This window comes from Arsenophonus sp., assembly GCA_031446085.1.
Classification (GTDB): Bacteria; Pseudomonadota; Gammaproteobacteria; order Enterobacterales; family Enterobacteriaceae.
The window spans coordinates 57672-173014 of sequence record CP132901.1; the positions used below are offsets into that span (position 1 = coordinate 57672).

Sequence of the window (115343 nt, forward strand, 5' to 3'; positions counted from 1 at the left end):
ACTTAGATTTAGCAATATTCCAACAGGATTAAAATTTTTTTTTTGACATAAAATACTATGTGGAATAGCAATACCATTACCAATATTGGTTGACCCTAATCTTTCTCTTTTTATAAGAGAATTAAATATAATTCTTTTTGATATATTGAGTTTTTTTGAAGCTATATTACTAATAATTTCTAGTGCATGTTTTTTATTTTTGCATAAAACGTTGTTTTTGGTACATGATAATGTTAATATTGATTTTAATAAAATTTTATTTTTATTCATAAAATTTTTTCATTTTAAAAAAAGTAAATATTAATTTACTAGTTAGTAAATTTATTAATTTAATCAAAAAAGATCAATTTTTTTTTTATAGATAAAAATTTTTTCCTAAGTAAATTTTTTTTACATAATCATTCTTTAAAATTGTACTTGGAGATCCAGAAGCTATAATTTTACCTTGATTTAAAATATAAGCATATTCACATATTTTTAATGTTTCTTTAACGTTATGATCGGTAATCAATATTCCTAATCCTTGATTTTTTAAAAAAGTTATATTTTTTTTTATATCTTCTATAGATATAGGATCAACTCCTGCAAAAGGTTCATCTAAAAGAATGAATTTTGGACTTGCTGCAAGAGCTCGAGCTATTTCTACTCGACGACGTTCTCCACCAGAAAGCGTATAACCTATGTTTTTTTGTATATTTTTTATTTTAAATATTTCTAGTAATTCTTCTATTTTTTTCTTTTTTTTATAAAATCTTATTTTTTTATTGATTTCTAATACTGACATTATATTATTATATACACTTAATCCTCTAAAAATTGAAGATTCTTGTGGTAAATATCCAATACCTTTTTGAGCACGTTTATAAATTTGAAAACTACTAATATCTTCATTATCTAATAGTATTTTTCCGTTACTATGAAAGAATATTCCTATTATTGTATAAAATATCGTTGTTTTTCCTGCTCCGTTTGGTCCTAATAATCCGACAATTTGATTAGAATTAATTTCTAAATTAATATCTTCAAAAAATTTTTTTTTTTATATTTTTTACTTAATTTTTCAATTTTTAATTTCATTTTTAAGAATTTTAAAATAATTAATATTTTTTTGTACTAATACTTATGGTAGAAATAAAGTTGTTCTTGTTAATTTATTTTTTTTAGATAGTGCTTGTATTTTATTTTTTAATATAGAATAGATTATTCTATCACTTATTATGTAATTATCAAGTTGTTTTATAATGACATTGTTATCAAATATGACAGATTGTTGTTTGGTATTATATATTATTGTGTTACTAGATCCTTTTATGATATGATTCGGTTTATTTTGAAAAAATTTTACTGGTTTTCCATATGCTTTCATAATAATTTCTTTAAAATTATTATTGATAGGGATGATAGTTACATAATCAGCTTGAATAGTAATAAATTCACTTTTAATACAAACTTTTTTTTTAAAAAAATTTTGTTTTTTTTAAAATCATATTCTTGTTGTTTTGCATAAATAAAGATTGATTTATTATCAAATTTTAATGAATAAGAAAAATTCAATAAATTAATCAAAATAAAGAATAAATAGATAAAATAGACTATATTTTTTTTTCTGAATTGTTTTTTCATGTTTATTGTTTAAAAAAAAATAAATTGTAATATAATTTTGTATCTTCCATATATTCTATAATATTTTTTTTAAAATTTACTTTTATATTCTTACCAGTAATTTTAAAATTTTTTCCAATAATGATAATTTCTTCATTTGAAGAAAGGCTTTTTTTTGAAATGTTAATAATTGCACAGTGCATTAATATTTTTTGGACTAGATTTTTTTTATTTAAATTATATGCTGTTACTTTATTATATAAAAAAATGGTATCTTTTTTAATTTTGGCATTTTTTGCTTTTATTTTCCAAATAGCAAAATCTTGATTTTCATAATATAATATTATTATGTCAGAACATAGAGTTATTTTATTTTTTTCATTATATACAATGTTTCCAGAAATAATTTGATAATCTAATTTTCCTTTTTCATTATAATAATAATGATTCATTTTTTTACTAATGTGATTAACATTGTAATAGTTTTTGTTGTTTTTATTTTTTAAAAAAGGATTAAAAATTTTAAATAAATAAAAAGTAATGAAAATTATAAAAATAATAAATATGATTTTTTTAAATAACATTGCAGTTTATATTTTTTTAAATTAATTTAATTTAAATTATTTTTTATAGAATACCTAGTTTAAAAAAATCACAAATGTTAATAATTCCAATTAAAGTATTTTTTTTTTCTACTAACAAAAAATTAGTCTTATATGTTTTCATAATTTTAAGTGCATCTATTGCTAACATATCAGGTTTAATTTTAATTATTTTCATATTCATAATTTTTTTGATTTTAGTACGATTTAAATCAATATTAGTATTTAAAACATGTATCATATCTTTATAAGTAAATATACCTTCTATTTTCATTTTTTTATCACAAATGACTACTATTCCTAATTTTTTTTGAACAATTTCTATTAATGCTTCTTTTATTGTTGCATTTTTTTTAATTACAGGCATTTTTCTATCAGTATTAGTGTTTATTAGATCAGATACATGTAACGATAACTTTTTACCTAATATTCCTCCTGGATGTGATAATGCAAAATCTTTTTTTGTAAATCCTCTTGCTTTTAATAAAGAAACTGCTATTGCATCTCCCATGATTAACATTGCTGTTGTACTAGTTGTTGGAGTTAGTCCTAATGGACATGATTCATATGGTACTTTAATACATAAATGTATATTAGCTGCTTTACCCATGCTACTAGATGGATTTTTTGTCATACATATTAAATTAATTAATTGACGTTTTAATATTGGTATAATTGTCAAGATTTCTTTTGATTCTCCTGAATTAGAAATTGCAAGTACTATGTCTTGGCTAGTAATCATTCCTAGATCTCCATGACTTGCCTCTCCTGGATGTACGAAAAATGCTGGAGTTCCAGTACTAGCTAAAGTTGCTGCAATTTTGTTTCCAATATGTCCGGATTTACCCATACCCATTACAACTATTTTACCTTTGCATGAAAAGATATTATTACAAGCTTTATCAAAATCATCATTAAAGTATTTTTTTAGGTATGACAATCCATTTAGTTGAATATCTAGTACTTTTTTAGCAGTTTTTTTAAAATTAATTTTTTCATTTTTTATTTTATTATTTTGCATAATATGAAATTCTATTATCTAATAAATAGTTAGAATATTTAATAAAAATATAGACATTTTTTATACTTGAATTTTAAATCAATAAAATATTTTTTTAGTAATTTTAAAAAAAATAATTAAAAGTATTTATATATTATTGATATAATTTTTTTATTTTATTTTTATATTGTGATCGATCTAATTATAAATTGTTTTGAAAATAAATATTAAATGTAGGATAAAAGATTTTTTTAAATTTATTTATTTTTTTGAAAAAATTAAAAAAGATTATTTTGTTCCGAATATTTTATCTCCAGCGTCACCAAATCCAGGAATGATATATCCTGAATGATTTAAAGATAAATCAATAGAGGCAGTATATAATTTAATATCCGGGTGTTTTTTTTCTAATGCTTGTAATCCTTCTGGAGCTGCCACTAATACGAGTACGGTAATTGATTTACATCCTGCTTGTTTTAATAAATTTATAACTGCAATCATTGATCCTCCTGTTGCTAACATTGGATCTAATACTAGTGCCATTCTTTGATTAATATTTGATGTTAATTTATGAAAATAGAAAATTGGTTCTAATGTTTTTTCATTTCGATAACATCCAACGACGCTAATTTTTGCACTTGGAATATTTTCTAAAACACCATTAATCATTCCTAATCCAGCACGTAGAATAGGAACAATAGTTATTTTTTTACCTTTTATTTTTGTTATTTTTACAGGACCACACCATCCTTCAATAATTATTGTTTCTGTTTCTAAATTAGCTGTTGCTTCATATGTCAATAAACATCCAACTTCTGAAGCTAATTCTCTAAAATGTTTAGTATTAATATTTTTATTTCTCATTAAACCTAGTTTATGTTGAATTAAAGGATGTTTTACTTCAATGATTTCCATATTATCTCCGTAAACAATAAAAAAAATTATTTTTTTATTGATTAAATATACTACTATTTTTTTAAAAAATAGTAGTATATTTATTGTTTATAAAAAATTTATTTTATATATTTTAAAATTTATATGAAATTAATTATATATTTAATTCAGTTTTGTATCAATTTTTTAATTTTTTTTGTATCAGTAAAATTTACATTAATTTTTTTTATAAAAAACTAATTTTTTTGTAAAGTATAATATATATTTAGAAATATTAAATTTAATATATTAATTCGGATATGCAATATGTCATTAACTTATAAAAAATCTGGTGTTGATATTTATAGAAGTAGTCAAATTATAAAAAATATCCAAAAAAATTTAAAAAATATGAATATAAAATGTTCAGAATTAATTTTAGGAATTGGCGGTTTTTCTGCTTTAATTAAAATACCTAAAAATTATCAAAATCCAATATTAGTTACTTCAGTTGATGGAGTAGGCAGTAAGTTAAATTTATCTATAAAATATAAATTATATCAATCAATAGGAATCGATTTAGTTGCTATGGTTGTAAATGATATTATTGTATATGGTGCTAAACCATGGATTTTTTTTGATTATTATTCTGCTAATCAATTACATATTAAAATTTCTAATACTATTATGAAAAGTATTATTCAAGGATGTAAAAAATCTCAATGTACTTTAGTTGGAGGTGAAACATCTGAAATTCCTACTGCATCTTTAAAAAAAACAAAAAATGTTCATTTAGCTGGTTTTGGTATAGGATTAGTAGAAAAAAAAGATATTATAGATGGATCAAAAATTCAAATTGGAGATGTATTAATTGGACTAAAATCAAGTGGTATCCATTCTAATGGATATACATTAATTAAAAAAATTTTAGATATTAATTTAATTAATATTAAATCATTTCAGATTAATAATCGTTTATTGAAAGAATATTTATTTATTCCAACTAAAATTTATGTGAAAGATGTATTATTTTTAGTTAAAAAATATCATATTCACGGTATTGTTCATATTACAGGAGGTGGAATATTAAAAAATATTATTCGTATAGTTCCAAAAAATGGTTATAAAATTATTATTAATACTTCATCATGGGAGTGGCCTTTTTTATTTAAATGGATACAAAAACAAGGGAAAATAACAACTCAAGAAATGTATAATGTATTTAATTGTGGAATAGGTATGATAATAATCGTACCAAAATATGAATCAAATAGTATTTTGAAAGAGTTAAATATTTTAGGACAAAAGGCTTGGGAAATAGGTAATGTTATTCATAATTCATTTAATCAATCTAAAGTAGTATTATATTAATGATTTATAATGAAAAAAATTTTTATTTTAATGTCAGGACAAGGAAATCTTTTAAAATATATTTTAAATTATTTTAAAAAAAATAATAGTAAAAATATTTCGATTTCTGGAGTATTTAGTAATAAGTTTAATGTTTCTGCTATTAAAATAGCAGAAAAAGAAAAAATGCCTTTTTTCTTTTTTAAAGAAAATACTTCATATAATAATGATTATTTAAATGAATATTTATATAATTTGATAAAATTATATGAACCAGATTTAATTATATTAGCTGGATATATGAAAAAAATATCTTCATTTATTACAAAAAAATATTTTGGCAAGATTATTAATATTCATCCTTCATTATTGCCAAAATATCCTGGATTAAATACATATAAGAGAGCATTATTTAATAATGAAAAGAATCACGGAACGTCTATTCATTTTGTTACAAGTAAAATTGATGCAGGTCCTATTATATTTCAGTATGAAATACCAATTTTATCAAAAGATAATATATTTAGTTTAAAAAATAAAGTGAAGAAAATAGAATATATTTATTATCCATTAATTATCGATTTAATTTTAAAAAAAAAAATCATAATAGAAAATAACAAAGTATTTTTTGAAAAATCAATTTTTTTCTTTTTTAAAAATTTTACTATAAAAAATAATATAATGATTAATATTAGGAATTCAAATAAATGTTTATAAAAGGTAGTGACAATAGTATTAAATTACGTCCTTTAGAACGGGAAGATTTGCATTTTGTACATCAATTAGATAATAACGCTAGCATAATGAGATATTGGTTTGAAGAGCCATATGAGGCTTTCGTAGAATTAAGTGATTTATATAATAAACATATTCATGATCAATTAGAAAGACGTTTTATTATTGAAAAAGAAAAAAATAAATTAGGATTAGTAGAACTAGTTGAAATTAATTACATTCATCGTAGAGCAGAAATTGGTGTAATTATAGATCCTAGATTTCAAGGAGAAGGTTATGCAGAAATTGCTACTAAATTAGCAATGGATTATGCTTTTTTTGTTTTAAATCTTTATAAGATATATTTAATTGTTGATAAAGATAATACAAAGGCATTGCATATTTATAAAAAGTTAGGATTTAATATTGAAGGTAATTTAATTGATGAATTTTTTATTAATGGAAAATATCGTACAGTAGTTAGAATGAGTATTTTTCAATATGAACATGCAAACAATTTTAAGAAATCATTTCATCAAAATATTCAATTTAACAAATAATTAAGAATTTACATTTTTTAAAAGTTAATTTTATTTTTTTTAATGTTTTTTTAATATATAATGAAATATATTTCATATATTTTATCTCTTTAAAATTAAAAATAAAAAAAATATTATTATTTAAATAAATATAATAATATTTTTCTATTAAAAAATGAAAAAATTTTCTTTTCGTCAAGTTCATAAATTTGGTGGAAGTAGTATTCATAACATACAATCTTATAAAAGAGTTGCTAATATTATAAAGGAATATAGTCAAATTGATGATTTTATTGTTCTTTCTGCATCCGGTAATACAACTAATTATTTAATTAATTGGTTTAAAGCAATAAAAAATAATTCAGTTTTTGCAAATACAATGCAAGAAAAAATATTTTTCTATCAAAAAGAATTAATTTATGGATTATTGTCAAATAAATCTGCAAATATTTTATTATTAAAACTTACAACTGATTTGAAATATTTAAATAAATTGTTAATTTCTAAAAAATTTAATCATGATATCTATAATGAAGTTGTAGGGTATGGAGAAATTTGGTCTGCTATTTTAATGTCTTATTTTTTAAAAGAATTAAATATTCCTTCATATTATTTAGATTCTCGATTATTTTTATGTGCTGATAATAAAGATGGTATCTATCCTACAATAAATTTTGATTTGTCAAAAAAATTGTTAAATAAAATAATTAAAAATGTTTCTAATAAAATTTTAATAGTTTCTGGATTTATTGCGAGAAATAATCAAGGAAAAACAATACTTTTAGGTAGAAATGGAAGTGACTATTCAGCTACACAAATTGCATCTTTAGTAAAAAATGTAAGTCGAGTAACTATTTGGAGCGATATTAATGGTATATATAGTGCTGATCCATTTTTAGTAAAAAATGCTCTTTTATGGAGAAATTTAAATTTATTTAAAGCTCAAGAATTAGCTAGATTATCACATAATATTTTACATCCTAGATGTTTAGAACCTATTTTTCTTTCTAATTATTTTAATTTATATATTCGATGTAGTTTAAATCCAAAAAAAGATTATACTAAAATTAATCGTGTTATGAATCAAGATGATCAAGCTAAAATTATAGTTAATAATAATTATGTTTCATTGATTGAAATTTTTATTGAAAAAAATAATAATTTGTATAAATTAAATAAAAAAATTTTAATTTTATTAAAATCAAAAAAATTTAATCCATTAGCAGCGTATATACATAAAAAAAGAAAAATAATTCAACTATGTTATAGTACAGAATCTTTATTTATAGTATCTTCCTTTTTAAGGAAAAAGTTATTTTTTCATGGAAAAATCTTCTTTAAAAAGAAGATTTCTCTAATAGCATTAATTGGAAAAGACAAAAAATCTCGTTATTTTTTTTACAAAATTTTAAAAAATAAACCTGTTGAATTTATTTGTGAAAAATTTATCAGTTTAATTGCTATTTTAAATACAAATAGAACAATAAAAATTGTATCAGAATTACATAAAAATATTTTTTAAAAATATATTTATATATATAAAAAATAAAATTTTTATATATCAAAATTTTATTTTTTTATTTCTTTACATTAAATTAAATATTGAATAGAATAAATTATTTTAGTTAGATTTGGATCTATAAATAATAAAATATCGATTCTTAGATGATTTAAAGCTACCAATAATAATAATAAAATTGCTATAGAAAAGTCAATGCCTCCTATTAATGGTAAAAATTTTCTAATTGGAACAAGAAAAAATTCTGTTAAGTAAAATAGTGTATTATTAATAGAATTATAATGATATTGATAATTAATAAAGTTCAAAATACTACGTATTAACATAAACCAAAAAACTATTCTTCCAAAATAATATAATAATTCAATTATACCAATAAATAAAATATTAAATGTTATTAAATTGATATATTTTGCATACCATATTGAAAAAAGTAAGTTAAATAAAGTTAAAATATATGCAATAATAAAAGTAATAATTTTTTGATCATTTACAGGTAAAATTTTTTGAATTTTTGATAAAAATGTGTCTGTTATTTTAATAATAAATTCTGTAAATGGATTGTATATAGTTAAATTAATAGATTGCATCCAAAATCTTAATATTAAAATAATGATATATATTTGAATTATAGTTGGTATTGTAAAATTTAAAAAATTCATGTTTTATTCCAATATTTTTTTAAAATCAATTTTTTTAAAAATTATTAATATTATTAATGTTAAATAATACACATTATTATGTGTGATATTTTTAAAAATTATTTTTTTTTATTAGCCAACTTTCTAAAATAATTACAGCAGAAATAGAATTAATATTTTTTTTTGTTAAAGATTTATATCCTTTTTTTTGAAATAATATTTTTCTTGCTTCTACTGTTGAAAGACGTTCGTCATGTAGTTGAATTGGTATTCTATATTTTTTTTTTATTTGTGTTGCAAAATTACGAGATTTATAACTTATATTTTGTTCTGTACCATCCATATTTAAAGGTAAACCTATAATTGCAATAGATGGTTTCCATATTTGAAATATTTTTTGAATTTTTTCCCAATTAGGGCATCCATTTTTAGATTTTAAAAAATTTATTGGTTGTGCAGTGTTAGTAATTGTTTGTCCAATTGCTACTCCGATATTAAATATACCAAAGTCAAAACCAATAATGATACAATTATTAATATTTTTTTTCATTCTTTTTATTTTTAATTTGTTTTTCAATTTCATCTAAAAAAAGTTTAGTTATAGAATAGTTACTAAAATTATTTTTAGTATTAATTTCTTTTAAACAAGTAGGACTAGTGATATTAATTTCAGTAAGATAATTTCCTATAATATCTATTCCTACAAAAAATAATCCCTTTTCTTTTAAAAAAAGACTTACTGTTTTTGCAATTTTCCAATCGTTTTTTGTCAAATTTCTAATTTCTCCTTTTCCACCTACTGCAAGATTTGCTCTTGTTTCTCCAATTTTTGGAATTCTTGCTAAGCAAGTAGATATAGGATTTCCATTAATTATTAGTATTCTTTTATCACCATCCTGAATTTCATTTAAATAGTTTTGAACCATACAAAAACGCTTTTCTTTTTTTGTTACTGATTCAAGAATGACAGAAGTATTTGGATCGTTTTTTTTTAGTCTAAAAATAGATTCTCCACCCATTTTATGAATGGGTTTAATAATAATATCTTGATATTTTTTATGAAATTCACGTATTTTTTTTATATTATTTGTTACCAAAGTATATGGAATAAATTGGGGAAAATAAGTAATTAATAGTTTTTCATTGTAATGTCTTATACTTTTAGGTTTATTAATAATAAAACTTCCTTTTTTTTCTGCTAAATGTAAAAGATAAGTAGTATGTAGATATTGTGTATTAAAAGGAGGATCTTTTCTGAAAAGAATAACATCTAACTTTTTTAAAAGAATATTTTTTTCTTTCCCAAATTCATACCAACAATTCAAATTTTCTTTTAGATTAATTAAAATTTTTGAATTTCCATATATTTCTCCATCTAAATAATAGATATCTTGAATTTCCATATAAAAAATTTGATATTTTCTATATTGTGCTTCTAATAATATTACAAAACTTGTATCTTTATCAATGTTAATTTTTGAAATTGGATCCATAATAATTCCTAATTTGATCATTTTATCCTCTTTTTGATTGTTAATATTTTAAATTGATAATTTATTGTTAATTATTTTTTTTTAAAAAAAAACATTGGAAATAAGTAAGTATAAGCATTTTTTTTAATTTGTTGAATTAAATTGTTATTTATATTTTGGTATAATCGTTGTATATAAATATCATTGATTTCTCCTTGTTGATATTTGTTTCCTTCTAATTTTGTCATTAATTTTATATTTGCTTTTTCTAGTAAATCTTTTGATTGAAAATCAAAAGATTGATCTTTTTTTTTATAAAAAGATTTTAACCAGCTCCATCCACTTTGTTTTAAAAAAATAAATGGATTTTGCATACCTATTTTGTAGGTATAAATTAATTCTTTTAAATATTCTATTGCCTGATGTTGGTATATTGGATAAAAACACCATTCTGTATTATTTATACCAAAAAAATAACTTTTTTTTGGTTTAATAAAAGAACAATAAATTAAATGTTCGATCCATAGTAATATTCCATCATTAATTGTTAAATTTGAAGTACGATAATGAATAATACCATTTTGGTATATATTTTTTATTTTTCCAAAAATTTTCATAGAATTTGATTTGATTTTAAATACTTTTTCTTTATTATTTAGTGTTTTTTTTTTAATTTTTTCTATTAATAACATAATATTATGTATTTCTTTTTCTAAGTATATTTTTCCAAAGTTTTTTAATGGGGAAAAACCTATTTTTTGAAATTCACTAAATATTTTTTTTATTGGTTTTCCATTTAATAAATATTCTAATAACTTTTTATTAAAATGATATTTTTCTAAATTATTTAAAAAAAAAGGTTCTTCATTATCTAATTGAATATTTGGAATATCAAAATTAATTTTTAAACTTTCTTGAAAATATGTTTTTATTGGATGTTGATAAAATTTGATTATTTTTTTAAGTGAAATTTTTTCAATTTTTTTGATGTTTGTTTGGTAGTTTTTTTTTTTCTTTATAATAGGTATCGATGTTTTAAAGTAATTTTGATACATAGTGTTTGATAAAGAAACATTTTTATCAAAAGGTAATTGACTATGTTTATTAAATAGGAACTTTTTTATTCTTTTTTTTTGTACTTGATCATCTAATTTAATATCTCTTTCTAAGAAAAAATTATCGATAATATAATTGAGTAATGATTCAAATAAAACAGATGGATATTTTTTTTTCTTATTTTTAGAATAAGAGATATAGCTAAGATATATTTCTTTTGATGCGATACTTAAAAGATTTAAAAATAGATTGCATTCATTATCATATTGATTATGATCACTTATTTTAGGTTTTTGATTGATTAAATTCAAATGACAAGGTATTTTTACTTGAGGATAATACGGATAATTCATTCCTAAAATACATATTATTTTAAAAGATATAGAATGTATTTGACTAAAATCGCAAAAAACAATATTATTTTTCATAAAAATATTACTTTTATTGATTTTTTGATTAATTATTTCATTTAAACTGTAAAAAATAGTGGATACTGATATTTTATTTGAATAATTTATTTGAATTCCATTATTTATAATTTTGTTCCATTTTTTTCTTATATATATTAAGGATTTTTGAGTATCTTGATTGCAAACAAAAAATGTTTTTAATATTTTTTTACAAATTGGTAGCCATTTTAGAAAATTTCTATTTTTTTTTAATTCAAATTTCCATTGTTTTATTTTTTCAATAAATTTATGTAAATTACCTACTAGTTCTTTAGTTTTTTGATGATTATTATTATAAGGAATGATATTTTTCCATTGTCCTATATTTTGATCAATTGTTAATCCAAGTAATATTCTATTTAAACCAAATTGCCATGTGTTTTTTTCAGTTTTTGGGAGTTTTAATTCTTTAATATGTTTTTGATCTAATCCATATCTTATTCCAGAATATTTAACAATTTCTTTTAATAAAGAAATATCTTTTTCATATATGGAAAATTTATTTCCTATATATGAAATTTCCAAAAAATTAATAATTTCTTCATTAGTACATCTAGATTCAGGTAATTTTAAAATTAATAAAAAAGTTTGAAAAATAGCATATGTTTTTTTATCTATTTCATCAAAAATAGAAAATAATATTTTTTGATTTAAATTATTAGGATTATTAAATATAGAATTAATATATGGTATATATGTATTAATATTAGGTAATACAACAATTATATCTTTTGGTTCCACATTGATATTATTATTTAATATATTTAAAATATAATTATACAAAACTTCTATTTCTATTTTTTTAGAAGAACATGAATGAAAAGTTATAGATTGATCGTTTGAATTAATTTTTCTTTTTTTTAAATTTATATTATTTTTATATTTATTTTTTAAATATAAAAAATCATATTGAATATTTTTTAGTAAATTTTTTTTATCTATTTCAATATTGAATCGAATATTTATTTTTTTTTTAAATTTTGAAAAAAAATATTCAGTTTGACGATAGTTTTCAATACAAGATTTTATTAATGGATTTAGAAAAAAATTATTGTTATAATTGTATTTGATATTTTTCATATCAATAAATTGATATATTGGTTTATAAAAAAAAATATAAATTTTGATATGTTGATTCAGTGCATTGATTATTTGATAATAAATAGGTGCTAATTTTATTGGATTCCAAATAAAAATACGTTTTGGTAATTGAATTTTTAAAAATTTATTATTTTGTAAATAATTTAAAAATCTTATATAAACATTTTTTTCAATACTTTTTTTTTTATTATTATATAATTTATTCCATAAATATTTTTGCCATATTTGAGTATTATTTAATATGTTAATATCTTTACCTTTTTCCCAAAGAACTATCCATTCTGGACGATAAATTAAATATTTGTTAAATAAATTTACAATTTTTTTGGATAAAAAAAATAAATTTTCTTGATTGTAATCACGATTTAAATAGTTTTTAATATCTTTTAGTACAGGATTATGGATATTGTTTAATATAATATCCATTAATTTCCATTGCATAGATATGGAATTAAAATAAAGATAATGTTTTTTATACTTAAATAATTTTAAAATAATTTTTTTTATAAACACTTTTATTAAAAAAAAATTTATATTAAAATTTATTTCTAAACATTCTGTAATTTCTTTTTCTAACCAACAATTAGTAGTTGAATATTGTGATAAAATTATTTCTGTTTCCCATATATTATTTAGAGGATTGTTTTTTAAGAATTCCAAAAAATTTTTTTTTAGAATATTTAAATCATTAGATTCGTATATTTTGATCATAATAAACAAAACACATTTATACAGTAAATGGATAATAAATTGGTGAATGGTATTGATAATTGATAATTTTAAAATCTTTATTAGTAACCCATGTTTCTATATCTTTTAATTTTTTAATTTTTGGATTAATATGACATTTTGGTAAAGGATAAGGTGTTCTTTTTAATTGAATATCACGCATAATCTTTAATTGATTTTCATAAATATGTGCATTGATAATTTTGTGATATACTTTTCCTGGTTTATTTTTAGTAATTTTTGCCATTAATTTAAGTAAAATAAAACATTGAATTTGATTAAAATTTAACCCTATAGGAACATCACAACTTCTTTGATAAGAAGTTAAGTATAATTTACGATTCATTAAAGAAAAAGTATGTGTATGCATACAAGGTTTAAGACAACCTAATTCTAATTCTCCTGGGTTGTAAAAAGTTAATATTTCTGCTCTATCGTCAATTCCATGAGATAAGTTCTTTATAATTTTTTTTAATTGATCAAGAGAAGTTCCATCAGGACGTATCCAAGATCTTCCTTGTACTCCATAAACTCTGCCCATATCATCTTTTCCATTTCTATTTGGATTATTTAGCCATAATATATTTTTATTTGCATTGGCATTCCATGTATTACATCCAATTTTTCTAAATTGTGAAGCATTAGAATATCCTCTTAAATATCCCAATAGTTCTGAAATGGCAGATTTATAATGTATTTTCCGTGTTGTTATAATTGGGAAATAATTGTTCTCTACATCATATTCAAAATCTACATTAATGACTGTTAAACATTTCATTCCTGTTCTTTTATTGAGAATCCATTCTCCATTATTTATAATTCTTTTACATAATTTTAAATATTGTTTCATAGATTAGTAAATTTTAAATAAATAAAAAAATATTTTTTATCTAAATTTTAATTTAATATAAATAAATAATCCACTAATTATCATTGGTATAGACAATATTTGTCCCATACTTAAACCTAAAAATAGTCCTAATTGAAAATCTGGTTCACGAAAAAATTCAATTAAGAATCTAAAAAATCCATATCCAATTAAAAATAAACTTGACTTTGTTCCAATTAGTACCTTTTTAGGTATTAAAAAATTTAATATAATAAATAAAACAAATCCTTCAAAAAACATTTCATACAATTGAGAAGGATGACGTGGTAAAGATCCATATTTTTCAAATATAGGTAATAATTTAGGGTTGTTTTGTATGATTATGAAATCTAAATATTTTGATTGCGGAAAAATCATGCCAAATTTTTGATTTAGTGTAATTTTTCCCCATAATTCTCCATTAATAAAATTTCCTATTCGTCCTAATATTAATCCAAATGGTGTTAATTGTGCTAAAAAATCACTTATTTTAAAAAAATTGAAATTATTTTTTTTAGAGAATAATACTGTGTTAATAATAACACCAATAAGTCCTCCATGAAAAGACATTCCTCCTTCCCATATTTTAAAAATATGTATAGGATTGTGTATAAAAAAATTAAGATTATAAAATAATATATATCCTATTCTTCCACCAATAACAAGACTAAAAAATGTATTAAATAAAAAGTCATTTATTTTTTCTTTGCCCCATTGTTTTTTGTAATTTGTTTTATTGCTATACCATAAAGCAAAAATAAATCCAAAAAAATACATTAATCCATACCAATGGATAGAAAAAAAGTTAAAAGATATTAATATAGGATTAATATTTGGAAAATTTATATAATCTTTCATTTATAAAAAAGTATAATTAAAAATATATCTTTAAGTTTAATTTTAAAATATATTAAATTATTTTAAATTTAGAGACATTACAATGGGTTCAAATTGTTTCATAACATGTTTATAAACATTTCTTTTAAAAGAAATTACTTTTTTTAATGGATACCAATAGTTTACCCATTTCCAATGATCAAATTCAGGATTTTTACTTCTAAGAATATTAATATTATATTCATGAGTAATTAATTTTAATAAAAACCATTTTTGTTTTTGTCCAATACAAGTTGGGTTACTATCTTTTCTTATTAATTTTTTTGGTATTTTATATTTTGTCCATTTTTTTGTATGTGTCAATATTTTTACATCTTGCTTAGATAATCCAATTTCTTCAAATAATTCTCGATACATAGCTTCTATAGGCGATTCTAAATATTGAATACCTCCTTGTGGAAATTGCCATGCATTTTTTCCAAATCGACGTGCCCATAGTACTTGTGTTTTTTTATTGCAAATAATAATGCCTACATTGTATCGATAACCTTTATTATCTATCATTAAATGGTTCTCATTAAATATCTTAAATTCTGTTAAAAATTAAAATATAATATATGTTATATATTATATAATACTTATATTTTAAAATTTATCCTTAAATTAAAAGTTTTGAAAGATATGAATAATATTAAAAAATATATTCATTGGATTATAAATGAAATTAGATATCATCAATATCTTTATCATGAGTTAAATGAGCCTATTTTACCTGATATAGAATATGATCGTATGTTAAAAAAATTAAAAAATATTAAGGATCAATATCCAGAATTTTTTACTGATAATACTCCAATAAATAATGTTGGTTATATTCCTTCAGGTTTATTAAAAAAAGTAAAGCATCAAAACCCAATGTTATCATTAGAAAATATTTTTAGTAAAAAAGATTATTATTTATTTCAAAGTAAAATAAAAAAAAAGTTAGGTTGTATTGAAAATATTATTTATTGTTGTGAACTAAAAATAGATGGATTAGCAATTAATTTACTTTATAAATTTGGAAAGTTAATTCGTGCTTCTACTAGAGGAAATGGGATTATAGGTGAAGATGTTACAGAAAATGTACATTATATTTCAAATATTCCTTTAAAATTATTAGGCAATCATATACCTGAATATATTGAGATTCGTGGAGAAATCTTTATGATGCATAAAGATTTTGAAAGTCTCAATAAAAATATAATAAGAAAAAATAAAGGAAAAATATTTAGTAATCCTAGGAATGCAGCTTCTGGATCATTACGTCAATTAAATCCATTAATTACAGCTAAAAGAAAATTAAATTTTTTCCCTCATGGTATTGGTGGTTTCTCAAAGACGTTTAATTTGCCTTGTTCTTATTATGATTGCTTAGTTAAGATGAAAGAATGGGGTTTTATTATTAATAAGCAAACAAAACTTGTTAATTCTGATAAAGATATTTTTGATTATTATCAAAAAATGCAAGATCAGCGTTCAAATCTTAAATTTGATATTGACGGCATTGTGATTAAAATTAATTCAATAAAAATTCAAAACAAACTTGGAAGTAATAATTATGCTCCAAATTGGGCTATAGCATATAAATTTCCTGCACAAGAAAAGTTAACAACATTAAAAAATATTGATTTTCAGGTTGGAAGAACTGGTGTGATTACTCCAGTTGCTAAATTAAAACCTGTAATGATTTCTGGGGTAAAAATTAAAAACGCAAATTTATATAATATTAATGAAATAAAACGTTTAAATTTACATATAGGAGATACTGTAGTTGTTCGAAGATCTGGTGATGTTATTCCCAAAATTATTAACGTTATTATTAAAAAACGTTTAAAAAACAGCAAAAAAGTTATTTTTCCAATTCAATGTCCTGGTTGTCAATCTAAACTTGTACGATATAAAGATGAAGTTAATATTCGTTGTTTGTCAGGATTTTCATGTATTTATCAGCTTAAAAAATTTTTAATTCATTTCGTATCTTATGATGCAATGAATATTCAGGGTATTGGAATAAATATTATTAATCAGTTAGTTGATAACAAATATCTGAAAACTGTTTTAGATTTTTATTCTTTAAATAAAGATATGTTAATGAAGTTAAATAATTTTCAAGAAAAATCTGCTTTAAAATTACTTTATTCTATTAAAAATAGTAGAAAAGTTTTTTTATCTAATTTTATATATGCTTTAGGAATTAGAGATGTAGGAAAAATAAATTCTAAAAATTTAGCTATTCGTTATAAAAAATTAGATTTTTTTTTGAAATCTGATTTCAATTCTTTAAATCAAATTGACGGTATTGGAATGAATATTGCAAAAAATATTCTTGACTTTTTAAGTCAAGAAAAAAATATTTTTTTTATTAAAAAACTTTCGAAAAAATTAAAAATTTTGTCTGTTCAAGAAAAAAAAGAAGATTTTTATTACAAAAATATTTTTAATAATAAAAATATTGTATTTACTGGAAGATTAGTAAATTTTAAACGGAAAGAATTGGAAAGAAGATTTATTTCTTTAGGTGCAAGGATTTATAATTTTGTTTCTAAGAAGATACATTATTTGATTATTGGAGAAAAGGTTGGTTCTAAATTTAATCAAGCTAAATTATTAAACGTTAAAATTTTAGATGAAAATAAATTAATAAAAATTTTTAAAAAAAATTAATTAAATATTTTTTTAGTTTAATTGTATTTATTGATATTTATATATATGATAAAATCTAGTATTTGTTAGGCCCTTTAGCTCAGTGGTTAGAGCGTACGACTCATAATCGTTTGGTCGCTGGTTCGAATCCAGCAAGGGCCAAATTATATTGTATAAATAATATATTTTTTAATGATCATTAAATATAAAACATACAATTTTCACTTGAATGATTTTTAAAAACATTCAAGTGAAAATTGTATGTTTTATATTTATAAAGGACATAAATTTTATTAAAAGAAAAAAATTTTTTCGGCGAGAGAGGATTTGAACCTCCGACCCACTGGTCCCAAACCAGTTGCGCTACCAAACTGCGCTACTCGCCGAAATATAATTAATTAATTAATAATATTAAAAATAATGGGTGACTAATGGGATTCGAACCCATGACAACCGGAATCACAATCCGGGACTCTACCATCTGAGCTATAGTCACCATTATTTTAATTTGATTAAATTTTAATTATATATTATTTATTATATATGACAAATTTTATTTTTATAAAAACTGCGCTCGACAGGATTTGAACCTGATTCCTCTGTCTTCGGAGAACAGTGCTCTATCCATATGAGCTACGAGCGCATTTATTCTAACAAGTTATTACTAAAATTTATATAAAAAAATTTTTTGTATAACATTATTAATTTTTAAGTGTTTTTAATATTTTTTTTTCTTTTTTCAGTTTTGTATAAGATTTTAAATTTTTTTCTAAAAGATCATGTGTTTTTTGAATAATATTTGAAGGTGCTTTTTTTAAAAAGTTGTTATTTTTTAGTTTATTTTGTATTAAATTAATATAATTTTTTATTTTATTTATTTTTTTATTAATAAGATTTAATGCTTCATTTTTATTTATTAAATCTATTTTTGGAATAATGATTTTTATTTCATCATCAATAAATGTGATATAATGAATATCATGATTAAAATCAGAATATTTTAAAAATTTTATATTTATTAAATTTCCCATAAATTTAATATAAATAATATTATCTACTAATATTTGTTTTATTTTTTTATTTTTTATTTTTAAAAATATTTTTAATGGTTTATTAAATGATATTTTCATTTTTTTTCTAATATTTCGTATACTCACTATTATCTTTTTTATCCATTTTACAGAATATTCTGCTTTTTTATTGATATAAATAGAATTATATTTTGGAAATTTTGTTATCATGATTGTATTTTCTTTAAATTTCAATATTTTTTTTATTTTTTGCCAAATTATTTCTGTAATAAATGGAATAATAGGATGTGCTAATCTAAGTAATTTTTCTAGTGTTTCAATTAATATTTTTTGAGTTGCTATTTTATTTTTTTCTTTTTCTTGTTTAAAAACTATTTTAGACAATTCTAAATACCAATCACAAAATTCATTCCAAATAAAATGATACAAAATATTTGTTGCTATATCAAATCTGTAATTATCTAAGGCATGACGATAAGTTTTAATCGTGTTGTTTAATTTTGAAACGACCCATAAATCTATGTCAGAAAATACAATTTTTGTTTTTTGATCATTTATTTTAATATCAACATTATTTAAAATATATTGACTAGCATTCCATAACTTATTACAAAAATTTCTGTATCCAACAAGTTTATTCATGTTCCAAAAAACATTTCTATTAGCAGATGAAAGAGAAGCTAGTGTAAATCTTAGTGCATCTGTTCCATATCCAGGTATTCCATTAGGATATGTTTTTTTTGTATTTTTAATAATTTTGTCTTTTATTGTTTGTTTGATTATATCATTTGTTCTTTTTTTTAATAATTTTTTTAAAGATATTCCATCAATCATATCAATAGGATCAATAACATTTCCTTTAAATTTAGACATTTTTTGTTTATTTTCATCACGTACTAAAGCTGTAATATAAACATGTTTAAATGGAATTTGTGATTTTCCGTGTTTATCTTTAATGAAATAAAGTGTTAACATTATCATACGTGATATCCAAAAAAAAATGATATCAAATCCACTAACTAAAACATTTGTTGGATGAAATTGTTTAAGTTCAGAAGTATTTTTTGGCCAACCTAATACCGAAAAAGTCCATAAACTTGATGAAAACCAAGTATCTAATACATCAGGATCTTGTTTTAATAAAATATTTTTATGTAATTTATATTTTTTTCTTATTTCACTTAAATTATTTCCAACATAAATATTTCCATTTTTATCATACCATGCAGGTATTGGATGACCCCACCATATTTGTCTAGAAATACACCAATCTTGGATAATGTTCATCCAAGAAAAATAAATGTTTTCATATTCTTTAGGAATAAATTTAATCGACCCATTTTTTACAATATCAATAGCTTTTTCTTTTAATTGAGATACTTTTAAATACCATTGATCAGTCAGCATTGGTTCAACAACAACTCCTCCTCGATCACTATATGGAAGTATAATGCAATCTTTTTCAATTTTAGTTAACAATTTTTTTTCTTTTAATTTTTCAATAATGATTTTACGTGCAGAAAAACGATTTATTTTTTGATATATTAATGGTATATTAGATGAAAAAATTTTGCTTTTATTACCATTACTATCAAATATTTCTAATTTTTTAAGAATATTTCCTTTTGAATCAAGGATATTAATCATGGGTAATTTATGACGTTTAGCAATTTCATAATCTGTAAAATCATGTGCTGGAGTAATTTTCATACATCCTGTTCCTTGATTAATATCTACAGATTTATCAGAAATAATAGGAATAATCCGATTAATTAATGGAACTAATGCTGTTTTTCCTATTAATTTTTGATACCTAATATCATTAGGATTTACAGCTAGTGCTGTATCACCCAATATAGTTTCTGGTCTTGTTGTAGCTATAGAAATATAATTTAAATTATTTTGATTTAGAATTTGATATTGAATATGCCAAACAAATCCTTGAGTTTTTTTATTCTCAATTTCTAAATCTGAAATTGCAGTACGTAATTTAGGATCCCAATTAACTAATTTTTTTCCACGATAAATAAGTTTATCTTCATACAAACTAATAAATGCTTTTTTAACTGATTTTTGAAAATCTTTATCCATAGTGAAACGTTTTTTGGTCCAATCTATAGAATTTCCTAATCGTTTCATTTGCATAAAAATTTTTTTTTGTATATTTTGCTTCCATTGAAGCATCTTTTTTTTAAATTCTTTTTTTTCTAAATTATACCTATTTTTTTTTTCTTTTATGAGAATTTTATTCTCTAATAAGATTTGAGCAGCTATTCCAGCATGATCGATTCCAGATTGCCAAAGTGTATTTTTTCCTTGCATACGATTATAACGAATTAAAATATCCATAATTGTTTGTTGAAAGGCATGTCCCAAATGTAAAGAACCAGTTATATTAGGAGGTGGTATAACAATACAAAAATTTTCTTTTTTATTTTTAGTAGGTTTAAAAAATCCATTTAGTTCCCATTTTTTATATATGTTTTGTTCGAATTTTTTCAAAGAAGAATATGATGTTTTTTTATAAATTTTATTTTTTTTTGTTTTATTCATTGATTTTTTAAATTTTTTTTGTTTTTTATTTATTGTTTTTAACACGATTCATAAGAAATTGAGCTAACAATTTCATTGGTCTTCCAGTTGAATTCTTATTATTTCCTGTTTTCCATGCTGTGCCGGCAATATCTAGATGAGCCCAACAATATTTTTTTGCAAAAAAATGTAAAAAACAACCGGCAGTAATTGTTCCTCCAGGAACTCCTCCTACATTTGATATATCTGCATGGTTTGATTGTAATTGCAAATTAAAATCTTCATCTAAAGGTAATTGCCAAGCTTTATCATTACTTTCTTTTCCTGCATTTATAATTTCTTTTGCTAATTGGTTATTATTAGATATCAATCCATTATAATAAGTGCCTAATGCTATTACACATGCTCCTGTTAGTGTAGCTATATCGATTACAATTTCTGGGTTATATTTAGAAACATAAGTTAATACATCACATAGTACTAATCTTCCTTCTGCGTCAGTATTCAGTACTTCAACTGTTTTTTTAGACATCGTTTTAATAATATCTCCTGGTCTATACGCTGCACTACTTAACATATTTTCACATAATGCTAAAACACCAATAACATAAATTGGCAATTTTAATATTGCAAGAAATTTCATAATACCATACACGACAGCAGCGCCAGACATATCATATTTCATTTCATTCATATGATTAGATGGTTTAATTGAAATACCTCCAGAATCAAATGTTAATCCCTTTCCAATAAGAATAATTGGTTTTTTTTCTTCATATTTTTTTTCATTATATTTCATTATAATCATTAAAGATTTATTTTTTGATCCAGAACCCACTGCTAGATATGCATTCATACCTAATTTTTTCATCATATTTTCGTCTATAATTTCTAATTTAATAGTGGAGTATTTTTTTTTTAATTGATCTGATTTCATAAAAAAATAAGATGAATTACAAATATTTGGTGGCATATTTGCAAGGTTTTTAACACTATTAATTGATTCTTGAATAGCCAAAGCATCTTTAATTGCATTTTGTGTAGTTAAATATTCATCAGATTGAGATAAATAAAATATTATTTCTTTTTTAATTTCTGTTTTTTTTTTACTTTTTAAAAGATCAAAACTATATGTTTCATCTAGAATAATTTCTATTGTTTTTCTAATTTTCCAATAATTATTTTTATTTAAAACATGTAAATAATGTAATAAAAAAATAAATTTTTTTTCATTAATTTTAATTAACTTGTTAATAATTTTTTTTATGATATTCTCATATTTTTTTTCATTAATTTTATTTTCTTGTCCACATAAAACTAACAATATTCTATCTGCATTTATATTTGGCACATTATAAAGTAATAATGTATTACCATTTTTTTTATTTAAATCTCCTTTTTTTAATATTTTTAAAATATAGTTATTTGTTATGTCATTAATTTTTTTTGTTAATTGATGTAATTTACATTCATTAAAAATAGGAATGATTATGCAATAATCATTTTTTTTTAAAAATAAATTATTATTTGTTTTAAATTCAAACATTTTTTTTCTCTTTTATTATTTTTTTATAATATTTTTTTATTGTTATTTAAATAACAGAATCTAGATCTGATAATCTAAATAGATATTAATTAATTTTATATTAAGTACAATTAGGATATAATTACATGATTTTTTTTCAATATTTATTAAAAGAATCTTTTAAAAAACAAATTTCTGTTTTTTTTGTTTTAAAAATTATTTTTTTAATTCAAAAAATAATTTATATATTAACTTCAACAAATTATAAAAATATTTCCAGTAATTTAATAATAATTTTATTAGGATTGTTTATTCCGCATATCATTCAAATTATTTTGCCATTAAGTCTTTTATTAGGAATTTTAATTTCTTATGGGAAATTGTATACAAATTCTGAAATTATTGTTATGTATTCTTGTGGCATGAATAAAAAAATTCTTATTTTTACATCTTTGGTTTTATCTTTTTTTAGTGCAATTTTAATGATGATTAATGTTATGTATATTTTACCTTCATCTATATCATTTCAAAAAAAAATATTAAATGAAGAAAATTTTAATAGTTCTATTATTAATTCATTTGAAAATAGATTTCAAGAAACAAAAGATAAAAAAATTATTTTTTTTATTGAAGATATTAATGGAGAACAATTAAATAATTTATTTATTATACAAAAAAAAGAAATAAATAAAATATCCGAATCCATAATTATATCAAATTTTGGTTTTTTTTGTAAAGATAAAAAAAAAATTATTTTAAAAAATGTAACACGTTATGAAAAATCAAGATTTCATAATCCAATAAACATAACTCATTTAAATGAATATATTTTTTTTCTTCACCAAAAAAAAAATAATTTTATTTCTCAAATAGAAGAAAAAAAATTTATAGAGCTTTGGAAAAATAATGATATTGAATCAAAAATAGAATTTCATTGGCGTTTGATATTAGTTTTTTCATTGTTCATTATAGGTATAATGACGGTTCCATTATCTGAAACACATTTCAGAAAAGAAAAAATTTTAAAAACAATTATTCCTGTTTTACTTTTTTTAATATTTTTTATTTTAGAAAATCTTTTACATATTCATTTTAATCAATATGGAATTAATATTATATTTATAATGTGGATTATAAGTTTTATATTTTTCTTTATTTCAATAATGATGAATTGTTAAATTTTTACATAATATTCATGTATATGTTAAATAGGATATTTTATTAATGTTTAAAGTAATAGAACGATATATAGGGTTTCATTTTTTGTATTTTATGTTTCAATCTTTTTTTGTGATAATTTCTTTATCATCTATAATTAAATTTTTTGAACAAATTAAAAAAATTAATGGAGAAAATTATACGATTGTTGATGTATTATATTTCGTATTATTAAATATTCCTAAAGATATAGTTACGTTATTTCCTATATTTACTTTATTAGGAGGAATATTAGCTATTAGTGATTTATCAAATCATAATGAATTAATTGTTTTTGAATCTATTGGTTTTTCTAAAATTAAAATTATTTTTTCAATTATTAAAGTAGCTATTATATTAACATTTTTTATGATTATAATTTCTGAATTTATTGTACCTGATTTAGAAAAAATTTTGAGAAGTTATAAAAGCGAAAAAATATTTAAACATTCTTTTTTTTTTAATCAAGAAAATATATGGTTGAAAAACGAAAATTATTTTATTTTTTTTAAAAAAATTATTAATCAAAATGAAGCTAAAGATATTTCTATTTATATATTGGATAAAAAATTTAAAATTAAAAAAATAATTCATTCTATTTATGGAATTTATAATTATAGAGAAGTGAGTTGGAAATTATTTAATATTGATGAATTACAATTACATAATTATAAAAAAATTGTTCGATTAAAACATAAATATATATTTTGGAAAACGATTCTGTCCCCAAAAAAAATCAAATTATTATTTCTTAATCCACATTCTTTATCTATTAAAGAGTTATATGATTGTATGCGATATTTTAAATTTAATAAAAAAAAACTATTCATTTATGAAATTAATTTATGGAAAAAAATTTTTTTTCCTTTATCAATAATTACAATGTTATTTATGTCGATTTCATTAATTTTAGGTCCATTTCGAAATATTTTAAATAGTATTAGAGTTTTACTTTCTATATTTTTAGGCTTTATTTTTTATATATTAAATGAATTGGTTAGTAGTGTTAATTTTTTGTATAATTATTTTTCTATTTGGTTAATTTTATTAATACCAAATTTGTTATTTTGTATGATTAGTTTTTTAATTTTAAAAAAATATTAGAAAATATTTCACTTTTTTAATTAAACATTACTTGGAGATTTTTTTTGATTCCAGATATTTCAAAATCACTAATATGGTTGAGAGAAAATCCTAATATTTTATGCTCTCTTCGTTATATTAAAAGAGGAGTTGAACGTGAGGGTTTAAGGATTACTCAATCAGGAAAATTAGCAAATACTTTGCATCCAAAAGTATTTGGAAAAGCATTAACTCATCCTTGGATTACTACAGATTTTTCTGAATCTTTATTAGAATTTATTACTCCAACACATACTGATGTTAAATATATTTTAACATTTTTACAAGATTTATATCGGTATAGTATTTTAAATTTAAATGGTGAATTGATATGGCCATTAAGTATGCCTTGTTTTATAGATAATCCAAATAATATTATAATTGCAAAATATGGAGATTCTAACATTGGTCGTTTTAAGACATTATACAGAGAAGGATTAAAACATAGATATGGATCTTTAATGCAGATAATTTCTGGAGTACACTATAATTTCTCTTTTCCATCTATATTTTGGAATGAATGGAAAAAAAATAATTTTCAAAATAAAAGAAATCTCAGTATCTCAGATGGTTATTTTAATTTAATTCGTAATTATTATCGTTTTAATTGGTTAATTCCTTATTTATTTGGTACATCTCCTGCTATTTCCGGTTCTTTTCTGCAAGGCAAAGAAAAAAGGTTTTTTTTAAAAAAAGGAGTTAAAAATACTTATTATTTACCATATGCAACTTCATTAAGAATGAGTAGTTTGGGTTATACAAATGATATTCAAGATAAATTAACTATTTCATATAATAATTTAAAAAATTATATTAAGAATTTAAAAAATGCTATGAGTAAGCCATTTGCTAAATTTTCAAAATTAGGAATTAAGAATAAAATAGGACAATATATTCAGATTAATACTAATTTATTACAAATAGAAAATGAATTTTATGCTCCAATTAGACCAAAAAGAATTCTTAAAAATCATAGATCTTTAATTGATGCTTTATCAAAAGATGGAATTGAATATCTTGAAATAAGAATATTAGATATTAATCCATTTAATCATATTGGTGTAGATAAATTACAAATAAATTTTTTAGATCTTTTTCTTATTTGGTGTCTTTGTGCAGATTCACCTCCAATGAATAAAAAAGAATTTAAAGTTTGTAAAATAAATTTTAAAAATGTAGTCCTTAAAGGAAGAAAACCTGGTCAGGTTATTTATGTATTGAATAAAAAAACTTTAATACCAATTAGAGAAGTAGCAAAATCTTTTTTTCATGATTTGTTAAAAATTGCGTATCTTTTAGATATGGCATTAAATACGAAATACGAAAAAATATGTATAAAACTAATGAATATGGTAGAAAATCCAGAGTTAACATATTCAGGTCAATTATTATCATCTATATTAGAAAAAGGTATTGATGAATATGGATTAGAATTGGCTAAAAATTATTATCAAAAAGTAAAGAAAGAGAGTTATCAAATTCTTAATAATAATGATTTTTATCATAAAAAATTATATTCAATAGAAAAGCAAAAAAGATTAGAAAAAGAGAATAAAATTAGTTTTGACGATTATTTAAAAATGTATTTTTTAAAAAAATATTAATTTTTAATACCCTTCCCCATTTCCATTAATTTCCAAATCATAGTATATAATATGATTATAAATGTTGTTAATATAACAACAGTAATTGGAAAATTTACAATTTTAATTCCTAGAAAACCATAACGTAATCCACTTATCATGTATACAATTGGATTTAATTTAGATATCGTTTTCCATATATCTGGAAGTACAGTTAAAGAGTAAAATACTCCACCTAAATAAGTTAAAGGAGTCAAAATAAAAGTTGGAATAATACTGATATCATCAAATGTTTTTGCAAAAATAGCATTTAATAATCCTGCTAAAGAAAATAAAATAGCAGTCATTAATATTGTAATAATTACAGCTAACCATGAATGAATATTTAAAGGTATAAAAAAAATAGAAATCATAGTAACTAAAATACCTACTAGAATTCCTCTAGCTACACCACCACCAACAAAACCTATAATTATAACATGATTGGGAACTGGTGCTATTAGCAGTTCTTCAATACTTTTTTGAAATTTTGCTCCAAAGAAAGAAGAACAAACATTTGCATAAGAATTAGTTATTACTGACATCATAATTAATCCAGGAACAATAAATTCAATATAATTTACTCCTTCCATATCACCTATTTTTGTTCCAATTAAATTTCCAAAAATAATAAAATATAGTGAAATGGTCATTATTGGAGGAAATAGCGTTTGTATCCATATTCTAATGAATCTCATTATTTCTTTTATCCAAATAGTTTTCATTGCTGTCCAATATATTTTTATCATAGTTTATCTCTGCTTATAAAAAAATTATTTTTTATTGTTTGTTAATAAGTTTAAAAAAAATTCTTCTAATCGATTAATTTTGTTTCTCATATTAATTATATAAATTTTTTGTTTGGATAATTGAAAAAATAAATCATTTAGGTTTTGATTTTTTGATAAATTAACTTCTAATGTTAAATGATCAATAATTTTTATTTTGTACCCTTTAATTTTTGGTTGAGGACTATTTGGTTTTAAATCAAAAATAAAAGTTTTTAAATTAGATTGATTCAATAAAGTTTTCATACTTGTATTTTTTATTAACTTTCCATTATGTATGATACCAATATTTCGACATAATGTTTCTGCTTCTTCAAGGTAATGTGTGGTTAAGATAATCGTAGTACCATTTTGATTTAATTTTTTTAAAAAATTCCACATTGATCTACGTAATTCTATATCTACTCCTGCAGTAGGTTCATCTAATATCAGTAGTTTTGGTTGATGCATTAGTGCTCTTGCAAGCATAAGACGACGTTTCATTCCTCCAGATAGATCTCGTGCACATTCATTTCTTTTATTCCATAGAGAAAGTTGTGAAAGATACATTTCTGCTCTTAATTTTGCCAATTTACGTGGTACTCCATAATAACCTGCTTGATTTAAAACAATTTGTAAAACAGTTTCGAACGGGTTAAAATTAAATTCTTGTGGAACTAATCCTAATTGACGTTTTACTTGAACAATATTTTTATCTAAATTGTATCCAAATATTTTTACAATTCCACTTGTTTTATTTACTAGTGAAGTAACAATGCTGATTGTAGTAGATTTTCCTGCTCCATTTGGTCCTAATAAAGCATAAAAATCACCTATTTTTACTGATAGATTTATGCCTTTTAAAGCTTTAATATTTCCTGGATATGTTTTAGTGACTTTAATTAATTCTAGAGAATAACTCATAAAAAGCCTTATTTATTATGTAAATAAAACTATACTTAGTATACAAGTATTATATAAAATATTTTTTAAAATTTTTTATTTACTTTATGAATGATTATATTTTATTAAAAATAAATATTGATATAGTAAATGATGCGTAATATAAATATTTTAATTTTAAATTTTTTGTATAAAAAAGAGTTAATATAAGAAAACAGAATTTATAAAATGTATTTATATAGCATTTTTTTTAAATTTAAATATCTTAAAACATAATTTATCTAGTACTATAATATTAGTTATTTAAATAATGAATAAAAAATTTAATAATCAGCATTGATTAAATTTGTTATTATAAAAATAATTTATTAAAAAATTTAATATTTATATCGTCTATTTTTTTATTCATATTAATATAAAAAAATTAAAAATATGAAACCAATTATTAAAATAATGATAACAGAATTAAATATTAAAAATCGTATTAATGAAATGGCAAGTAGTATTGTGGAATATTATCGTGATAATACAAATGAATTATTATTAGTTGGTTTATTAAAAGGTTCATTTATTTTTATGGCTGATTTATGTAGAAAAATTAATATTCCTCATGAAGTAGATTTTATGATAGTTTCTAGTTATGAAAATCGTACTTATTCTACACGAGATGTAAAAATTATAAAAGATCTTGATGAAAATATTTGTGGGAAGAATGTTTTATTAGTAGAGGATATTATAGATTCAGGTAACACTTTAAAGAAAGTTCGTGATATTTTAGAATTAAGACTTCCGAAATCTATTACTATTTGTACTTTATTAGATAAACCATCAAGAAGAGAAGTTGATGTTCCTATTAATTGGATTGGCTATTCTATTAAAAATGAATTTGTCGTAGGTTACGGTATTGATTATTCACAACAATATCGTCATTTACCTTATATTGCACATCTTGTTAAGTTAAAAAAATAATTTTTTTAATTATTTTATTTTTTATATTCATTGTATATATTAATATAATTCCATATATAAGTGTTTTATTAAATACAGATATTTTATTGATATCTTTAAATTTTTTGGAGTAAAAACAGTGTTTCCTATAGCAAAAAAAAAACCAAAAAAATTTGTATTAAATAATGATATTAGAATTGATAATTATTTTTGGCTTCGTGATGAAAGTAGAAAAAAATATGAAGTTCTAGATCATTTAAATAAAGAAAATCTTTATACAGAAAAAGTTTTAAAAAGTGGTAATTTATTAAAAAAAAATATTTTTAAAGAATTAATTAATCGTATTCATAAAAGTAAAAAAACAGTACCATATAGATATAATGGTTATTTATATCGTGTTATTTATAACAATAATAATGAATATCCAATTTTCCAACGTAAATTAATTAGTAAAAATAAAGAGAATTGGAATATTTTAGTTAATGGTAATCAAAGAGCTAAAGGAAAAAAATTTTATTATTTATCTAATATTGCAATTTCTGAAGATAATAAAACTTTAGCTATCGCAGAAGATTTTAAAGGAAGATGTCAGTATGAAATTTCTTTTAAAAATTTAAGTAATAAAAAATGGAATAATAGAATTATTAAAAATGTTTCTTCTAATATTATTTGGATGAATAACAATGTATTTCTATACATTAGAAATCATTCAGTAACATTAAGACCATATCAATTATTTTATTATCAATATGGACAAAATGAAATAAAAGATATAAAAATTTATGAAGAATTAGATGATACGTTTTCGTTAAATATTCAAAATAGTGCTTCAAAAAAATATGTTTTTCTAGAATGTAATAGTACAGAAACAAATGAATATCGAATAATTGATTTTAATAATACAAAAAATATAAAAATTTTTTTAAAAAGAAAAATAGGACATAAATATAAACTAGATCATTTAAATGATTTATTTTATATACGATCTAATTGTGAATCTAAAAATTTTGATATTTATACATCTAAAAATATTGGATTTTTTTGGAAAAAAATTTATTCACCAAAAGAAGAAGTTTATTTAGAAAATTTTTTATTATTTAATTTTTGGTTAGTTATTGAAGAAAGATTTTATGGTTTATTAAAAATCAGTTATATTAATTTAAAAACTAAACAAAAAAATACTATTTCTTTTAATGAATCTTTATATATGACTTGGTGTACTGATAATTTTGAATCAAATTCACCTTATTTAAGATACGTATATTCATCATTTACTACTCCCATTACTATTATGCAAGTAAATATGTCTACTCATCAATCCAAAATTTTAAAAAAAGAAAAAATAAAAGATTATAATGAAAAAGAATATAACAGTTTAAGATTATGGATAAAATCACGTGATGGAATAAAAATTCCAGTATCTATACTTTATCGTATGAATTTATTTAAAAAATATGATAATCCTATTCTTTTTTATGCTTATGGTGCTTATGGTATTAGTATAGATCCTATATTTAATTCTTCTCGATTAGTTTTATTAGATCGAGGTTTTATATATGCTTTTGTTCATGTTAGAGGAGGAGGAGATTTAGGAGATAATTGGTATCAACAAGGAAAATTAAGAAATAAAAAAAATACTTTTAATGATTTTATTGATGCAACTCAAGAAATATTAAATTTAGGTTATGGGAATAAAAAAGAAGTGTATGCACTTGGAGGTAGTGCAGGTGGTTTATTGATGGGAGTCATTTCTAATGAAAAACCAAATTTATATAAAGGTATTATATCTTTAGTTCCTTTTGTAGATGTTTTAACTACTATGTTAGATCCTTCTATTCCTTTAACTACAGGAGAATATGATGAATGGGGAAATCCAAAAAAAGATAAGGATATTTATTTTTTATTAAAGTCTTATAGTCCTTACGATAATGTTAAAAAACAACGTTACCCTCATATGTTAGTTACGACTAGTCTATATGATTCTCAAGTACAATATTGGGAACCTGTAAAATGGGTTGCAAAATTAAGAGAAATGAAAGTAGGTAATACGGTTTTATTGCTAAAGATTAATATGAATTCTGGTCATTATGGAGAATGTGGTCGCTTTAATCAATTAATGGAGCTTGCATTTCAATATACTTTTATATTAATGTTATTAGATTTTCATAAATATTTTTTGAATTTTGATTTATCATAATTTTTTTATAATTTAAATTTATTTTTTTATATTAAAAATAAATATTATTTATATTGAAATATTTTGTAAATATTTGTAAAATTATTAAATTAAAATATTAATTTGATAAAATTAAAATTTATTTTTTTAATTTTTTTAAAAATATTTTAAAATTTTTTTTTATTCTTTTATTGAAAAAGAATGGACGTATAATATTTTATTTGTAGTATTATACAAATTTATAACAATTTTATATTTAGTAGTAAACAATATATTTTATATTAAAGGTAATCTTGATGTTAAAAGTTAAAGGTAATGTTAAATGGTTTAATGAGGCAAAAGGATTTGGATTTATTACACCAGAAGATGGAACGAAAGATGTTTTTGTTCATTTTACAGCTATTCAATCTGAAGGATTTAAGACTTTGTCTGAAGGACAAAAAGTTGAATTTGAAATTTCTGAAGGTGCGAAAGGACCATCAGCAATGAATGTAGTTGTAATTTAAAGTAAAGAAATAAAGTAATAGAATATTATTTCTAATAACCGTCTTAGTTAAGATAATGAGGCGGTTTTATTTTTTTTATTTTAAATTTTTTGCTTGTAAATCTGCATGATATGAAGATCTTACTAAAGGACCAGAAGCAACATTAATAAAACCCATTTTTTTTGCTTTTTCTTTAAAAAAAGAAAATTTTTCCATAGTAATATAACGCAAAACTGGTAAATGATTTAAACTAGGTTGTAAATATTGCCCTAGTGTTAACATATTTACTCCATGATGTCTTAAATCAGACATTACTTCTAAAATTTCTTCATCGGTTTCTCCTAGTCCTAACATTAATCCAGATTTGGTTGGTATATTAGGATTCATTTTTTTAAAATTTTTTAACAAGAGCAGTGATTTTTTATAATTAGCTCCAGGTCGAACGATTTTATATATTCTAGGTACATTTTCAATATTATGGTTAAAGACATCCGGTGGAGAATTTTTTAGTATTTTTAGTGCTAATTTTGTACATCCTCTAAAATCTGGAACAAGAATTTCTATTTTTATATTTTTATTTTCTTCTCGAATTGCATTTATAGAATACGAAAACTGTTTTGCTCCTCCATCTCGAAGATCATCTCTGTCAACTGATGTAATAACAACATAATTTAATTTCATTTTTTTAATAGCTTGTGCTAGTTTTTTAGGTTCGTTTTGATCAGGTAGTTTTGGTCTGCCATGATTAACATTACAAAATGGACATTTCCTTGTACAAATTGATCCTAAAATCATAAATGTTGCTGTTCCTTTATTGAAACATTCTGCAATGTTAGGACAAGATGCTTCTTCACATATAGAATTTAGATTGTTTTTTTTTATTATTCTTTTTATTTTTTGAATTCGTTTGTGATTAGAAGGCAATTTAATTTTAATCCATGTAGGTTTTTTTAATTTTTTTATTTTTTTAGATGTTAATGTTGTAATAGGAATCGAAAATTTTTTTTTAGAAGAATAGTCATTATTTAGTAATGAAGCATGATTTTTATTTTTTTTATTCATAATGATTTGATATTAAAGTGTTTTATTTGTATTAAGTATTATTATTTAATACTTTAAAATTTAGTAATTGGCAAAACTTTTTTATTAAAAGAGAATCTATTTTTTTTATACTAAAGTTATTAGTAAATTCGCTTAGTTGAGTCATTTTCATTTTTTTAAATCCACAAGGATTAATATAATCAAATGGTTTAAGATCCATTTTAATGTTAAATGCTAATCCATGTAATGAATATCCATTTTGAATTTTTAATCCAATAGAACATATTTTTTTATTCTTTATATAGACACCTGGTGCATGCATTTTAGAATAAGCATGTATATTAAATTTAAGTAATGTATAGATTACTGTCGTTTCTAAAGAATTAATTAATTTTCTAATATTGATATTATTTCTTTTTATATCTATCATAATATACATTATTTTTTGTCCAGGTGCATGAAATGTTATTTGTCCTCCTCTATCAGATTGAATAATGGGTATTTTAGGAGATTTAAATAAAATATTTTCATTTTTTCCATTTCTCCCTTGAGTAAAAACTGGAAAATGTTCGAGTAACCATATCTCATCTTTTGTTTTTTTCGTTCTTTTTAGATTAAATTGATGCATTGCATTTAATACATGTTGATAATTTTGTATTCCTAAATTTTTTAGTATTATTTCTTTTTGAGAATGATGTTGATTATACATTTATTTTTTTATAATTAAATTATGCTAATTGTTAGTAATTTTGAAATTTTCACTTACTTATTTTTTTATATTTTATAACAAAATTTAAATTTTTCCTGTATGTCCAAATCCTTGAGTATTTCTTTTAGTATGAATAAGAAAGTTTTTAACGAAGTTAAATTTTGGATGAATAATAGATATAAAAATTATTTGTGCAATTCTTTCATTGGGTTGAATAAAAAATATTTTTTTGCTTTGATTAAAAAGCGAAATTATTAATTCTCCCTGATAGTCAGAATCTATCAATCCAATGGTATTTCCAAGAAAAATACCATAATGATGACTTAATCCTGAACGTGGTAGAATTAATCCAGCTAAGTTTTTATCTGCAATATGTATGGCTAATCCAGTTGAAACTAACTTTTTTTTATTTGGTTTTAATTCAACAGGATTTTTTAGACATGCTCTTAAATCTAATCCAGCAGATCCTTCTGTTCCATAATGTGGAAAAGTAATAGTATCTCCTATTTTTTTATCGAGAATTTTTACATTTATATTTTTTTTCATAGTCTTGTATTATTTCATCTAATAGTTGATGACTAAGTTTTAATTTATTATTAAATGGTAAATAAATCTTTTTATTTTTCCACAATAAATTTAGCGAGTTATTTTTTATATTTGATTTATCTTTTGATAGAGTTATGCGATTTGCACAGATTAAGTCTAATTTTTTTTTAATTCTTTTTTCATGAGAGCATTGTATTAAATTATGGGTTTCAGCTGAAAACCCTACAACGTATGGACGATTTTTATTTAATTTTCCAACACTTGCAATAATATCAGGATTTTTAATTAATTTTAAATGAACAATTTTATTGTTAGTTTTTATTTTTTGTTTACTAAATTTTGTTGGTCTATAGTCTGCTACTGCTGCACATCCAATAAAAATATTTTGTTTTTGGATAATTTGATGTACTTTTTTATACATTTCTAAAGCATTAATTACATTAATTCTTTTAACGTTTTTTGGTGTTTTTAAATAGACTGGTCCAGATATCAAAGTAACTTGTGCACCTCTTTCAGAAGCAGCTTGTGCAATTGAAAAACCCATTTTTCCAGAACTATAATTAGTTATAAGACGCATTGGATCTAATAACTCATATGTTGGTCCAGCAGTAATTGTAATAGAAATATTTTGCATATCTTTTTTTTTTTTAAAAAATAACTCTATTAATTTAATAATTTTTTTTGCATCTAACATCTTTCCTAATCCGAAATCATTACAAATCTGTTTTCCTACTTCTGGTCCCCAAATTAAAAAATTTCTTTTTTTAAGAATTTTTATATTTTTTTGCGTAAATTTTGATTGATACATTATTTTGTTCATAGCCGGTACAACAGCAATTCTAGATTTAGAAACTAAACAAATTTCTGTTAATAAATCGTTAGCCATTCCTATGGATAAACGAGCAATTAAATTTGCAGTTGCTGGTATTATTAAAATTAAATCTGCCCATTTTCCTAACTTAATGTGATTTATATTAATATTTGAACCTGAAATAAAATTGTTTTTTTCTATTGGATGTCCAGAGATTACCTCTGCAGTAAGTGGTGTTATAAAAGAATAAGCAGAATGTGTCATAACAACACGTATGATAGCACCTTTTTTTTTTAATTTTCTAATGATTTCTGGTACTTTATATGCTGCTATGCTACCACTAATTCCAATTAGAATATGTTTACCTGCTATTTTTTTCATAATTTATATTTAATCTATTTAATAAATGATTAATTTGATTTTGAATAGTAATTTCATACTCATATTTAAAATAATTCTTATTTTTTATTATATGTTTGTTTTTTTAAAAAAACAAATTTATTAAAAATAATAATAAATTTATAATTGAGTTAATCTATATATAATATTATATCAAAAGGTTACATAATGATGAGTTTTTTTGATATAAAAAATATTTTTTTTCAAATTTCTTTTATAGAAAGAACATATTTTTTTTCTTATATAGAATTTTTTGGTACTATTTTTGGATTTTTATGTATTTGGTTTGCGAGTAGAGCAAAGAGAATTAATTATGTTTTTGGTATTATTAACGTATTATTATTTAGTATAATTTTCATTCAAATTGAGTTATATGCTAGTTTTTTTTTACAAATATTTTTTTTAATTACTAACATTTATGGTTGGTTTATATGGAAAAAAAAAGATTATTTAAATAAACATTTAAAAATTAGTCATATTGGATTATTTAATCTCATAAAATTAATATCAATTTCTTTAATATTAGTATGTTTTTTAATGTTAAATATTGATGTAATTTTGCATTATTTCTTTTTATTTTTTTTAAAAATAAATAATTTATTTCATTTAAATATTTTTTTGAAAAAAGTTGAGATGAATTATTTTTTGTTTTTAGATTCAATTATTACTGTATTGTCAATGCTTGCTATGATTTTAATGATAAAAAAATACGTAGAAAATTGGTTATTATGGATTATTATTAATTTATTGAGTATTTTTATTTTTTATTTAAAGGAAGTTTATTTCATTCTAATAGAATATATATTTTTATTAATAATATCAATTTATGGTTTTTTAAATTGGAGAAAAAAATTAAAATATTAAATATCATTTAATATATTTTTTTTTTATGAAATTTAAAATTAATGTAAGTATTCCTATACTTAGTACTATAATTGGGAAAATAGTTAATATTGTTGTGATTATTATTTCATAATTTTTAAAAAAAGTAGTGTTATAAAAAAAATGTCCAAGAGAAATTAATAATAAAATCCATATAAATCCACTAATCCAATTAAAAATTTGAAATTTATATTGTGATAATTCATATATACCAGCAATCATTGGAATTGCAGTTCTAAAAAATCCAATAAATCTAGAAAAAATCAATGAATAAAATCCGTATTTATATAAAAAGAGATAAATATATTTATAATATTTTTTAGGTATTTTTTTTTTAATAAGATTAATTTTTTTATTTTTTTTTAAAAATTTTCCTTGTTTATAAGCTATCCAAGATCCTAGGCTAGCACTAAAAGTTAAAATAATTATTATCATTGGATAACTTATAACTTTTTTTGCTGTTAAAACACCAACTAAAATTAACAAACTATCTCCTGGAAGAAAAGAAGCTATTATAATTCCATTTTCTAAAAAAATAATAGTAAATAAAATGAAATAAATTCCTAAAACAATAGATGGTTCAATAATTAGTTCATAATTTTGATTGTATATCGAAATAATAAAATTAGTAATATTTTTCATAATTTTTCCAGATATAGATAATATTTATATATTAAATAAATTGTATTTATTTAATATATTTTAAATAATATTTTTATTAATTCATTAAGATATTTTTTTATATTTTTTAATTTTAAAAATCAACTAATTTTAAAATTAATACAATGAATTTTTATATTTATTTTAAATAAAGGAAATATAAATGTATTCTATTGGTACACCAATATTATGGACTATTTTTTTAATTCTTATTTTAGTTATGTTTTTATTTGATGTTATTACACAAAGAAAATTTAAAATAAAATATATATCACTAAAATATTGTTTAATCTGGACTATTATTTGGATATTCATAACATTTTGTTTTATTTTAGGTATATGGATATATATAAAAGAAAATTTAAATATATTGATTGCGAATCAAACAATAATATTATTTATTACATCTTACCTACTTGAAAAAACATTAGCAATTGATAATTTATTTGTTTGGATAGTACTATTTGATTATTTTTCAATTTCTATTTCTTTACAAAGAAAGGTACTAACTTATGGAATATTAGGAGCGGTATTTTTACGTATTTTTTTAATTTTTTTAGGTGATTGGTTAATATTACATTTTAGTTGGATTTTATACGTTTTTGGAATTTTATTGATTTTTAGTGGTATTAAAATTTTATTTTTAAATAAAAAAACAATTAAAATTCAAGAAACATTTTTATTTCAATCAATTACAAAATATGTGTCGATTTCAGATAAATCAGAAACAAAAAAATTTTTTATTAAAAAAAATGGTAAATTTTTTATTACACCATTGTTAGTAGTATTGATTTTAGTAGAATTAAGTGATATTTTTTTCGCTCTAGATAGTATTCCTGCTATTTTTTCAATAACTCAAGATCCTTTTATTGTATCTAGTACAAACATTTTTGCTTTATTAGGATTACGTTCTATGTATTTTTTACTATTAAAAATAATTAAAAAATTTTATATGATAAAATATGCATTATCTATTATAATCATTCTTATCGGATTCAAAATGGTCATAGTAGATTTTATTCATATATCTGCAATTTTTTGTCTGATTTCTATTATTTTTATTTTTTCTATTGCAATAATTATCAATTATATTGTTAATAATTGTAAAAAATTGAAATAAAAAATATTTTAAAAAAAAATTTAGGTTCATTATGTTAGAAAAATTTGTTAAATATTATTATAGAAAAATATTTGATGCTAAATTTATTAAATTGATTTTTATTTTTATTTTGATATTTTCTATTATGTTTTTATTTAACAATATGTTAACTCCATTATTTATTGTTATTGTATTGACTTATCTTTTAGAATATCCTGTACAAAAAATAGAGAATTTTGGCTTATCCAGAACTATTTCGGTGTCTGTTATATTAATGATTTTTATTGGTATTAGTATAATGGTCATTTTAGTTATGATGCCTATCATATGGCAACAAGCTATTAATTTAATATTAGATTTGCCTTCTATGGCAAATATTTTCAATCAAAACATTAAATTATTTTCTGAAAACCATCCGATATTTGTTAATGCAGGAATTGTTGATATTATAATTAACAATTTACGTACACAATTATCTAATTTAGGAAAATCGTTTATAAAGTATTCTTTTTCTTCTTTAATTGAAATTATTACATTTCTCATGTATTTAGTATTGGTTCCATTAATAGTTTTTTTTCTATTAAAAGATAAAATCAAAATTTTTTTTAGAATTAAGAATTTTTTATATTTTGATTATATTTTTTTTAAAAATATATGGAAAGAAATTAATCAACAAATTAGAAAATATATTCAAGGAAAAGTAATAGAAATGATGATTGTTGGAATATCTACATATTTAGTTTTTATTTTTTTAAACATGAATTATTCATTGTTTCTTTCTGTTTTAGTGGGTATGTCAGTATTTATTCCATATATTGGTGCAATTTTTGTTTCTATACCAGTAATATTAGTAGGATTGTTTCAATGGGGATTTTCAAGCGATTTTTGGACTTTATTTATTTCATATATTATAATACAAACTATAGATGGAAATATATTAGTGCCTATTTTGTTTTCTGAAGTGATTAATTTACATCCTTTGATAATTATATTTTCTATTATTTTTTTTGGAGGTTTATTAGGATTTTGGGGTGTATTTTTTGCTATACCACTAGCTATTTTCATTAAGTCTATTATTAATGTTTATTTAAGACAAACTATTTTGTTTTAAAACTTTTTTTAATTTATGTGTAATTTTTATACAAAATTTATTTTTTTATTTATTTTAAATGTATTAAAAAAATAATTATTAATATTTATTATGAAAAAAATAAAAAAAAGAGAATTTTTTTGTGATTGTATTGTTGCTATGATTACACCAATGAATCTTAAAAAAGAGATTGATAAATTTAGTCTAAAAAAATTGATTCATTTTTATATTTTAAATGGTATTAAAACAATTTTAATATTAGGAACTACTGGTGAATCTTCAACTATTAAATATAATGAATATTTAGATTTTGTTGTAACAGTTAAAGAACTTTCAAAAAATGATCTCTTTGTTATTGTTGGAAATGGTTCAAATTCAACTGAAAATTCTATTTTTTTAACTGAATTAATAGAAAAATCTGGTATTGATGCTTGTTTATCGATTACACCTTATTATAATCTTCCTACTCAAGATGGATTATATCAACATTTTAAATCTATTGCAGAATCTACTAAATTACCTCAAATATTATATAATATTCCTTTTCGTACAGGCGTTGATTTATTACCTGAAACAGTTTTAAGGTTGTCTAAGATAAAAAATATAATTGGAATTAAAGAAGTAAGTGGTGATTTATTGCGTATTAATCAAATTCGTAAATTAATTAAAAATAGAGATTTTATTATATTAAGTGGTAATGATTTTGAAATTGTAGATTTTATTAAATTTGGAGGTGATGGTTTAATCTCTGTTAGTGCTAACATTATTCCTAATTTAATGAAAAAAGTATGTCATTTAGCTTTAAATGGTAATATATATCAAGCTAATCAACTAAATAAAAATTTATTAAATTTACATAAAGTTTTATATATAGAGTCTAATCCCATTCCTATAAAATGGGCATGTTATTATTTAGGATTAATCAAATTTAATACATTGAGATTACCATTAACGTCTTTAATTAAAAAAAATCAAAAAATAGTTAAAAAAGAAATAAAATTTATTTTAAAAAAATATAAAAAACAACTTATTTAAATTATTTTGAGGGTAGTCAATAAAGTGAATTTTTTTGTTAAAAATGTAATTTTTTATTCTTTATTTTTGTTTTTGTCAGGATGTTTTTTAAAAAATGAATTTTTAAATAAAAATAGTAAAATAAAAAATAATCATTTATCAACTAGTTATGTGAATTCTTTGATTTTTCCAAAAAATTTTCCTCCTTTATTGAAAGATTTTAATTATCAAATACCAAAAATAGAAGGGAAAAACTTATTTTTTTTTGAAAATGATACTCGTCCACCATCAGAAATTATATTATTACATAATCATAAAAATATATATTCAGAAAGTAATTTTTTTTATAGTAAATTATTTTTTTCTAATATAAAATATATCAATATTTTATGGGATAAAATACTGATATATTTATCAAATAAAAATATTAATCTTTTAAAGAAAGATAATAAAAATTATTTATTAGTTACTGATTGGATTATTTGGCCGCAATTAAAAGATAAAATACAATTTCAAACACGTCAAAAAATTAAGTTAGAAATTCAAGATAATCAAGTTATTTTAACTATTACAAATTATAATATAAGAAAAATTGATATTAATAATGATTTTGTAATATTTAAAAAAGAAAAAAATCATTATTTAATATATCAAAATTATTATAATGTATATTTTTTAAATGAATTAATAATTTTTTTAAAATTATTTTTTTAAATTTTTTTATTTCTTAACAAGATATTAAACTTTTCTTTGAGTATATGAATATATTTATTAATAATAGAATCAATTTCTATTTCTTTAAGTGTTTTATGATGGTTTTGTATTTCAAATCTAATACTAATACTTTTATAATTTTCACCTATATTTTCATGATAAAATAAATCAAATATACTTATTTTTATTTTATAATTTGTTTTAATTTCTCTACATGTTTGTAATATATTAAAAGCTGAAATATTATTATTGATAATAATAGAAATGTCTCTATAATTTTTTGGAAAAAATGATATTTCTTGAAATTTCGGTATTATTATATCAGACATTTTTTCCCAATATAGTTCAAATACGTATGTTTCTTGATTTAGGTTTAGTATATTATGAATTTCATAAGAAAGCATTCCTAAATATCCTACATATTTTTCTTTAATATAAATTCCTGTACTTTTATGTGGATTTAATTTTAGAGATTGTATTGGTTTAAAAGTGGCAAATTTTAACTTACCTATTAGTTCTAAAATAGATTCGACGTCTCCTTTAATATCAAAAAAGTCAACATTTCTTTTTTTATCTGTCCATTGTTCTTTAAATCTATATCCTGATATAATTGCTGATATCATCAGATCTTGTCTAATTCCAAATTCTTTTGTTTTATCTTGAACAAATTTGATTCCAGATTCAAAAAATCTAAATTTATTTTCTTGTCTTTTTTTATTATATATTAATGTAGTAATTAATCCTATAAGTAACGATCTTCTCATTACCGACATATCTTTTGATATAGGATTTAAAATAAAAACACTTTTCTTTTCATCAGGGAATAGTAATTTTTGTATTTTTGGACTAACAAATGAATAACTGACTACTTCGTGATAGCCACGATCAGTTAATAATATTTTTATTCTATTTAAAGAAATTTTTTTATTAGTATATGGAAAAGTAATATTTGTTTTTATTGTTTTTTTTGGAATTTTATTATATCCATATATTTTAATAATTTCTTCAATCAAATCTTCTTCAATTTTAATATCAAAACGCCATGATGGAATATAAACTATCCAAAATTTATTTTTTTTAATTATTTTAAATTGTAATGATATTAAAATTTTAGAAATTTTTTTATTAGAAATATAATAACCAATTAATTTATTAATTTTTTTTTTAGTAAGTAAAATTTTTTTAATTTTAGGAAGATATTCATTATTAACTATTTGAATAATTTTATTTGGAATACCTTTAAGAAAATTTGTTATTAGTTCTGTAATTTTATTTAAAGAAATTTTTTGTATATTGTAATCTACACCTCGTTCAAAACGATTTGAAATATGTGTAAATAATTTATATTTCTTTGTAGTTTGATAAATATATGAAGGATCTAGATAGTATGCTATTAATAAAATGTTTTTGCTTTTTTTTCTGATTTTAGCATGTTTTCCACTACAAATACCTGCTAATGATAAAATATTTGTTCGATCTTTAATAATTAAAGTTTTTTTATCTAAAATAATGTTTTCTTTATTATTTAAAGAAAATTTTTCTCCATTTTTTGCCATTTTTATTTGAATAAATTGTTCTATTTTATCTAAATCATAAAATTCTATTGGTTGTCCAATTTCCAGTGTCATGTAGTTACAAATATCTTGAATAGGATTTACAGGTAGGATTTCATTTATTTTTAGTATTTCCTTAATCCATAGAGGAGTTTTTAAGTTTATTTTGATATTTTTTATAATTTGTACAAGAAATCTTGGACATATTTCTGGATTATCTACTATAACTGATAAAGATTTAGATGATTTTTGATCATTTGTTCTTTTTTTAAAAAGATAAATCTTAGGTTTTTTATTTAAAAAAGCTAAGATATCTCTTGTTATACCTAATATATTTAAATGATCCGGTCTATTATATAAAGCATTAACTTCAAAAATATAATCTTTAATTTGTAAATATTGACTTATATTTGAACCAACTATTGCATTATTTTGAAACTTTATGATTCCATTTTTTTTATTATAAATTTCTAACTCTTTATATACACATAAATATCCTTGAGATTTTTGATTATTGATTGTACTCGATATAATTTTATTAAAAAAGATACTTTCTGTTGTTGCTACTGCTAGTTTTGTATTTTTTTTTATTTTTGTAATATTTGAAATAACGTTAATTATTTTTTTTCCAATATTAACTTTAAATAAACATTTTTTTTTATTTTGATCGTATAAAACTTTTTCTATAATTTCTCCAATAATTATTCCAGGATATTTGTTTTTTGTAATGTACGTGTTATTTATTTCTAATCCTATCATTGTAATAATTTGATGTAGTTGTTTAATATGAATCGGAAATTGAATCCATTTTTTTAATAAAAAAGTGCTTAATTTCATTTTTTTAAACCAAATTTATCTAAATTGTTTCAGAAAGCTAATATGATTTTGAAAAAATAAACGTAAATCTTTAATGTTATATTTTAACATTGCTAATCTTTCTATGCCTATTCCAAATGCTAATCCAGAATAAACATTCTGATCTATATTTGCATGATTTAAAATTTTAGGATGTATAATTCCACACCCTAAAATTTCTAACCATTTTTTTTCTTTTGTTAAAATATCTATTTCAGCAGATGGTTCAGTAAAAGGAAAATAAGATGGTCGAAATCTTATAATTATTTTTTTTTTAAAAAAATAATTTAAAAATTTATATAATATATATTTTAAAAAAGAAAAGTTTATATTTTTATCTATTATAATACCTTCTGTTTGATGAAACATTGGTGTATGTGTTTTATCATAATCATTACGGTACACACGACCAGATGCTATAAATTTAATAGGTGGTATTTGATTTTTTATAGTTCTAATTTGAATACTAGACATTTGAGTACGTAATAAAAAATTCTTATCAATCCAAAAACTGTCTGTTTTTTTTCTTGATGGATGATTTTTATCAATATTTAGAGAATCAAAATTAAAATATTTATTTTCTATTTCAGAACCTGTTTTAATAGAAAAACCAGACATGACAAAGAAATCTTCTATACAATTTATTGTATGAGTAATAGGATGTAAACTTCCTATTTCTTTATTTCTACCTTCTAATGTTATATCAAAATAGTTAATTTTATTATTTTTTTGAAATAAATATTTTTTTATTGATTTTTTTTTCTTTTTTATTAATTCTTCTATATTTTTTTTTAAAATATTTATTTCTTTTAATTTTTCTATTTTTTTTTCTTTTAATTGTATTTCTTTAGCTTTAGATAATTCTAATTTAATGTACCCTTTTTTACCTAAAAAATTAACTCTGATGTTATTTAGTTCATCTATATTATTAATTTTATAAATTTTTTCTTTAATTTTTTGGACTAATTTTAAATAATTGTTCATAATTTTATTTTTTTTACATTATAAACCATTTAAAAATCTTTTTTATAAGATTTTTAAACGGTATTTAATGTTTTAAATAAGTTTCATTTATTATATTTTTTTTTAGATTTATATTTTTTTAAGAACAGTTTATTTTTTTGTGATTAACGTTACACGCTTCTTTTGATTTTTGAATTAAATAAGAAAAAGTTGATTTATCAAAAATAGCAATATCAGACAAATTTTTTCTATTTATTTTTATTGATGCTTTTTTTAATCCATATATAAAATTATTATAAGACATATTATATAAACGAGTTGCTGCATTTATTCTTATAATCCATAATTTTCTAAATTGTCTTTTTTTTTGACGTCTATCACGATAAGAATATTGATTAGATTTGATTACTGCTTGATGAGCAACACGATAAACACGAGAACGTGCTCCAAAATATCCCTTTGCTTGTTTTAATATTTTTTTATGTCGTGTTTTAGCAACTACTCCACGTTTAACACGAGGCATTTTATTCTCCTTTTTTTAAATAAAAAATCAAAAATAAATATTTTATATTTTTAAATATAAGGTAATCCAATACTAATTTTTGATAAATCAGATTTTTTAAGAATTTTTTTTAATCTTAAATGTCGTTTACGTTTTGTTGTTTTTTTTGTTAAAATATGACGCAAATTAGATTGTTTTCTTTTTAACGATCCTTTTGCTGTTTTTTTAAATCGTTTTGAAAAACTTCGAATCGTTTTTATTTTATACATTTTTTATATTAATACTCCTTGAAAATACATTTTTTTATTGAAAAAAATGTAATCAATGTTTTTCATTATTTTTTTTTGGAATCAAAATCATAATCATTTGTCTAGATTCAATTTTTGTTGGAAAAGATTCTACTATAGAAATCGTAGACAAATCTTGTTTGATTCTATTTAACATATCAATGCCTATTTTTTGATGCGATATTTCTCTTCCTCTAAATCGTAATGTAATTTTTATTTTATTTCCATTTTTTAAAAATTCTACTACTTTTTTTAATTTAATTTGATAATCACTTTTATCAGTTACAGGACGAAATTTAATTTCTTTTATTTGAATAATCTTTTGTTTTTTTTTCTGTTCTTTAATTATTTTATTTTTTTGATAAAGAAATTTACCATAATTCATAATTTTACAAACTGGAGGAATTGCATTAGGACTTATTTCCACCAAATCAAGATTAGCTTCTTCTGCTATATTTAAAGCTTTTTTTAAATTTAATACACCTATTTTTTCTCCATTTATTCCTATTAATCGTATTTCAGAAGAACGAATTTCTTTATTAATTCGATTAGGACGATTTTTTTTTTTTTTCACTTTTGATATTTTATTCCTCTATTGAATAGAAATTTTTTTATAGATTTCTTTAATAATCTTTTTTCCAAAATTTTGAATATTATAATTCCCTAAAAATTTTCCAAAACAATTTCTAACAAAAACAGTTTCTGAATTTATTTCATTTTCTCCACAAATTAAAATATAAGGAACACGATTAATTGAGTGTTCTCTTATTTTAAAACTAATTTTTTCATTCCTTAAATCTGATTTAACACGTAATCCCATATTCATTAATTCTTTTAATATTTTTTGTACATAATTTATTTGTTTTTTTGTAATACTTAACACTACAACTTGTAGTGGTGCTAACCAAATTGGTAGATAGCCATTATGTTCTTCAATAAGTATTCCAATAAATCTTTCAATTGATCCTAAAATAGCACGATGAATCATTACTGGTATCTTTTTTTGGTTATTTTGGTCTATATAAAATGCTCCTAGACGCATAGGTAAAGAAAAATCTAATTGTATTGTACCACATTGCCAAGCACGGTTTAATGAATCATATAAAGTAAATTCAATTTTTGGTCCATAAAACGCCCCTTCTCCATGTTTATAATTAAATTTAATATTATCAAGTGCGATTTTTAGTTGTTCTTCAGAGATTTCCCATTCTTTTTTTGTGCCTATATAATTTTTAGGTTTAGTAGCTAAATATACTTCAATTTTTTTAAATCCAAAAGTTTGATAGATATCAAAAACCATACTAATACATTTTTTTATTTCATCTATTATTTGTTTTTTTGTGCAAAATATATGTGCATCATCTTGTGTAAATTCCATAACACGCATTAGTCCATGTAGTGATCCTGATGGTTCTTTTCTATAGCAACTACCAAATTCTGCAAAACGAATAGGTAAGTCTCGATATGATTTTAAATGTTGTTTATATAATTCTATATGTCCAGGGCAATTCATTGGTTTAATACAAAATTTTTGATGTTCTGATGATGTAGTAAATATGTTTAATTTATAATTTTTCCAATGTCCAGTTTTTTTCCAAATATTATGTTCTAACATTATGGGACTTTTTACTTCTTGATATTGATATTCTTGTAATTTAATTTGTATAAATTTCTTTAATTCATTAAAAATAATTAATCCATTCGGATTCCAGTATATCATACCTGGAGCACATTTATTGATGTGATACAGATTTAATTTTTTATTTAAAATTCTATGATCTCTATCTTGCTTTTCTTCTATTTTTTTTGAATCATTCATTTTTTTTACCTAATTAAATATTACATATTTTTTATATATTTTTTAAAGTATTATTTTTAATAATTTTAAACTAAAAAAGTAAGTTTTGTTAATATAAAAATATATGTTCAATACTTTTTTTAGAAGTTTTTTTGTTTAATTAAGGCATATTTTTAAAAAATATAAAAATAATTATGATTATTATAAATAACTTATAGTTTTTTAGAATATAAAAAAATCCACTTATTCTTTTCAAATATTGATGTATTACTAATTGTTTAAAAAAGATATTTATGATTTCAATTTTTTATATAAAACTAATTTGTTCTAATTGATAGGTTAATTATGAAAATAGTGTTGACATATAAAAATTATAGTTGATAATAATTCTCAATTCAAATAGAAAATTAATAATTTTATGTTAAAAAAAAAATTGTCCTTAATTTTATTATTTTTATTTCCATTAATATCCTATGCAAAAAAATTTACAATAGTTACAACTTTTACTATTATACAAAATATAGCTCAGAATGTAGCTGGACAAGTAGCAGATGTAGAATCTATTATTAAACCTGGTGCAGAAATTCATGAATATCAACCTACTCCAAAAGATATATCAAAAATTTATTCTGGTGATTTAATATTATGGAATGGTTTAGGATTGGAATTATGGTTTAATAGATTTTTTGAAAATTTTAAAAATATTCCAAAGGTAGTAATTACTGAAGGCATTCAACCTATTGCTATTAAAGAGGGCGAATACAAAAATAATCCTAATCCTCATGCATGGATGTCTGCGAAAAATGCACTAATATATGTTAAAAATATTAAAGATGCATTAATTAAATATGATCCAGAACATGCAGACATTTATGATAAAAATGCAATAGAATATTCAGAAAAAATCAAAAAAGTTGATTTATTTTTAAGACAAAGAATTAAAAATATTCCAAATGAAAAAAGATGGTTAGTAACTAGTGAAGGAGCTTTTAGTTATCTTGCAAAAGATTACGGTTTTAAAGAAGCATATCTTTGGCCAATTAATGCTGAAGAACAGGGTTCTCCTCAACAAATTAAAAAAGTAATTGATATAATAAAAAAAAATAATGTTCCAGTAGTTTTTAGTGAAAGTACTGTATCAAATAAACCAGCAAAACAAGTAAGTAAGGAGACTGGTGCTAAATATGGAGGGGTTTTATATGTCGATTCTCTCTCTAGACCGGAAGGTCCAGTTCCAACTTATATTCAGTTATTACATACAACTATAGATACTATTGCAAAAGGTTTTGGTGAATGAATTGTAATTCTTATTATAAAAAACCAAATTTATTAGTACATAATATTACTGTAATATATAAAAATGGTCATTTAGCAGTTCGTGATGTTAGTTTTAATTTAAACGGAGGTTTAATTTATGCTTTAGTTGGGATTAATGGAAGTGGAAAATCTACAATTTTTAAAACTATAATGGGTTTAATAAAGCCTGTAAGAGGATATGTAAAACTAAATAATTATTCTATTAATAAGGCAATTAAACACAATATTATTTCTTATGTTCCTCAAACTGAAGATATAGATTGGGACTTTCCTGTTTTAGTATATGATGTTGTTATGATGGGACGTTATGGGAAAATGGGTTTTTTACGTATTCCTACAAAAAAAGATAAACAAATTGTATCTCTTTCTTTAAAGAAAGTTGGTTTGAATAATTTAAAAGAAAGACAAATAGGGGAATTATCTGGCGGTCAAAAAAAAAGAGTATTTATCGCCAGAGCATTAGCGCAAGAAGGAAAAGTATTATTGTTAGATGAACCTTTTACAGGTATTGATGTAAAAACTGAAAATTCTATTATTCAAATTCTATTGGAATTACGAAAGATGGGATATTTGATTTTGGTTTCAACACACAATCTAGGTAGTATTCCTCAGTTTTGTGATCAGATTATTTTAGTCAATCAGACTATTTTAAATATTGGACCAGTATCAACAACTTTTACAAAAGAAAATTTAAAATTAGCTTTTGGTAATACATTACGACATATTGATATTTTAAATACTGATTTAGATCATAATAATTTTAATTCATTAAGTATTGTTACTGATGATGAAAAAGCTGCTGTTTTTTATAAATATAAAAAATAAATTAAAAGAAAATTGAATATAAATGTTTCATTTTTTAATTGAACCTTTTCAATATAATTACATGATTAAAGCAATCACAATTAGTATTGTTGTAGGTGGTTTATGTTCTTTTTTATCAACTTTTTTAATGCTAAAAGGATGGTCGTTAATAGGAGATGCACTATCACATTCTGTTATTCCTGGTATTGCAGGTTCCTATATTTTAGGTATACCATATTCGATTGGTGCATTTTTTACAGGGATGTTAGCTATTGTTTTTATAATTTTAATTCGATTAATGTCTAAATTGAAGGAAGATGCTATTATTGGATTTGTTTTTTCTACTTTCTTTGCTTTTGGTTTATTTCTTATTTCTTTAAGACCAATTCCTGTAAATATACAAACTATCATATTTGGAAATGTTTTGGGAATAGCAGATAGTGATATAATTCAAATTTTGATCATTTCTATTTTTTCATTTATTACATTTTTTTTTATTTGGAAAGATTTATTGATTATATTTTTTGATGAAAATTATGCATATTCAATTGGATTAAAAATATTAAGATTAAAAATATTTTTTTTTGTTTTGTTAAGTGCTTGTATTGTAACTGCATTGCAAACAGTTGGTGCAATATTAGTAATATCTATGATTATTACACCTGGAGCTATAGGATATTTGTTAAGTGATCATTTTAAGAAAATATTAATTATAGCTGTAATAATTGGATGTTTAACTAGTGGTATAGGTGCATATATTAGTTTTTTTATTGATGGTACTACTGGAGCAGTGATAGTTAGTTTACAAACTTTACTATTTATTTTTACTTTTTTTCTTGCTCCTAAATATGGATTTATTTTTAATTATAAAAAATATAAAAAAATTTATATTAATAAAAAATAAATATTAATAATATTCAATGAAAATGGTTATTTTAAAATCAATATTACATCCTCTTTTTTTGCCTTTTATGCAAAAGGCAATGATTGTATCTTTATTAATAGGAATTATTTCATCAATTTTGTCATGTTTTTTAATATTAAAAGGATGGTCGTTAATAGGAGATGCAATATCTCATGCTGTGTTACCTGGTATTGTGATAGCTTATATTTTTTGCATTCCTTTATCTATAGGTGCTTTTTTATCTGGTATGTTTTTTACTTTAAGTACTGGTTTTTTAAAAGAACATACTCGTATTAAAGAAGATACGTTAATTGGAATTGTTTTTTCTGGTATGTTTGCTTTTGGTTTATTATTATTTTTAAAAATTAATACAGAAAAGCATTTAACACATATTCTTTTTGGAAATATTTTAGGAATGACTAGAAATGAATTTTTTCAAGTTGTTTATGGTACAATAATTATATTTATGCTTTTGATTTTTCAATATAAAGATCTTTTAGTTTATTGTTTTGATTTAAATCATGCAAAGATAATTGGATTAAAAACTAGTTTTTTACATTATGGGTTATTATCTTTGATTTCTTTTACTATTGTATTAGCATTACAAGCGATAGGGATTATATTAGTAATTTCAATGTTAATTACTCCAGGTGTTATTGCATTTACAGTTTGTAAAAGATTTAATTCAATGTTGTTAGTTTCTATTTTATCTTCTATTACATCTAGTTTTTTTGGTATCATCTTAAGTTTTCATATTGATGCTGCTACTGGATCTTGTATTGTTTTAATTCAGTCAATATATTTTATTTTAATATTAATTTCTAATTTTTTTTATAAAAAAAAAATTAGAAATTAATATGATTTTAATAAATCAATGAATTTTTTCGGTTTAAATTATTATATGACTTTTAATTGTTTATCTATTGCAGGTATTGATCCAACAGGAGGGGCTGGTGTATATACTGATTTAAAAGTTTTTTCTGCATTAGGTAATTATGGTACTGCAGTGATTACTGCATTATTTATTCAAAATACCCAAGGAGTTAAATCAGTTTATAAAATTCCAGAATTCGTTATATTAGAACAGTTAGAATCTATATTCAGTGATGTATATATAGATAGTATTAAAATTGGAGCGTTATTTGATTCTAATATAGTTAAATTAATATCTAGATATTTCAAAAATAATTTTTTCAATATTCCTATAGTATTAGATACTGTTTTTTTTTCAAAAAATAAATTTTCATTACTATCTTTAAATGCAATTGATATTTTCATTAAATATTTATTTCCAGTAGTTTCTATTATCACTCCTAATTTAGAAGAAGCTGCATTACTTTTAAAACAACCAATTGCTAAAGATGAAGATGACATGATTTTTCAAGGTGAGAAATTATTGTCTTTTGGTGTTAAAGCAGTATTAATGAAAGGGGGGCATTTATTAGGAAATCAGTGTGTAGATTGGTTATTTACTAAAGATAAGAAATTTAGGTATGTTTCAAAAAAAATTGATACTAAAAATACTCATGGAACTGGTTGTACTTTATCATCATCGTTAGCCGCATTATATCCTTATTATAAGGATTGGCCAGATGTAGTTAAAAAATCAAAAAAATATACATTTAATTCTATTTTAAATTCTAACCAATTAGATGTAGGAAAGGGTAGTGGTCCACTAAATCACTTTTACAATTTTTGGTATTTAAAAAAATAAAAAAACAAATTAATTGATAATTAATTTGTTTTTTTTTGTAAATATTGTTTTAGTATTTAATTACCAATATCCTAATATTTTCCACCATATTCCACCTAATAATATCCAAATCAATAGATTCACAACACTTAGTATGAAACCTGTTTTCCACCATTCTGAAAGTGTTGCATAACCAGATCCAAAAATAATTGGAGCAGTTCCGGTAGAATAATGTGTTAATGACATCATTAATGATGATGAAAAAGAAAGCATTAATGCTAGTAATATAGGTGGTGCTCCTAATGTAATGCCAACTGTAAAAAAAGCAGCAAACATTGCCATTATATGAGAAGTAGTACTTGCAAATAAATAATGTGAATAAACGTAGATTATAAGTAATATAAAAATACTTAAAAACCAAGAAATATCCATGTTGTGAATCATATTTTTAATTATTTCTGAAAACCAATGTATAAAACCAAGCTTACTTAAAAATGATGACATCATAATTAAAGCAGAAAACCAAACTATAGTGTCCCATGCTCCTTTAGTATTTAGGATATCATCCCATTCTAAAACTCCAGTAGTGAATAAAATAGATAATCCTATTAACGCTGCTGTGGTAGGATTAATAGAAAAATTTTTTCCGAAGAATATACTAGGTATATCAGCCCACATAATTAATAAAATAATAAAGACACATAATGTTATTATTTCTTCTTTTTTAATTTTTCCAATTTTTTTTAATTGTTTTTCAGCAAATTTTGGTGCATCAGGTGTTATTTTAATAATTGGTGGATACATCCAATAAACAACGATTGGCATAACAATTAATGAAAATATTCCAGGAATAATAGCAGCAGTTGCCCACATCGACCAAGTAATTTCAAAATTTGGATTGGTATTTTCCATAATAATATTAACAATAAGTGGATTTGGTGCTGTTGCTGTAATAAACATGGCAGAAGTAATTGGATTAATATTAAAATTTACTAATGATAAATATCTTCCAATTTTATCAGAAGTATTTAGAGAAGGTTTTGAATTAAAACTATCTGCTATAGATTTCATAATGGGATGAATAATACCACCACCTCTAGCAGTATTACTTGGTGTAACAGGTGCTAAAATTGTTTCAGCAAGGACAAGTGAATAGGCTATACCTACTGTTTTTTTTCCAAATAAGGCAATGAAATAATATCCAATTCGTTTTCCTAATCCTGTTTTGTTTAAACTTACTGCAATCATGATAGATGTTCCAATTAACCAAATTAGTTGATTAGAAAATCCACTTAATGCATCACTGATTGCTATTGTTTTATTTGTATTAGTAATTCCTGTACATGCTATAATAGCAATAGAAATCATTCCAAGTGCACCTATTGGTAAAGCTTTAGTTATAATTGCAAAAATTATTCCAACAAATATTGAAAATAATTTCCATGCGTTTATTTCAAGATTATCTGGAATTGGTATGACAAACCAGATAATTATAGAAATACTAACAGCTATTAAAGATGGAAGTAGTTTAAATGTTTTTGTTTTTTTCATATTATGAATCCTAAATCATTACTTTTTATTTAATGATTTTTAGATGATTGAGAATTACTTTTTTTTAAAAAAATCATAAAAAATAGTTTATAAAATAAATAAAAATATATTTTTATTGTGAGTATCAATATTAAAACAATTAAAAAAATATGATTATTTTTTTAATTAAAAATAAATGTTTTTTATTGATTAATAATAAAATGATTATCTAAGTAATCAACTATTATTTTTTTATTTTTTTCAAGAGTTTCAGATATTAATTTGTTAGATATGATATTAATAATATTTTCTTGAATTACTCTTTTTAATAATCTAGCGCCAAATTTTGGATTAAATCCTATTTTACTAATGTGATTTAAAGCATGAGAAGTTACATGAATATCATATCCTTGTTCTTTAATTCTATTTGATATAATTTTTAATTGAATTTTTGCTATTTTTTTTATATGCGATTGATTTAATGGATGAAAAATTACGATTTCATCTATTCTATTAATAAATTCCATTTTAAAATATTTACTCATCATGTCAATAAGAATGTTTTTAATTTCATTATATCCTATCATACCAAATTTTTTTTCAATCAAATTAGATTCTAAATTTGATGTCATAATAATGACAGTATTAGAAAAATTAATTAATTTTCCATGATTATCTGTTAATTTTCCTTCATCTAAAATTTGTAATAATATGTTAAATATATCAGTATGCGCTTTTTCAATTTCATCAAATAATATAATAGAATATGGTTTTTGTTTAATACTTTTTGTTAATCTACCTCCTTCATCATATCCGACGTATCCTGGAGGTGATCCGATCAATTTTGATATTTCATATTTTTCCATAAATTCAGACATATCAAAACGTATTATTGCATTATCATTATTAAATAAAAAATTTGATAATGTTTTCGATAACTCAGTTTTTCCAACACCAGTAGGTCCTAAAAATAAAAAGGAACCAATAGGACGATTTGGATCTGATAATCCTGCTCTATTTCTTCTAATAGCATTAGAAACAACATTCACTGCTTCAGTTTGACCTATAATTCTTTTATGTAAAGTTTTTTCCATAAATATTAACTTTTTTCTTTCGTTTTCTAAAATTTTACTAATTGGAATTTGAGTCCAACGTGATACAATTTCCGCGATTTCGTTTTCAGTAACTTTATTTCTTAATAATTTTAATTGCTTATTATCTATTTGATTTTCTTTTTCTAATTTTTTTTCTAATTCAGGGATTTTTCCATATTGCAATTCTGACATTTTTGTTAAATCGCCAGATCTTTTTGCTTGTTCTAACATTATTTTTAAATTTTCTAATTTTGTTTTTATTTTTTGTATTTTAATTAATGTTTTTTTTTCTATATTCCATTTTTCTTCTAATTTTAGATATTCGTCTTCTTTTTTTTCAAGTTCTTTTTTTAAAGATAAAAATCTATTTTGACTGATTTCATCGGTTTCTTTTTTTAGTATTTCTTTTTCTAACTTTAACTGTACTATATGTTGTGCTATTCTATCTAAAACTTCAGGTTTAGAATCGATTTGTATTCTTAAACTTGCACTTGCTTCATCAATTAAATCAATTGCTTTGTCTGGTAACATTCTATCATTAATGTAACGATTAGATAGTTTTGTTGCACTTATAATTGCTCTATCAGTTATTTGCACGTGATGATGTAGTTCATAACGTTCTTTTAACCCTCTTAATATTGCTATAGTATCCTGTATTGTTGGTTCATTAATATATATTTTTTGAAATCTACGTTCTAAAGCTGTATCTTTTTCAATATATTTTCTATATTCATCTAATGTAGTTGCTCCAATACAATGTAATTTTCCTCGAGCAAGTTCTGGTTTTAAAATATTACTAATATCCATTGATCCTTCAATGTTTCCTGTGCCAACTACTGTATGTAATTCATCTATAAATAATATTGTACAATATTTTGTTGTTTTTAAGTAAAGTAGAACGTTTTGTAATCTTTCTTCGAAATCTCCACGATATTTAGTTCCAGACAGTAAAGAAGCGATATCTAACATAAAAAGATGACTATTTTTTAATCCTTCTGGAATTTCGTTATTAACAATTCTTTGTGCTAATCCTTCTACAATAGCAGTTTTTCCTACTCCAGCTTCACCAATTAACACTGGATTATTTTTAGTTCTACGTTGTAATATTTGTATAGTTCTTCTTATTTCTTCATCTCTTCCAATAATTGGATCTATTTCTCCATTTTTTGCCATTTTTGTAAAATCTATTATGTATTTTTTAATATTTATTTTACTATTTTCCATATGTTTTTTATTTCTTCAAAATAATTTTTAGTTTATTATTAATATATAAGTATAATACATAATTTTTATTATATTTATTTTTTTTTTAAAAGATACATTTTTAAATATTTTTTTAGATATTTAATATCTTTTGGTAATTTTGTTTTAATTTTTATTAATTTTTTTGTTTTTGGATGATAAAAATGCAAGATCTTAGCATGTAATGCTTGTCTTGGAAAATTTTGAATAAATTTTTTTATATTTTTATTAATTAAATTGTTTTTTTTAATTTTACATTTATAAGTATGATCTCCAACGATAGCATGGTTAATATATGACATATGAACTCGAATTTGGTGTGTTCTTCCCGTGCCTAAAATTAATTTAATATGTGTAAATGCAATTAAGTTTTCTATTATTTTGTAATGTGTTATAGCATTTTTTCCATTGTGGTGAATAGCCATTTTTGTTCTTTTTATTGGATGTCTTCCAATAGGTTGATTAATTATACCATCACATGGTATAACTCCATGTACTATAGCTTCATACTGTCGGGTAATTTTTTTTTTTATAAATTGATTTACTAATGAATAATATGATTTTTTAGTTTTTGCTATTAACATAAGACCGGTGGTATTTTTATCTAATCTATGTACAATTCCATATCTTGGAATATGTATATTGTTTGGGTAATGAAATAATAATGCATTTACTAATGTATTATTTAAGTTTCCAGACCCTGGATGTACAACAAAATTACTAGGTTTATTAATAATGAGTATTTCATCATCGTTATAGATAATATTTAATGGAATATTTTGAGGTTCAAAATCAAAATCAGTTAAATTTTTTGAATTAATATCTATAATTTCATGTCCTTTGATTTTATAAGAGGGTTTATTAATGATACATTGATTAATTTTAATTTTATTTTTTAATATATATTTTTTAATTTGTGATCTTGAAGTATTTTGAATTTTTTTAGATAAAGCATAATCTAAACGATGTCCTAATTCTAATTTAGTAAATTTTCCTTGAAATTTTAACATATTTTATAAAAATTTTTAGATAATGAAAAAAACATTTTTAAATAATTTAGATAAACTATATACTCAATTTAATATAGTTATGTATAATTGTAAATTGTTAGTGCCTATTATTTTTTTCTTATTGTTTGGTTGTGTACATGAAGTACATCATGTTCAAAAACAAGAACTTCATCAAATGTACCAGATGATCAGAAAAAAATTAGATCTTGGATATTACAAAGGAGCAATAAAATTATTAAGATCTTTTGAATATTATTATCCAATTAGTCCATATACTAAACAAATGTTGCTAGATAAAATCTATGCGTACTATAAAAATAGTGATTTCATGTTAGTGTTAAAAACTATTAATAAATTTATTTTAATTTATCCTAATTATGAAAATTTTGATTATATTCTTTATATTAAAGCGTTATCTGAAGAAGGATTAGATAAAAATATGTTTAATAGTTTTTTAAAATTAAATGAAACTGATAGAAATCCACAATATGCTTTGCTTGCATTTAAAGACTTTATGAAATTAATTCATTACTACCCCAATAGTATTTATATTAATTATGCTAAAAAGCATTTGTTTTATTTAAAAGAGAGATTAGCTCGATATGAATTATCTATCATTAAATTTTATAATCAAAGCGGTGCTTATGTTGCGGTATTGAATAGATGTGAAAATATGTTAAAAAAATTTTTAGATACTCAGTCTGCTAAAGAATCTTTACAATATATGGAATATGCATATAGGAAATTAGGATTAGTACATGAAAGTAATAAAATAAAACAAATTTTACAAATTAATAGAATTAAATTATTAAATTAAAAGTTTTAATTAGTGATATTAATTTATTTAAAGTGAGTATTTGATACAGAGAAAATAATGAATTATAAAACTTTTTTATTTAATTTGAGAAACAAAATCAATTTTATAGATCGATTTTTAATTATTTTTCTAATTAAACGACGTTTTTTAGTTTCAAACATCGCTTGGATTAAATTAAAAAATAATATTCCTATTCGGGATAGGAAATATGAAAAACATTTAATTCAAGATTTAGTTATATTTGGGAAAAAATTAGGTATGAATAAGAAATATATTACTAATATTTTTTCAATTATTATTGAAGATTCAATTTTTGTACAAAAAAATATTAAAAAAAAATTTTTTTACAATAAATAAAAATCAAAAAATTAGTTTATAATATTATATTGATTTTGATATGCATTTAATGTATTTTGCATTAACATTGCAACTGTGACTGGACCCACACCTCCAGGAACTGGAGTAATCCAACTAGCACGATTTAATGCACTTTTATAGCAAACGTCGCCATAAATTTTTCCATTTTTACTCCAATTAATACCTACATCAATTACAATTGCTCCTGGTTTGATCCAAATTCCAGGAATATATTTTGGTTTACCAATTGCAACAATTAATAAATCAGCATTTTTAATATAAAATTGTAAATTTTTATTGTATTGAGGTATAATAGTAGTAATACAGCCTTTTAATAAAAGTTCTAATATCATAGGCTTTCCAACAATATTAGAAGCTCCAACTATTACTGCATTTAATCCAAAAACTTTAATATTATAATATTTTAATATTGTAATAATAGCTGATGATGTACAAGGTCTGATATTTGGGTGGTTTTGGAAAAGAGAACCTATATTGTAAGGATGTAATCCATCTACATCTTTTTTTATACTTATTTGTTCTGCTATTTTTTTGTAATAAAATTTTTTTGGAAGAGGGATTTGTATAATAATGCCATCAATATTTTTATTTTGATTTAAATGATTAATTAATTTTAAAATTTTGTTTTCTTTTATAATTTTTGGAAAATTATAATAATAAGATACAAAACCAATTTCTTTGCATGTTTTTATTTTGTTTTTAATATATATTCTTGAAGATTTATTATTTCCAATTAAAATTATTGCAAGTCCAGGTGGTCTATTTCCAGAAGAAATTATATTTTTAACTGTTTTTTTTATTTTTTCTATTATTATTTTAGATATCTTTTTTCCATCAATAATTTTAGTTTTCATATTTTAGTGAGTCGATTAATGAATTATTTTATAAATATATTTTTTTTGATAAAATTTCTAAAATCATTATTAATTTAATTTTGTATATATAAATAAGAAAATATTTTTCCAATTTTTTTTTTTCGATATAAAATCCAATTTTTTGGTATGTTTTTTATAATGTCTGTTATATGTGTTTCAATATAAATATAAGTATTTTTTTGAGACCATTGATTTTTATTTATTAAATAAATTGTTTGGTCAACCATTTTCTTGTAAAATGGAGGATCAATAAAAATAATGTCATATTTTTTTCCTTTTTGATTAAGAAATGAATAAATATTTTTATTAAAAATTTTAGCATTACTAATTTTCAATCTGTTTAAATTAAATTTAATTTTTTTAAAAACATGATAATTTAATTCAATTAACGTTGCTAATTTTGCAGATCTAGATATTGCTTCTATAGATAATGCTCCAGTTCCTGCAAAACAATCTAAACATGTGGCATTTTTAATTATAGGATTTAACCAATTAAATAGAGTTTCTCTGATTATATTTTGAGTTGGTTTGATATTGTATTTTTTTGTAATAAAAATGTTATGTCCTTTAAATATACCACTAATTATGCGAATTTTATTTTTTTTAATATATTTTTTTTTCATATAAGTATATTACTATTAATTCAATAAATATTTTTTAATAAAAAATAAAGAAAAAAATTTTATTAAAAAATATTGAAAAATTTTGGAAATGATATGTCAAAAATTATAAATAAAAAAGAAAAAAAAAATATTAAAAAATATTTTTTGTATCAATTGAAAAAAAAATTAATTAATACTAGTAAAAATATCGGTGTTGCTTGTCTTGATTTTTTTACTAATAAAAAAATTGATGTAAATTTTTTTAATGAAATCGAAGAAAAACTTTTGTATTCTGATGTTGGTATTCAAACAACTCAAGAAATATTAAAAAAATTAAAATATTATGTTAATTTGAATCAAATTAAATCTACTACATTTTTATATGAAAAAATAAAAAATGAATTGGAAAAAATTTTATTAAATGTAGAAAAATCTTTTTTTTTAAATAATGAAAAATTTTCTATTGTCTTATTAGTAGGTGTAAATGGTGTGGGTAAAACAACTACAATTGGAAAATTAGGGTATAGAATTAAAAAAAAAGGGAGATCTATTTTATTAGCTGCAGGTGATACATTTAGAGTTGCAGCTATTGATCAATTGCTATTATGGAGTAAAACCATTGATGTACCTATTGTTTATGGAAAAATTGGATCTGATCCTGGATCAGTAGTATTTGATTCAATATTGGAAATGAAGAAAAAAAATATAAATACTCTTTTAATAGATACTGCAGGTAGATTACAAAATAAAATTTACTTAATTGATGAATTAAAAAAGATTGTTAGAATCGTTGAAAAACAAAATTTTATTTTTTCTTTCGAAAAAATATTAATATTAGATGCAAATACAGGTCAAAATGCAATTAATCAAGTCGAAGTTTTTCATAAGCAATTAGGATTAACAGGGATTATATTAACTAAATTAGATGGAACATCTAAAGGAGGAGTAATTTTTTCTATTGCTAATCGATTTCGAATTCCAATTTATTTTATTGGTATAGGTGAAAATAAAGAAGATCTAAGACAATTTATAGCTACTGAATTTATTAGAGCATTATTTAATGATGAATAAATTTATCAATTATTATTTTTAAAATGTTGAATAGTAATTTTTTAATTATTTAAATGATAAAGATTAAATTTATTGTATTATATGGTGAATCTATTAAAATAGATTCAATCTAAAATAAATATTATTTAATAAATTATTTTTTGTTGATTTAGAGGATATCTATGATAAAAAATATTCAAAAATCATTGACTATACCACAAGGTAGTCTTGAAGCATATATAAGATTAGCTTATTCATTTAATATGTTATCAGAAGCAGAAGAAATAAAATATGCAAAAGATTTATATTATAATGGAAATTTAGAAGCAGCAAAAAGTTTAATTTTATCTCATTTGCGTTTTGTAATTCATATTGCAAGAAATTATTCTGGATATGGATTATCACAAGCCGATTTAATTCAAGAAGGAAATGTTGGATTAATGAAATCTGTACGTCGTTTTAATCCTGATATAGGTGTTCGTTTAGTATCATTTGCAGTGCATTGGATTAAGGCAGAAATTCATGAATATGTTTTGCGTAATTGGAGGATAGTAAAAGTTGCAACAACGAAAGCTCAAAGGAAACTTTTTTTTAATTTACGAAAAAATAAAAAAAAAATGGGTTGGTTTAATACTGATGAAGTGAATATGGTTGCTAAAGAATTAGGTGTTAGTGTAAATGATGTTCGTGAAATGGAATATAGAATGGTTGCTCAGGATATGGTATTTGATATTGATATAAATAATATACATGATAATTCAATAATTCCAGCCGTGGTATATCTGCAGGATAAAAATTCAGATTTTGCATACGATATTGAAGTTGATAATTGGGAGAATCATTCTAATGATAAATTAATTAGAGCTTTATCTTCATTAGATCCTCGAAGTCATGATATTATTCATGCACGATGGTTAGATCAAGAAAATAGAACAACTTTGCAAGATTTAGCTAATAAATATTCTATTTCTGCTGAAAGAATACGTCAATTGGAAAAAAATGCTATGCAAAAATTACGTATTGTTATGGAAAGTTAGAAAATATTTCTAATAAATTTTATTATTTTCAATATATAAAAAATAATATAAGATTAAGATAGAAAACAATTTTTTTAAAAACGCGTTACAGAATTTAAAAATTCTTGTTTAGTTTTATTATTCGATTTAAATATACCTCCAAACGACTTAGTTATTGTAGTACTAGTAGAGTCGTGTATGTCTCTAGCTTTAATACAATAGTGTAATGCGTCAATAAATACAGCTACGTTTTTTGTTTCTAAAATCATTTGTAATGTAACCAATATTTGTTTTGTTAATCTTTCTTGTATTTGCGGTCGTTTAGAAAAAAAATGTACAATTTTTATTATTTTTGATAATCCAATTATTTTATTTTTTGGAATATATGAAACAGTAGCTTTTCCATCAATAATTAAAAAATGATGTTCACAGATACTGGTTAAAGTGATATTTGATATTGTAATCATTTCATTGATGTTCATTTTATTTTCAATAAAATTCATTTTTGGGAAATTATTGTAATCTAATCCAAAAAAAATATCTTCAGTATACATTTTTACTATTCTCTTAGGTATAACAGATATTTCTTTATTATTAAAATCTAGATTTAATAAACATATAATTTTATATATGTAGTTTTCTATTTTTTTTTTAGAATTTTTATCTAAGATATTTCTTGGATAGAATGGTGTTTCTAATCCTTCTTGTTCTAATTTTTTACGTATAAAATGAATTTTTTCAAAATTTAATGTCATTCAATTCTCCAATAATGAAATAATATTTTTTGTATTTTTTATTTTTAGATTTTTATTTCAATTTATTTGAATTATTTTTTTACGTTTATTAATTATATCTTATTTTAAAAATAAATGTATATTAGTTTTCTTTTTTTTAAATTCGCATAATTTATTAATAATACAAGATTGGCATTTTGGATTTTTTGCTGTGCAAATGTAACGAGCATGATTTAAAAAAAAATAATGACAATTTTTTTTATATTTTGTTGGAACTTTTTGAATCAATTTTTTTTCAATTTCTAAAACATTATTTCCAGTAACAAATTTAGTGCGTTTGCAAAAACGAAAAACATGTGTATCGACTGCAATAGTTGGAAAATTAAATATTGTATTTAAAATAATATTTGCAGTTTTTCTTCCAACTCCAGGTAAAGATTCTAATTCTTTTCTATTATTTGGAATTTGACTATTATGATATTTAATTAAAATTTTAGAAATTTCTATAATATTTTTTGCTTTTTTATTAAATAAACCTATTGATTTAATTAAATATCTAATTTTATTTATTCCTAAAGATAAAAATTTTTCTGGAGTATTTGCAATTTTATAAAGTCGATTTGTAATTTTATTAACTCTTATATCAGTACATTGAGCTGATAACATAACAGAAATTAATAATTCAAATGGTGAGTGATATTTAAGAGAGTTTTTTTTATATTTATGATTATTTTTTTCTAATTGTTTTAGAATGAGTATTCTTTTTTTTTTGTTCATGTATGTATCATTTTAATATATTTTTATTTTTTTAATATTTTTTTTATGCATAAAAAAAATCCAAATGTTAAAAATGCTCCAGGTGGAAATATAATAAATAACAATGGATATTCAAAATGTGCTAATTCAATGTATAAACATTTTGACCAATCTCCAAAAATTAATTCAATATTATAAAATATTGTACCATGACCAATAATTTCTCTAAAAAAACCTAATACTAATAATGGTATAATAATTTGTATTCCTGTAAATATTGAATTTACTATTACGTAGTAAGGAGAATTTTTTGAAGCATAATTTTCAGCTTGATTCATGATAATACAATTAGTTGTTACTAAAGAAAAAAATATTCCTAATGATTGATAAAGTTCAAAAAAATATGATTTTATTAAAATTTCTATGATAGAAACTATAGATGCAATTATAAAAATGTAGATAAGAATTCTTATTTCTTTAAAAATGTATTTTCTTAAAAAAGAAATAGTTATGTTTGTAAAAAATAAAACAAAAGCTGTTGTTAGTCCTAAACTTAATCCATTTACTATTGACGATGATACTGCTAATAATGGACATAATCCTAAGATTTGAATTATATTTGAATTTTTTTTCCAATTTTCTTTAATATGAATAAAAGTTTGATTCATAATTCTGAATTACATTTTTGAGATAAAGGAATTTTTTTATAATTTTTTTGTATAAAAGATAGAGATTCTTGAATGACGTTCAGTACTGCTTTTGTTGTGATAGTTGCTCCTGTAATTTGAGTAAATTCTCTATTTTGTTGTTTAACTTTCCATTTTTTTATATTTTTTTTATTAATGAATTGAGTAATCCAATTTGAAATTTTTATATCAATTTTATCTCCTAATCCTGGAGTTTCATGATGTTCAATAATATGTATTCCTAATATTTTACCAAATATATCTATTGCTATCATTAGTTGAATAGGTCCTCCATATCCATTATATGTTGTACTTTCAATTATAAATGCAATAATTTTATTTTTATTTTTTGCTAAATAAACGCTATTAATTTTAATGTTAATTATATTTTTTTTAATATCAATATTTAACTTATAACAATTTTTTTCAAAATTATTATCAAGATATTTTAATGGTATAATTTTACTAAATATGTGCTTTTTTTTTGAAATTAATTCTTTTCTAATTTTTTCTTGAGTAATAGTATAAATAATACTAATTATACCAGAAAAAAAAATGCAAATTATGCATAATATACATGCATTATATTGAATTTTTTTTTTAAAATTATTATTTTTTATGTCCATAAGTCTTTGGAAAAATATAGTAATTAATAATTGGAACTAAGCTATTTGATAATAATATTGCAAATGCTATTGAATCTGGATAATTACTATATGTTCTTATAATCCATATTAAAAAACCTATGATAGATGTGTATATATATAGTCCATATTTATTTGTTGTTGATGTCACTGGATCAGTAGCAATAAAAAAAACACCAATCATAGTTGATCCTGAAAACATATGAATTAGTGGATGCATATATTTATTTGGATTAATATTCCATGAAATTAGAGAAAGTGTTATAATTATAACCAAAATAATAGTTGGTATTCTCCAATTAATTATTTTAAATAATATTAATAATAAACCTCCAAAACAGTATGCTATATTTATCCAAATCCAAGGGTTGTTTTTTATAAATTGTTTATGATTAATAAATTCTGTTTGATTATTCATAGTTTCAGTAAATATTTTAGTTTTAATTAAATCTAATGGTGTTGCTTGTGTTAATTCAATTAAATTTGAATATTTATTTTTAATAAATAAAATGAATAAGTCATTTTTTATAAAAATAGTTTTCAAAATTTCAACATAGTTAAAGTCAATGTTTTGTAATTGTTTTAAATTAATCCATTGTGCTATTTGTATTGGAAATGAAATTAATAATATTGCATATCCAGTCATAGCTGGATTAAATATATTTTCACCTAAACCTCCGTATATATATTTAGCGATGAAGATTGCAAAAAAAGTTCCACAAGCTACCATCCACCAAGGTGATAAAGGAGGAATACTTAATGCAATTAATGTTGCTGTTATAACCCAAGAATAATTTTTAATATGTTTTTTTATAGAATAATTACATAATTTTATCCCAATAATTTCACAAAAAAAAGATATAAAAATTGAAAAAGTTATTTGATAAATTGTACCGATGCTAAAATAATATGATTGTACTATAATACCAGGCATTAGACATATGAATACAAAAAACATAATCATATTGGTATTGATTTTTTTTTTAATTAAAAACATATTATTCATCAATATTAAGATTTAATTTATTTTGTTTTTATTTTTATATTTACTTTTTTTAAACGAGCTCTTTTTATAGCTTTACTAACAATACTTTTATATTTATCGTTAGATGAATTTTTATTTATATAATCATCATCAATGATAGATTTATTTTTTTCTTTTGATATAAAAATATCGTTTTTTAATAAACGATTTTGTTTTTTTTCAAATCTTTTTTTTGTAAGAGAATTAAATTCTTTTTCTTTTAATTTTTTTTTTATTATTTTTTTTTCATTTTTATAATATTTCACAAGTTGTATTCGACTTGGGCAAACATAAGTACAAGCATTGCATTCTATACAGTCTAACAAATGATATTGATGTGTTTCTTTATGTTTTTTATGTTGAATTAGACGATATAAATGTTGTGGTAATAAATTTATTGGACATACTTGTGAACATAGATTACAATTAATACATGGTAATTCTTCCATTTTTTTTTTTGTTTTTTTGTTTTTCTGAAATGCTATAATAGAATGATTATTTTTAAAGATTGGAATAGATAAATTATTAATTTTTTTACCCATAAAGAATCCATCTAAGATAATATCTTGAATTTCTGTTTTTTTCAATCCTACTTCATTTAATAAAAAATTTATTGGTGTTCCTATTGGAACTAAATAATTTCCAGGTTTTTTAATTAAATTTCCATATATGCTAATTGTAATATGTGTTAATGGTCTACCTTTAAAAATAGCATTATAAGTAGACAAAATTGTATTAATATTTTGTACTAAAATGCCTATAGAATTAGGATATTTATTTGATGGAACTTGTTTTTTAGTTAAAATTTCAATTAATTGTTTTTCATTTCCAAATGGATAACAATTTTTTATTATATGTATTTCAATTTTTGTTTTATATTTTTTTAATTCTTTCTTTAATAAGAATATGGATTTTTTATTATTATCATTTATTCCAATTAATATTTTGGATGGGTTTAATAAATATTTAAATATTAAAATCCCTTTAATTATTTCTTTCGTTTTATTATGTATTAAACAATGATCTTTTGTTACATAAGGATCACATTCTACTGCATTTATAATAAAAATTTTTGTTTTTTTACTATTTTTAATTTTTTTTGCAGTTGGATATCCTGAACCTCCTAATCCAATAATACCAGATTGTTGAATTTTTGATAAAATTTTTTTTCTGGAATATTGATGATAATTAGACAAATTTTTAGTTGGATATAATTGGTTTTTGTAATCTGATTTAATGTATATATTTTTTTGTATATAGTTTTCAAAATTTAGATTTTCAATTTTGATTATTTCTCCAGAAGTTGGTGCATGTATTGGTGTAGTATCAAAGTTTTTACATTTTATTAAACTTTGTCCTTGTAGTACATAATCTCCTTTTTTAACTAAAATAGTATTTACTTTTTTTTGATATTTTTTTATTGAAATTATTATTAATTTTGGTGTATTTATAGTGTATAATTTGTAGTTTTTTTTTTATTGAAATTAGAAATTTCAATACTGTTTGATAAACAGTGTCTTTTTATTTTTATTTTGTTTTTAAAAAAAAACAATAATTTTATTAATATTTTGTAAAGTATGTTTTTTTTATTTAACATTTATTTATTTTTAAATAATCAAATTTTCTTAGAAGAATAACTTTTTTTAGGTATTATTTCAATACAATTTACAGGACATATTGGTACACATATTTTACAACCTGTACAAATTTCTGATAGTACGGTATGCATATATCTAAAAGAACCAACAATAGAGTCAATAGGACAGACTTTTGCACATTGATTACAACCTATACAATCATCTTCTTTAATAAATGCAACTTTTTTTGTTTTTTTTTCGATTTTATAGGAGGAATTAGATTCAACATTGAGTATTGTTTCAATGTCTATTATTACATCTTTCCCTCCTGGAATACATTTATTAATTTTTTCATTATTATTGACAATAGATTCTGCATAAGGATGACATCCAGGATAACTACATTGTCCACATTGACTTTGTGGTAAAACATCATTAATTTTTTCAATTATTGGATTTACATTACTTTTGCAATAAAAAGAAATTAAAGATAAGATACTACCTAAAAAAAAACCTAGTAATCCTAAAAATAATATTGATGTGAATATAGGATTCATTTTATTATTCCTTTAAAACCCATAAAAGATAAAGAAACTAATCCTGCAGTAATAAATACAATAGGATAACCTTTAAATAATTGAGGGATATTAGTAATTGATAGTCTTTGTTGTATTGCTCCAAATATTATGATGCTTATGGCAAATCCACAGGAAGCTGAAAAAGAAAAAAATAAAGATTCTAAAAAATTAGAGTATCTATTAATGTTTAACAAAACGACATTTAATATAGCACAGTTTGTAGTAATTAAAGGAAGGAAAACACCTAATATTTTATAAATAACAATGTTGATTTTTTTAATAATCATTTCAGTTAATTGAACTATACTAGCAATAATAAAAATAAAAGTTAATGTACGTATAAAAGATAAATTTAGTGGTTCTAATATTACTTTATTAACTAACCATATTGTTGAAGCAGAAAGTGTCATCACAAATATAGTAGATAATGCCATACTGATTGAGGATTTTATATTTTTAGATATTCCAATGAAAGGACATAATCCTAAACATTCTACCAATATAAAATTGTTTACTATAGCTGTTTCAATAAATAATAAGTAATATTTCATTTTTTTGAATGCATAAATTATCAAATAATTTTAAATAGTAAAAGAATAATTAAAGATATTATTGAAAAGTTATAAACATATCAATGATATTTTCATGTTTTTTAATATTATTAAGATATAGTTTAATTTTATATAGATTATTTGTAAATATTTATTGAAAATTAATAATATAAAATATATTTTTTGTACAATTTTGAATTGTTTCATGAGTTAATAAATAAAAAAAATCTTTATATGTATTCAAGATGATTTAATTTAAAATTATTAATATATGAAGTTTTTAAAATTAATTTAAATAGTGGATAAGAATTAATGCAATTTTCTAAAATGCATGGATTAGGTAATGATTTTGTAATTATTGATGGAATTAATCAAAATGTTTTTTTAACTTCACAAGAGATTGTTTTTTTATCTAATCGAAATATTGGAATTGGATTTGATCAATTAATTATTGTAGAAGTTTCTCATAATTATGAAATAGATTTTTATTATCGTATTTTTAATTCTAACGGTTTTGAAGCTTTTCAATGCGGTAATGGAGTACGTTGTCTAGCTAAATTTGTATATTTAAAAAAATTAACTAAAAAAAAAATTATAAAGGTAACTACAAAATTTAACACGATTAAATTATATATTACAAAAAAGAATGATATTTGTGCAAATATGGGATTTCCAATATTTTTAGAAAAACATTTTTTTGATGATACTTTTATCAAAAGTAAGAAAATATTTTTTTTAGATCTAGTTTCTATTGGAAATTTTCATTGTGTATTTCAAGTAGATAATGTAGAAAATATAAAAATGAAAAATTTGATTTTAAATTTTAAAAAAAATAAATTATTAAAAAATATGAATTTTAGTTTTATGGAAATTATTAATTATAAGTATATTCGTCTTCGTGTTTACGAAAATGGTGTAGGAGAAACTCAATCATGTGGTACTGCAGCATGTGCTGCAGTTATTGTTGGAATAAAACATAGATTATTATCTAATAATGTTGAAGTAAAATTTTTTCAAGGTAGTTTATATGTTTCATGGGAAGGGAAAAAAAATCCAATTTATTTAAGAGGTTCAGCAACGCATGTATTTGATGGTAATATAAATATATAATATTTTTAAAAGTAAATATTTTTTATGTTTTTTTAATAAAAAATGGAAGATTTATGTATATTTATCGTAAGTTAACGCCAATTTCAGCAATTACTTTTGATTTAGATGATACATTATATGATAATAAACCAGTAATGGATAAGACAGAAAAAGAGTTATTAAATTTTATTCGATCTTATGACATAAGATTTAGTACATTTCAATTTAATGATTTTAAAATGTATCAAACTATTATTTTAAAAAAATATCCTGATATTTATCATAATGTGACATATTGGAGATGGTTAGCAGCAAAATTGTTACTTTTGCATTATGGATATAGTTATAATCATGCAATTTTAGGAGCAAACAAGATTATATCTTATTTTTTATATTGGAGAAGTCAAATTAATATACCAAAATTTACGCATAAGATTTTATCTTACTTATCTAAAAAAATACCATTAGCAGTGATTACTAACGGAAATGCCAATCCTTCTGTTTTCGGTTTAGGTAATTATTTTCAATTTGTTTTACAAGCAGGAAAAGATGGGCGTGCTAAACCATTTAGTGATATGTATTATTGTGCTAGTCAAAAATTCAATATTAAAATTCATAGTATTTTGCATGTAGGAGATAGTTTAGATACAGATATTCAAGGAGCACTAGATAGTGGTATGCAAGCATGTTGGTTAAATAGTAGAAAAAAGATTTTATCTTATAATAAAATTTCTAATAAATTTCCTCATGTTGAAATTAAATGTTTAGCTTCCTTAATTGCATTGATATAATATTTTTTAAATTTATTTTAATCTGAAATAAATATTCAAATTAATATTATTAAGAATAAAAAAATATTAAACAATTTAATTTGAAATAAATTTCAAATATCACAAATTATTTATTAATAATATTTTAACTTTATTCAAAGTTTTACTTTTTTAAAAAAATATTTATTTGGTTAGTATAATTTAAGATATATTTATTTTTAGATATTAAAAACATTAGTTTTAATTTATAAAAATTGATGTTTTTATTTTAAATTTTTGTAAAAAATAAATGTTTTAAAATTAATATATCATTATAATTAATTTTAAAAAATGTTTTAAAACCCCTTCAAAGAAGGAATCAAAATATGTTGTTAGCTTTTAAATTAGATAATGAATCTTTATCTAAGATAAATGACAATACAAAATTGTCTGAATCTATATGGGTAGATTTAATATCTCCTAATGAAGAAGATAGAAAAAGAATACAAACAGAATTAGGACAATTATTAGTTAGTCCCATAGAATTAACTGACATAGAGGCATCTGCACGTTTCTTTAAAGATAAAGATGGATTACATATTCATTCTTTTTTTTATTATGAAGATCTCGAATCTCATGCTGGAAATACAACAGTTGCTTTTACATTTCAAAATTCTCGTTTATATACATTAAGAGAATTTGAATTGCCAGAATTTCGTTTATATAGAATAAGATCAAGAAATCAAAGATATATTCATGGCAATGCATATGAATTATTTTTAGATTTATTTGAAATTAAAATAGAACAATTAGCTAATATTATAGAGAATATATATTCTATTTTAGAATCGTTAAGTAGAGTAATTTTAGATGGGAAGCAGGGTAATGAATTAGATACTGCATTATCCCATCTTGCTGAGCAAGAAGATATTAGTTGGAAAGTAAGATTGTGTTTAATGGATAGTCAAAGAGCATTAAATTTTTTGATTCGTCGTTCTGAATTACCATCAAGTCAATTAGATCAAGCAAGAGATATTTTACGTGATATAGAATCTTTATTACCTCATAATGAATCTCTTTTTCAGAAGGTAAATTTTTTAATGCAAGCTGCAATGGGATTAATTAATATTGAACAAAATAGAATTATTAAAATTTTTTCAGTTGTATCTGTAATTTTTTTACCTCCTACACTAGTAGCATCAAGTTATGGAATGAATTTCAAATTTATGCCAGAATTAAATTGGCATTTTGGATATCCAGCAGGAATATTATTAATGATTATTGCTGGTTTAGCACCTTATTTATATTTTAAACGAAAAAATTGGTTATGATGAATAATCATTTCGATATTTTTTTAAATTGATACATAAGTATATATTTTTTAAATAAAATTATATGGAATGAATTGTTAGTGGGATTTAATAAAATGAAAAAAATAGTTTTTCTCTTAAATAAAGAAAAAGAAACTATGTTTGTAGGTTATAATTTAGGTAAAATTATTAAAAGTAAAATTGATAAGTATATTTTATATTTTTATGGTGATTTGGGCAGTGGTAAAACTACTTTTATTCGTGGTTTTTTAAGAGGTTTAGGTTATACTGGTGTTGTTAAAAGTCCGAGTTACACATTATTAGAATCATATTTTTTAAAACAATACAACGTATATCATTTTGATTTTTATCGCGTCAATTCTTTTAAAGAAATTGAATTATTAGGAATACAAGATTTTTTTTATCAAAATTTTATTTTTTTAATTGAATGGGCAGAAAAAGGGGAAAACTTTTTAAGTTTACCTGATATAAAAATTTATTTATCCTATCTTAATGAAGATAGGAGGATGATTTCTTTATTTTTTTTAAATCAAAAGTTAAATATAATTTCTAAAAAAAAATTAATGGATAAATAATGATTATTTAAAAAAATAAAAACAGAAAATTTAAATCTTATTTTAAAGAAATATATAATTAATTAGATAATGTCAAAAATAAAAAAATTGTCTCCAGAAGTTATAAATCAAATTGCTGCTGGAGAAGTAATTGATCGTCCAGCATCAGTTGTGAAAGAATTAGTTGAGAATAGTATTGATGCAAATTCAACTATTATTAATATTTTTATTCAAGATGGCGGTAAAAAAAATATTCGAGTTAGTGATAATGGAAATGGTATTTCTAAAGATGATTTAAAATTATCTATTTTTCCTTATTATACTAGTAAAATATGTTTTTTAAAAGATTTAGAAAATTTAAAAAGTTTTGGGTTTAGAGGAGAAGCATTATCTAGCATTTGTAGTGTATCTCGTTTTATAATTAAATCAAAAACTTACAATCAAAAAATGGGATGGGCATTATATTCTGAAGGTTCTTATTTAGATTTTAATTTAAAGCCAATAGCACATCCTATTGGAACTACAGTAGAAATACTAGATCTCTTTTATAATATTCCTGTACGTAAAAAATTTTTGAGATCTAGTAAGTCTGAATTTATTTATATAGATCAATTAATTAAAAAAATAGCTTTATCATATTATAATATTACAATAAATTTTTTTAATAATGATAAATTATGTAGACATTATTTTTGTGCAAATGATATTGATTCTAAGAAAATTAGAATATCTCAAATATTTGGAAAATATTTTTTAAAGAAATCATATAGAATATTTCAAAATAAAGATAATATTTCAATAGAAGGATGGATTTCAAATGAAAATTATACAAAAATTGGAGAAATACAATTTTTTTACGTTAATAATAGAATAGTAGAAAATTATTTTATTAATTACATTATTCGAAAAATAATTCATCTTAAACGTTTTTCAAATAGTAAAATTGATTATATATTGTATTTATATATTAATCCTAGTGAAATTGATTTTAATATTCATCCTTCAAAAAAAAAAATTCGCTTTCTAAAAAAAAAAATAGTTTATGATTTTATTTTTCAATCAATTTTTTTAGGATTTAATTTACAATCAAAAAAGCACTTTTTAATAAGTGATATTCATCAAAAAAATTTTAAAAATGAATTAGAAAAATCAAATTTATTTGATGAAAAAGATCTAAAAAATAAAACAATTTTAAATTTTTCGAAAAGAAAATGGAATATTAAAATATTGATGATATATAAAAAAAAATTTGCATTAATTCAATATTTATATAAAATTGTTTTAATTTCTTTAGATAAGTTGAATTTTTTTTTAAAGAAATATTTATTAGAATTAGATTATAAAAAATCTAAATTTGAATTGGTTTTTATTCCTGTATTTGTTTTATCAAACAAAAATTTAAAAACTTTTCATAAAGTGAGATACTTTATATCTTATTTAGGTTTTAAAGTATTATTAATTAATAATAATAATATAAAAATTATTAGTGTAATACGTTCTTTTAGAAATTTAAATTTAATAACACTTTTTATAGAAATTTTAGAATATTTTTATGAATTTCCTTTTTATGATAGAAAAAAATTTATTTTTTTCATATTAAATAAAATAATTAATAAAAAAAAATTTTGGACTATTATTGAAGTAAAAAAATTATTAGTAAATGTTGAATTAACTAATCCTGATTTAATTCAACATTTACCATCTAACATTTTTAAAATTATTAATTTTGAATCAATTTTTAAAAAGTTTTTCTTATGAATAAAAAAATAGATAAAAAAAAATTGTTTTTATTATTGGTCCTACAGCATCTGGAAAAACAGATTTAGCAATTAAATTATGTCAGATATTTCCATTTAGTATTGTCAGTGTAGATTCAGGTTTAATTTATAAAGGAATGGATATAGGGACTGCAAAACCGACTTTAGAGGATCAAAAAATAGCACCACATAAATTAATTGATCTTTTAGATCCTTCTCAATATTATTCTGTAGCTAATTTTTATCATGATGTATTAATAGAAATAGAAAAAATTGTTCGAATGAATAGAATACCATTGCTTGTTGGTGGAAGTATGTTATATTTTAAAGTCTTATTAGAAGGATTATATTTATTACCAGAAAAAAATGATGATATTCGATTAAGAATTAAAAAATATGCAGATTATTTTGGTTGGAATGTAATATATCAATATTTAAAAAAAATTGATTTTCAATATGTTTCTAAAATTCATCCTAATGATGTTTATCGATTAACTCGTGCATTAGAAATATTTCTTATAACTGGAAAAAAAATTAAAGATCATGTAAAAAAAAAAACTTTTTATGATTATATACAAATTTGTATTTTTCCAGAAAATAATAGTCTATTATTTGATAGAATAAAAAAACGTTTTATGCATATGTTAGATTTAGGATTTGAAGAAGAAGTTCATAGTTTTTATAAAAGAGAAGATTTGCATAATAATTTACCTTCTATGCGTTGTGTAGGTTATAAGCAAATGTGGGAGTATTTTTCTGGAAAATTGAAATATCATGAAATGATTCATCAGGCTATATTAGCAACAAAAACATTAGCAAAGCATCAAATTACATGGTTAAAAAAATGGAAAAATATAGATCTTATTATAGATGATACAAATATGAATCAAGCTTTTAAAAAAGTATCAAATTTTATTAGACATATAAATATTATCAAAACTTAAATACTAAAAGATTTAATTTATGCAAGATATTATTTGACATCTTGTTTTATAAAAAAGTGAAAATTTAAAATATATAATTTTTTTTAGATATATTTAATATTATAAATTAATTTAATATTGTTTTAATAAAATTTGATTTTTTTTTTAAATTATAATATCATATGTATATGTTTTTTAATTTTTTTTTTTTACAAAAGTCCCTATTCAAAATAAGATTATTATTTTATTTTGAATAGGGATTTTTTACTTTTTCAGTATCATAAATTGTATATTCATTTATTAATAATTTTTTTATATAAAGATATATATTAATCAGATCTATGAATAAATAAAAAATGGTAAAATATTTATTAGATTAATTTAATTCTTATATATTTTTATTTTAAATAAATATTATATTATTTTTGTGTTTTAAATAAATTTTTTCAATTTTTTATTTTAATTATACAGTTATAAACATGGAGTTTATGGTATGGAGTGGAATCTTTTTTTATGTTATAAAAAACAAAAATACGATCCATGGGGAAGAAAAAAGGATTCTAATCCTTACTTAAAAGGCTATAAGTTAATTATAAAAAATAAATTTATTAATAAAATTTTAAAAATATTAAAAACAATAAATGAATATTTTCAAAAAAAAAATCAATCTTTTCAATCAAAAAAAAAAAATAATGTAAATGTATTATTTTCAATAATACTGTTTTGTGTTTTGACTTGGTTCTTGACGGGTTTTTGTATTATTAAAAAAAATGAACAAGGAGTTCTTTTGAGATTTGGTCAATATCAATATATGTTAAATTCTGGTTTACATTGGAAAATTAATTTTATAGAAGAAATAATTCCAATTAATATCAAAAGAATATATATCAAAAATGTAAAGAGTAATATTCTAACTTCAGACCAAAATATAATCCATATAAATATGGATATTCAATATAAAATTGTAAATCCAATTTTTTATTTATTTAATATACAAAAACCAGATTATAGCTTATTTCAAGCAACTAACAGTATTTTAACAACTGCATTTGGTCAAATAAACATTGAAGATATATTAAATATAAATCAAAAAATAATAAAAGAAAAAATTAAAAAAGAGCTAAAAGATATAATTTCATTATATGAAATAGGTATAAATATTTTAGATATAAATTTTCAAGAAATTATACCTCCTATTACAGTGAAAAAATATTTTGATGATGTCATAATTGCTCATACAGAAAAAAAAAATATTATATCTGAAGCTAAATCTTATTATGATGAAGTAGTTTCGGTTTCTAAAGGAAATGCAAAAAAAATAATAGAGGAAGCAAATGCTTATAAAGTGAATTTAATTGCTAAAGCTAAAGGAGAAATAGCTGGTTTTTCTAAAATTTTGCCAGAATATAATTTATCTCCTCAAATTACAAGAGAACGTTTGTATATTGAAACAATGGAACGTATTTTAGAAAATTCAAGAAAAATTTTTGTTACTAATAAAGACAATATAATAGTGCTATCTATGGATTCATCTAATTTAAATAATATTCAAAATAAAAATTTAGACCTTTCTAAAAAGGATGAATTAAATCATCAAAAAAATAAAAATATCATAAATCAAAAAAAAGATCCTGAATGGATTTATCCGTCCAGAGGAAAAAATGCTAGAACTAATGATAATACAAATCGTATAGGGAGATAGAAATCAAATGCGTAAAAAAATACTATTTTTTTTGTCTATTATCTCCTTTATTATTACTGTTTATTTTTCTTTTTTTGTAGTAAAACCAACAGAAAAAGCAGTGCTTTTACGTTTTGGTAAAATATTAAATAATAATAATCCTATTATTTATAGTTCTGGATTACATGTTAAAGTACCGTTTATGGATGAACATGAAATATTAGATGCGCGTATTCAGAACTTAGATATTGCATTAGAACGTTACTTAACTAGAGATAATAAATATTTTATTTTAGACTTTTTTTTAAAATGGAAAATAGTTGATTTTGTAAAATATTACAATTTTACTAATGAAAATAGGATGTATCATATTGATGATTTATTAAAGAATAGAATAAAAAATTTTTTTTATACAGAATTTAGAAAATTAAATTTTAATGAATTATTGAATCTCAATAATCATTTTTATATAAATCAAAATAATGATTATTTAAATTTAAATAATAAAACAAAAAATATTAATTTAAATACTAATCATTTAATGTATTTTCAAAAAATTAATTTAAATAATCAACATATGATGTTTAAATTAACAAATTTAACTTTATTTAATATATTTTTTGATTCTTTAATTAAAGAATTAGGAATCAAAATTATAGATATAAAAATAAAAAAAATTGAAGTACCCCAAGAATTTTTAAATTCTTTTTATCAACATATTAAAATTCAACGTGAAAATTTAATTCGTGAATATCATTCTAAAGCAAAAGAAGAAGCATTAAAAATTCATGCAATAGCTGATAGGATGGTAATAGAAATATTAGCAGAAGCACAAAAAAAAGCAATTGAACTAAAAGGAGAAGCAGATGCGATAGTAACAAAATTGTTTGCAGATTCTTTTAGCAAAGATTTTGATTTTTATATTTTTATTCGTAGTTTACGTGCTTATGAAAAAAGTTTTAGTAAAAATAATAATGATATTGTTGTTTTAAATCCAGATATAAATTTTTTTCGTTACATAAAATTTTCGAATAAATTAATTAATAAAACAAATTAATTAAAAACGTCACATTAAATATATTTAATATATTTTTTAAAAAATAAGTTAATCTAATGAATAAAAATATTGTAATTATTGGTATGCAATGGGGTGATGAAGGAAAAGGAAAAATAGTAGATTTATTAGCTAAAAAATTTCAATATGTTATTCGATATCAAGGAGGAGATAATGCTGGGCATACTATAGTAGTAGATAATAAAAAAATAATTCTCCATTTAGTTCCATCTGGTATTTTAAATTCGAATGTTAAAAATGTAATAGCTAATGGTGTAGTAATAAATCCAAGTCTTTTAATAAAAGAAATCAAAACTTTAAAAAATCTTGGTTTTCTGGTAGATAAACATTTATATATTTCACCTTTTTGTTCGTTAATTTTACCTTGTCATGTAGCTTTAGATAAAGCAAGAGAATCTTTATCTAAAAAAAATATTGGGACGACTTGCAAAGGTATAGGTCCAGCTTATGAAGATAAAATTGCACGTAGAAATTTACGAATTGGAGATTTAATTAATAAAAAGATTTTTTTTAAAAAATTAAAATATTTAATAGAGTATCATAATTTTCAATTAGTTCATTATTATAAATTTAATCCTATTAATTATAAAAAAACATTTGATGAATTAATAGAAGCAAGATCAATTTTGATTAAAATGATACGTGATGTTGCTCTTTTATTATATAAAGAAAATAGAAACGGAAAATCTATGATTTTTGAAGGAGCACAAGGTTTTTTATTAGATATTGAACATGGAACTTATCCGTATGTAACATCTTCTTATACAACAGTTGGTGGAGTTTTTTTAGGATCAGGATTGGGATTGTCAGATAATCTTAATATTTTAGGAATATTTAAAGCTTATTCTACTCGTGTTGGAAATGGACCTTTCCCAACTGAGTTATTTGATGATATTGGTAGATATTTAAGAAAAAAAGGTCAAGAATATGGATCTACTACTGGACGTGCTCGTCGAATAGGATGGTTGGATATTGTATTAATAAATAGAGCAATACAAATAAATTCCTTTTCTTTTCTTGCATTAACTAAATTAGATGTTTTAGATGAATTAGAAGAAATTAAAATATGTATTGCTTATAAAAAAAAAGATGGACAAGTTTTTGAACGTATTCCGTTTTTTATTGAAGAGTGGAATGAGATTATTCCTGTATATGAAATTTTGCCAGGATGGAAATGTAATACCTCTGGGATAACAGAATATGATAAATTACCTAGAGAAGCTATTAATTATATTCGTAAAATTGAAACATTAATTAAAATTCCAATTAGCATTATTTCAACTGGTCCAGAAAGATCGGAAACAATTATACTATCTAATATTTTAGGAATTATCAAATAATTCAGGATAAAAATAAATATTTTAATATAAATTTAATTTTTAAATATTGATCAATTTAAGTCATGGTGCCCAAGGCGGGATTTGAACCCGCATGACTGTTTAAAAGTCGAGGGATTTTAAGTCCCTTGTGTCTACCAGTTTTCACCACTTGGGCTTTTTAATTAAAAAAAATGTTTAATATATATATACATAAGACGTGTCCCGGAATTGAACCGGGATAAGCGGATTTGCAGTCCGCTGCATAATCCATTCTGCCAACACGTCAGTTTTTTGATATGTTTTATAGTATAAACATTATTCTTTTAAATTTTACGATATTAAAAATAAGAGTCAATAATAATTTTAAATTATTTATTTTAAATATTTAATTTTATTTTTTGTATATTTTATTCCAGAGAAAGTATATTGTAACATGGATAAAAAAGCTAGAATAGTTGAAAAATATAATAATGCTATAGAGATTTTTTCAATTATATTATTTGGATGCCAAAGTAACCCTATTAATGAAATCATTTGAAACGTTGTTTTAGATTTTCCAATATAAGAAACAGAAATAATATTTTTTTTGTTTAATTCTGTTGCTATCCATTCTCTCAATGCAGAAATAAAAATTTCTCGTGAAATTATAATTATTGTTGGTATAGTCATCCACCAAATTGAATAATATTCTGTAATAAGAACTAAAGTAATATTAACGATTATTTTATCTGCTACTGGATCTAAAAAAGATCCAAATTTTGTTTTCTGTTTGAGTAATCGTGCAAAAAATCCATCAAATAAATCAGTTAGTGCTGCTGTTGTGAACAATAATGAACACACAATTGGAGACCACCTAAATGGAATATAAAAAAAAATAATTAAAAAAGGTGTTAAAATAAGACGTAAAATTGTTAAATAAGTTGAAAGGTTTAATTGCATTTCTTTTGATTTTTTTATATTAATTTAATTATTTTTTTTAGCACATTATTTTATTTTATTTCCATACATCATTTTTGATTTTAAAATAGTTACTAGTTTTAAATTTAGGTAATTTTCCCATTTCTTTTTGTTCATTATAATCTTGTGTAACTTTAAAAGCTACATTAGATAACATTAATATAGCGATAAGATTAATTAGAGTCATAAAACCCATTGAAAGATCTGCTAATTTCCATACAAATGGCATTTCTGTGATAGATCCAAAAATAATCATAATTAAGGTTCCTATTCTTAGGATATACAATTTAATTTTATAATTTTTTTCTAAAAAAATCATATTACTTTCTGCATATGCATAGTTTGCTATAATAGATGTAAATGCGAAGAAAAAAATAGCAATTGCTATAAAATATTTTCCCCATTCTCCAATGACTAAAGAAAGTGCTTTTTGAGTTAATTCAATCCCACTAATAGATTGATTAGTATCTAAAGCACCAGATAAAATTATTATTATTGCAGTTGCGCTACAAATAACAATAGTATCTACAAATACACCTAACATTTGTATATATCCTTGAGAAGCAGGATGAGGTGGATAAGGAGTTGCTGCAGCAGCTGCATTTGGTGAAGAACCCATCCCTGCTTCATTAGAAAATAATCCTCTTTGTATTCCTTGTATCATAGATTGATATACAGTATATCCCATGATACCTCCTATTGCTTTTTGATATCCAAAAGCTTCTTTAATTATTAATAAAAAAATATCTTTTAATTGTGCTATATGAGTTATCATAATCCATATTGCTAATGTTAAGTATGATATAGCCATAATTGGAACAACAAATTCTGCAATACGTGCTATAAATTTAAATCCTCCAAATATGATTATTCCACAAGTTACGGATAATATAATTCCTATGTAGTGTGGCTTAAATTTAAATGCAAAAGAAGCAGCTTGTGCTATAGAATTAGATTGTACTGCATTGAAAATTAAACCAAATGATAGTATTAAAAATATAGAAAATAATACACCAAGCCAAGGCATATCTAAACCATTTTTTATATAATATGCAGGACCACCTCGATAATTTCCATCTATATCTTTAATTTTATATAATTGTGCTAATGTGTTTTCTATAAAAGATGTTGCCATTCCTATTACTGCTATTATCCACATCCAAAATATAGCACCTGGACCTCCTGCAGTCAGTGCAATAGCAATTCCAGTTAAATTTCCAGTGCCAACTCTTGCAGCTAATGTTGTACATAATGCTTGAAATGAAGATATACCGTAAGAATTAGATTTATTACTTTCTCTTAATAAAGAGAACATATGTCTAAAATGTCTAAATTGAATAAATTTTGTACCAAAAGTAAAATATAAACCAACACCAATTAATAAATAGATCAGTATTTTACCCCAGAAAATATTATTTAAATTATCTACTATTTCTGTCATAATATTTATCTCATGTTAATATGATATATAATTTAAATAATAAATTTTAAAAATAAGTTTATATATAAAATAAATATTTTTTTAAAAATTTAAAAGATAATTTTTTATAGTCACCATTATATTCTATTAATAATTATAAAACTAGAAAAATATTTTTTTGGTATATTAGAGCTTTATTTAAAGAATATATATGATATTTGAATCATGAAATTATATAAAATATTTTTTAAAATTCATTAAACGAAAATAACGATTTTGTTTTTTTATAAACATTATATATTTAAAAAACATAAAAATATTATTTATATATAATATGGATTATAATTAGTATTTAATAATGTTTAAATATTTTAAATTTTTATTCATATTAATCATACTCAATTATAAATTAATATATGTATTTAAATTGGATAGAGTTTTTTATTTATTTTTTGATAATTTTTATAATTATTATCCATATTTTTCTTGAGAGAAGATCAGTTTCTAATATTTTAATGTGGATTTTTTTTATTTACATTTTTCCTATTGTTGGAGTAATTATTTATTCATTTTTTAATGAATTTTATTTTTTTAAAAATAAAAATATTAAAGTTAAAAGAAAAAAATTTTTAGTTAGATTTTATTCAAAAAAACTTAATAAATTTATTTATAATCATCAAACTAATAATAGTGTATTTAATTTTTTATTTAATTTGTGTAAAAAAGAACAAGGTACTTTAGGAATCAAAGGAAATAAAATTACTTTATTAAGTAATTATAAAACTTCGTTGTCTAATATAATTAGAGATATTGATGCAGCTTCACATAGTATAGAAATGGTTTTTTATATTTGGCATGTTGGAGGTTTAGTTAATAAGGTATCAGAAGCTTTAATTAATGCATCTATTCGTGGAGTTAGATGTAAAGTTTTAATTGATTCTTTTGGAAGTTGGATGTTTTTTTATACTAGTCTTTTTAAAAAAATGCGTAAATCTGGTATTACTATTATCAAATGTCTTAAGATAAATTTTTTTTATTTTTTGTTTCATCGTATTGATTTTAGACAACATAAAAAGATGATTATTATTGATCATAATATATCTTATGTTGGAAGTATGAATATGGTTGATCCATATTTTTTTAAAAAAAAAAAAAATATTGGTCCTTGGATTGATATTTTAATTAGAATACAGGGTCCATTTTCTTCTGTTTTGAGTGTAATGTATGCTTTTGATTGGGAAATGGAAACTGGCGAAAAACTATACACTTCATTGTTAAATAAGAAATATTTTTTTAAAAAAAAAAATACAAATAATATGATTCAGTTAGTTACATCAGGACCTGGATATTCAAAAAAATTAATTCAACAAGTATTAGTTACAGCAATATTTTCAGCTAAAAGAAAATTAATTTTAACTACCCCTTATTTTGTTCCTACTAATTATTTAGTATATGCTCTCTGTGCTGCAGCTATGAGAGGTGTAGAAGTTTTAATTATTCTTCCAAAAAAAACAAATTCTTTTTTAGTTAATTGGGCTAGTCGATCATTTTATACTGAATTATTAGAAGCTGGAGTAAAAATTTATCAATTTAAAAATGGAATGTTACATACAAAGAGTATTTTAGTTGACAATCAATTGAGTTTAGTTGGTTCTTTTAATTTAGATATACGTAGTTTTTGGTTAAATTTTGAAATTACAGTTATTATTGAAGACGAAATTTTTGGAAAACATTTAAATATTGTACAATACGATTATCTTTCTAATTCAACTCCAATTTTAAAAAATCAATGGAAAAAAAGACCAGCTTGGAATTATATTTTAGAACAAATTTGTTATTTTTTTAGTCCATTTTTATAGAAATTTATTTTTTTTATTATTGTTTTGTCATATAAAACAAACTAAGATTAAAAGAATAAAGTATAAAAAAATTAAAAATAATTAATTATTTCATGAATTTACCTAAGATATTTAAAATAAAACACTTTAAAATTATATCGATTGGAAGTTCTATAGGAACTGGATTATTTATTATTTCTAGTAAAGTAATATCTTACCCTAGTTCAGGAATTATTTTTATATCATGCTTATTACTTGGGTTAATGGTATATTTTTTAATGAATAATTTAGGAGAGCTATCTACATATTCATTATATAAAAATTCATTTTCTACTTATGGTTCAAAGTATGTGGATGAAGCATTTGGTTTTGCATTAGGATGGAACTATTGGTATAACTGGGTAATTACTATAGCAATAGATTTAATTTCTGCACAATTGGTGATGCGTTATTGGTTTCCTATGATCGATGGATGGATTTGGAGTTTGATATTTCTTGTTTTAATATTTGTTTTGAATTTTTTTTCAACGAAAGGATTTTGTAAAATAGAATATTTGTTTTCAATAATGAAAATCATTACAATAATATTTTTTTTTGTTATTAGTTTATTAATTATTTTAAATTTTTTTCAAATTAAAGAACAATTGAGATTTTCTAATCAAATTTTAGTAGAATCTATATCTATTTTTGATAAATTGTCTACAATGATTAATATCATTATTCTTATTGGTTTTTCTTTTCAAGGGATTGAATTAATAATTTTAGTTTCTAAAGAAACTAAAATTTCTAGAAATATTATAGCTAATACAATTAATAAAATATTTTTATTAATTTTTTTATTTTATTTTATTTCCATTGTTTTTCTTACATTGATTATTCCACATACTGATTGTCGTTTATTAACAAATTATACTTCTTCTTATTTAGTTGTAAGTCCTTTTACAATTATTTTTGAAAAAACTGGATTAATATTTATTCCATCCTTTATGAATATTATTATTTTAATAGTGTTGTTGTCTGCAGGTAATTCTGGTATGTATGCTTCAACCAGAATATTATATATTTTATCTTGTGAAGGTAAAGCTCCTAAATTTTTATCCTTTTTATCTAAAAAAGGAGTACCTCAATATTCTTTAATATTCACTTTTTTATTCTCTGGATTATGTATTTTGCTTTCTTTATTAGAAAATCAAATTGTATATTCTTATCTAATTAATATATCTGCTACTACTGGATTTATTGCTTGGTTTGGAATAATGCTTTGTCATTATAGATTTAGAAAAGGATATATCCAAAATGGATATAAACTTAAAAATTTATCCTATTATGATAAATTTTATCCTATTAGTACAATATACAATTTTATATTATTTTGTTTTATATTTCTTGGTCAATATTATTTTGTATTTAAAAAATCTATGACTTGGGATACATTTTTATTTAACGAAATAGGAATTTTAATTTTTTTAATTATATGGGGTTTATTTAAATTTTTTAATAAAACAAAAATAATATCATATAAAGATATGAAGTTCTTTTAAAAATATTTTTTCAGGGGTGGAGAGAATCGAACTCTCAACTTCCGATTTTGGAGACCGGTATTCTTCCATTTAAATTACACCCCTTTTTTTTATATTGGCGGTGCGGACGGGATTTGAACCCGCGACCTCCGGCGTGACAGGCCGATATTCTAACCAACTGAACTACCGCACCATAATATATTGATTATATGTTGACATAATTAATAATTTTCGTCCCCTAGGGGATTTGAACCCCTGTTACCGCCGTGAAAGGGCGAGGTCCTAGTCCTCTAGACGAAGGGGACAGTAAATAAATAACAGTCAAAAAAATGTATTTATCTATATTTTAAAATGTATTATTTAATACATAAAAAAGTTAATTAATTTTTAAATAAAACGAATATTAAATTAATAAATATTTAATTCAAACGAATATAATATTAATAGTAATATTAATCAAGAAGTTTTTTATAATAAAAACTATAATTCTCCTACTTTTTTTGAAAATTCTTGAACTTTTTTCCAATTTGTATATTCATATTTTTGATTAATATTAATTTTATTTCCAGAAATTTGCATTATTATTTTAATAATGAAAATTTCATACCATTTATAATTTTTAAAATTTAAACTTCCTGCAAATACATCGATAATTTTAGGTTTCCATAAAGTATTTTTTAAAAATTTTTTCATATAAAAATTAGTTTGAACTGTGTTTTTTTCTTTTTTTCTAGCAAGTAAATTCACTCCAAAAAAAGCAGTAGGTATGTTGTTTAGATAGCGTACGTTTTGATTAATATACTTTAAAAAACTGTATTGAAAATTACCATAATAGACAGCAGCTCCTATGACGATTTTATCATAAAGCAATAATTTTTTATCTTTATTTTCGTTAAAAGTTATTTTTTTTATTTTACATTTTTTTTCTTTATTTATTAAATATTTATAAATATTTAATATAATTTTTTTCGTTTGACCATTTTTTCCAGAATACATTAATAAAAAATTCATTATTTATTGTCTTTAATAATTATTATTTATAAAATAATAGCATTATTTTTTCCAAAATGTTGAAGTAAAGAGTACGAGTAGAGTAAATATTTCTAATCGTCCGAGTAACATGATAATAATTAAAATCCATTTTCCTATAGGATTAATATGACTAAAGTTTTCTGCAACGCTTCCTAATCCAGGACCAAGATTATTAAGTGTAGCTATAACAGATGAAAAAGAAGAAAATTCATCTATTCCAGTTCCAATAAGTAGTATAAAACTGATAAAAAATATTAAACAATAAGCTGAAAAAAAACTCCATATTGCTTCAGTTGTTTGCTTTGGTATTGCTTTATCTCCCAATTTAATTGTATAAATAGCATTTGGATGTACTATTCTTTTTAGTTCTATAGAACTTTGTAAAAATAATAATAAAATTCGGATTACTTTCATTCCTCCACCTGTAGATCCCGCACATCCTCCTATAAAAGAAGATGATAATAATAATGTTGGTAAAAAAAGTGGCCAATTTGAAAATTGTTCTGTTGAAAATCCAGCTGTTGTTGTTAATGAAATGACCTGAAACAAAGCATGATTTAAAGATTCTAATATAGAATTATAAACAGAATAATATGCAAGAATAATTGTAGTAATAATTATTAAGATCAATTGAAATATAATAAAAAAACGAAATTCTGGATCATTCCAATAAATTTTCATTTTTTCTCCTGATAATAATAAAAAATGTAGAGTAAAATTTGATCCAGAAATGATTAAAAAAATAGAAATCACTATATTGATAATAGGACTATTAAAATATCCGATATTTTTATCGTGAGTAGAAAATCCTCCAATAGAAATTGTAGAAAAGCTATGTGTTATAGCATCAAATAAATCCATTCCAACTATCCATAAAATAAAAGTACAAACTATGGTTAATAGTACGTATATTAACCATAATATTTTTGCAGTTTCTGCAATTCTAGGTAACATTTTATTTTTTTTAATAGTTCTTGAAACTTCTGCACGGTATAATTGTATGCCTTCCCCTATTCCTAACAAAGGTAAAATAGTTACAGCTAAAACAATTATTCCCATTCCGCCTAACCATTGTAACATTTGTCTATAAAATAATATGGATTTCGGTAATAAATCCAAATTAATTAAATTAGTAGCACCAGTTGTTGTTAATCCAGAAAACGATTCAAAACAAGAATCAGTAATATTTAAATTTAAATTATTAGAAAGTGCAAAGGGTAAGGATCCTATAGTTCCTAGTACTATCCAAAAAAGTGTAACTATTAGACAAGCGTCTTTAGGTTTTAATTGATATTTAATTTTATTATTTGGAACCCAAAGTGATAAACCGACAATTAATATTATAAAAAATATTTTAATAAAAATATGTCCTTCTTGATCTTGATAAATAAAGGAGATTATTGCAGGAATTATCATAGTAATCGAAAATAATACTATTAATAAACCAATAATACGTAATATGGCTCGAAAATACATAAATAATTTATCCAAATATTGCTTATAAAAGCATAAATATGATTTTTTTATTATATTTAATAATATTAGAAATTATTTAATTAGACAATTATATAATATTTTTATATAATAATTTCATTAATAGAATAAATACTATTTACATAAATAGTATTTATTCTATATTAGAGTAATATGAAAAAATATGATTTAAGAAAATTTATTATTTTTTTGGAAAAAAAAAATAAATTAAAAAAGATTAATTTGTCTGTTGATCCATTTTTAGAAATGACTGAAATATCTTACAGAACATTAAAAAAAAATGGTCCCGCTTTATTATTTGAAAATCCAAAAGGATTTTCAATGCCAGTTTTGTGCAATTTATTTGGTAATATTGAAAGAATTTTAATGAGTATAGGCAAACCTGATCTCAGTTCTTTAAGTGAATTTGGTAAATTATTAGCTTTTTTGAAAGAACCTAAACCGCCTAAAAATTTTAGTGATTTTTTTAATAATTGGTCAAAATTTAAACAAATTTTATATATGCCAACTAAAACAGTTTATTCTGCTGTTTGTCAAGAGCAAATATTTAAATTTGAAGAAGTTAATCTTTTTGATATACCTATAATGCATTGTTGGCCAAAAGATATAGCTCCTTTGATTACATGGGGTATTGTAATTACAGAAAATATTAAAATGAAAAGATATAATTTAGGAGTTTATAGACAACAATTATTAAATAAAAATAAGCTTATTATTAGATGGTTACCAAATAGAGGAGGAGCATTAGATTTTATTCAATGGAAAAAAAAATATTCATTAAAACCGTTTCCAGTATCTATTGTTTTAGGTGCAGAACCAGCAGTTATTTTTTCTGCAATTGTTCCTATTCCAAATCATTTATCTGAATATTCTTTTGCAGGATTATTAAAAGGATCACGTTCAAAAGTAGTAAAATGTATTTCTAATAATCTTGAAGTTCCTGTAAATTCTGAAATTATTTTAGAAGGATATATTAATCCTAATGAAGTTGCTAATGAAGGTCCATATGGTGATCATACTGGCTATTATAATATGGTTGATAAATTTCCTGTATTTACAGTTACACATATAACACAAAGAAAAAAACCAATTTATCACTCTACTTATACAGGACGTCCACCAGATGAACCTTCAATTTTAGGAAGTGTATTAAATGAGATCTTTGTTCCAATTATACAGAAACAGTATCCCGAAATTTTAGATTTTTATTTACCTCCTGAAGGATGTTCGTATCGTTTAGGAATTGTTACTATAAAAAAGCAATATCCTGGTCAGGCGAAATATATTATGATGGGAATATGGTCTTATTTGAAGCAATTTATGTATACTAAAATAATTATTGTTTGTGATGAAGATATCAATGCACGAAATTGGAAAGATGTTATTTGGGCTATTAGTACTAGATTAGATCCAAAGAGAGATGTTTTAATTATTGAAAATACACCAATTGATTATTTAGATTTTGCTTCTCCTCTTTCTGGATTAGGATCAAAAATTGGATTAGATGCTACTAATAAACTTCCAGGAGAAACAGTACGTGAATGGGGTGAACCTATTTTAATGAAAAAAGAAATTAAAGAAAAAATTGATAAAATTTGGGAGAAACTATCTATTTTTTAGTATTTAATAAATATTTTTTTAAATGTTATTACAATATGTTAAATTTTTAATTTCTTTCCAAGCATATTTTAGAAAAATTAAACTTAAAATCAAAAATATAATTGAAATTGTTTTCAAAGCAGATATGTATGAAAAAATAGAAGTAAAAAACATTACTACACTTATAGTAAGAAAAAAATAAGTTTTTGTTTTATTTTTTTCAATTTTAACATAAGTAAATGAAAAATGATTTATACTATGGCATAAATATTGATTATATTTTAATGTATTATAAATAAAATTAGGAATTTCTGGAATTTTTTTGTTCCATGAAAGAAAGTTTTTATTATATGTATTAATTTTATTTTGATTTCTAAATTCAAAATTTAGCCATTTTTCTAAAAATGGTTTAGCAGTTTTCCATAAATTTAATTCCGGATATATTTGTTTGCCTAAACCTTCTATATAGATTAGAGTTTTTTGAAATAGAAATAATTGAGGTTGAATTTTGATATTAAAATGATTTGCTATTTTAAATAAGTTTAATAATATATAACCAAATGAAATATCTTTAAATGATTTTTTAAAAATTGGATCAAAAATGTTTTCAATAGACGAAACAAAATTCTCTAAATTAATATTTGAAGGAATTAAACTTTTTGTAATATTTAATTCAGCAATTTTATAGTAGTCACGATTAAAAAAAGCAATAAAATTTTCTGCTAAATATAATTTATCTTTTTCAGTTAAAGTTCCTATAATTCCACAATCTATTGCAATATATTTTGGATTATTAGGATTACTTTTTGAAACAAAAATATTTCCAGAATGCATATCAGCATGAAAAAAATTATTATAAAAAACTTGTATAAGAAAAATTTTTACCCCTCTTTCTGCTAATAATTTCAAATTTATTTTTTCTTCTTTTATTTTTTTTATGTTTGAAATTGGAATACCATATATACGTTCCATCACTATAACATTTTTTCTACAATGTTTTAAATAAATTTTTGGTATATATAAAATATTGCTGTTTTTAAAATTATTTCTTAATTTAATTGTATTAAATGCTTCATTAAGTAAATTTAATTCTTTAATTAAAATTTTTTTATATTCTGAAACAATATCTTTTAAATATATTTTTTTTTTTGAATATATCCAATTAAACCAATTTGCAAAAAGATACATCAAATTGATATCTATTTTTATTGTTTTTAAGATATTAGGTTTAATAATTTTAATAATAATTTTTTTATTATTTTTTTTTAATTTTGCAGTATGAATTTGTGAGATTGATGCAGAAGCTAATGGATTTTGATCAAAATCGTCAAAATATTTTTCAATAGGATATCCGAATGAATTTTCAATTTTTTTTTTAGCTAAACTACCATCAAAATAATTAACTTTATCTTGTAATTTTTCTAAATTTAAGATCATTTTTTTAGAAAAAAGATCTTTTCTTGTAGAAAGCATTTGTCCTAATTTAATCCAAATAGGACCTAATTTTTCTAATGCTAAAAATAAACGTTTTTCTAAAGAATTTGTAATGTTTTTCTTTTTAATCCAAAAAAAACTACTGCATATTATTCTTAATAAAAAAGTATTTTTTTTTTTTGGAATAAATTTGTTTAGTCTATAGTAACAAATTGTTTTAATAATAAATAAAAATCTTTTAATTTCTTTTTTTTTCAATTATCATCCTAAATGATATTTTTATATATTCTTTTAAAATATGATAATAGAAATATTATCATATTTTTTATAAATAAACAGATTTTATATAAATAAAGATATATTATTTTTTTTTATAGTTTGAAGCATTTATGCAAAGCTACTATTCCTCCAAATATATTGATATATGATACTTCTTGAAATCCAATTGACATTATTTTTTTTTTTAAAATATTTTGATTAGGATGAAGATAAATAGATTCAGCAAGATATTGATAACTTTTACTATCATTAACGAAAATTTTACCGAGAATTGGTAATAAATAAAAAGAATAAATATTAAATATTTTTGATAAAAGTGAATAAGTAGGTTTAGAAAATTCTAATATTAATAATCTACCTCCAGGTTTTAAAATTCTAAAAATAGATTTCAATGCATTTTCTTGGTTAACAATATTACGTAATCCAAAAGATAAAACTATACAATCAAAATAATTTGAACAAAATGGTAAATTTTCTGCGTTAGCTTGAATATAGTATATATTTTTAATTATTCCTAAATTTCTTAATTTTTTTCTTCCTATATTTAACATAATCTGATTAATGTCAGTTAATATAATTTTTCCTTTTTTTCCTATTTTTTTTGCGATTTTTATACTTAGATCTCCTGTACCGCTTGCTAAATCTAAAATCTTCATTTTATTTTTAATTCCAATATGTTTAATAGTATATTGCTTCCATATTCTATGTAATCCATAAGACATAATATCATTCATGAAATCATATTTTTTAGCGACCGAGTTAAAAACAGAATCAACAAGTTTTTTTTTTTGTATTTTATTTATTTTTTTCAATTTTTCTATTTTTTTTTTCATTTTTTAAGAAAATATTTTTTGTTTAATTTTAATAAAATATCAATTTGACTTTATTATTTGATCTAAAAATTCTGAATTAATAGGACGTTTAATTCGAATCCCTAATTTTTTTAAATTTTCAGTTTGATTAATTAGATTTCCTTTTCCTTCTGCTAATTTTTTAATAATTGATTGATAATGCAATTGCGTTTTATTAAGTGTTTGCCCTAAGATTTGCATATCGTCAACTAATAATCTAATTTTATCATATATTTTTGAAGCACGTTCTGAAATAATTTTAGAATTTTGATTTTGATTTTCGTAACACCATAAATTATTTATAGTACGAATTATAATCAATAAAGTAGATGGACAAACTAATAAAATATTATTTTTTAATCCTTCATCAATTAGTTCTGGTGCTTCATTTAGTGCTAATAAATAAGCTGATTCTATTGATATAAACATTAATACATAATCTAATGTATTTAATCCTGGTAATTCTTGATAATCTTTTTTACCTAATTCTTTTATATGATTTTTAATTGAATAAATATGTTCTTTCAATGCATGTTTTTTTATTTCTTCGTTTTCACTATTGAAATATTTTTCATATGCTTTTAAAGAAATTTTAGAGTCAATAACAATATTTTTATTTTGTGGTAAATATATTATTACATCTGGTTGAGAACGACGATCAAGACTATTAATATTTACTTGTGTTTTAAATTCATGTCCATTTCTTAAACCTGAATTTTCTAAAATACGAGATAAAATTGTTTCACCCCATGTTCCTTGAATTTTATTGTCTCCTTTCAATGCTTTTGTTAAATTGACAGTTTCCTGAGTAATTTTATTATTTAATTTTTTTAATTCATTAATTTCATAAGATAATTTATAATATTGATGTTCTTCTTTATTAAAATTTTCACATATTTGATTTTTAAAATTGCTTAATTGTTCTCTAAATGGGATAAGCAAGTGTATTAAGTTTTTTTCATTTTCTTTGACATATTTATTGTTATTTTTTTCAAATATTTGATTAGCTAAATTTTCAAATTGTATTTTTATTTTATTTTCATTGTTTTTTAATAATTCTTCTTTTTCTTTAAAAGAATTTCGAGTTTCTTCTAATCTTGTTTTAATTTCTTTTAATTCTAATTCTTTATTTATATTATTTTTTTTTTGTATTTCTAGTTCTTTTTTTATATTTATATATTTTTTTTCTAATTCTATATATTTTGTATAATTTCTTTGATAGTTTTCATTGATTAAATGTATTTTTTGTATTTTTATTTTTTGTTTTTTTATTTTTTTAAGAAGAAAAAATATTGCAATTGAAAATAGAGATTGTATTAACAATAATATGTTTATTGAATTAATATTCAATTTTTTTATACCTTTAAATAAGTATTTATAAGAATTTTATAAAAATAAAAATTGATTAATTACATGATTAAATGAGTTAAAAAAGATCCTGGAGTTAAAATAATTAATGCCCATATCATTGCAGATAATAAATTAAAGATTTGAAAAAAATGTTTAGGCATTGTATAAATACCTGCAATCATTGGTATAATTGCTCTAAATGGCCCAAAGAATCTACCGATAAATATACTATATTTACCCCAACGATTAAAAAAAAGATATCCTTTTTTAAAAAAGGATTCTGAAAAAAATTTATTCCATATTAAAATTATTTTTTTTTTGTAATGATATCCAATCCAGTATGATAACCAATCTCCTAAAAAAGCTCCTATGACAGTTGCAAACCAAATTGGAAAAAAGGCAACTCCATTATTATTAATTAAAACACTGATACTTATGAGTATCAGTGTAGATGGTAATATTAATGAAATAATTGCTAATGATTCTAGAAAAGATAATATAAATACAAAAAATATTATTAAATTTTGATATGTATTAGCTAGTTTCAGAATATAGTTAAAAGTTATTGAAATCATTAAAGTTAAAAATAATTGTATATTTTAAATGTATATTTTATAACATGTTTTTTGTTGTATATATATTCCTAATATTATATTTTAATTATTAAAACCAAACTATATGGTTACTTCTATAAATGTGATATATGTAGAAACAATATACTATTAATTTTATTTTTATATTGAAATATATTTATTTTTATGTGATAAATATATAAATTTTTTTAATTTTAGAATATTAGGTATATATTATATGTTTTTTTTTTAAAAAAGAAAAAAAAGCATTATTTTTTTTATTTATTTTTATTATTTATTTATGCATAAATTCTATTTTTTCTACAAAAATAGAAGTAGGTTTTTCCCCAGGAGGTTCAGCAAAAAAAATAATTGTTAGATCTATTCAATCTTCATTAAAATCAATTAATCTTGCAACATATACTTTTACAAATTATTCAATTGCATCAGAGTTAATTAAGGCAAAAGAAAGAGGAGTTCTTGTTAATGTTATTGTTGATTATAAAAATAGTAAAAATTATTCTTCTATTTTAAAATTTTTAAAAAAAAATGGTGTATTTGTAAAAATATGTAAAAAATATAGTATTATGCATAATAAATTTTTGATTGTTGACGGAAAAACAATAGTTACTGGATCATTTAATTATACATATAATGCTCATTTACGTAATGCGGAAAATGTAATATATATTAGAAATAATTTTTATGTTTCTAAAAATTATTTAAAAGAATTTTATCGATTATGGAATGAATCTTATTTATTTTTTTAAGTTAAATATTTTTTATTGATAATTTTGTTTTTTATTCAATTTGGAGGAGTGGCCGAGTGGCTGAAGGCAGTGGTCTTGAAAACCACCAATAGTAAACTATTCGAGAGTTCGAATCTCTCCTCCTCCGAAGTTTGTGATATGTTTATTTATAAAACAATTTATTTACTATGAAATAGTATTCGCATTTATTATATAAATCGCCTATTATATAAATATATTTTTATGTATGTTGGAATATATAAATGAAAACTTTTAATGCTAAACTAGAAAATATAACTAGAAATTGGTATATTATTGATGCTGAAAAAAAAAAATTAGGTTATTTAAGTTCTAAAGTAGTACATTATTTAAAAGGTAAACATAAAGTTGAATATACTCCTCATGTAGATGTTGGTGATTTTATTATTATTATTAACGCGAAAAAAATTGTTTTGACAGGTAAAAAAAAAATAAAAAAAATATATTATAGGCATAGTGGTTATGTTGGTGGATTAAAAAAAAGAAAATTTAATGAAGTTATTTCAAAAAATCCTGAATATATTCTTCAACATTCCATTAAAGGTATGTTGCCAAAAGGTCCACTTGGAAGAATAATATATCGTAAATTAAAAATTTATTCTGATGATAGACATTTTCATAATGCACAAAAACCAAAATTTCTTGAGATTTAGAAATGAATAACAATAATACCTATTATTATGCAACTGGACGAAGAAAAAGTGCATCTGCTCGTGTTTTTTTAAAAAAAGGTGTTGGAAATTTAATAATAAATAAGAAAAAATTAGATATTTATTTTCGAAGAAAAACATCACATTGTTTAATTAAACAACCTTTAAAAATAGTAAAAATGTTAGAATCGTTTGATTTATATATTACTGTAAAAGGTGGTGGTATTTCAGGACAAGTTGATGCTATTAGACATGGAATTACACGAGCATTATTAAAATATAATGAGTCTTTTCGTGCAATTTTAAGAAAATTAGGATTAATTACTCGTGATTCTCGTATAGTCGAACGTAAAAAAGTAGGTTTAAGAAAAGCACGTTGTAGACCACAATATTCTAAGCGTTAAATATAGTAGTTTTTTAAAGATAAATATTCATTTTATTAGGTTTAATTAAACCTACCTCTTAATAAGAGGTAGGTTTTTAGATTTATTTTTTTATTTTAAATATAACTATTTAAAATCCTACCTTAATATCTCTTGAACAAAGAGTATATCTATTACATTGAAAATATTTTTTTATTGATGATATTGATAAATATCAATTTTTTTAAAAATAAAAGATGATATATTGCTAAAACATTTTTAAACGGAGTATTTTATGTCTATTATGAGTAATAAACATTCAATTATAACATTATTTTCAGGAGAAACAGACATTTATAGTCATCAAGTACGTATTGTTTTAGCTGAAAAAGGAATTAGTGTAGAAATAGAAAATATAGATTTTAAAAATCTACCCCAATATTTTATTAAAATAAATCCTTATAGAACAATTCCTACGTTAGTAGACAGAGAATTAATATTATATGATTCTAGAATAATTATGGAATATTTAGATGAACGTTTTCCACATCCACCTTTAATGCCTGTTTATCCTGTAGCTCGTGGTAGCAGTCGTTTAATGATGTATCATATACAAAGAAATTTATATTCTTTAATATCTAAAATAGATAAGAAAGATTTAAATTCTAATTTTGCATCTAAAAAATTAAAAAAAGAATTATTATCGATTTCAGAAATATTTAAAGAAATGCCTTTTTTTATGAGTCAAGAATTTAGTCTAGTTGATTGCTATTTAGCTCCATTATTATGGAGATTACCTTTATTAAAGGTTAATATTCAAGAAAATGAAAATACTAAAGACATTATTTTTTATATGAATCGTATATTTCAACGTAATTCTTTTATTACTTCTTTAACAGAATCTGAATATGAAATGCAATTTTTTAATAAAAAAAATAATATAACATATAAAAACTAGCATAATATTGTTATATCAAACTATGCTAGTTTTTTTATTTTATTGAGCGGGAAACGAGATTTGAACTCGCGACCCCGACCTTGGCAAGGTCGTGCTCTACCTACTGAGCTATTCCCGCACAAAATAGTATAAGGGTACTATCCAGATAGTATCTTACTAAAAAGTCAATATTCTGTATATAATTAATTTAATTATTTTTTATTTTATTTGAATAAAGTTATTTTTGTAGAATATTAATTCTTTAATAGAATACTCTACATCAATTAATGCTTGGTGAGTGTTTTTTTTTGAAAATTTTTTTAATAATTCTGGTTTCCAAAGTCTAACTAATCCTTTTAAAGTACTTACATCTATGTATCTATAATGAAAATATTTTTCTAATTTTGGCATATATTTAAACAAAAAACGACGATCCTGAGCTATACTATTTCCACAAATTGGAGAAAATCCTTTTGGTACCCATTTTTTTAAAAAATTTATTGTTTTTTGTTCTGCTTTTTGTTCATTATATTGACTGTTTTCAACTCTATTTATTAACCCTGTTTCATTATGAATTTTTTTATTCCAATTATCCATTAATGATAATTGTTTTTTTGATTGATAAATTGCAATTGTTGGTCCTTTTTCTAATATTTCTAGATATTTATTAGTGATAATTGTTGCTATTTCAATAATTTTGTCTTTTTCAGGGTTGAGTCCAGTCATTTCCAAATCAATCCAAATTAAATTTTTCTTATTAAGAATATTCATGTATATATTTTATATAGTTAAAGAATTAAAAAACCTAGTTATATATTAATTTAAATTAATATTTCCAACTCCATATATTTGTTGGAGTAATAATTTCAGGTAAAGGAATATCCCATGCTGTTGTTGGCAATTTTTCAATAAAAGAAAAATCATATGTTAATCCAATGGGATAAAAATTTTTTTCTTTCCAATTTAATAATAATTTATCGTAAAATCCACCACCCATTCCTAATCTGTATCCTCTTTTATCAAAAGCAACTATAGGGACAAAAACAACATCTAGTTTTTTTATTGAAATTATTTTACCTTTATTATAAGGTATTTCTTTAATATTGAAAATATTTTTTTTGAAAGTTATTTTTTTATTATATTTTAGAAAATATAATTGATTGTAAGGATTAATACTAGGTAAATAAATATTTTTTTTTAAAATTCTTATTAAATTATTTGTTGGAATTTCTCCATCAAAAGACATAAAACAACCAATATTTTTTGAAGATTGAATTAATTTATGTTTAATAATTTTTTTTATAATATTTTTTTCTTCTATTTTTTTTTGATCATTTGTTAAATTTTTTCTATATTTTCTAAATAAGATTCTAATTTTTTGTTTTTTTTTTTCTATTTTTTTAAATTTCATTGAATTATTCAATAACAAATTTTACAATTTTTTATAAAAATATTTATTTATAAATTAAATTTTTTGATTTAATATGATTATATGTCTACTATTATTGTAGTATATCTGAAACTAAAAAAAATTATAAATATAAAAACTTTTTTATTTAAAAAACAAGAAATATATGAAAAAAAAAGCAATTTATCCTGGTACATTTGATCCGATTACTTATGGACATTTAGATATTATTAAACGTGCATCTTTAATTTTTGATCAATTAATTGTTGGAGTTTCTAATAATATAAAAAAAAAAACTATGTTTACTTTAGAAGAAAGAGTTTTTTTAATAAAAAAAGTTTTAAAATCGTTTAAAAATGTAGAAATTAAAAGTTTTTCAGGATTGACTATTCAATTTGCAAAAGAAAATCAATCAAATATCTTAATAAGATCCATACGTTTTTCTACAGATTTACAATATGAATACCAATTATCTTGTATGAATAAAGTACTCTATTATAATTTAGAAACAATTTTTTTTATATCTTCTCCACAATTTTCTTTTATTTCTTCTTCTTTAATTAGAGAAATAATTATCAAAAAAGGTGAAATTGATCATTTTTTACCAAAAGAAATTATAAAAGAAATTTTAAAAAAATAGTTATTTTTATAATATTTAATAGTATTTTTTGAATGGTAGTATTATGAATTTAAATATATTAGCTTTTGATACTAGTATTGATCATACTTCTGTTGCAATTTTACATCAAAATAAAATATTTAAAAATATTTTATTTTCTCCTCAAGAACATATTAAAAAAATATTTCCAATGATAAAAAAATGTTTATTAGATGCAAAAATTACATTGCAAGATATTCATATCATAGCTTTTAGTTCTGGTCCAGGAAATTTTTCTAGTGTAAGAATTTCTGTTGCTATTGCACAAGGTTTTGCCTTTTCTTATTCTTCTTTTTCATTAATTAATATTTCTTCTTTATTAACTTTAGCACAAAGTGTATATCAAAAAATAGGTATTAAAAATGTTATAGTCGCAATTGATGCAAAAATGGGAGAAATTTATACTGCTTGTTATAAATTAAATAGTAATAATTATTGGTCTGGATCAAATACAGAAATTAAATTAAAGCCAGAGAATTTTATAGAGAAAATTAAATATCTCAGAGGTACATGGGCTATTGCTGGTGATGCATGGAGTAAATATTCTATATTAAAAAATAATTCTTCTAGATTTTTAGTAAGTAATATAATTTTTATTAATGCATGTGATATGATACCAATTGCAATACAATTTTGGAAAAAGAAAAAAATTACTTTTCTTAAAGACATTTTTTTAAATTATTTATAAAAATAAATTAATAAAAAAATCAAATTATTAAAAAAAGTTAAATTTTTTTCTATGAATTTAATATTTTTTCTATATCATTTAAAATGATATTAGATCCATTTTTTTCAATTTTTGCATATACAGGAAGATACCACCAATTTTTTTTTGCAAAATTAAAACATTTCACTGCATCTTTTTCTGTCATTAAAAGTGTTTCTTTTTTATTTACAATTTTTTTAAGATGAGAGTACTTATAATCTTTATGGTCTATAAATGAATAAGTTTTAATAATGTCTACATTTAATAGATTAAGATTTAAAAAGAAACGATTTGGATTTCCAATTCCTGCAATAGCTACTACTTTTTTTAATTTGTTAACGACAATTTTTTTTTTAGTTAGCATATTAATTGCGATTTTTCCATTTAAATGCATTGAAAATTCGCCTTTTTTAGGCATTCCTCCATTAACAATTATAGCATTAACAGTTTTCAGTCTATATTGACATTCACGTAGTGGACCTGCTGGTAAAAATAGATTATTTCCAAATCTTCTTGTGCCATCAATGACTATGATTTCATAGTTCCTATATAACGAGTAGTGTTGTAAACCATCATCACTAATTATAATATCTAATTTTTTAAATTTTAATAATATTTTAACGGCTTCTATTCTTTTAGGAGCTATTGCAATCGGAACCCCAGTTTTTCTATATATTAAAGCTGCTTCATCTCCAATAATTTTAGTATCAATATAAGTATCAATTAATAATGGATAGGTTTTTGATTTACTTTTATAACCTCTCGAAATGACACCAACTTTATATCCTTTTTTTAATAATTTTTTAACTAACCAAATAACAACTGGTGTTTTTCCAGTGCCACCAATTGTAATATTTCCAACTATAATAATCGGAATTGGTGCTTTCCAAATTGGTAATATATTAAAATAATATATAATATATCTTATATGCACTATAATAATATAAAAAAAAGATATGGGAATTAAAAGTAAATTTAAATATGAAGTACTAAAATATATTTTTGTTATCATTATTTGATTTGTATATTACAAAGTTTTGTATATGCTCCGTTATTTCTTAGTAAAGAATCATGATTACCTTTTTCTATTATTTTACCTTCTTGAATCACTAAAATTTGATCTACACTTCTAATTGTAGATAAACGATGAGCTATAATAATTGATGTTCTGTTTTTTTTTAATTTATTTAAAGTAGATTGAATTTCTTTTTCGGATTCGTTATCAAGTGCAGAAGTTGCTTCATCAAAAATTAATATTGAGGCATTATGTAATAATGCTCTGGCTATTGCAATTCTTTGTCGTTGTCCTCCAGACAACATTACACCGTTTTCTCCAATCATAGTATCTAATCCATGGGTAAATTTTTCTATAAAATCCATTGCATAAGCCATTTCTGCTGCTTTTTCAATAATTTTTCTACTATAATTCTCATTATTTGTAGCATATGCAATATTATTTGCTATAGTATCATTAAACAAATAAACATTTTGAGATACTAATGCAATTTGTCTTCTTAATGATTTTAATTGATAATCATATATATTTTGATTGTCTATAAAAATACGTCCTCTACTGATATTATAAAATCTAATAATTAGATTAGCAATAGTTGTTTTTCCTGATCCTGATTTACCAATTAAAGCAACTGACTTTCCAGCATCAATTTTAAAAGATATATCACGTAAAACATAGTATTTTCTATTTGGATATGTAAAAGTTACATTTTTAAATTCAATAAATCCTCTAACTTTTTTAAGTTTTAGAGTCCCTTGATCTATTTCTTGTTTCATATCTAAAATACTAAATAATGTTTGACATGCTGCCATACCTTTTTGAAACTGTGTATTAACAGAAGTTAATAATTTTAATGGACGCATTAAAGCAAACATAGATGAAAATACTACTCCAACAGTTCCAGCAGTTAAAGTATTAATCATTTCTGGTAAACTAGAAACGTATAGTATTATTGCTAATACAAAAGAGGCAATAAATTGAATTAGTGGATCAGCAATAGAAGAAACAGTTATTAGTTTCATTGTTTGTTTTCTGATATAATTATTTACTTTTTTAAATCTTTTTGTTTCAATTTTTTGTCCACCAAAAATTAATACTTCTTTATGTCCCTTTAACATTTGTTCTGTCGCTGAATTAACGCCACCCATCCCAGATTGTATATTTTTACTAATTATTCTGAAACGTTTTGAAATGACTTGAATACTAAATATTACAGTTGGAGTAAAAATAATCAACATTAACGATAATTTCCAGCTATAATAAAACATTAATGAAAATAAACCTATAATATAGGCAGTTTCTCTAATAATAGTAATTAATGCACTTGAAGAGGAAGCAGCAATTTGTTCTGAATCATATGTGATATGAGATAATAAATTACCAGTTGGTTGCATGTCAAAAAATGATACAGGCATACCCATGATATGAATAAATAATAATTTTCTCATTTTCATCACTACTTTACTAGATACTGAAGCCATTGAATAATTAGCTATAAAGCTTGATACTCCTCTTATAAAAATTAAAATTAAGATAATCATTGATAAAAATTTTAATGTTTGATGATTTGTTTTTCCAAATCCATCATCTAATAGCGGTTTTAATAATGAAATCATTAATGCATCGATACCAGCATGTATTACTAAAGTCATTATAGATATAGATAATCCTAATTTATGTGGAGAAATTAGTGGCCATAAACGACAAAAGGTTTTCCAAGTTGAACATTCTTCTTTATTATGATTTGTCATTACAGATAATTTATATATTATGTGATTGTTGTTGATAGATCCAAAATTAATATAATAGGTTTATTATATTAATTTTTTATATTTTTATATTTAAATTTTTTTAAATTAAAAAAAATAGACGTTTATTTTAATATTTTTTTAGTTATTTTGTAAATAATCTTTGTCGTATTATTTCAAATAAAAAAATTCCAGTGGTTACTGAAACATTTAATGATTGTATATTACCCAGTATAGGAATTTTAATTATTGTATCACAATTTTTTTTAATTTCTTTGCTAATTCCTAGATTTTCTGAACCTACGATTAATGCTAGTGGTTTTTTAAAATTACTGGAATATATATTTTTATTTTTTTGAGCACTATCAGTACCAATAATTGTTATATTTTTTTTTTTTAATAATTTGATTAAATTAATAGTATTTGTTACTTTAATTATTTTTAAATAATCTATAGATCCTGATGAAGTTTTTCTGACTGTTTCATTCAATGGAGCAGATTTTTTTTTAGTAATAAATACAATATCTACATTAGCTGCGTTAGCACTTCTTAAACATGCACCTAAATTATATGGATCTACTATTTTATTTAAAATTAGCAAAAATGGATTTTGTTTTTTTTTAATGATTTGGTCAATATCAGAAATTTGATATTCTTTATTTTTATTAATATATGCTATTATACCCTGATGTACTGCATTATTAGTAGATGAGTCCATCCATTTTTTATTTGCAAATTGTATTTTAATATCTAAATTTTTTAATTTATTAATGATTGAAATTAATCGTTTGTTTAATTTTCCTTTTTTGATATATAATTGTTTTATTTTTATTGGATTAAATCTAATTATTTCTTCAATTGTGTGAATTCCATATATTATTTGATGCATGTTTTAAAAAGATTATTAAATTATCTGTTAGATATTTAAGTATACATTTATATTTTATATGGTGAAAGTTTTTTAACATTATATTTTAAATATAAAAATATTTTCATAATGAATTATATTTTTCATATTCAAGATTTTTTTTAATGTTATACTAAGTTAATTTGTTTTTTTTAAAAAAAACAAAAAAATTTTGATTCAACACTATTATTGAGGATAACTAATTGTGTCAGAAAATTTATTAAATTTTTCTAATTATATTAATTTTTTTTTGATTCTTTTTATCATAATAAATCCAATAGGAGTGATGCCTGTATTCATCACTATGAGTAATCATCAGTCTATCAAAGATAGAAATCATACTAATTTGATTACTAACGTTACAGTTAGTATTATTTTATGTATTTCTTTAATTTTTGGTGAATCATTTTTAAATTTGTTTTCAATATCAATTAATGCATTTAGAATTTCTGGTGGATTATGTATAATAATTATTGCGATTCCTATGATACTTGATGATATTAAAAAGAAAAAAAACTATATTAAAAGAAATGAAAATAAAGAAAAATATAAAAATTTAAATCATGAAAATATTGCCATAGTACCTTTAGCATTACCATTAATGGCTGGACCTGGTGCAATTACTTCTTGTATTATTTGGTCTTCTAATTGGTATAATTTTAAAAATATTATAGGATTATGTTTAACAAGTATTTTTTTTTCTTTTTGTTGTTGGTTATTTTTTCGTTCATCTGTTTTTTTTAGTAAGTATTTAGGAAAAACTGGAATTAAGGTTATGACTCGAATTATGGGTTTATTATTAATTACATTAGGAATAGAATTTATTATGGTTGGAGTTAAAGAAGGTCTTTTAGTTTCAGTATAAGAGGTTATTTTTTAAATCAATTGAAACAATTAATTTTATAAAAATGAAGATAAATTATTTTAATAAAAAAAATTTTATTAATCAAATTATTTATAAAGATTTAAAAATAGGTAATTATAAAAAAATTAAAACAAGATTTCCTCCAGAACCTAGTGGTTATTTACATATTGGTCATGCAAAATCTATATGTTTAAATTTTGGTATTGCAAATTATTATAATGGTAAATGTTATCTTCGTCTAGATGATACTAATCCAAAAAAAGAAAATATAAAATATGTGCACTCTATATTAAAAGATATAAAATGGTTGGGTTTTAAATGGAACGATAAAGTTAAATATTCTTCAGATTATTTTGATAGAATATATTTATATGCTATTGAATTAATACAGAAGGGATTAGCATATGTTGATGAATTATCTGATCAAGAATTAAAGAAATATAGAGGTACATTAAAGACAGGTGGAATAGAAAGTCCATATCGTAATAGAAAAATTAATGAGAATTTAAATTTATTTCAAAGAATGAAACAAGGATATTATCAAGAAGGAGAAATGTGTTTAAGAGCTAAGATAGATATGTCATCTCCATTTATGATTATGCGTGATCCAGTTTTGTATAGAATAAAACATGTAACACATCAAAAATTACATAGAAAGTGGTGTATTTATCCTATGTATGATTTTGCTCATTGTATTTCAGATGCTATAGAAGGTATTACACATTCTATTTGTACTTTAGAATTTCAAGATAATCGTCGATTATATAATTGGATACTAAAAAATATTACTGTTAATAGTTATCCTAAACAATATGAATATGCTCGTTTAAATATAGAATATACAATTCTATCAAAACGAAAATTAAATTTATTAATCAAAAATAAAGTTGTTAAAAATTGGGATGATCCTAGATTACTCACAATATCTGGATTAAGAAGACGAGGATATACAGCAAATTCTATTCGTCAATTTTGTAATATTATTGGCGTATCCAAACAAAATAGTTTGATAAATATGGAAACATTAGAATCTTGTATTAGAAATGATTTAGACAAAAATACACCAAGAGTTATGGCTGTTTTAAATCCTGTTAAATTAGTAATTGAAAATATGTTTAAAACAAAAAAAATTATTAGTGTTTATAATCATCCTAATCAACCTAAAATGGGTATAAGGTGTCTTCAATTTACTCGAGAATTATATATTGATCGTAATGATTTTTCTGAAAAAAAATATCAAAATTATTATGGTTTATTTTTAGGAGGAGAAGTACGATTACGATATTCATATATTATTCGTGCAAATTACATCGAAAAAGATAAAAATGGAAATATTACTACCATCTATTGTACTTATGATAAAAATACTTTGAATAGAAAACCATTTGATGGAAGAGTAGTCAAAGGAGTTATACATTGGATAAGTCAATTAGATGCTGTTAAAGCAGAAATTAGATTATATAATCGATTGTTTTCTGTATCTAATCCAGAAAAATTTAAAAATTTTTCATCATTAATTAATCCTAATTCTTTGATTATTCGTCAAGGATTAGTTGAACGTAGTTTATTGAAATCAAAAAAAGGAAATAAATTTCAATTTGAAAGAGAAGGATATTTTTGTGCTGATATTTATGATCATAGAAAAAATCATCTTGTATTTAATCGTATTGTTTCATTAAAGAAAAAATGGAAAAAATAAATTAAATATCTTAGTTTAAGAATAAATAAAAATATCACGAGTGTAAATTTTATTTTTTACGTCTTTTAATTCTTCATAAAACCTATCTGTTAATATAATTTCACTGTTTTTTTTAAAAATATTTAAATTATTTATTTTAATGCAATTAAATATTTTTTTATTTAACATTGGTTCATAAATTAGAATTTTTATTTTTTGATATTGTATTTTTTTTATGATTTTTAATATAGCTGAAGATCTATAATTATCTGATTTATATTTCATCGATAGTTTATAAATTCCAATTACTTTTATTTTATTTTTAATAATTTGATCCGCAATCAAGTTAATTCTTTTATTATTAGATTTTATAATAGAATTTATCAAAACATTTGGAATATTTTTAAAATGCATGATTAGTTGTTGAGTATCTTTAGGTAAACAGTATCCTCCGAATCCAAAAGATGGATTATTATAATAATTGCCTATTCTCGAATCTAAACATATTCCATGAATTATTTTTTTTGCATTTATTGATTTATTTTTTATAGTGTATGAATCTAATTCATTAAAAAATGATATCCTCATAGCTAAATAAGCATTAGAAAACAATTTAATTGCTTCAGCTTCCGAAGAATTAGTAAATAAAACAGAAATATTTTTTTTAAATATACTTTTTAATAAAATTTTCGAAAATATTTTAGCTTGTTTAGACGTTGATCCAATAATAATACGTGATGGATAAAGATTATCATATAAGGCTTTGCCTTCTCTTAAAAATTCTGGAACATAAATAATGTTTTTATAGTTATTTGTCTTAGAAAATTTTATTGAAAAACCAATAGGCATAGTAGATCTGATAATAATAACGCTATTTATGTTGATTTTTTTAATATCATGAATGACTGATTTTACTATTTGAGTATCCATTTTTTTTTTTTTTTATTGTAGTCAGTAGGTACAGATATAATAATAAATTTGGAATTTTTATATGCTTTTATTTTATTTTTTGTTACTGAAAAGTTAATTTTTTTATATTTTAGAAAATAGCTAATTTCTTTATCTTTAATCGGAGATATTTTTTTTTTCAATAAAGATATTTTTTTATGATCAATATCATATCCAATAACTTGATTGTGTTGTGCTAACAATAAAGCATTAGATAATCCTACGTATCCCATTCCAACAATTGTAATTTTCATAAAATTTTTACTTATATTTGATTAATAAATATTTATAAATTAAATAATTTTGGTGAAATATATGGTATTTCTTCTTTTCTTATGGTGAATATTTCACATCCATATTTTGTAACTCCTAAAGTATGTTCATATTGTGCTGACAAACTATGATCTTGTGTTTTTACTGTCCATCCATCTTTCATGAGAAAGACATTATGATGTCCAGCATTAATCATAGGTTCAATAGTAAATGTCATTCCTTTTTTTAAAATTAATTGATTATCATTAGATTGATAATGTAAAATTTGAGGTTCTTCATGAAATTTTTTGCCAATTCCATGACCACAATATTCACGAACAACAGAATATTTGTGATTTTCAACAAATTTTTGTATTGTTTCCCCTATGGCATTTAGTTTAATACCAGGTTTAATAATTTTTAGTGCTAAATATAAAGATTTTTGTGCTATTTTACATATTTTTTTTGTTTTATTTGTTTTTTCTCCTACAATAAACATTTTTGATGTATCACCATAAAATCCATTTTTAATAATAGTAACATCAATATTTATAATATCTTTATTTTTTAATATTACTTTTTTGTTTGGAATTCCATGACATACAACATCATTGACAGATGTACAAATAGATTTTGGAAAACCATGATAATTCAAACAAGCTGGTATAGCTTTTTGTTCATTAATAATGTATTGATGACAAATATCATTAATTTCTTCTGTAGAAATCCCAATTTTTATATATGGTTCTATCATTTCTAAAACTTCTGCTGCTAATTTTCCTGAAATTCTCATTTTTTCTATTTCTTCTTTTGATTTAATAAAAACTGTCATATATTTATCCTATTTTATTATTTTTTCATGATATAATTTTATGGAATATATTCTATAAAATTAGAATGTATTTTTTATATTTTATACATAGTGCATAATGTTATGGTGTATAAAATTTATATGATAATATATCAATTTGTTTTAAAAAAATGAAATATGTTATATATTCAAAAATATCACTTCTATTATATTACAGGAGAATATAATGAATAAAGTTTCTATACGTGATATGTTGAAAGCTGGAGTACATTTTGGTCATCAAAGTAAATTTTGGAATCCAAAAATGAAAGATTACATTTTTGGAAAACAAAATAGAATACATATTATCAATTTAGAAAAAACAGCTTTTATGTTTAATGTAGCATTACAAGAATTGAAAAAAATAGCTTCTCAGAAAGGAAAAATATTGTTTGTTGGCACAAAACGTGCAGCTAGTAAATATATAAAAGAAACTGCAAAAAATTGCAAACAATATTTTATTAATCATAGATGGTTAGGGGGGACATTAACAAATTGGAAAACAGTGAGACAATCTATTAAACGTTTAAAAGAATTAGAAAAACAATCTCAGGATGGTACTTTTAAGAAATTAACTAAAAAAGAAGCATTGATAAGAACAAGGGAATTAAATAAATTAGAAAATAGTTTAAGTGGAATTAAAAATATGGGTGGTTTGCCTGATGCATTGTTTATTATTGACGCAGATCATGAGTATATTGCAGTGCAAGAAGCTAATAAATTAGGTATTCCTATTTTTGCAATTGTTGATACAAATACTAATCCAGAAAATATTGACTATGTAATTCCTGGTAATGATGATGCAATGCGTGCAATTAAATTTTATTTAAATACTGTTGAGGATTTATTTAATGACATAAATAAAAAATCAAGTGTTCATGAAAAAATTTATCAGTAATATTAATTATTTTTTTAAATATTTTTATTTCATTTTTTTAAAAAAAAACAGTAGTATTTTATAAAAAAATAATTCTTTGGAAGTATTTTATGTCTAAAATCAATTTATCTTTAATAAAAGAATTACGCAATCGTACTGGAGTAGGAATAACTACTTGTAAATCTGCACTACTTCAATCTAATGGAGATATAGAACTAGCTATACAGAATTTGCGTATTATTGGAAAAATTAAAGCTTCAAAAAAATCAATTAATGCAGTTAATTCTGGTATTATATTAGCCAAAATGTCTTTGGAAAAAGATTTTGTTGCAATGTTACAATTGAGTTGTGAAACAGATTTTGTATCTAGAGAACAAAATTTTTTAAATTTTGGACAAAATATTATTCAATATGTTGTAAATAATAAAATAGACGATCTTAATTTCATTCAAAAAAAATATGAAGAAAAAAGAATAGAAATTTTATCTAAATTAGGAGAAAATATTCAAATTACAAAATTATCAACTTTAGTGTCTAGTCAATTAGATTATTATTTGCATAATAATCGAATTGGAGTATTAATTTCTTTAGATGGAGAAAAAAATAATAAAAAATTAATTCATGATCTTGCAATACATATTGCAGCTTCTAATCCAGAATATATTAACCAAGAAGATATACCGAAAGATATAATTGAAAAAGAAAAAAAAATACAATTTAAAATAATTAAAAAGTCTACATCACCAAGAAAATTGATGGAAAAAATTATATCTGCTCGTATTAACAAATTTATTGATGATATAGTTTTAACTAAACAACAATTTATTTTTGATCAAACTAAAACAGTTTATCAAGTTTTGAAAGAAAATAATATGATAATAAAAAAATTTGTTCGTTTTGAACTTAATAAATAGTAATCATTAATTATTTTTATACAAAAAAATATTGTTTTAAAAACCGTCAAAAGACGGTTTTTTTTAATTATTTTTTCTTATATAATATTTTAAAAAAATAAAAAATATATTTTTTATTTGTTAAATAATTTTTATTTGGATTCAATATTATGTTGAAAAATCAAAAACCAATATATAATTGTATATTATTAAAAATTAGTGGAGAAGCTTTACAAGGTTCAGAATCTTTTGGTATTGACGCTAATATTTTAAAAAAAATTTCTCATGAAATAAAAGAAATTACAGAATTAAATGTAAAAATTGGAATTGTTATTGGAGGTGGCAATATTTTAAGAGGAGCAAAATTAGAAAATATAGGAATAAGCCGTATTGTAGGAGATTATATGGGTATGTTATCAACTACAATTAATGGACTAGCAATGTGTGATTACTTAAATCGAATCTCTGTAGATGCTAAACTAATTTCTGCAATTCCTTTAAATGGAATCTCTTCTTATTATAATTGTATGGATAGTATAAAATTAGTTAATAGTGGAAAAGTATTAATTTTTTCTTCAGGTACAGGAAATCCATTTTTTACAACCGATTTAGCAGCTTGTTTACGTGCTATAGAAATTAAAGCAGATATTATTTTAAAAGCAACAAAAGTTGATGGTGTATATTCATCAGATCCATTAAAATATTTAGATGCTATTTTTTATAAAAAATTAAATTATGAAGATGTTTTATCAAAAAGATTAAAAATAATGGATTTAGCTGCTTTAATTATTGCAAGAGATTATAAATTACCAATTCGTGTATTTAATATGAATAAAATAGGTGCATTACGTAAAATTGTTATGGGAGGGAACGAAGGAACAATTTTAACTTCCCATTAATTTTATTAATTCAAAAAAAATTTTCATTTTTTTTAAAATATAGTTGTAAGGAAATCTATATGATAAATGAAATTCAACATAATACAAAAAAATATATGTTGAAAAGTTTAGATCTTTTTAAAGATACTATACAAAAAATTAGAACTGGTAGACCATCAATACATTTATTAGACCATATTATGGTTGAATATTATGGTGTTTTTACACCTTTAAATAAATTAGCAAATGTTGTACTAGAAAATAATAATTTATTAATGATTACAGTTTTTGATGCTACAGCAGTATCTAATATTCAAAAATCGATTTTATCATCGAATTTAAACTTATATCCATCTATTATGGAGCATAATAAAATACGTATTCCATTACCAGAATTAACATATGAAAGAAAAAAAGAATTTATTAAAACAGTTATTTTTTATAGCGAACAAAGTAAAATTTCAATTAGAAATATACGTAGAGAATCTAATGAAAAAATTAAAAAGTTAGTTAAAAAAAAAAATGTTACTAAAGATGACGAATATCGTTTACTTGCTGATATTCAAAAAATTACTGATTTTTTTATTAATGAAATAGATTTATTATTAAAAAAAAAAATAAAAGAATTGAAAGGGAACTAATTTTTTATATATAGAGTTATATATTAATGATTAATTTAACTATTTTAGGATCTACTGGATCTATCGGACGAACAACATTATCAATAGTAAGAAAATATCCAAAAAAATTTACAATTATTGTTTTAGTAGCAAATAAAAATTTTCTTCTTTTATCTGAACAATGTTTATTTTTTAAACCAAAATATGCAGTTATGTCAGATGAAGATTCTGCAAATAAATTAAAAATTATTTTGAATCAAGCTGGTTCTTTGACAAAAGTATTATGTGGAAATAAAGAAATATTTCAAATTATTTCAATAAGTGAAGTAGATCAAATAGTGTGTGCTACAACAGGTATTGCAGGTTTACCGTTGATATTTGCTGCAATTCGTCAAGGAAAACGTATTTTATTAGCTAATAAAGAATCATTGGTTGTGAGTGGAAATATGTTTTTTAAAATGGTTAAAAAATATAATGCTCAAGTTTTTCCAATTGATAGCGAACACAATGCAATTTTTCGTATTTTACCTAGTGAAGCAAAAAAAAAATTAGGTTTTATTAATCTTAAAAGATATGGAATAAAGAATATTATTCTAACTGGTTCTGGAGGTCCATTTAAAAATGTTCCAATAAACCAACTAAAATTTGTTACTCCAAAACAAGCATGTCAACATCCTATTTGGTCAATGGGAAACAAAATTTCTGTTGATTCAGCTACTATGATGAATAAAGGTCTTGAATATATTGAAGCTCATTATCTTTTTAACGCTGATTTAAAAGAAATTGAAATTGTTATTCATCCTCAATCTATTATACATTCTATGATTCGATATGAAGATGGTACAATAATTGCACAATTTGGAATCCCTGATATGAAGATACCTATTGCTTATAGTATGGGATATCCACATTCTTCATTTTTTTTTAATCCTATTTCTATTGATTTTAAAAAATTATCTTCAGTTACTTTTTCTAATCCAAATTATTCTCGATACCCTTGTCTAAAATTAGCAATTGACGCATGTCGTGAAGGACAAGTTTATATTATTGCACTAAATGCAATTAATGAAATTGCAGTAGAATATTTTTTAAAAGAAAAGATTAAATTTACAGATATTGCAAAAATTAATAGAAATATTTTAGAAAAAATAAATTTTAAAAAACCATCAAGTTTAAATGAAATTTTAGAAATCGATAACGAAATACGTCAAATTACAATAAAATTTATAAAATTGTTTAAAACATAATTGAACATTAATTTAATTTTTGTAATAAATTTTTTTGATAAAAATTTAAATATTAATAAAAATTTTAAAATTGTATTTTTATTAAAATCTTATTTTATATAAGATATTATATAACTTTCTTTAAAAGAATGTTTTTATAAAATAAGGAATGTTTGTATATGAAATTTATGCATAGTGATAGTTTACAACATCAAATTCCTAAACATGTTGCTATCATTATGGATGGTAATGGGCGTTGGGCTAAAAAACATGGTAAATTAAGGATAAATGGACATAAAGAAGGAATTAGAACTATACAAAAAGCAATAAGATTTGCTATGAAAAAAAATATTCAATCACTAACTTTATATGCTTTCAGTAGTGAAAATTGGAAACGTCCAAAAGAAGAAGTGAAAGGATTAATGAAATTGTTTATTTGGTTTTTAGATGAATTTATTAAAAATTTTAAATTTTATAATATAAAATTGTCAATTATAGGTGATATGACACGTTTTAAAGGTATATTAAAAAATAAAATAAAACGTGCAATTCATTTAACAGAAAATAATACAGGATTACAATTAAATATTGCAGCTAATTATGGAGGCAGATGGGATATTACGCATGGTATTAAAATTATAGCTGAAAAAATCAAGAAAGGATTGTTATCTCCAGAACATATTAATGAAGACATAGTGGATAAATTTATGAGTTTACATGATCAACCAAACGTAGATTTAATCATAAGAACAGGAAGAGAATATAGAATTAGTAATTTTCTTTTATGGCAGGCTGCTTATTCAGAATTTTATTTTACAGATGTATTATGGCCTGATTTTGATGAAACTGCATTTCAAACAGCTCTAGTAGCTTTTAATCAAAGAGAAAGAAGATTTGGTAAAATAATTTCTTAATATGTTTAATAAAAAATATAAAAATTTTTTTCTAAATTTAAATGATAGATTTATCACTAGTATGATATTATGTACGTTGATAAATTTTATTCTTTTTTTTTCTTCTTTATTTTATTTTAAGATTATTATCATTTTTTTTTCTTTTTTAATTTATTGGGAATGGAATCAATTTATTTGGTTAAAAAATAAAAAAAGGATATTATACGCAGTAGTATTTAGTTTAATTATATTAATTATTCAATTTTTTTTTGATAAAATTAATCAGTTAGAAAAAGAAAAAATTATAAAAATAATTTTGTTATTGTCATTGATATGGTGGATATTTTCAAGTTACTTAATTGTTAAATTTCCATTTTCTTCTTTTCTGTGGATAAAAAGAAAAATATTAAAAATATTATTTGGAATTTTAATATTTTTTCCTTTTATATTTAGTGTCATTTATTTGAGATCATTACAATATAATAATGATTATTATTATGGATCTTGGTTAATATGTTATGTTTTATTATTAATTTGTACTAAAGATATTTTTTCCTATTTTTTTGGCTCATTATTAGGAAAGAAGAAATTAGCTCCTTTAATTTCACCTTTTAAAACTTATGAAGGATTGGTATTAGGAATAATAATGAGTTTACTATTTTCATGGTTATTTTCATTATATATTCCAATATCTATACAAAATAGATTCATTATATCGTTATTAACTATCCTATCAGGTATTTTGGGAGATCTCACAGAAAGTATGTTTAAACGTTGCTTTAATATTAAAGATACTGGTAGTTTTTTACCTGGACATGGAGGTATTTTAGATAGAATAGATAGTTTATCAGCTGCTTTTCCAGTGTTTTTATTATTATTATTAATATTTTGAAATTTTTAAATAAGGAAAAAAATGAAATTCATTTTTATTCTAATAATTTCTATTACTACATTAGCAATATTAATTATTGTACATGAATCAGGACATTTTTTAGTTGCAAGATTTTTTGGCGTGCATGTTAAACGTTTTTCAATTGGATTTGGAAAAATTTTATTTAGAAAAAAAGATCGATTTGGTACAGAATTTGTTATTTCTTCAATACCATTTGGTGGCTATGTTAAAATAGCAGATGAAAGTTTTGATATATTAAAACAAAAATGCCGATTTTTTTTAAAAGATCGAGTGTTTACTACTCGTATTTTAATTATTCTTGGTGGATCAATTTTTAATTTTTTATTAGCAATATTAATATATTGGATAATTTTTATTTTTGGTTTATCGTTTTATAAACCTATAATTGGTATGGTAAGACCTAATTCAATTGCTTTTAATTCAAATTTTACACCTAATATGGAAATAAAATCTATTGATAATATTAAAACTCCAGATTGGAGTACTGTTAATTTAGTTTTAATAAATAAAATAGGACAAAATCAAGTCAATATTGAAGTTTTTTCTCATATAGATCAAAGTTCAATAAAAAAAATGATTGATTTAAGTCAATTAAATTTTAATAATTCAGAAAAAAATATTTTTCATCATTTAGGAATTTTTCCAGTACATAATTTACCTCAAAATGTTATAACGTATATAGAATTAAATTCTCCTTTTATAAATTCTGGATTAAAAATAGGAGATAGAATTATTTCAGTTAATAATAAAAAAATAAATTCAAATAATATTTTTGATTTTTGTGTTTCTGAATGTATTTACAATGATTCAATATTATTTAATATTGAACGAAATGGAAAAGAAATAAATTTAATTTCTAGATTAAAAATAAAAAATATTACTAAGTATAATAGTAAAAATAATTTTGGTATTTATTTATCATCTGATTTTATTCTAAATAAAAGTAAAATTATTGAAAAGCATCATCCCGTATCTGCTTTATATTATGCAATCAAAAAAGTATTTTATTTAATATATTTTATAAGTGGTATTATGATAAAAATGTTATTTAAAAACTTAGATTTTTATCATTTGAATGGGCCTATTTCTTTTGTAAAAGGTGTATCATTTTCTTTAAAAACAGGGTTAATTTATTATTTTATGTTCGTTTCTCTTATTAGCATAAATTTAGGTATTATTAATTTATTGCCTATTCCTATTTTAGATGGCGGTAATTTATTATTAATAATAATAGAAAAAATAAGAGGTAAAAAAATCTCTTTAAACACAGAGAAATTAATTTTTAACATTAGTATGTTATTTTTATTGATATTAATGGGATTTGCATTATTTAATGATTTGATTCATTTTTAATTAGTAGATATATAGGAAACTTTAAAATTGGTTTTTTTAATGAAATATTTGTTAATCTTTCTTTTTTCTTTTGTATCATGTCATGTAAAAGCATTAGAAAGTTTTTTATTAGAACATATTAATTTCGAAGGGTTAAATCGAATTTCTTATAAGACAGCAGTATCATATTTGCCCGTAAATCGAGGAGATCTTGTTACTGAAAAAGATGTAAAGAATATAATATATTCATTAAATTCTTCTGAATACTTTAATAATATTAAAGTTTTTAATGATAAAAATACATTACACATTTATGTAGAGGAAAAACCTTTAATAGCAAAAATTTCATTTTCAGGAAATAAATTAATTAAGAATGATATTATAAATAAATATTTACAAATATATAAAATATATACTTCTAATTTTTTAGATTTATCTAGGATTAAAAGAATAAAAAAAGAATTAGAAGAATTATATTACAGTATTGGAAATTACAATGCTAGTGTTAAAATTATTACTACTAATTTACCTAATAATTGTGTCAATTTAAATATAATTTTTCAAGAAAAAAATAGAGTTAAAATTAAAAAAATTAATATAGTGGGAAATAAGATATTTTCAACAGAACGTTTACTAAGTAATTTTGTATTACGTTATTCAATTCCTTTTTGGGATTTAATAGCAAATAAATATTATCATAAAGATATATTAAAAGAAGACTTAAAAAAATTAAAATTATTTTATTTAAATAAAGGATATATCAAATTTAATATTAATTCTGTTAATATCGCTATTACACCAGATAAAAGATACATTTATATTACTATTAATATTACTGAAGGTGATAGATATAAAATATCAGATATTTATTTTAATGGAGATATATCGCTTTATTATGAAAAAATAAAAAGTTTAGTTAAAATAAAAAAAAATTCGTTTTATAATCAATCATTAATTAATGATTG

Annotated in this window: 105 protein-coding genes, 11 tRNA genes and 5 pseudogenes (2 of these 121 cut by a window edge); 56 read left to right on the top strand and 65 right to left on the bottom strand. The window is 21.5% G+C overall.

Annotated features, from left to right (window positions below):
- From RA161_00240 to upp, 6 genes and pseudogenes are all read right to left on the bottom strand, one after another.
- Positions 1–270, bottom strand: partial view of a PTS sugar transporter subunit IIA gene (locus tag RA161_00240; GenBank protein WMY97507.1) — the 5' portion only. It extends 195 nt beyond the left edge of the window; 270 of the gene's 465 nt are visible here — the first part of the coding sequence; it begins with the start codon at positions 268–270; its stop codon lies beyond the left edge, outside the window.
- An 85-nt stretch (positions 271–355) separates the two neighbouring features.
- Positions 356–1077 (bottom strand): annotated as a pseudogene (lptB, locus tag RA161_00245) (LPS export ABC transporter ATP-binding protein).
- A 43-nt stretch (positions 1078–1120) separates the two neighbouring features.
- Positions 1121–1423 (bottom strand): LptA/OstA family protein, encoded by a 303-nt coding sequence (locus tag RA161_00250; GenBank protein WMY97742.1) that lies wholly within the window; start codon positions 1421–1423, stop codon positions 1121–1123.
- A gap of 202 nt (positions 1424–1625) precedes the next feature.
- Positions 1626–2186 (bottom strand): LPS export ABC transporter periplasmic protein LptC, encoded by a 561-nt coding sequence (lptC, locus tag RA161_00255; protein ID WMY97508.1) that lies wholly within the window; start codon positions 2184–2186, stop codon positions 1626–1628.
- 43 nt (positions 2187–2229) lie between these two features.
- Positions 2230–3225 carry a KpsF/GutQ family sugar-phosphate isomerase gene (locus tag RA161_00260; protein WMY97509.1) on the bottom strand — a complete coding sequence of 332 codons (996 nt, stop codon included), beginning with the start codon at positions 3223–3225 and terminating at the stop codon, positions 2230–2232.
- Positions 3226–3492: 267 nt separating this feature from the next.
- On the bottom strand, positions 3493–4119 hold the full coding sequence (gene upp / locus RA161_00265; protein WMY97510.1) for a uracil phosphoribosyltransferase: 627 nt from the start codon (positions 4117–4119) through the stop codon (positions 3493–3495).
- 285 nt (positions 4120–4404) lie between these two features.
- On the opposite strand from upp, the gene purM reads away from it, so the two are divergent.
- From purM to RA161_00285, 4 genes are all read left to right on the top strand, one after another.
- Positions 4405–5448: a phosphoribosylformylglycinamidine cyclo-ligase gene (gene purM, locus RA161_00270; GenBank protein WMY97511.1), complete on the top strand. Its 1044-nt coding sequence runs from the start codon at positions 4405–4407 to the stop codon at positions 5446–5448.
- A 9-nt stretch (positions 5449–5457) separates the two neighbouring features.
- A complete protein-coding gene (purN, locus tag RA161_00275) occupies positions 5458–6144 on the top strand; it encodes a phosphoribosylglycinamide formyltransferase (protein WMY97512.1) in 687 nt (228 codons plus the stop codon).
- Positions 6135–6701 (top strand): spermidine N1-acetyltransferase, encoded by a 567-nt coding sequence (gene speG / locus RA161_00280; protein ID WMY97513.1) that lies wholly within the window; start codon positions 6135–6137, stop codon positions 6699–6701. The genes purN and speG overlap by 10 nt, the downstream gene beginning before the upstream one ends.
- 154 nt (positions 6702–6855) lie before the next feature.
- On the top strand, positions 6856–8202 hold the full coding sequence (locus RA161_00285) for a hypothetical protein (protein WMY97514.1): 1347 nt from the start codon (positions 6856–6858) through the stop codon (positions 8200–8202).
- A gap of 68 nt (positions 8203–8270) precedes the next feature.
- On the opposite strand, the gene RA161_00290 is transcribed toward RA161_00285, so the two are convergent.
- From RA161_00290 to rppH, 7 genes are all read right to left on the bottom strand, one after another.
- Positions 8271–8861: a YggT family protein gene (locus RA161_00290; protein WMY97515.1), complete on the bottom strand. Its 591-nt coding sequence runs from the start codon at positions 8859–8861 to the stop codon at positions 8271–8273.
- A 91-nt stretch (positions 8862–8952) separates the two neighbouring features.
- Positions 8953–9390, bottom strand: a complete 438-nt coding sequence (gene ruvX / locus RA161_00295; GenBank protein WMY97516.1) for a Holliday junction resolvase RuvX — start codon at positions 9388–9390, stop codon at positions 8953–8955.
- Complete coding sequence (gene gshB, locus RA161_00300) at positions 9374–10354, bottom strand: glutathione synthase (protein WMY97517.1); 981 nt, start codon at positions 10352–10354, stop codon at positions 9374–9376. The genes ruvX and gshB overlap by 17 nt, the downstream gene beginning before the upstream one ends.
- 50 nt (positions 10355–10404) lie before the next feature.
- Positions 10405–13629, bottom strand: coding sequence for an exodeoxyribonuclease V subunit gamma (gene recC / locus RA161_00305; protein ID WMY97518.1), 3225 nt, complete (start codon positions 13627–13629; stop codon positions 10405–10407).
- A 16-nt stretch (positions 13630–13645) separates the two neighbouring features.
- Entirely contained in the window at positions 13646–14497 is an 852-nt protein-coding gene (locus tag RA161_00310; protein ID WMY97519.1) for a thymidylate synthase, read from the bottom strand.
- A 36-nt stretch (positions 14498–14533) separates the two neighbouring features.
- Positions 14534–15373 carry a prolipoprotein diacylglyceryl transferase gene (lgt, locus tag RA161_00315; protein ID WMY97520.1) on the bottom strand — a complete coding sequence of 280 codons (840 nt, stop codon included), beginning with the start codon at positions 15371–15373 and terminating at the stop codon, positions 14534–14536.
- 57 nt (positions 15374–15430) lie between these two features.
- Positions 15431–15916, bottom strand: a complete 486-nt coding sequence (gene rppH, locus RA161_00320; protein WMY97521.1) for an RNA pyrophosphohydrolase — start codon at positions 15914–15916, stop codon at positions 15431–15433.
- Positions 15917–16033: 117 nt separating this feature from the next.
- Between rppH and ligA the strand changes: the two genes are divergently transcribed.
- Together ligA and RA161_00330 are read left to right on the top strand one after the other, a co-directional pair.
- On the top strand, positions 16034–18058 hold the full coding sequence (ligA, locus tag RA161_00325) for an NAD-dependent DNA ligase LigA (protein WMY97522.1): 2025 nt from the start codon (positions 16034–16036) through the stop codon (positions 18056–18058).
- Between the two features lie 68 nt (positions 18059–18126).
- Positions 18127–18199: transfer RNA gene (locus RA161_00330), tRNA-Ile, on the top strand.
- 150 nt (positions 18200–18349) lie between these two features.
- Here RA161_00330 and RA161_00335 read toward each other — a convergent pair.
- The 5 genes from RA161_00335 to RA161_00355 form a co-directional block, all read right to left on the bottom strand.
- Positions 18350–18423 (bottom strand) — tRNA-Pro (locus tag RA161_00335).
- Between the two features lie 37 nt (positions 18424–18460).
- Positions 18461–18533 (bottom strand) — tRNA-His (locus tag RA161_00340).
- A gap of 73 nt (positions 18534–18606) precedes the next feature.
- Positions 18607–18680 (bottom strand) — tRNA-Arg (locus RA161_00345).
- A 58-nt stretch (positions 18681–18738) separates the two neighbouring features.
- Positions 18739–21621 (bottom strand): valine--tRNA ligase, encoded by a 2883-nt coding sequence (locus tag RA161_00350; GenBank protein WMY97523.1) that lies wholly within the window; start codon positions 21619–21621, stop codon positions 18739–18741.
- 25 nt (positions 21622–21646) lie between these two features.
- Positions 21647–23146, bottom strand: a complete 1500-nt coding sequence (locus tag RA161_00355; GenBank protein WMY97524.1) for a leucyl aminopeptidase — start codon at positions 23144–23146, stop codon at positions 21647–21649.
- 125 nt (positions 23147–23271) lie between these two features.
- Here RA161_00355 and RA161_00360 point away from each other — a divergent pair, with 125 nt between their 5' ends.
- Genes RA161_00360 through gshA form a run of 3 tightly spaced genes read left to right on the top strand, consistent with a single transcriptional unit; the run spans position 23272 to position 27048 of the window.
- The gene (locus tag RA161_00360) at positions 23272–24303 is read left to right on the top strand and encodes an LptF/LptG family permease (protein ID WMY97525.1); all 1032 of its coding nucleotides are present in this window, start codon (positions 23272–23274) and stop codon (positions 24301–24303) included.
- 46 nt (positions 24304–24349) lie between these two features.
- The gene (lptG, locus tag RA161_00365; GenBank protein WMY97526.1) at positions 24350–25426 is read left to right on the top strand and encodes an LPS export ABC transporter permease LptG; all 1077 of its coding nucleotides are present in this window, start codon (positions 24350–24352) and stop codon (positions 25424–25426) included.
- A gap of 44 nt (positions 25427–25470) precedes the next feature.
- Positions 25471–27048 (top strand): glutamate--cysteine ligase, encoded by a 1578-nt coding sequence (gene gshA, locus RA161_00370; protein WMY97527.1) that lies wholly within the window; start codon positions 25471–25473, stop codon positions 27046–27048.
- On the opposite strand, the gene RA161_00375 is transcribed toward gshA, so the two are convergent.
- On the bottom strand, positions 27045–27815 hold the full coding sequence (locus RA161_00375; GenBank protein ID WMY97528.1) for an ABC transporter permease: 771 nt from the start codon (positions 27813–27815) through the stop codon (positions 27045–27047). The genes gshA and RA161_00375 overlap by 4 nt on opposite strands.
- Before the next feature lie 24 nt (positions 27816–27839).
- Positions 27840–28757 (bottom strand): ABC transporter ATP-binding protein, encoded by a 918-nt coding sequence (locus RA161_00380; protein WMY97529.1) that lies wholly within the window; start codon positions 28755–28757, stop codon positions 27840–27842.
- Positions 28758–29168: 411 nt separating this feature from the next.
- On the opposite strand from RA161_00380, the gene hpt reads away from it, so the two are divergent.
- From hpt to cspE, 3 genes are all read left to right on the top strand, one after another.
- The gene (gene hpt / locus RA161_00385) at positions 29169–29705 is read left to right on the top strand and encodes a hypoxanthine phosphoribosyltransferase (GenBank protein WMY97530.1); all 537 of its coding nucleotides are present in this window, start codon (positions 29169–29171) and stop codon (positions 29703–29705) included.
- 118 nt (positions 29706–29823) lie between these two features.
- Entirely contained in the window at positions 29824–31881 is a 2058-nt protein-coding gene (locus tag RA161_00390; protein ID WMY97531.1) for a S9 family peptidase, read from the top strand.
- 275 nt (positions 31882–32156) lie between these two features.
- Positions 32157–32366: a transcription antiterminator/RNA stability regulator CspE gene (gene cspE / locus RA161_00395; GenBank protein ID WMY97532.1), complete on the top strand. Its 210-nt coding sequence runs from the start codon at positions 32157–32159 to the stop codon at positions 32364–32366.
- A gap of 75 nt (positions 32367–32441) precedes the next feature.
- Here the strand turns inward: cspE and lipA are convergent, their stop codons facing one another.
- The 4 genes from lipA to coaBC all read right to left on the bottom strand — a co-directional run bounded on the left by lipA (position 32442) and on the right by coaBC (position 35833).
- The gene (gene lipA / locus RA161_00400) at positions 32442–33407 is read right to left on the bottom strand and encodes a lipoyl synthase (protein WMY97533.1); all 966 of its coding nucleotides are present in this window, start codon (positions 33405–33407) and stop codon (positions 32442–32444) included.
- A 31-nt stretch (positions 33408–33438) separates the two neighbouring features.
- Positions 33439–34095, bottom strand: a complete 657-nt coding sequence (lipB, locus tag RA161_00405) for a lipoyl(octanoyl) transferase LipB (GenBank protein WMY97534.1) — start codon at positions 34093–34095, stop codon at positions 33439–33441.
- A gap of 84 nt (positions 34096–34179) precedes the next feature.
- Positions 34180–34641, bottom strand: coding sequence for a dUTP diphosphatase (dut, locus tag RA161_00410; GenBank protein WMY97535.1), 462 nt, complete (start codon positions 34639–34641; stop codon positions 34180–34182).
- A complete protein-coding gene (coaBC, locus tag RA161_00415) occupies positions 34607–35833 on the bottom strand; it encodes a bifunctional phosphopantothenoylcysteine decarboxylase/phosphopantothenate--cysteine ligase CoaBC (protein WMY97536.1) in 1227 nt (408 codons plus the stop codon). The genes dut and coaBC overlap by 35 nt, the downstream gene beginning before the upstream one ends.
- Before the next feature lie 186 nt (positions 35834–36019).
- Here coaBC and pnuC point away from each other — a divergent pair, with 186 nt between their 5' ends.
- Positions 36020–36715, top strand: coding sequence for a nicotinamide riboside transporter PnuC (pnuC, locus tag RA161_00420; protein ID WMY97537.1), 696 nt, complete (start codon positions 36020–36022; stop codon positions 36713–36715).
- Positions 36716–36718: 3 nt separating this feature from the next.
- Here pnuC and RA161_00425 read toward each other — a convergent pair whose 3' ends face one another.
- Entirely contained in the window at positions 36719–37375 is a 657-nt protein-coding gene (locus tag RA161_00425) for a DedA family protein (GenBank protein ID WMY97538.1), read from the bottom strand.
- A gap of 181 nt (positions 37376–37556) precedes the next feature.
- Here RA161_00425 and RA161_00430 point away from each other — a divergent pair, with 181 nt between their 5' ends.
- The 4 genes from RA161_00430 (at position 37557) to bamC (ending at position 41310) form a co-directional block, all read left to right on the top strand.
- Positions 37557–38513: a TerC/Alx family metal homeostasis membrane protein gene (locus tag RA161_00430; protein ID WMY97539.1), complete on the top strand. Its 957-nt coding sequence runs from the start codon at positions 37557–37559 to the stop codon at positions 38511–38513.
- Between the two features lie 31 nt (positions 38514–38544).
- A complete protein-coding gene (locus RA161_00435) occupies positions 38545–39603 on the top strand; it encodes an AI-2E family transporter (GenBank protein ID WMY97540.1) in 1059 nt (352 codons plus the stop codon).
- Between the two features lie 90 nt (positions 39604–39693).
- The gene (gene dapA, locus RA161_00440; protein WMY97541.1) at positions 39694–40617 is read left to right on the top strand and encodes a 4-hydroxy-tetrahydrodipicolinate synthase; all 924 of its coding nucleotides are present in this window, start codon (positions 39694–39696) and stop codon (positions 40615–40617) included.
- Positions 40618–40641: 24 nt separating this feature from the next.
- Entirely contained in the window at positions 40642–41310 is a 669-nt protein-coding gene (bamC, locus tag RA161_00445) for an outer membrane protein assembly factor BamC (protein ID WMY97542.1), read from the top strand.
- Here the strand turns inward: bamC and pheT are convergent.
- The 6 genes and pseudogenes from pheT to thrS form a co-directional block, all read right to left on the bottom strand.
- Positions 41307–43700, bottom strand: a complete 2394-nt coding sequence (gene pheT / locus RA161_00450) for a phenylalanine--tRNA ligase subunit beta (protein ID WMY97543.1) — start codon at positions 43698–43700, stop codon at positions 41307–41309. The two genes, bamC and pheT, sit on opposite strands and share 4 nt — an antisense overlap.
- 15 nt (positions 43701–43715) lie before the next feature.
- On the bottom strand, positions 43716–44702 hold the full coding sequence (gene pheS / locus RA161_00455; protein WMY97544.1) for a phenylalanine--tRNA ligase subunit alpha: 987 nt from the start codon (positions 44700–44702) through the stop codon (positions 43716–43718).
- Positions 44703–44820: 118 nt separating this feature from the next.
- The gene (rplT, locus tag RA161_00460) at positions 44821–45204 is read right to left on the bottom strand and encodes a 50S ribosomal protein L20 (GenBank protein ID WMY97545.1); all 384 of its coding nucleotides are present in this window, start codon (positions 45202–45204) and stop codon (positions 44821–44823) included.
- Positions 45205–45254: 50 nt separating this feature from the next.
- Positions 45255–45452 (bottom strand): 50S ribosomal protein L35, encoded by a 198-nt coding sequence (gene rpmI, locus RA161_00465; protein WMY97546.1) that lies wholly within the window; start codon positions 45450–45452, stop codon positions 45255–45257.
- Positions 45453–45504: 52 nt separating this feature from the next.
- A complete protein-coding gene (infC, locus tag RA161_00470) occupies positions 45505–46053 on the bottom strand; it encodes a translation initiation factor IF-3 (protein ID WMY97743.1) in 549 nt (182 codons plus the stop codon).
- Positions 46054–46062: 9 nt separating this feature from the next.
- Positions 46063–47277 (bottom strand): annotated as a pseudogene (thrS, locus tag RA161_00475) (threonine--tRNA ligase).
- Between the two features lie 409 nt (positions 47278–47686).
- On the opposite strand from thrS, the gene RA161_00480 reads away from it, so the two are divergent.
- Genes RA161_00480 through thiD form a run of 5 tightly spaced genes read left to right on the top strand, consistent with a single transcriptional unit; the run spans position 47687 to position 52007 of the window.
- Positions 47687–48565, top strand: a complete 879-nt coding sequence (locus RA161_00480) for a metal ABC transporter substrate-binding protein (GenBank protein WMY97547.1) — start codon at positions 47687–47689, stop codon at positions 48563–48565.
- Positions 48562–49410, top strand: coding sequence for an ATP-binding cassette domain-containing protein (locus tag RA161_00485; protein ID WMY97548.1), 849 nt, complete (start codon positions 48562–48564; stop codon positions 49408–49410). The genes RA161_00480 and RA161_00485 overlap by 4 nt, the downstream gene beginning before the upstream one ends.
- 22 nt (positions 49411–49432) lie before the next feature.
- Positions 49433–50293 (top strand): metal ABC transporter permease, encoded by an 861-nt coding sequence (locus RA161_00490; GenBank protein WMY97549.1) that lies wholly within the window; start codon positions 49433–49435, stop codon positions 50291–50293.
- A gap of 22 nt (positions 50294–50315) precedes the next feature.
- Positions 50316–51149: a metal ABC transporter permease gene (locus RA161_00495; GenBank protein ID WMY97744.1), complete on the top strand. Its 834-nt coding sequence runs from the start codon at positions 50316–50318 to the stop codon at positions 51147–51149.
- Positions 51150–51167: 18 nt separating this feature from the next.
- Complete coding sequence (thiD, locus tag RA161_00500) at positions 51168–52007, top strand: bifunctional hydroxymethylpyrimidine kinase/phosphomethylpyrimidine kinase (GenBank protein WMY97550.1); 840 nt, start codon at positions 51168–51170, stop codon at positions 52005–52007.
- A gap of 60 nt (positions 52008–52067) precedes the next feature.
- Here the strand turns inward: thiD and RA161_00505 are convergent, their stop codons facing one another.
- The 3 genes and pseudogenes from RA161_00505 to rluD form a co-directional block, all read right to left on the bottom strand.
- Positions 52068–53537: a DASS family sodium-coupled anion symporter gene (locus RA161_00505; GenBank protein WMY97551.1), complete on the bottom strand. Its 1470-nt coding sequence runs from the start codon at positions 53535–53537 to the stop codon at positions 52068–52070.
- A 182-nt stretch (positions 53538–53719) separates the two neighbouring features.
- Positions 53720–55813 (bottom strand): annotated as a pseudogene (locus RA161_00510) (AAA family ATPase).
- Between the two features lie 95 nt (positions 55814–55908).
- Positions 55909–56862: a 23S rRNA pseudouridine(1911/1915/1917) synthase RluD gene (gene rluD, locus RA161_00515; protein ID WMY97552.1), complete on the bottom strand. Its 954-nt coding sequence runs from the start codon at positions 56860–56862 to the stop codon at positions 55909–55911.
- Between the two features lie 22 nt (positions 56863–56884).
- Here rluD and bamD point away from each other — a divergent pair, with 22 nt between their 5' ends.
- Together bamD and RA161_00525 are read left to right on the top strand one after the other, a co-directional pair.
- Complete coding sequence (gene bamD / locus RA161_00520; protein WMY97553.1) at positions 56885–57679, top strand: outer membrane protein assembly factor BamD; 795 nt, start codon at positions 56885–56887, stop codon at positions 57677–57679.
- Between the two features lie 57 nt (positions 57680–57736).
- On the top strand, positions 57737–58036 hold the full coding sequence (locus RA161_00525) for a chorismate mutase (protein ID WMY97554.1): 300 nt from the start codon (positions 57737–57739) through the stop codon (positions 58034–58036).
- An 11-nt stretch (positions 58037–58047) separates the two neighbouring features.
- Here the strand turns inward: RA161_00525 and folD are convergent, their stop codons facing one another.
- Positions 58048–58911 carry a bifunctional methylenetetrahydrofolate dehydrogenase/methenyltetrahydrofolate cyclohydrolase FolD gene (gene folD / locus RA161_00530; protein WMY97555.1) on the bottom strand — a complete coding sequence of 288 codons (864 nt, stop codon included), beginning with the start codon at positions 58909–58911 and terminating at the stop codon, positions 58048–58050.
- A 74-nt stretch (positions 58912–58985) separates the two neighbouring features.
- Positions 58986–59555, bottom strand: coding sequence for a 16S rRNA (guanine(966)-N(2))-methyltransferase RsmD (gene rsmD, locus RA161_00535; protein ID WMY97556.1), 570 nt, complete (start codon positions 59553–59555; stop codon positions 58986–58988).
- Positions 59556–59648: 93 nt separating this feature from the next.
- On the opposite strand from rsmD, the gene ftsY reads away from it, so the two are divergent.
- Positions 59649–60605: a signal recognition particle-docking protein FtsY gene (ftsY, locus tag RA161_00540; GenBank protein WMY97557.1), complete on the top strand. Its 957-nt coding sequence runs from the start codon at positions 59649–59651 to the stop codon at positions 60603–60605.
- Between the two features lie 161 nt (positions 60606–60766).
- Complete coding sequence (gene rpoH, locus RA161_00545; GenBank protein ID WMY97558.1) at positions 60767–61621, top strand: RNA polymerase sigma factor RpoH; 855 nt, start codon at positions 60767–60769, stop codon at positions 61619–61621.
- 74 nt (positions 61622–61695) lie between these two features.
- On the opposite strand, the gene folE is transcribed toward rpoH, so the two are convergent.
- The 8 genes from folE to rsxA all read right to left on the bottom strand — a co-directional run bounded on the left by folE (position 61696) and on the right by rsxA (position 68150).
- A complete protein-coding gene (folE, locus tag RA161_00550; protein WMY97559.1) occupies positions 61696–62355 on the bottom strand; it encodes a GTP cyclohydrolase I FolE in 660 nt (219 codons plus the stop codon).
- A gap of 99 nt (positions 62356–62454) precedes the next feature.
- Positions 62455–63111 carry an endonuclease III gene (nth, locus tag RA161_00555; protein ID WMY97560.1) on the bottom strand — a complete coding sequence of 219 codons (657 nt, stop codon included), beginning with the start codon at positions 63109–63111 and terminating at the stop codon, positions 62455–62457.
- A 23-nt stretch (positions 63112–63134) separates the two neighbouring features.
- Positions 63135–63758 carry an electron transport complex subunit RsxE gene (rsxE, locus tag RA161_00560; GenBank protein ID WMY97561.1) on the bottom strand — a complete coding sequence of 208 codons (624 nt, stop codon included), beginning with the start codon at positions 63756–63758 and terminating at the stop codon, positions 63135–63137.
- Positions 63755–64402 carry an electron transport complex subunit RsxG gene (rsxG, locus tag RA161_00565; protein WMY97562.1) on the bottom strand — a complete coding sequence of 216 codons (648 nt, stop codon included), beginning with the start codon at positions 64400–64402 and terminating at the stop codon, positions 63755–63757. The genes rsxE and rsxG overlap by 4 nt, the downstream gene beginning before the upstream one ends.
- A complete protein-coding gene (locus tag RA161_00570; GenBank protein ID WMY97563.1) occupies positions 64386–65354 on the bottom strand; it encodes an RnfABCDGE type electron transport complex subunit D in 969 nt (322 codons plus the stop codon). Before RA161_00570 ends, rsxG begins: the two co-directional genes overlap by 17 nt.
- 89 nt (positions 65355–65443) lie before the next feature.
- Positions 65444–66865 carry an electron transport complex subunit RsxC gene (gene rsxC / locus RA161_00575; GenBank protein WMY97745.1) on the bottom strand — a complete coding sequence of 474 codons (1422 nt, stop codon included), beginning with the start codon at positions 66863–66865 and terminating at the stop codon, positions 65444–65446.
- 194 nt (positions 66866–67059) lie between these two features.
- Complete coding sequence (gene rsxB / locus RA161_00580) at positions 67060–67578, bottom strand: electron transport complex subunit RsxB (GenBank protein WMY97564.1); 519 nt, start codon at positions 67576–67578, stop codon at positions 67060–67062.
- Entirely contained in the window at positions 67575–68150 is a 576-nt protein-coding gene (gene rsxA, locus RA161_00585; GenBank protein ID WMY97565.1) for an electron transport complex subunit RsxA, read from the bottom strand. The genes rsxB and rsxA overlap by 4 nt, the downstream gene beginning before the upstream one ends.
- Positions 68151–68462: 312 nt before the next feature.
- On the opposite strand from rsxA, the gene dapF reads away from it, so the two are divergent.
- The 9 genes from dapF (at position 68463) to RA161_00630 (ending at position 78649) form a co-directional block, all read left to right on the top strand.
- Positions 68463–69260 (top strand): diaminopimelate epimerase, encoded by a 798-nt coding sequence (dapF, locus tag RA161_00590; protein ID WMY97566.1) that lies wholly within the window; start codon positions 68463–68465, stop codon positions 69258–69260.
- Between the two features lie 53 nt (positions 69261–69313).
- A complete protein-coding gene (gene yigB, locus RA161_00595; GenBank protein ID WMY97567.1) occupies positions 69314–70030 on the top strand; it encodes a 5-amino-6-(5-phospho-D-ribitylamino)uracil phosphatase YigB in 717 nt (238 codons plus the stop codon).
- 344 nt (positions 70031–70374) lie between these two features.
- Positions 70375–71319, top strand: a complete 945-nt coding sequence (gene corA, locus RA161_00600) for a magnesium/cobalt transporter CorA (protein WMY97568.1) — start codon at positions 70375–70377, stop codon at positions 71317–71319.
- 95 nt (positions 71320–71414) lie between these two features.
- Positions 71415–71894, top strand: a complete 480-nt coding sequence (gene tsaE, locus RA161_00605) for a tRNA (adenosine(37)-N6)-threonylcarbamoyltransferase complex ATPase subunit type 1 TsaE (protein WMY97569.1) — start codon at positions 71415–71417, stop codon at positions 71892–71894.
- Between the two features lie 69 nt (positions 71895–71963).
- Positions 71964–73631: a DNA mismatch repair endonuclease MutL gene (gene mutL / locus RA161_00610; GenBank protein WMY97570.1), complete on the top strand. Its 1668-nt coding sequence runs from the start codon at positions 71964–71966 to the stop codon at positions 73629–73631.
- Positions 73632–73665: 34 nt separating this feature from the next.
- A complete protein-coding gene (gene miaA, locus RA161_00615) occupies positions 73666–74574 on the top strand; it encodes a tRNA (adenosine(37)-N6)-dimethylallyltransferase MiaA (GenBank protein ID WMY97746.1) in 909 nt (302 codons plus the stop codon).
- Positions 74575–75046: 472 nt separating this feature from the next.
- A complete protein-coding gene (gene hflK / locus RA161_00620; GenBank protein ID WMY97571.1) occupies positions 75047–76255 on the top strand; it encodes an FtsH protease activity modulator HflK in 1209 nt (402 codons plus the stop codon).
- 7 nt (positions 76256–76262) lie between these two features.
- Entirely contained in the window at positions 76263–77291 is a 1029-nt protein-coding gene (hflC, locus tag RA161_00625) for a protease modulator HflC (protein ID WMY97572.1), read from the top strand.
- 56 nt (positions 77292–77347) lie between these two features.
- A complete protein-coding gene (locus RA161_00630) occupies positions 77348–78649 on the top strand; it encodes an adenylosuccinate synthase (protein WMY97573.1) in 1302 nt (433 codons plus the stop codon).
- Between the two features lie 63 nt (positions 78650–78712).
- Here RA161_00630 and RA161_00635 read toward each other — a convergent pair.
- The 4 genes from RA161_00635 to RA161_00650 all read right to left on the bottom strand — a co-directional run bounded on the left by RA161_00635 (position 78713) and on the right by RA161_00650 (position 81026).
- A tRNA-Leu gene (locus RA161_00635) sits at positions 78713–78803 on the bottom strand.
- Positions 78804–78841: 38 nt separating this feature from the next.
- Positions 78842–78913 (bottom strand) — tRNA-Cys (locus RA161_00640).
- 87 nt (positions 78914–79000) lie between these two features.
- The gene (pgsA, locus tag RA161_00645) at positions 79001–79567 is read right to left on the bottom strand and encodes a CDP-diacylglycerol--glycerol-3-phosphate 3-phosphatidyltransferase (GenBank protein WMY97574.1); all 567 of its coding nucleotides are present in this window, start codon (positions 79565–79567) and stop codon (positions 79001–79003) included.
- A gap of 55 nt (positions 79568–79622) precedes the next feature.
- On the bottom strand, positions 79623–81026 hold the full coding sequence (locus RA161_00650) for a sodium:alanine symporter family protein (GenBank protein WMY97575.1): 1404 nt from the start codon (positions 81024–81026) through the stop codon (positions 79623–79625).
- A gap of 395 nt (positions 81027–81421) precedes the next feature.
- Here RA161_00650 and cls point away from each other — a divergent pair, with 395 nt between their 5' ends.
- Both cls and RA161_00660 read left to right on the top strand, forming a co-directional pair.
- A complete protein-coding gene (gene cls / locus RA161_00655; protein WMY97576.1) occupies positions 81422–82864 on the top strand; it encodes a cardiolipin synthase in 1443 nt (480 codons plus the stop codon).
- A gap of 92 nt (positions 82865–82956) precedes the next feature.
- Positions 82957–84384: an amino acid permease gene (locus RA161_00660; protein WMY97577.1), complete on the top strand. Its 1428-nt coding sequence runs from the start codon at positions 82957–82959 to the stop codon at positions 84382–84384.
- Positions 84385–84395: 11 nt separating this feature from the next.
- On the opposite strand, the gene RA161_00665 is transcribed toward RA161_00660, so the two are convergent.
- The 5 genes from RA161_00665 to RA161_00685 all read right to left on the bottom strand — a co-directional run bounded on the left by RA161_00665 (position 84396) and on the right by RA161_00685 (position 86871).
- A tRNA-Trp gene (locus tag RA161_00665) sits at positions 84396–84468 on the bottom strand.
- A gap of 11 nt (positions 84469–84479) precedes the next feature.
- Positions 84480–84556: transfer RNA gene (locus tag RA161_00670), tRNA-Asp, on the bottom strand.
- A 39-nt stretch (positions 84557–84595) separates the two neighbouring features.
- A tRNA-Glu gene (locus RA161_00675) sits at positions 84596–84668 on the bottom strand.
- A gap of 175 nt (positions 84669–84843) precedes the next feature.
- Positions 84844–85374 (bottom strand): menaquinone-dependent protoporphyrinogen IX dehydrogenase, encoded by a 531-nt coding sequence (gene hemG, locus RA161_00680; GenBank protein ID WMY97578.1) that lies wholly within the window; start codon positions 85372–85374, stop codon positions 84844–84846.
- A 42-nt stretch (positions 85375–85416) separates the two neighbouring features.
- Positions 85417–86871: a TrkH family potassium uptake protein gene (locus RA161_00685; protein ID WMY97579.1), complete on the bottom strand. Its 1455-nt coding sequence runs from the start codon at positions 86869–86871 to the stop codon at positions 85417–85419.
- Between the two features lie 171 nt (positions 86872–87042).
- Between RA161_00685 and ubiD the strand changes: the two genes are divergently transcribed.
- On the top strand, positions 87043–88509 hold the full coding sequence (ubiD, locus tag RA161_00690) for a 4-hydroxy-3-polyprenylbenzoate decarboxylase (GenBank protein WMY97580.1): 1467 nt from the start codon (positions 87043–87045) through the stop codon (positions 88507–88509).
- Positions 88510–88527: 18 nt separating this feature from the next.
- On the opposite strand, the gene RA161_00695 is transcribed toward ubiD, so the two are convergent.
- From RA161_00695 to RA161_00710, 4 genes are all read right to left on the bottom strand, one after another.
- A complete protein-coding gene (locus tag RA161_00695; protein WMY97581.1) occupies positions 88528–90180 on the bottom strand; it encodes an AarF/UbiB family protein in 1653 nt (550 codons plus the stop codon).
- Between the two features lie 113 nt (positions 90181–90293).
- Complete coding sequence (ubiE, locus tag RA161_00700; GenBank protein WMY97582.1) at positions 90294–91034, bottom strand: bifunctional demethylmenaquinone methyltransferase/2-methoxy-6-polyprenyl-1,4-benzoquinol methylase UbiE; 741 nt, start codon at positions 91032–91034, stop codon at positions 90294–90296.
- Positions 91035–91073: 39 nt separating this feature from the next.
- Complete coding sequence (rmuC, locus tag RA161_00705) at positions 91074–92402, bottom strand: DNA recombination protein RmuC (GenBank protein WMY97583.1); 1329 nt, start codon at positions 92400–92402, stop codon at positions 91074–91076.
- Between the two features lie 59 nt (positions 92403–92461).
- Entirely contained in the window at positions 92462–92977 is a 516-nt protein-coding gene (locus RA161_00710; GenBank protein WMY97584.1) for a DedA family protein, read from the bottom strand.
- Positions 92978–93378: 401 nt separating this feature from the next.
- Between RA161_00710 and RA161_00715 the strand changes: the two genes are divergently transcribed.
- From RA161_00715 to sspA, 5 genes are all read left to right on the top strand, one after another.
- Positions 93379–93744: a phospholipase D-like domain-containing protein gene (locus tag RA161_00715; protein ID WMY97747.1), complete on the top strand. Its 366-nt coding sequence runs from the start codon at positions 93379–93381 to the stop codon at positions 93742–93744.
- A 42-nt stretch (positions 93745–93786) separates the two neighbouring features.
- Positions 93787–93871, top strand: a tRNA-Ser gene (locus RA161_00720).
- A 115-nt stretch (positions 93872–93986) separates the two neighbouring features.
- On the top strand, positions 93987–94415 hold the full coding sequence (gene rplM / locus RA161_00725; protein WMY97585.1) for a 50S ribosomal protein L13: 429 nt from the start codon (positions 93987–93989) through the stop codon (positions 94413–94415).
- 2 nt (positions 94416–94417) lie between these two features.
- The gene (gene rpsI / locus RA161_00730; protein ID WMY97586.1) at positions 94418–94816 is read left to right on the top strand and encodes a 30S ribosomal protein S9; all 399 of its coding nucleotides are present in this window, start codon (positions 94418–94420) and stop codon (positions 94814–94816) included.
- A gap of 253 nt (positions 94817–95069) precedes the next feature.
- Positions 95070–95732, top strand: coding sequence for a stringent starvation protein SspA (gene sspA, locus RA161_00735; protein WMY97587.1), 663 nt, complete (start codon positions 95070–95072; stop codon positions 95730–95732).
- A gap of 45 nt (positions 95733–95777) precedes the next feature.
- Here sspA and RA161_00740 read toward each other — a convergent pair.
- From RA161_00740 to RA161_00750, 3 genes are all read right to left on the bottom strand, one after another.
- Positions 95778–95850, bottom strand: a tRNA-Gly gene (locus RA161_00740).
- Positions 95851–95930: 80 nt separating this feature from the next.
- Positions 95931–96482: an oligoribonuclease gene (orn, locus tag RA161_00745; GenBank protein ID WMY97588.1), complete on the bottom strand. Its 552-nt coding sequence runs from the start codon at positions 96480–96482 to the stop codon at positions 95931–95933.
- A gap of 55 nt (positions 96483–96537) precedes the next feature.
- The gene (locus RA161_00750) at positions 96538–97122 is read right to left on the bottom strand and encodes a 5-formyltetrahydrofolate cyclo-ligase (protein WMY97589.1); all 585 of its coding nucleotides are present in this window, start codon (positions 97120–97122) and stop codon (positions 96538–96540) included.
- A 163-nt stretch (positions 97123–97285) separates the two neighbouring features.
- On the opposite strand from RA161_00750, the gene coaD reads away from it, so the two are divergent.
- Both coaD and tsaB read left to right on the top strand, forming a co-directional pair.
- A complete protein-coding gene (gene coaD / locus RA161_00755; protein ID WMY97590.1) occupies positions 97286–97759 on the top strand; it encodes a pantetheine-phosphate adenylyltransferase in 474 nt (157 codons plus the stop codon).
- Between the two features lie 43 nt (positions 97760–97802).
- Positions 97803–98465 carry a tRNA (adenosine(37)-N6)-threonylcarbamoyltransferase complex dimerization subunit type 1 TsaB gene (tsaB, locus tag RA161_00760; GenBank protein WMY97591.1) on the top strand — a complete coding sequence of 221 codons (663 nt, stop codon included), beginning with the start codon at positions 97803–97805 and terminating at the stop codon, positions 98463–98465.
- A 49-nt stretch (positions 98466–98514) separates the two neighbouring features.
- Here tsaB and lpxK read toward each other — a convergent pair whose 3' ends face one another.
- The 3 genes from lpxK to rlmB form a co-directional block, all read right to left on the bottom strand.
- Positions 98515–99495 carry a tetraacyldisaccharide 4'-kinase gene (gene lpxK / locus RA161_00765; protein ID WMY97592.1) on the bottom strand — a complete coding sequence of 327 codons (981 nt, stop codon included), beginning with the start codon at positions 99493–99495 and terminating at the stop codon, positions 98515–98517.
- Entirely contained in the window at positions 99495–101249 is a 1755-nt protein-coding gene (msbA, locus tag RA161_00770) for a lipid A ABC transporter ATP-binding protein/permease MsbA (protein ID WMY97593.1), read from the bottom strand. Before msbA ends, lpxK begins: the two co-directional genes overlap by 1 nt.
- A 142-nt stretch (positions 101250–101391) precedes the next feature.
- Positions 101392–102135, bottom strand: a complete 744-nt coding sequence (gene rlmB / locus RA161_00775) for a 23S rRNA (guanosine(2251)-2'-O)-methyltransferase RlmB (GenBank protein ID WMY97594.1) — start codon at positions 102133–102135, stop codon at positions 101392–101394.
- Positions 102136–102358: 223 nt separating this feature from the next.
- Here rlmB and RA161_00780 point away from each other — a divergent pair, with 223 nt between their 5' ends.
- Together RA161_00780 and glnS are read left to right on the top strand one after the other, a co-directional pair.
- Positions 102359–103018 carry a YchE family NAAT transporter gene (locus tag RA161_00780; protein ID WMY97595.1) on the top strand — a complete coding sequence of 220 codons (660 nt, stop codon included), beginning with the start codon at positions 102359–102361 and terminating at the stop codon, positions 103016–103018.
- 43 nt (positions 103019–103061) lie between these two features.
- Entirely contained in the window at positions 103062–104717 is a 1656-nt protein-coding gene (glnS, locus tag RA161_00785; protein WMY97596.1) for a glutamine--tRNA ligase, read from the top strand.
- 15 nt (positions 104718–104732) lie between these two features.
- On the opposite strand, the pseudogene RA161_00790 reads toward glnS, so the two are convergent.
- Both RA161_00790 and map read right to left on the bottom strand, forming a co-directional pair.
- A pseudogene (locus RA161_00790) lies at positions 104733–105898 on the bottom strand (nucleotide sugar dehydrogenase).
- Positions 105899–105930: 32 nt separating this feature from the next.
- A complete protein-coding gene (gene map / locus RA161_00795) occupies positions 105931–106728 on the bottom strand; it encodes a type I methionyl aminopeptidase (GenBank protein ID WMY97597.1) in 798 nt (265 codons plus the stop codon).
- 205 nt (positions 106729–106933) lie between these two features.
- On the opposite strand from map, the pseudogene rpsB reads away from it, so the two are divergent.
- The 9 genes and pseudogenes from rpsB to bamA form a co-directional block, all read left to right on the top strand.
- Positions 106934–107563 (top strand): annotated as a pseudogene (gene rpsB / locus RA161_00800) (30S ribosomal protein S2).
- A gap of 170 nt (positions 107564–107733) precedes the next feature.
- Positions 107734–108537 (top strand): translation elongation factor Ts, encoded by an 804-nt coding sequence (tsf, locus tag RA161_00805; GenBank protein ID WMY97598.1) that lies wholly within the window; start codon positions 107734–107736, stop codon positions 108535–108537.
- A 149-nt stretch (positions 108538–108686) separates the two neighbouring features.
- On the top strand, positions 108687–109415 hold the full coding sequence (gene pyrH / locus RA161_00810; GenBank protein WMY97599.1) for a UMP kinase: 729 nt from the start codon (positions 108687–108689) through the stop codon (positions 109413–109415).
- Between the two features lie 59 nt (positions 109416–109474).
- A complete protein-coding gene (gene frr / locus RA161_00815) occupies positions 109475–110035 on the top strand; it encodes a ribosome recycling factor (GenBank protein WMY97600.1) in 561 nt (186 codons plus the stop codon).
- Between the two features lie 26 nt (positions 110036–110061).
- Positions 110062–111261 (top strand): 1-deoxy-D-xylulose-5-phosphate reductoisomerase, encoded by a 1200-nt coding sequence (ispC, locus tag RA161_00820; protein ID WMY97601.1) that lies wholly within the window; start codon positions 110062–110064, stop codon positions 111259–111261.
- 167 nt (positions 111262–111428) lie between these two features.
- Positions 111429–112154 carry an isoprenyl transferase gene (locus tag RA161_00825; GenBank protein WMY97748.1) on the top strand — a complete coding sequence of 242 codons (726 nt, stop codon included), beginning with the start codon at positions 111429–111431 and terminating at the stop codon, positions 112152–112154.
- Between the two features lies 1 nt (position 112155).
- Positions 112156–113025, top strand: a complete 870-nt coding sequence (locus tag RA161_00830) for a phosphatidate cytidylyltransferase (protein ID WMY97602.1) — start codon at positions 112156–112158, stop codon at positions 113023–113025.
- 21 nt (positions 113026–113046) lie between these two features.
- Positions 113047–114399 carry an RIP metalloprotease RseP gene (gene rseP / locus RA161_00835; GenBank protein ID WMY97603.1) on the top strand — a complete coding sequence of 451 codons (1353 nt, stop codon included), beginning with the start codon at positions 113047–113049 and terminating at the stop codon, positions 114397–114399.
- A gap of 39 nt (positions 114400–114438) precedes the next feature.
- Positions 114439–115343 carry the 5' end (the start) of an outer membrane protein assembly factor BamA gene (gene bamA / locus RA161_00840; GenBank protein WMY97604.1) on the top strand. 1495 nt of this gene lie beyond the right edge of the window, so the window shows 905 of its 2400 coding nt (coding positions 1–905); it begins with the start codon at positions 114439–114441; its stop codon lies beyond the right edge, outside the window.

Coding starts and splice junctions, on each gene's coding strand:
- lptC (WMY97508.1), bottom strand. CDS start 2,186: ATGTTATTTAAAAAAATCATATTTATTATTTTTATAATTTTCATTACT.
- RA161_00260 (WMY97509.1), bottom strand. CDS start 3,225: ATGCAAAATAATAAAATAAAAAATGAAAAAATTAATTTTAAAAAAACT.
- upp (WMY97510.1), bottom strand. CDS start 4,119: ATGGAAATCATTGAAGTAAAACATCCTTTAATTCAACATAAACTAGGT.
- purM (WMY97511.1), top strand. CDS start 4,405: ATGTCATTAACTTATAAAAAATCTGGTGTTGATATTTATAGAAGTAGT.
- purN (WMY97512.1), top strand. CDS start 5,458: ATGAAAAAAATTTTTATTTTAATGTCAGGACAAGGAAATCTTTTAAAA.
- speG (WMY97513.1), top strand. CDS start 6,135: ATGTTTATAAAAGGTAGTGACAATAGTATTAAATTACGTCCTTTAGAA.
- RA161_00285 (WMY97514.1), top strand. CDS start 6,856: ATGAAAAAATTTTCTTTTCGTCAAGTTCATAAATTTGGTGGAAGTAGT.
- RA161_00290 (WMY97515.1), bottom strand. CDS start 8,861: ATGAATTTTTTAAATTTTACAATACCAACTATAATTCAAATATATATC.
- ruvX (WMY97516.1), bottom strand. CDS start 9,390: ATGAAAAAAAATATTAATAATTGTATCATTATTGGTTTTGACTTTGGT.
- gshB (WMY97517.1), bottom strand. CDS start 10,354: ATGATCAAATTAGGAATTATTATGGATCCAATTTCAAAAATTAACATT.
- recC (WMY97518.1), bottom strand. CDS start 13,629: ATGATCAAAATATACGAATCTAATGATTTAAATATTCTAAAAAAAAAT.
- RA161_00310 (WMY97519.1), bottom strand. CDS start 14,497: ATGAAACAATATTTAAAATTATGTAAAAGAATTATAAATAATGGAGAA.
- lgt (WMY97520.1), bottom strand. CDS start 15,373: ATGAAAGATTATATAAATTTTCCAAATATTAATCCTATATTAATATCT.
- rppH (WMY97521.1), bottom strand. CDS start 15,916: ATGATAGATAATAAAGGTTATCGATACAATGTAGGCATTATTATTTGC.
- ligA (WMY97522.1), top strand. CDS start 16,034: ATGAATAATATTAAAAAATATATTCATTGGATTATAAATGAAATTAGA.
- RA161_00350 (WMY97523.1), bottom strand. CDS start 21,621: ATGAATAAAACAAAAAAAAATAAAATTTATAAAAAAACATCATATTCT.
- RA161_00355 (WMY97524.1), bottom strand. CDS start 23,146: ATGTTTGAATTTAAAACAAATAATAATTTATTTTTAAAAAAAAATGAT.
- RA161_00360 (WMY97525.1), top strand. CDS start 23,272: ATGATTTTTTTTCAATATTTATTAAAAGAATCTTTTAAAAAACAAATT.
- lptG (WMY97526.1), top strand. CDS start 24,350: ATGTTTAAAGTAATAGAACGATATATAGGGTTTCATTTTTTGTATTTT.
- RA161_00375 (WMY97528.1), bottom strand. CDS start 27,815: ATGATAAAAATATATTGGACAGCAATGAAAACTATTTGGATAAAAGAA.
- RA161_00380 (WMY97529.1), bottom strand. CDS start 28,757: ATGAGTTATTCTCTAGAATTAATTAAAGTCACTAAAACATATCCAGGA.
- hpt (WMY97530.1), top strand. CDS start 29,169: ATGAAACCAATTATTAAAATAATGATAACAGAATTAAATATTAAAAAT.
- cspE (WMY97532.1), top strand. CDS start 32,157: ATGTTAAAAGTTAAAGGTAATGTTAAATGGTTTAATGAGGCAAAAGGA.
- lipA (WMY97533.1), bottom strand. CDS start 33,407: ATGAATAAAAAAAATAAAAATCATGCTTCATTACTAAATAATGACTAT.
- lipB (WMY97534.1), bottom strand. CDS start 34,095: ATGTATAATCAACATCATTCTCAAAAAGAAATAATACTAAAAAATTTA.
- dut (WMY97535.1), bottom strand. CDS start 34,641: ATGAAAAAAAATATAAATGTAAAAATTCTCGATAAAAAAATAGGAGAT.
- coaBC (WMY97536.1), bottom strand. CDS start 35,833: ATGAAAAAAATAGCAGGTAAACATATTCTAATTGGAATTAGTGGTAGC.
- pnuC (WMY97537.1), top strand. CDS start 36,020: ATGATGAGTTTTTTTGATATAAAAAATATTTTTTTTCAAATTTCTTTT.
- RA161_00425 (WMY97538.1), bottom strand. CDS start 37,375: ATGAAAAATATTACTAATTTTATTATTTCGATATACAATCAAAATTAT.
- RA161_00430 (WMY97539.1), top strand. CDS start 37,557: ATGTATTCTATTGGTACACCAATATTATGGACTATTTTTTTAATTCTT.
- RA161_00435 (WMY97540.1), top strand. CDS start 38,545: ATGTTAGAAAAATTTGTTAAATATTATTATAGAAAAATATTTGATGCT.
- dapA (WMY97541.1), top strand. CDS start 39,694: ATGAAAAAAATAAAAAAAAGAGAATTTTTTTGTGATTGTATTGTTGCT.
- pheT (WMY97543.1), bottom strand. CDS start 43,700: ATGAAATTAAGCACTTTTTTATTAAAAAAATGGATTCAATTTCCGATT.
- pheS (WMY97544.1), bottom strand. CDS start 44,702: ATGAACAATTATTTAAAATTAGTCCAAAAAATTAAAGAAAAAATTTAT.
- rplT (WMY97545.1), bottom strand. CDS start 45,204: ATGCCTCGTGTTAAACGTGGAGTAGTTGCTAAAACACGACATAAAAAA.
- rpmI (WMY97546.1), bottom strand. CDS start 45,452: ATGTATAAAATAAAAACGATTCGAAGTTTTTCAAAACGATTTAAAAAA.
- RA161_00480 (WMY97547.1), top strand. CDS start 47,687: ATGTTAAAAAAAAAATTGTCCTTAATTTTATTATTTTTATTTCCATTA.
- RA161_00485 (WMY97548.1), top strand. CDS start 48,562: ATGAATTGTAATTCTTATTATAAAAAACCAAATTTATTAGTACATAAT.
- RA161_00490 (WMY97549.1), top strand. CDS start 49,433: ATGTTTCATTTTTTAATTGAACCTTTTCAATATAATTACATGATTAAA.
- RA161_00495 (WMY97744.1), top strand. CDS start 50,316: ATGGTTATTTTAAAATCAATATTACATCCTCTTTTTTTGCCTTTTATG.
- thiD (WMY97550.1), top strand. CDS start 51,168: ATGAATTTTTTCGGTTTAAATTATTATATGACTTTTAATTGTTTATCT.
- RA161_00505 (WMY97551.1), bottom strand. CDS start 53,537: ATGAAAAAAACAAAAACATTTAAACTACTTCCATCTTTAATAGCTGTT.
- rluD (WMY97552.1), bottom strand. CDS start 56,862: ATGTTAAAATTTCAAGGAAAATTTACTAAATTAGAATTAGGACATCGT.
- bamD (WMY97553.1), top strand. CDS start 56,885: ATGAAAAAAACATTTTTAAATAATTTAGATAAACTATATACTCAATTT.
- RA161_00525 (WMY97554.1), top strand. CDS start 57,737: ATGAATTATAAAACTTTTTTATTTAATTTGAGAAACAAAATCAATTTT.
- folD (WMY97555.1), bottom strand. CDS start 58,911: ATGAAAACTAAAATTATTGATGGAAAAAAGATATCTAAAATAATAATA.
- rsmD (WMY97556.1), bottom strand. CDS start 59,555: ATGAAAAAAAAATATATTAAAAAAAATAAAATTCGCATAATTAGTGGT.
- ftsY (WMY97557.1), top strand. CDS start 59,649: ATGTCAAAAATTATAAATAAAAAAGAAAAAAAAAATATTAAAAAATAT.
- rpoH (WMY97558.1), top strand. CDS start 60,767: ATGATAAAAAATATTCAAAAATCATTGACTATACCACAAGGTAGTCTT.
- folE (WMY97559.1), bottom strand. CDS start 62,355: ATGACATTAAATTTTGAAAAAATTCATTTTATACGTAAAAAATTAGAA.
- nth (WMY97560.1), bottom strand. CDS start 63,111: ATGAACAAAAAAAAAAGAATACTCATTCTAAAACAATTAGAAAAAAAT.
- rsxE (WMY97561.1), bottom strand. CDS start 63,758: ATGAATCAAACTTTTATTCATATTAAAGAAAATTGGAAAAAAAATTCA.
- rsxG (WMY97562.1), bottom strand. CDS start 64,402: ATGGACATAAAAAATAATAATTTTAAAAAAAAAATTCAATATAATGCA.
- RA161_00570 (WMY97563.1), bottom strand. CDS start 65,354: ATGCCTGGTATTATAGTACAATCATATTATTTTAGCATCGGTACAATT.
- rsxB (WMY97564.1), bottom strand. CDS start 67,578: ATGAATCCTATATTCACATCAATATTATTTTTAGGATTACTAGGTTTT.
- rsxA (WMY97565.1), bottom strand. CDS start 68,150: ATGAAATATTACTTATTATTTATTGAAACAGCTATAGTAAACAATTTT.
- dapF (WMY97566.1), top strand. CDS start 68,463: ATGCAATTTTCTAAAATGCATGGATTAGGTAATGATTTTGTAATTATT.
- yigB (WMY97567.1), top strand. CDS start 69,314: ATGTATATTTATCGTAAGTTAACGCCAATTTCAGCAATTACTTTTGAT.
- corA (WMY97568.1), top strand. CDS start 70,375: ATGTTGTTAGCTTTTAAATTAGATAATGAATCTTTATCTAAGATAAAT.
- tsaE (WMY97569.1), top strand. CDS start 71,415: ATGAAAAAAATAGTTTTTCTCTTAAATAAAGAAAAAGAAACTATGTTT.
- mutL (WMY97570.1), top strand. CDS start 71,964: ATGTCAAAAATAAAAAAATTGTCTCCAGAAGTTATAAATCAAATTGCT.
- hflK (WMY97571.1), top strand. CDS start 75,047: ATGGAGTGGAATCTTTTTTTATGTTATAAAAAACAAAAATACGATCCA.
- hflC (WMY97572.1), top strand. CDS start 76,263: ATGCGTAAAAAAATACTATTTTTTTTGTCTATTATCTCCTTTATTATT.
- RA161_00630 (WMY97573.1), top strand. CDS start 77,348: ATGAATAAAAATATTGTAATTATTGGTATGCAATGGGGTGATGAAGGA.
- pgsA (WMY97574.1), bottom strand. CDS start 79,567: ATGCAATTAAACCTTTCAACTTATTTAACAATTTTACGTCTTATTTTA.
- RA161_00650 (WMY97575.1), bottom strand. CDS start 81,026: ATGACAGAAATAGTAGATAATTTAAATAATATTTTCTGGGGTAAAATA.
- cls (WMY97576.1), top strand. CDS start 81,422: ATGTATTTAAATTGGATAGAGTTTTTTATTTATTTTTTGATAATTTTT.
- RA161_00660 (WMY97577.1), top strand. CDS start 82,957: ATGAATTTACCTAAGATATTTAAAATAAAACACTTTAAAATTATATCG.
- hemG (WMY97578.1), bottom strand. CDS start 85,374: ATGAATTTTTTATTAATGTATTCTGGAAAAAATGGTCAAACGAAAAAA.
- RA161_00685 (WMY97579.1), bottom strand. CDS start 86,871: ATGTATTTTCGAGCCATATTACGTATTATTGGTTTATTAATAGTATTA.
- ubiD (WMY97580.1), top strand. CDS start 87,043: ATGAAAAAATATGATTTAAGAAAATTTATTATTTTTTTGGAAAAAAAA.
- ubiE (WMY97582.1), bottom strand. CDS start 91,034: ATGAAAAAAAAAATAGAAAAATTGAAAAAAATAAATAAAATACAAAAA.
- RA161_00710 (WMY97584.1), bottom strand. CDS start 92,977: ATGATTTCAATAACTTTTAACTATATTCTGAAACTAGCTAATACATAT.
- rplM (WMY97585.1), top strand. CDS start 93,987: ATGAAAACTTTTAATGCTAAACTAGAAAATATAACTAGAAATTGGTAT.
- rpsI (WMY97586.1), top strand. CDS start 94,418: ATGAATAACAATAATACCTATTATTATGCAACTGGACGAAGAAAAAGT.
- sspA (WMY97587.1), top strand. CDS start 95,070: ATGTCTATTATGAGTAATAAACATTCAATTATAACATTATTTTCAGGA.
- orn (WMY97588.1), bottom strand. CDS start 96,482: ATGAATATTCTTAATAAGAAAAATTTAATTTGGATTGATTTGGAAATG.
- RA161_00750 (WMY97589.1), bottom strand. CDS start 97,122: ATGAAATTTAAAAAAATAGAAAAAAAAAAACAAAAAATTAGAATCTTA.
- coaD (WMY97590.1), top strand. CDS start 97,286: ATGAAAAAAAAAGCAATTTATCCTGGTACATTTGATCCGATTACTTAT.
- tsaB (WMY97591.1), top strand. CDS start 97,803: ATGAATTTAAATATATTAGCTTTTGATACTAGTATTGATCATACTTCT.
- lpxK (WMY97592.1), bottom strand. CDS start 99,495: ATGATAACAAAAATATATTTTAGTACTTCATATTTAAATTTACTTTTA.
- msbA (WMY97593.1), bottom strand. CDS start 101,249: ATGACAAATCATAATAAAGAAGAATGTTCAACTTGGAAAACCTTTTGT.
- rlmB (WMY97594.1), bottom strand. CDS start 102,135: ATGCATCAAATAATATATGGAATTCACACAATTGAAGAAATAATTAGA.
- glnS (WMY97596.1), top strand. CDS start 103,062: ATGAAGATAAATTATTTTAATAAAAAAAATTTTATTAATCAAATTATT.
- map (WMY97597.1), bottom strand. CDS start 106,728: ATGACAGTTTTTATTAAATCAAAAGAAGAAATAGAAAAAATGAGAATT.
- tsf (WMY97598.1), top strand. CDS start 107,734: ATGTCTAAAATCAATTTATCTTTAATAAAAGAATTACGCAATCGTACT.
- pyrH (WMY97599.1), top strand. CDS start 108,687: ATGTTGAAAAATCAAAAACCAATATATAATTGTATATTATTAAAAATT.
- frr (WMY97600.1), top strand. CDS start 109,475: ATGATAAATGAAATTCAACATAATACAAAAAAATATATGTTGAAAAGT.
- ispC (WMY97601.1), top strand. CDS start 110,062: ATGATTAATTTAACTATTTTAGGATCTACTGGATCTATCGGACGAACA.
- RA161_00825 (WMY97748.1), top strand. CDS start 111,429: ATGCATAGTGATAGTTTACAACATCAAATTCCTAAACATGTTGCTATC.
- RA161_00830 (WMY97602.1), top strand. CDS start 112,156: ATGTTTAATAAAAAATATAAAAATTTTTTTCTAAATTTAAATGATAGA.
- rseP (WMY97603.1), top strand. CDS start 113,047: ATGAAATTCATTTTTATTCTAATAATTTCTATTACTACATTAGCAATA.